The following is a 115343-nucleotide window of genomic DNA, read 5'->3' on the forward strand; positions in this document are numbered from 1 at the left end:
TGTAATACATTTTGATTCATAAATACGATGTGTAATGATATCGGCAGAAGGAATTTTGATTTTAAGCACATCCTTACTTAGGCTAAATGCCGCATATTTACCATTAAAATGTACATCATCGCCATAATATGCAAAATAGCGAGATAAAGTATCTAAGTCAGTTGGTTTTTCAAATGGAAGTTCTATACGCATAGCGGGCATTTGTAATCCCATCATCGTATAAATATCTTGAATAAATTTATAAGTTCCTGAAACTTCACATTGTGCCCGTAACTGTCCAACTTGGGTTTTCAAATCAACAGGCAAATAATTTAAAATAGTGCGTTCCTCAGTCTCGTAGAGGCCTAAAGCACCAAACAAATGAGTAAGCCTTTGATATTGGATTCCTTTGTTTAATGCAGTTTGAACATCACTACTCGTTACAAGCAACATAAGTAATGGTCCGTAACCAGCTAAAGCATAATGCTGTCCAATAAATAGACCCTTTTCAGGCTCAACATTTTCACTAATAATTTGTTGAATATCCCATTCTAGGCGATCATGAATTGTGGAACTCGGATCTAAAGCATCAACCTTAATTCCTATACCAGCCAAACGTGAGTCGACATCAATGCCTGCATTGCGCATTCCTTGAATTAAATACATTAAACCAAGTATCGACCGTTTCATTCTTCTATCAATTTCCCTAGACTCAAATGTTTTACTATAAAGAAGAAAGAAAATTAATTGCCGAATCTATCAATTTTCACGTCGATCCAATCATGTTTAAACTGATCAAAAAACGTTAGTCTTGCATGCAATCCTCTTTTCAGCTTATGCAGGGTTTCCAATGCTAAACGCAAAGCAAGATGCTATTCAAAAAACTAAAATCGCTATTATTGGTGCTGGATTTGGTGGCCTAGCAATGGCTATCCGTTTACTGCAAAATCAACAGCAAGACTTTGTTATTTTAGAAAAATCAAATGATGTTGGTGGAACTTGGCGAGAAAATCGCTATCCAGGCGCAGCATGTGATGTTCAATCTCATATGTACTCCCTCTCTTTTGCTCCCAAAACTGACTGGTCAAAACGTTATGCTGAAGCACCAGAAATTTTCCAATATATTCAAGATATTACAGAAAAATATAAGATTAAAAATTACTGTAAGTTCAATCACGATGTAACTCATGTCCAATATGATGAAATGCGTCACGTGTGGACTCTTGATTTTAAAAACCAGCCTTCGATTGAAGCTCAATTTGTAGTTTTTGCATCAGGCCCCCTACACATCCCACAAATTCCCCATATTCAGGGTATCGAAAAATTCAAAGGAAAAGTTTTTCACTCTTCACAGTGGGAGCATGACTATAACCTAAACGGTAAATCAGTCGCTTCTATTGGTACAGGTGGTAGTGCAATTCAATATATTCCAGAAATAGCTGGAGATGTTAAGCAACTCTATGTATTTCAAAGAACAGCAGCATGGGTAATACCTCGAGATGAACGCAAATACTCAGGTTTAAGTAAAGCATTATTCAAATCTTCTAATCTTTATCGCCAAATTCATCGTAGTCGTCTTTACTGGAGTAATGAGTCGCGCGTTGTACCCATTGTTCAACCCCAAATTATGAAATATGGTCAAAAATTGGCAGAAGCTTTCATTCGCTTCCAAGTGAAAGATAAAGAAGTAGCAAAAAAACTCACACCAGACTTTGTGATGGGATGTAAACGTATTCTTATTTCAAATAAATACTTCCCTACATTTAACCGTAAAAATGTTGAGCTCGTGACGAATGGTATTCAAGAAATTAAAGAAAATAGTATTGTTACGAAAGATGGCAAAGAACGACCTATTGATTGTTTAATTTACGGTACAGGTTTTATTACTGACCCACGTATTTACTTGAAACACTTCACTTGTATTGGACGTAATCAAGTCGAGTTAAAACAGGCGTGGAAAGATGGTGCAGAAAGTTATTATGGCATTATGACTAAAAACTTTCCCAATCTCTTCCAATTAGTCGGCCCTAATACAGTATTAGGTCATAATTCGGTTATTTTTATGATTGAATCTCAAGTAAATTACATTTTACAACTCATTCAACTCGTAGAAAAGTCTGGGCAAAAAGCAATTGAGATCAAACCAGAAGTTCAAGATGCTTTTAACGAGCGGGTTCAAACTCAACTTCAAGGGACTGTGTGGCAAGCTGGAGGCTGTAGTAGCTGGTATCAATCTGCTGATGGAAAAAACTTTTCACTATGGCCAACATATACATGGAAGTACTGGTTAGAAACGCGAAAAGTTAATCCTAAAGATTACATACTATTAAATAAAAGCGCACAGAGCTATGCAGCTTAAAATGTTCAAGACATAATAGGTGGGTTAAAAACAATCCACCTATTATTATATGCAATCTTTTTATCTCATCATTCAAATTTTTTTAGCACTTGCTTCCGGCTATTTTCTAGCACCCAAACTATCTTTAAATATCCAAAAGTTTATTTTTAAAATACTGCCCTATTTTTCTTATATTCTCTTAGCAAGTGTGGCTTTAGAGTTAACACTGGCACTTGATCAAATAGAGAATCCTTCTGCCATCCTTCCACCGGCTATAATCATTGCGCTAACCACATCTTTTGGTTCTTTTTTTATATGTTTATTGGCTTATACAATTTTTGATAAACAAAGTGTGAAAGGAAAAATCTCACTTCAACTCTTTGTAAATGCTCTAAAGAATATTGCAAAAGCTTTTCTTGCCTTAGGCATCGGTGTTCTATTAGGAGCTATCGCCACTCAATTCAATTCACATATGGCATTTAATAGTTGGTATTTATTATTACTATTTATTTTCTTAATTGGTATTGAGCTTGCGTTCACCCACTTCAACCGTACGTGGTTAAGCTGGAAAATTTTAATTGTACCTTTAGCCGCTTTTATAGGGTCATGTATCGCAGGCTTCTTTAACTACTTTTTGCTTAGCAAGCATTTTGCACTGAATGAGACGTTAGCATTAGCACAAGGTTATGGCTGGTACTCAATGTCAGGTATCTTATTTACGCAATTGCGCTCGGCAGAACTAGGTGGTATCGCTTTATTAACTGACTTATTTAGAGAAATTATTGCTATATTTTTAATGTATACAATGGGATGGCGCTTTCCACGTCCTGCTATCTCAAGCGCTGGCGCAACATCAATGGATGTTACATTAGCTATGGTAAAACAGTCATGTGGTACACATTATGTACCACATGCCATGATGAGCGGCTTATTATTAAGCCTACTCGCCCCGCTATTAATTAGCTTATTTCTAAATTTTTAAGCAATTGAAGCAAGAATAGACTTCAACATTTCTGTTGGATTTTCAGCTTTAGTAATCGGACGGCCAATAACCAAATGTGTAGAACCATCAAGCATAGCTTGCTTCGGAGTCACAATACGTTTTTGGTCGTCCGCATTTGACCCTTCTGGGCGAATACCAGGTGTTACTAAAGAGAAGTCTTGTCCAATCAATTCACGAAGAATTTTAGCTTCTTGTGCAGAACAAACCACACCATCCAAGCCACTTTCTTTAGTGAGTTTAGCTAAGCGCTTTACATGCTCCACTGGTTCAACATCTAGACCAATATCTTTTAAATCTTCACGTCCCATTGACGTCAATACAGTGACCGCAATCAACTGAGTTTGATAGTTGCCTGCTTTTAAACGCTCTACACAAGTTTCCATCATTTTACGGCCACCTGAAGCATGGACGTTGACCATCCACACTCCTAAATCAGCTGCTGCACAAACAGCCTGAGCGGTAGTATTTGGAATATCATGAAATTTAAGATCAAGAAAAACTTCAAAGTTTTGTTCTTGAAGTTTTTTTACAACAGATGGGCCTTCATGAGTAAAAAGCTCTTTACCCACTTTTACACGACATAAAGTAGGATCAAGTTGTTCAACAATTTTTAAAGCGTCATATTGGCTTTTTGCATCTAACGCAACAATGATACTCAAGAGACTTTCTTCCATCACATAAAATCAGCATCATTATAATAGACAAGTCATCAAGTAATAAAGGAATGTATAAGGAAGGCTTTTAAATTTAGAGACAATAATGCCATGGGGACTGATTTTTAGAAAAATAAAAGAAGAAAATGCAAATAAATTAAGAAATATACTACTCTTTACTCGTGAATAAAGAGTAGTGTTCGAATTATAACGGAGTAGAATTTTTATCTTGGGGATAAGCATCTAAAACGGTTTTTTCATGTCTTACATTTGCAGCGGCTTCTGCTGCTGCCAATTGAGCAGTTTGAATCTGTTCTTTTCTCAAATAGTCGATATCTTTACGAAGACGTTTAATTTCCCAGCTTTTTTGAAACACTCTGAAAACTTGCACACCTAATAAAAGACCAACTACCGTTCCAAGTACTAATGTGAGTAGCAATAATAAGCCTAATCGCATAGCTGGAACTTGGGTAAATAGCAAATCAACAGAAAGCTCTGTTGGATTTTGCAATACTAGTGCTAAAGAATAACCAAATACAACAATGAGCAATGCAATTAAAATATAACGCATAGGCACCCCGCTTATAAATTTTTATTTATTTCCCGGATTCGTTGACTGCGTCACGCAGTGCTTTACCGGGTTTGAAATGTGGAACAGCTTTAGCTGCCACTTCTACTGATCTTCCTGTTTTAGGATTGCGACCAACTCTTGGATCACGGTGGTGTAAAGCAAAGCTACCAAAACCACGGATTTCAATTCGATTATCAGTTGATAGTGCTTCTATCATTTGATCAATCATAATTTTAACCGCTTCTTCCACCAAAGGTTCAGCTAAGTGTGGATTTTTTAGCGCAATGCGTTCAATTAAATCAGACTTATTAAGAGCTTCAGTAGTCATCTACGACCTCGTTATTTATTGCTACTCTATGTCGTCTGATAATAACCTGTTTAAATACAAAACGGTAGCGCAGTATGTTGAATACTAGGCTACCGTTTACAGTAATTTGTATAAAAAGTACAATTCCGTTACATGAAACTGTACTTTGTTAACCTATTACTTCATTTGTGCTTTGATCAAGTCACCAATAGTCTTAGGACCATTTTCTTGACTTGTTGTTGTTGTTGTACGTAAAGTAGCAACTGCTTCTTTCTCTTCAGCTTCGTCTTTCGCTTTAACAGACAAGTTGATAGAGCGAGATTTACGATCAACGTTGATGATTTTCGCTTCAACTTCTTGACCAACTTCTAAGAATTTAGTTGCATCTTCAACGCGGTCACGGTTGATTTCAGAAGCTTTAAGAGTAGCTTCTACTTCGTCAGCTAACTTAACAGTTGCGCCACGAGCATCAACTGCAGTTACAGTACCTTTAACTAAAGTACCACGTTCGTTAGCAGCTAAGAAATCATTGAACGGATCGCTGTTCAATTGCTTGATACCAAGGCTGATACGGTTACCTTCAGCGTCTACAGACAAGATAACAGCTTCAACAGTGTCACCTTTCTTGTAACGACGAATAGCTTCTTCGCCTTGCTCGTTCCAAGAAATATCAGACAAGTGTACTAAACCGTCGATACCGCCATTCAAGCCAATGAAGATACCAAAGTCAGTGATAGACTTGATAGTACCAGATACTTTTTCGCCTTTCTCATGAGCTTTAGCAAACTCTTCCCATGGGTTAGCACGAGTTTGTTTAATACCAAGGCTGATACGACGACGTTCTTCGTCAACTTCAAGAACCATAACATCAACTTCATCACCAATCTGAACAACTTTAGATGGGTGGATGTTTTTGTTAGTGTGGTCCATTTCAGAAACGTGAACTAAACCTTCAACGCCTTCAGCGATTTCAGCGAAACAACCGTAGTCAGTTAAGTTAGTTACACGAGCTTTAACGATAGAACCTTTAGGGTAACGGTTCATGATCGCTAACCATGGATCTTCGCCTAATTGCTTAAGGCCTAAAGATACGCGGTTACGCTCACGGTCAAATTTAAGTACTTTAACAGTAACTTCTTGACCAACTTCAACAACTTCTGAAGGGTGCTTGATACGTTTCCAAGCCATATCTGTGATATGGAGAAGACCATCAATACCGCCAAGATCAACGAATGCGCCGTAATCAGTAAGGTTTTTGATTGTACCTGTAACTGTTTGACCTTCTTCAAGTTGAGCAAGTAATGCTTCACGGTCAGCAGAAGATTCTGCTTCCATAACAGCACGACGAGATACAACAACGTTATTACGTTTAGCATCAAGTTTGATTACTTTAAACTCTAACTCTTTACCTTCAAGGTGAGTAGTGTCACGGATAGGACGAGTGTCAACTAATGAACCTGGTAAGAATGCACGAACAGGACCGATGTCAACAGTGAAACCGCCTTTAACTTTACCAGAGATAACACCAGTAACGATTTCGCCATCTTCAAAGATTTTTTCAAGTTTAGTCCAAGTTTCAGCACGCTTAGCTTTTTCACGTGATAAAACTGTTTGACCCATACCGTTGTCAAGAGCTTCAACAACTACGTCAACAGTATCACCAACCTGAACTTCAAGTTCACGTTGTTCATTTAAAAATTCAGCACGGTCAACAATGCCTTCAGACTTTAGGCCAGTGTCAACAGTTACCCAGTCGCTATCGATGTTTACAACAACACCTTGGATGACTGCACCCTTTTCAACGTTGAGGTTTAATTCACTTTCTTCAAAGAGGGCTGCAAAAGATTCGGTCATGATATACCTGATAAATTCCGCGGTCTTGGATCAGACAAGGCCGGTTTAGTTAAGTATCAACATAGTCTTTATAGACTGATCAAGCTATGCGTCAACTGATAATTCTATTTGCTAAATGGTACGGCTATTGACATACTCAACCATTAACTTAAATACCTGATCGATCGTTAATTCCGAACTATCAATGATATAAGCGTCTCTGGCTGGCTTGAGTGGGGCAACTTCTCGCTCCATATCTCTTTTGTCGCGCGCCTGTATATTAGCTAAAATGTCGTTTATTTTAGCATCTAGGCCCATGCCCTGCAACTGTTTTACTCTTCGCTCGGCACGCGACTCAGCTGAAGCCGTTAGATAAATTTTTGCATTTGCTTCTGGGAAAATAGCTGTTGCCATATCACGCCCATCTGCAACTAAGCCAGGATTTTGTGCAAAAGCTCTTTGTCGCTCAAATAATGCCTGTCTAAGCTCTGGAATTGCTGCAACTTTCGATGCATATTCACCAACGCGTTCTGTACGAATTGTTTGAGATACATCTTCACCATCTAGAAAAACTAGAATGCCTGCTGCGGAAGTTTCAAATTTAATATCTAGTTGACGTGCATATTGAATGCATTCATCGAGCTGACTGTCTAATTTCTCTAATAAATCGTGTTTATGTAATGACAACCCTAATAAACGATATAAGGCACCAGAATCGAGTAAATGATATTGATAATGTGCTGCAAGTTTTGCGGCCAATGTTCCTTTACCCGAACCACTCGGACCATCAATAGTAATAATTTGAACTGTCATTGAACTCTCACTAAGAAGCAATTGCTTTAGCTAATCTCGAAAAGCCTAGTGTAATGGCTAGTTTTAGCTGTGCAAGGATTAATTTACTTACCACAGGAGCTTTTGCAGTTAGCTCGATGCGGTATGTAACTAAAGTTATATATGGGGTAATTTCAGAAAACTCGATTCGACCTAAATGATGTTTAATCAAAGGATTGTCTATTAATTTATATTCAATACTTTTATTTTCTTCAAGCAATGTAATTTCTTCTTTAAGGGGCTTGATTGGGCCAAATCCCATACGACGAACTGAGCCCAAACCATCAGGTCTTTTAGAATCTGACGAATCTTTCACACGTACAACTTGTAAAGGTGCAAAAGCAGTATTGTAAGTTGCATGTTTAGATAGCAAGTTAAATACATCACTAAGAGGAGCATTAAATTCTTTTTTTACGGTAATTACATTACGCATTGAATATTCCTTATTAAAAAAATCATGGCAGTCAAATCGCGTTAGTTTGCCATAAGCTCGTGTTACTTTTTAATCATTTAAGGACGTTTTCTGTTGTTTTTCTTGTTTCTTTTGCTCGCGTCTTTGTTTAAAAAAAAGACTGAGTTGTTGGGCACATTTTTCTTGTAAACAACCTTGTTCAAAAGTAAATCTGTGATTGTAATAACCATGTTGCAGTAACTGACGAGCACTTACCAACGAACCTGCTTTAGGTTCTGTTGTGCCAAAAACCACATGTTTGATTCTTGCATGTACTAATGCGCCTACACACATTGTGCATGGCTCAAGAGTGACATATAAAGTTGCATCTTCAGGTAAACGATAATTATCTAATGATAAGCATGCTGCACGAATAGCTTGAATTTCTGCATGTGCAGTGGGATCTAGCAAACTAATGGGAGCATTATAGCCCGATCCAATCATTCGATTTTGACTAACTACAACCGCCCCAACTGGGATCTCACCCTGTTGAGCGGCTAATTCAGCTTGCTCGTAAGCAAGCTGCATCCAATACTCATCACTATATTCAGTCATGTATTTTAGGTGATCACACCATGTTGTCTAAGCAAAGCATTCCAGCTATCTATTGAAGTCACTGGCGGACAATCAGCTAATATGCCTCTTAAGCTTAGGTCTTCACATGGTTTCCATTCTGGTGATAAATCTTTATCAACCAAGCGTGCACGGACACCTTCTACAAAGTCAGGATGACGAATTTTCCACTCAGAAATCTGAGCTTCAAGATCAAAGACTTCGTCCCAAGAATGTATTTGTTTACCCCATTGCCATAACAACCAAGTAATAGCAGCAGTACTAGGAGATCCTTTTTGTAAGTTCTCACTCGCTTGACGCAACCAATCACTGCTCGCATCACGCAAACTCACAATAGCTTGATAATCTTGCTCAAAATTAAAGCCGCGGCAAACACTATGAATCACGTCTAGCGAGTTTTGTAATGGACCTGCCGCAACCGGACGATGTAAACTATTTAAAGTATCATCAATTGCGCGGAAATCCCCAGCAGGATAATGAGCCCAATTAATATTTAAAACTTTCTGCAAAACATTATCACGTTGTGCTTCACAAATATGTGTTGCCCAGCCGATGCTATATGCTCCAGCAGCCGTCATGATTGAACCAGTTAAACCAGTAAACAAACCTACTGGACCACGATCTGCTAGAAAACGGCTCGCTCCGACATCTGGATATAAACCAATATTAATCTCAGGCATTGCTAAACGAGAATATGGGGTGACTAGACGGAATGGTGCTGCCATAAACAGACCCAAACCACCGCCCATAACGTAGCCTTCGCCCCAAACAACCACAGGTTTAGCATAATTATGTAAGAGTAAGTCTAAAGCATATTCTTGCTGGAAAAACTTATTCGCAGTATCTACTTCTTGATTGATAACAAGTTGACGTAATTTTCTAACGTCACCACCCGCACAAAAAGCTTTCGGCGTAGTTGAATCTAACCAAATTGCTTTAACGCTCTCATCATCACGAAAATCTTCAAATACACGTAATAATGCCGTTACGATTGACTCATCTAAAGCATGCAATGATTTAGGACGATTCAAACGTACTATACGCCAGCCGTTTTTTGCTTCTTCGACCACCAAGTCCGGGTGATAGTTATTTAGATTGGGAGAGTTCATCATGCGTCCAATTGCCAGTCTATGGGCTCAATGCCATGTTGTTTCAAATATTGATTTGTTTTTGAGAACACTTTGCATCCAAAAAAACCTCCTCTGTTTGCAGCAAGGGGCGATGGATGTGCAGCGGTTAAAACCAAGTGTTTATCTCTATTTATACGTTGTCCTTTGCGCTGTGCATAAGCACCCCACAAAATAAATACTACATGTTCTCTTTGCTCATTCAGGACATCAATGACTTCATCAGTAAATGCTTCCCAACCTTGCTTTTGATGTGAAGTTGGCTGTCCAGCCTCAACGGTAAGCACGCTGTTCAGTAAAAGCACCCCTTGATTAGCCCATTTCGTTAAGTCACCATGGCGAGGGGCTGGAATACCCAAATCTGTATGCAATTCATGAAAAATATTACGTAAAGATGGTGGTAATGCAATACCTTTTTGAACAGAGAAACTTAATCCATTTGCTTGATTTGGTCCATGATATGGATCTTGTCCCAAAATAACGACTTTCACCTCAGCCAAGGGTGTCGTATTTAGAGCACTAAAGATTTGTTTACTCGGCGGATATATTATTTTTTGTGCTTGTTTCTCTTGAAATAAGAAATCGCGCAAATTATCCATTTGAGGGCTTAACAAAAAAGGCGCTAAAGATATTTTCCAGCTTTCTTCTAATTGAACTTTACTGAGTTTATCTTGCTGTTGCTCAGTTAATTGCATTAATGTCATCCTAGATCAATTTTCAATTCTACAAATACAGTAATTCGATTTACACTTCGACTTGCAAATCAACTTGAGGATTATTAAATTTCATCCCTTTTTTCAAGTCTTCATACATTTGCGGATTTGCCCACTCTATCTGAATTTGTTCTGAAAAAACAATTCCATCAAGACTTAAAATCCCCATTTGTTCGTTTTGAATATCTTCAATAAAGCTTTGAGCATATCCAGTATCAGTCTCATGAACAATAACTGAATAAACCTCAACATCACCTTCCCCATTTTGAGTGATTGTTGATTGCAAAACTTGCTGAGCTAGATAAAAGAAAATACGAGAGAACTGTTCAGCCGATGGCGAAACAGGTAAAGAAATCCAGCGAGCACTAAAAGTCTGACAAGCATCAATATATTGAGAATCATCTTTTTCCCAAAAACAGATTGCATGATCAAAGCTGTCAATAAGGTCTTTTATTACCCCTTTTAAAAGCCCAAAATCATAAACCATTTGTCCATGATCTAATTTCGAAGCTTTAAGCAATAATTCGACTTTATAGCTATGTCCATGAATTGATCGCTTACAACGATCCGATGTACAGTTACGTACAACATGTGCATTTTCAAACTTAAATAACTTACGAATTAACATGTGCCAAATCGATCATTCCTTCTAGGAACATTATTATAAAGCAAAAGACGAAAACTTCGCACCACTTTTCAATTAGAAACAATTAGCGAAAAGTATGATAAGACTTGTGAAGAAATATTGAAGATAAATATATAGAACATTTATCTTTATTCTATATAGCCATGAGAGAAGTTTCTAACCATGACTTTTTTAACAATATGATCTAAACAAATAAATCAAAACTTTTCAATTAGTTAAATGATGCCATATTTCTAGAATAAACATAAACCTGCTTATCATTACGCATTAGTGCACTTGTAAATTGTCTTTTCCGATTATTTAGCACAACCTCAATTTGTGCTTGAAAAAAACTCGACTTTACATCTAACAGGCTATTCAGCTCAGTTCTATTTTGAGTATCAACTGTTGAAAAAGCATTCAGTTGCCATAATTCATCAATATTTTGAAAGAATTTTAAATTTTGTTGGCGCATCTGAAGTTCTTTTTCTATCGCCCCTAAATCTAATTTTTGATCCATACTCGCTAAGACTAATGCTGGGGCCGTATTAATATTCACTTTTGTATTTTCGGGCAAGGCAGAAATATAGGGAGCAATTAAGTCATATTTCTTACCATCAAAACCTCTTACTAACTTTAACTCTTCAATACGATGAAATTTAGCATTTGAAGCTAAATAACTAGGATCAAGGCCTTCATAATAACTGCTTTCCGCCCCCATAGGCCCAGATGGTTCGTCATCTGGATCTTGCCAATCAATAACTGCTTGACTTAACTCTGCTGACAAGCCTACACGTACAAGTAACCGCTCAAACCAATTTTTAGCAGCTTTGTTTACATTACCTTCATTCGTCGTCAAATTGTTTAGGTTAAATTTGCCTGACTCATCTAGTAAACGTCCTGATACTAATCCATCTTCTATCGGAAAAGGTGGCATCGGCTGTGCCCACGTTTCTTTTAAATGATCAACGCTACCAGCATTGTTTGCATCTTGAATTAATAATTCAGAAAAAAAGGCCTCTGCACTTTTTGCATAGAGTAATGACTGATTTTGACGCATTAAATAGCCAGTATTTTCCATCGTATTGGTTTGATGCTTTGCAATAGAGGCAGCTAAAATTGTAGCCAATGCAACCATAATTAGAATGGTGAGCAAAGCAACACCTTGCTGATTTTTTTTATAGAATAACATTATTGCGCTCCTTGCTTGGAGAGCGATAAATCACCTTGATTTAAGCTATAAATCCACTCATAACTTACACCGGCAACTGTGAGTTGTATTTTTATTCCTTTCGGCAGCTTTCTAAATTCTTCAGGTTTTGTGGGATCAATATTAATTTCTGGCCACTTTGTCACTTCTTGTGGCGTGAGCACCATAATTTGAAATTGTTCGACTTGGCTCAACAGCGTACTTGATAATGGTTGCTCTCTATTTGAAGTATTTAAATTGCTATATTTAAGACGATAAAGCTTTTTTTGATCAGGATCATATTTATATTCAATACGCTCAAAAGGTGATAAACCTTGTTTTAATGGATCAGTAACACCAGCCTTACTAAAATGGAGAACTTGGTTATCAAGCTCTAATGCTGGATGAAGCTGTCCCCCTTGATTTGCCGATAAAGGTATAATTTGCAGTGTATCTCGCAAAACTTGTTGATACGCATCTTGTAATTCAAATAACTGCACTTCATGTTGAGCATTACGGTCACGAACTTTTAATAAATAATCAAAAATCTTCCAACCCAACAAAGATAGAACAGCAAAAATTGCAATTGCGACTAAAAGCTCAACTAAAGTAAATCCTGAGGCGCGAGTTAATCGAGCACTGCTCGATCGTGCCGTAAGACGGGAAGCTGGGATTCTCGAGCAAAGATATTTATTTTTTATCATTATTTTACTTTCATTGGATAATTAAAAAATACCAAATGGGTAATACCATTTTGAACTTTCCCTTTATCAGAATCATATAAGCTAATTTGCAAATCTACTTTCTGAACATTCGGGCTGACTGTAGACTCAGCAGATTTATCAATCTGCCAAGTTTCACCTTGAGAAGTAACCTGTTTACTTTGAGTTCCTTGCAACCATTCTTGATTTATCTCCATTAAGGCAACTTCATTCATTGCCACAAACTGAGCTTTTGTTCTAAGAATTGCATTTGAGGTAGATTGGGTATATTGCATGGCCACTTTAGTTAAGGCGACGGCAGCTACCGCAAAAATTGCTAAAGCTACCATTACTTCTAATAGAGTAAAGCCTTTAGATTTCATTTATTTTACCCAAATGATCAATTTGTATTTCTGAACCAATTGGTTTTTGTTCAAAGTAAAACTGTATTTTAACTGTTTTAGCTTCACCATTTCCAAACCAGATTAATTGGGGAGCCTGTCCACCAACTAAATCTGTATTCGTAGCTTTTGAATAGGTTTGACCATCTAGAGGTTGTACTGTAAACGATACATGTTTAGGCAATTGGCGCGTAGTAAATTCTGGATATTTTTGCCAACGGTTTTTTAAATCTTGGACCTGTAATTTACTCTGATCGTGGTATTCATAGAGTTCATAGGAAAATGGAGAAACGTCTGTTTCACTTAAGGTAGATAAAGCTAAAACACGAGATTGATCAAGTGACTCTTTACCAATTTTATGTGCATCAAGCAAAAATAACTCTCTTGCTTGCATCGCTTTCTTTTGGTCAACCCCACCTATATTAAGTACAACAAGAGAGGTCATAATCGTCATAATAACAATCACCACCATCACTTCAATGAGGGTAAAACCTTTTTGTGATTTAGGCGGTGATTGAGATTTCATATCGACCTATTAAGCATATTGTTCAACACTTTGTTTAGGTAAGGCCAATGCCTGATCAATATAAGCCACTCTTAAAGTGTCCCTTGAACCTAAATAGCGTTGATAAAAACTTGAGTTGAGAATAGCTGCTGCACCATGAGTTAACGACCAAATAGATGCCAGATAATCTCGAGTTGTCATATTGCTTTGAATTGATTCTAAATAGTGATCTGTCATTCGAATGATAATTCGTAATCGCTGTTTACGCACTTGATAAAGCTCATTAAAAAGGTGGTGTACTCCTTGAGCTGTAATCGAAAGTTTTTCCTCAATTTGATGAAATAAAACTGTCCGTTCAGGATGATGTAAATGATGCAGCATAAAAAAGGCCAAATGTTCTGGAAAGGCCTTTTCAGTATCTTGAACCATTTCGAGTAACATACGTTCATTACGGATAATCAATAGCATGTACAACTCATCTTTACTTTGAAAGTGTTTGTACAAAGTTCCTTTTGCTAAATCAAGCTCAGCAGCCAAGACATCAAGTGTCATTCCAGCTTCGCCATTTTCTAGCAATAATTGCTCCGCAACCTGAAATATTAATACTTCTCTTGCTCGGAACTGAGCCTGACGATCCATCTTCACGCAATTACTCTCTTATATAGTTTCTATAACTTAAATCGCTTTTAGCAAGTTCTCAAAATTTTGTGAGGTGATCATTGCAATTTCCTCAACCGATTTATCATATACATCGCTGAGCGCTTTGGCTACATAAGGCACATATTTTGGCTCATTTGTTTTACCGCGATATGGCACAGGTGCTAAATAAGGACTATCTGTTTCAATTAAAAGTCGATCTAGTGGAACTTGTTTAGCTACATCACGCAAGTCTTGTGCATTTTTAAATGACACAATACCTGAAAAAGAAATGTAATAACCACAATCCAACACAGCCTTAGCAGTTTCCCAATCTTCGGTAAAACAATGCAAAATTCCATGCGTGGAGTTTTCAGCACGAATAATATCTACCGTATCATGCTTTGCTGAACGCGTATGGACGACGACTGGTTTTTTTACAATTTTCGAAGCTTGGATATGTCTGGCAAAACATGCCTTTTGCTCTTCAATAAAATCTGCACTGTGATAATAATCCAATCCAGTTTCACCCAGAGCCCATACTTTTTCTGATCGAGCTAACTCGATCAAATGTTCGGTCGTTGCACGTGCCATCGTATCGACATCTTCACAAGGATGTACCCCTACCGTATATCCAACATCTTCATGCCTCTTTGCAATTTCTGCTAATGCAATGTGGTCATCAAGATCAACGGATATTGCCATAAATTTAGACACGCCTTCTGCTCGCGCTGCAGCGAGCGCAAGGTCTAGATCACCGTTGTAGGGCGTTAAATCTAACATCGTTAAATGGCAATGCGTATCAACAAACACTTTTTTATCCTATTTGACTACATGGTATAACTTGGACGATCTAGAGACATACTACCAGCCAAAACTCTTTCTGCCTCAGCTTTATAGTAAATTCCCTTATCTCCACTTAATTGAATAGCAAAACCTTGAGGTTTAAATCCACTCTGCTTGTGCGATATCCAAATCACCTTACCCGTAAGAGGAATTTTTTGAGACTGCTCAGGCAAAGTAGCTAAAATGAAAATTTCTTGTCCCATTTTTACTTTTTGTTTTGATGGTACAAATAGGCCTCCACCTTGCACATATCCCATATAGCTTGCTTGTAAAGTAGCTCTATCAGGAATATTTACCTGAATAATCCCCCCCATTTGCGGCTGCATAATCTTCCCCTTAAATATTCATTAACGTTATAAACAATTGATCTATAATAAGTTGACTTTGTACATTTTGCTCAACCAGCTTTTTTGCTTGTTGTAGTTCACTATAAATATTGAATAAGCTTTCTAAATCGTAATATGGACTTAATTGATCAAAATCTAAATCTGTATTTTTCTGCGGTTGATTTAGCTTGACACAAATTAAATCTCCCAACAAGTACTCAAAAAGTACGATAAAATCACTAAAACTTAATTCTTTTTGCCATTTTCCTGAGAAAAATAAAGGCATATTTTTTTGAGCTACAATTTTTAGCCAATCATTTAAGAAAGTCTGTCGTTTAGCAAACCAATCACTTTTTGCAATTTCTATTGCTTGTAAAGGCATATCATTAGATAGGCCAAGTAATAAATCAGGTTGTACTTCTGCAATTTCAGATAAATGCTCATTCAAATATGAAGTAGCCTGCTCATATGAAATGCGATCTAAAGCAAAATGCTGCAATCGGCTACGAATAGTGGCTGGTAATTTAAGGTAGTGATCAGCCAATAAAATTAAAACAACACGCTCACCGGGCTCTTCTAAGGTTTTTAATAATGCATTTGAGGATGCCAAGTTAAGAGCTTCCGCAGGCTCAATAAGAATAACTCGCCAGCCCTCTCCAGTTTGCTGCACGAAAGGCAGTAAATCTCGAATCTTTTCGATTTTTATTTTTGCATTTTGCTTTTTATTTTCTTCATCTGTTGTGATATGAACATAATTTGGATGAGTGTCTGATTTTAACCATTGACAACTACTACACTCACCACAAGCACCATGAGGTTGCTTATTGAGACAAAGCACCCACGCCAAAAAATGCTTAGCAAAAGCATGCTTCCCACAGCCTTGCTTGCCATAGAATAATAGGCCATGCCCAATATTGGGAAACCTTGTTGTTAAGGTATCCCAAGTTGTTTTTTGCCAAGGATAAACCTTTGAAGTTACATTCGGATTCATTAAAAATTAACGCTTATTCAAAAGATTCGACAGGCATATTATTTAAGCGATCAAGATCAGCTTGAGTGTCCACACCAGGTGGTAAATTTGCTTGAGCAACAGCAATAGCAATACGATGTCCATTTTCTAAAACACGTAATTGTTCAAGACTTTCTAATTTTTCAAGCTTACCCATATCCCAGGTCACATATTCTTGCAATAAGCTCACTCGATACGCATATAAACCCAAATGACGAAATGCTTGTGTATGTAAAGTCGGTTCATCATGCTTAGCCCCATCTCGATCATAAGGAATAGTTGCTCGGCTAAAATATAAAGCTTCATTTTGTTTAGACATGACTACTTTTACAATACTATCGCGCTGAAACTCGTCTAAGGTATGAATAGGCTCGCATAACGTCGACATTGAACAATTTGGTTTATCAACCAAAAGTTTTGCAACTTGTTTAACAAGTTGGGCTGGTAATAAAGGTTCATCTCCCTGAACATTTACAATAATGTCATCAGCATCCCAACCTTTAAGACGAGCAACTTCGCTTAATCGGTCTGTTCCTGATGGGTGATCAGGACTTGTGAGAACAACATCTACACCATCTGCACGGCAAATCTCAGCAATACGTTCATCATCTGTTGCCACACATAGATCATCAAAGCCTTCGACTTTTTTGGCTTGATCGACTACACGTAAAATCATAGGACGGTCATGAATAAGCAACAATGGTTTACCTGGCAAACGCGAACTTGAGAAGCGTGCTGGAATGACGATGTGTTTCATTTGTTCTTCCTAAGATAATTGGATATCAAGTTGCTGCAGTTGCTGCTTTAAAACCTGATAACACTCTACAGACAGGATAGCTTTAACAGGAACAACCCAAATAGGCTGTTTAAATTCCGGATTTTTTTCAAGCAATGGTAATAATTTAACTGCATCTTTTTCAGTTGTAATAAGTGGCAGTTCATCATTAAAAATTAAATCATTGATTGAGTAATCATGATGGTCACGAAACGCATGTTCTTGAAATTGTTTCAGGCCTAGAGCTTTAAGTGTTTGATAAAAACGTTGTGGAAAGCCAATACCCACTACAGCATGATAATTACCTTGAGGATTAAAACTGTGTTCGACCCTTGGCGAAGGATTGAGTAAATATGGCTGTCCAGTCTCAAGATGCATATTTAATTCTGTAGTTGGTTTATACGCATGTTCAATTACTATTCCAGTTTCTAAACGCTCAACTGGCTCTCTCAAATATCCTTCAGGTAATAGTTTTTGATTTCCTAAGCCACGATTTTGGTCGAGTACAATCCACTCGATTTGTCGTCCTAATGCCCAATGCTGTAAGCCATCATCACTAATAATTAAATCTAGTTGTGTTGATGCTAGTAAAAGTTCTATTGCAGCCTGCCTATTAGGACCCACTGCCATTGGTACACTTGTCGATTGAACAATTAATGCAGGCTCATCTCCAACCCGAGTTGCTTGAGCACCCGAAGTAACCAACATTGGAAAAGGACCTGTACCACCATACCCACGGCTAATTACACCAACTTTGACATTGTGTTGTTGTAAATAATTCACCAGCTGTATTAATAATGGAGTTTTTCCACTTCCACCCACGGTAATATTTCCAATTACCATAACAGGTACAGGAGCTTTATAGACTTTTTTTAAACCCACAGTATAAAAATTACGATTTAATAGAAACCCAGCACGATACAAACAAGATAATGGACGTAAAGCAATCAACCAACTCGATTGCTTATTCCATGCATTCTGGATCAGCTGGGCCAATGACATGCTTAGTTATCCTCAAAATTACGCTGATGTAATTGATAATAAGCACCATGTTTTTCAAGAAGCTCTTTATGAGTACCTTGCTCAACAATTTTCCCTTGATCCATCACTACAATACAATCAGCATTTTCAATTGTTGATAAACGGTGTGCGATAACGATCGTTGTACGGTCTTGCATCGCTTCATCAAATGCTTGCTGAATAAAATGTTCAGATTCATTATCGAGAGCACTTGTTGCTTCATCTAAAATTAGAATTGGAGCATTCTTTAAAATTGCTCGAGCAATTGCAATTCGCTGACGCTGACCACCTGATAGGTTTAGACCTTGCGCACCCAAAACAGTGTCATAACCGTTTGGTAAATTCATAATGAAATCATGTGCATATGCTGCTTTTGCCGCTGCATAGATTTTTTCATCTGATGCACCTTCCAACTGACCATATGCGATGTTTTCACGAATAGTGCGGTTAAACAATATAACTTGTTGATTTACCATTGCAATTTGCGTGCGCAGACTAGAAAGCTCAATATCATTAATTGGCAAATCATCTAAATAAATTTGTCCACTTGATACTTCTTGAAAACGTACCAACATATTAACTAATGAACTTTTACCCGCCCCTGAACGACCAACCAATGCCACAGTTTGACCTGGACGAATATCCAAAGAAAAATCTTTAATAGCTGATATGCCATCAGCATAATTTAATGTCACATGATCAAAACGGATTGCGCCATTTAATTTAGGCTTCAATTGGCCATTGTTTTGCTCTTCAGGTAAATCTAGTAATTCAAAAACAGAATGAGCTGCTGCTAAACCACGTTGTAACTTTTCATTGACATCAGTCAAGCTTTTAACTGGTTTTGCTAACAGACCAGCTGCTGTAAGGTAGGCTACAAATTCACCAGCACTTGTAGTGCCTAAAATCTGAGGTCGTAAAGCTAACCATACGATAAGAGCCATAGCACAAGCCATTACCACCTGAACAACCGGACTATTCAGGTTTTGTACAATCACCATTTTTAAACCACGTTTTAAGTTCTCTTCCGATGACTTATAGAAACGTTTTTGTTCAGATTCCTCACCGGCAAAAGTCTTTACTACGGCATTACCATTAATACTTTCTTGGACAACATGGTTCACATCGCCCATCGTATCTTGAACTTGTAACGAAAGCTTTCGCATACGTTTCGAAGCTTTACGTACCAATACACCAATCACTGGTAAAAACACAAAAACGCATAAGGTAAGACGCCAATTGGTATAGAACAGATAGCCTAATAGTCCAAGAGTAATCATCCCATCCCTAACAATGGTTCTTAATGATTCCGAAGATGCAGCTGTTAGCTGTTCAACGTTATACATAATTTTGGCAGTAATATGACCAGATGAATTATCTAAGTAATATTGTGCTGGGAGCTTTAAAAGTTTCGCATAAACTTCCTGACGAATACTAAAAACTAAACTACGTGAAATCACCGCAGTATAGTAGCCGCCCATAAATAGACCTAAGCCACGGAAGAATACTAATAAAATAATTAATAACGGGAACCAATCCAAATCAGCTCTGCTGCTGTTTTGGATTGCATCAATAATAAATTTAATCAATTTAGCAACGGAAACTTCTGTTGCTGAGTTAATACCGAACCCGATAAGTACTAATAAGGCCGCGCCCCAATAAGGTTTTAAATAGGCTATGAGACGCTTATAAACCTTAAAATCTTGATTCACTCAGAAAAACCTCTAGAAGGAACTTTGGTACTAATATTGATGTTAACAAAACCGAGCTGTCCTGCTACATCCATAACACGAATGACATCCTGATGAGATGCTTTGGCATCCGCAGCAATGATGAACATAAAATCACGGTGCTCTTGAGCAACTTGCTTAATTGCAGTACTCAGATCAGCAACCTCTTTAGATGAAAGTGCTTGACCATTCACAGCATAATGACCAGCAGAGTCTACCACGACTTCAATTTTATGATCGTACTGTTTTGGTGGAACACCTTGTGCATCTGGTAATGTTAAATTGATGCGACTTGGCTGATTAAAAGTGGTAGACAGTAATAAAAAAACCATAATGAACAACAAACAATCAATCATAGGCGTTAAATTGATATGAATATCTTCAACTTGAGAACGTTTAAACTTCATTTGGCGTCCATCTCTTAACCAACACGGCGGTGTTCAGCTACAGAAGAAGAACGCTTATAGAACAATGAAGCATGAAACAAGGTCGATTGCTGTTCTAATTCAGCAATATAATCTTGCACCACTCTTTGAAAGTAGCGATAAGCAATTAGAGCAGGAATTGCAATTAACATTCCCACAGCTGTGGTAATTAATGCTTTAGAGATACCAGGGATCATTAAACTTGGACTACCAGCTGATCCAAAATCAATCACAAGAAATGATTCAATAATTCCAACCACAGTACCAAGTAACCCGAGTAACGGCGCTACAGCACTTAAAGTGCCCAAAAAATTAATATTTTTTTCCAAATAAGAAATTTCTTGAGAAGCTGCCACTTCCATTTGCGCACGAGCAAATTGCTCACCATGCTCGCGATGCTCAAAACCTGCTTTTAAAATATGTCCCAATGCACTACTTTGCACTTCTACATTTTGTTCTAAACTTTCCACGATATCTTCAGCTTTTAAAGAGCCCTTACCGCTTAATGCTTCGGGTAGAACTTGTGAACGTCTTAACCGAACAAAACGTTCAATACTGATCGCAACAGTTAAAATCGAGCATAGAATTAAAGGCAGCATCAACCAGCCACCCGCTCTCACAAGTTCCCACATATTTTCTTCCCCAAGAATATAAAATTAGAAATACATGACCCAACTGCAAATTATTCTGGCAAACAAATATTTAAAATGCCATCTAACTCATCCAAGGTATGATAATGAATAACAAGCTTACCCTTACCTTTTTGGTTATGATCAATTTTTACATTTGCGCCAAAACGCTCTGATAATTTTTGTGTCAATTGCTCAATATCTGGCGCTACAGGTGCTTTTTCCTTTTCCTGTTTAGGCTCACTTCTATCACGCACCAATTGCTCTGTTTGACGAACGGACAATCCTTTCTCAATTACAATTTTAGCAACTTCTAATTGATCTTTACCTTTCAAAGTCAAAATTGCTCGAGCATGCCCCATATCAAGCTGGCCTTGCTGCATGAAATCTTTAATGTCATCAGCTAAACTCAATAACCGTAATAGATTACTGACAGTAGTACGTGCTTTACCAACCGTGTCGGCAATTTCCTGATGACTTAGACCAAATTCATCATGAAAGCGCTGTAAAGCTATTGCTTGATCAATCGGATTTAAATCTTGACGCTGAATGTTTTCAATTAATGCTAATGCAATTGCAACCTGATCATTTAAATCACGAACAATTGCTGGAATTTCAGTTAAACCCGCAATTTGTGCTGCACGCCAACGACGTTCACCCGCAATGATTTCAAATGGATGAGCTTCATCATCAACTGGACGGATGACAATAGGCTGCATCACCCCATGTTTTTCAATAGAAGATGCCAGCTCTTGTAAATCATGCTCATGAATAAAACGGCGTGGTTGATATTCACCACGTTTCAGCAAATTCACATCAACTTGCTTTAACTGTCCGTGGTCTAACGCCTGTGCTTCCAGTTGTAATTTTTCTTTTTGAATTGAACCAAGTAATGCATCTAAACCACGTCCTTTAGCCAATCCGCGTTTTTTGATGCTCATACTTTACTTCCTTTCTTCACTTTACTTCTCTTTAACATCTCAGCTGCAAGATTTAAGTATGCAACTGCACCTTTAGAACTTTTTTCGAAATAGATAACAGGTAAACCATGTGCTGGCGCTTCTGCTAAGCGAACATTACGTGGAACAACAGTCTCATAAAGCTTTTTGCCGAAATACTGCTCTAATTCTGCAGAAACATCACGTGTTAAAGCATTTCGTGCATCGTACATCGTACGTATTACACCAATAATTTCTAAATCAGGATTGAGTGCCTTTTGAATACGATCAATGGTCTGAGTTAAATCAGCTAAACCCTCTAGCGCATAATATTCGCATTGCATTGGAATAATTACACTATCTACAGCTGCCAAAGCATTAACAGTAATCAAGCTCAAGCTTGGAGCACAATCCACAATGATATAGTCAAATGAGTTTCTGATTTCATTCAAAGCATTCTTTAGAATGAATTCACGACCTTCCTGCTCTGCAATAGCAAGCTCTACACCTGAAAGTTCACGATTAGAACCTAGAACTTTATATCCAACTTCTGCTTTTTGAATGGCTGTTTCAATTGGAACTTCGCCAAGAAGAACATCTGTAATTGAATACAAAAGATCGTTCTTTTGAATACCAGACCCCATCGTAGCATTACCTTGTGAGTCCATATCTACAAGTAATACACGTTTTTTTAATACAGCTAGAGACGCTGCAAGATTTACTGCAGTCGTTGTTTTACCAACACCACCCTTTTGGTTTGCAATCGCAATAATTTGAGCCATGGTAACCTTAATACTTTTTATTTAGATACGTTGAAGTAAAAGTAAATGACGTTGTTCATCAAGTCTTGGTACGCGCAGTTCAATCACTTTACATGAAAAGTCCTGCTTGAGCTGCTCAATTTCGTCAACTGGTACTACACCTTTCATCGCTGCGATTATACTGCTCTGATGAAGGTATGGCTGAGCCGCATCCACAAAGTCCGTTAAAGAAGCAAAAGCTCGACTTGTTATGACGTCAAACTGGCCAAGCTCATCAATTGTATCTTGATTCTCAACACGTGTTTGTACTGCCACAACGTTACTCAATTTAAGATCAGCAATAAATTGCTTCAAAAAACGAATTTTTTTACCATTAGAATCTAAAAGAACACATTGGCGTTGTGGCTGACAAAGAGCAACAATCATGCCAGGCATACCACCACCTGTACCCACATCAAGCAGTCTACCTTCAGGTAAGTCATTTAAAATACTTAGACTATCCAACAAATGCTTCACTAACATTTCTTTCGGATCACGAATTGCTGTCAGATTATATGCTTTATTCCAAAGTACCAAAGCATCTTGATACTTTAACAATAATGCCAAAGCTTCATCGCTAAGCGATAAACCTAATTTTTGACTACCCTGTTGTAACTCTTGAAAAAACGGATGCATAAACAGATAACATCTAAGTAAAATTTAAAACAAAGTATACCCATTTATGCATCGTGGAACACTAGTTAACGATTAGGGATTACACACTTAATCGTAGAAGCCTTCACGAATTTGCAAATCTAGCTCCATTAAACGCTCAGGCGTTCCCACATCTACCCATGCACCTTTAAGCTTTTCACCAGATATTTTTTGATTGTGCATTGCTTGTTTCAACAGTGGAGCTAAAGGACGTTTACCAGCTTCCAATCCATCAAAAAGCTTAGGATGGATAACAGACACACCACTAAAAGTGAGGTTCTCACCCATCACATCTTGATCGAATGTAAAAACACTTCCATCCAATAATGTAAAGTCACCTTCAGGGTGCTGTTTAGGATTATCAACCAACACAAGATGTGCTAAATCATCATTTAGCTGAATATGGCGTAGACCTTCAAAATCCATTGTCGTCCACACATCCCCATTCACTAGAATAAATGGATCTGTTCCAAGTAGTGGCAAAGCGTTAATAATTCCACCAGCTGTTTCCAGCCCTTCATCCTCTCGTGTCCAGCGGATATCCACACCAAATTGAGAACCATCGCCTAAGCTGCTGATGAGTTTATCGGCCAACCATGCAGAATTGATGACGATTTCAGTCACACCAATTTTTTTAAGTTTTTCAATATGCCACACAATAAGCGGCTTACCGCCTACCTCAAGCAGAGGCTTTGGTGTATATAGCGTGAGTGGACGCATCCGATTACCCAAGCCTGCGGCAAGAATCATTGCCTTCATTATGCTACTACCTCGTAGTTACCATATTTCGCGATGAACTTAGGCATAACTATGTCATTTATGAATAACATAAATTCATCAAGTTCAGCATAACCACGACTTTCTTCGAGCAAATACCACATGACACGTGGTAAATCTTTTAAATAACCTGATTTACCATCACGCTCAAATAGACGCACAAAAATGCCCAGAATTTTAATATGGCGTTGAATAGCCATTAAATCTGCATCACGCTTGAACTGTTCAAAACTACGGTTTTGTTTGGCAGACTCAGGCAATAAGTCATAAAAGACTCTAAACCATTGGTAAACATGCTCTGCATTCCATTGAACATAAGCATCGCGAGTAATCGAAATTAGGTCATAAGTATCTGCACCAATGACAGCATCCTGAAAATCAATTACCCCTAACTCTTGTTCATTTTCAATCTTCATCAGATTACGACTGTGAAAATCACGATGTACAATCACTTGCGGCTGAGCCAGTGCAGTTTTTGCTAACAAATCGAAAGCATCATCAATCACCTGTTGCTGCTTCGCATCCGGAATAATCTGCAAAGATGGCAGCATCCAGTCAGTCAACAGCTTCATTTCAGCTAACAATTTTTCATAGGAATATGCAGGAAACTGCTCCTGACCATTCACAGACTGCAAATGAATCAGCTGTTTAAAGCTTTGCTCATAATATTTATCGACTGTTTCATCATTTAATAATGTCGACAACAGTACATCACCAAAGTCTTCCAATAACAGAAAACCTTGAGCTAAATCTTTCGCGACGATCTGCGGTACGCGTACGCCATGGCCTGCAAAAAATTCGTCAATGGTCACAAACGGAACACAGTCTTCTTTTTCTGGAGGGGCATCCATGAGCATATACGTTTTATTTTGTAACTGGATACGCGCATAACGGCGGAAGCTTGCATCACCTGCTAAAAAAGCGATCTTAAATTGATCACTTTCAAGAACAGATGTAAGCCATGTATATATCAATTGTTCACGTTGTGTATTCATTTGCAATAAAATCTAAAACAAGCTGAGATTTTTGAAGGGTTAAGTGTAGCCACTTATAAACTTTTTCTCTATCATGCGACAATAATTAATTGTGAATTAGCATACTTGGTTAATGAGACAATGAAGCATCAGTTTAAATTTAATCCTTTAGCGACAGCTATTTTTACGCTCTTATGTGGCTCCATACAATCAAGTTATGCTGAGTCAGCTGATGTTGTCTCCAATATAGACAATAATCAACTTAAAGCGAGCATCAAAGAAGCCTACCCGGGTCAAGAGTTCTTTCAACAGTATTATGTTGATAAATCTGCACCTGAGGCACAGCTTCGTGACAATAAATATTTAAGCTCGGCATTTTGCCAGGGTACATGGGTTACACCGATTAACCCACAGACCAAAGCCTTAGATGCCGATAAGACGACTTCTGTCGTTACGGCTAATTATGGACATTATAATCCTGCCGGTGATTCTGTTTTAGAAGGTGACGTCGTTATTGATCAGGAAGGACGCACAGTTCGCGCTGACAAGGTTACGATTGATAAGACCCAAACCTTTGCACATGCACAAGGCCGAGTACAACTCGCTCAAGGTGGGTTACTTTCACAGAGTGACGAAATTAATTACAACCTAAAAAACCAGACTGGTAATTTAGAAAATAGTTTTTATATTTCAGAACAACAACATGCACATGGTCATGCAGGAAAAATCGAAAGAACATCGCCAAATGTGATGGTTCTTAACGATGCCACCTATACGACTTGCCCACCGGGTCAAAAACCAGGTTGGAAAATTCAGGCAAATAAAATTGAGTTAAATCAGGAAACTGGACGTGGTACAACCCACGGAACAAAACTATATGTTAAAGATGTTCCAGTTCTAGCAATTCCTTACTTTAACTTCCCGATTGATGATCGCCGAACTACAGGTATTCTCAATCCACAGTTTGGTTTCTCAAATGATGGTGGTGTTGAGCTTTCTGTTCCAGTTTATTTAAACCTCGCACCTAACTATGACCTGACACTTACTCCGCGTTATTTAGCAGACCGTGGTGCCATGTTAAAAGGTGACTTTCGATATTTAACCGATGGATTTGGTGCTGGTGAAATGTGGGGTGGCATGCTGCCATCTGACAAAGAATATGATGATAAAGATCGTAAAGATTTCCATTTTTTACATAACTGGGATATCAACGATCAATGGTCGACTAATCTAGAGTACAACTATGCTTCAGATAAAGACTATTTCTCAGATTTAGATAGTAGCCCTAACTCTAAAACAGACTTAAACTTACGTAGAGCATGGGAACTAAACTACCAACACGGTATTCCGGGTTTAAAAGCTCAGCTTAAAGTCGAAGATTTCCAGACACTTGATCCTGACATTGCCGATGTTGATAAGCCTTATGCACGTTTGCCACAATTCTTATTGAATTATGTGACGGGTAATCCATTAGGCTTACAATACGAATTCAATAACGATACTGCATACTTCAAGAAATCAATTACTGATGATTCTGCTCAGGAAAGTAGTGGTACACGTATCTACAACCAGTTTGCAACGCGCTACAACTACCGCACACCAGCAGCATTTGTAATTCCTGAGGTTTCCGTACGTTCTATTCAAACATTCTATGACAAGGACAGTATCGCATCTCAAAATCTTGATGGTGGTTCTGAAAATAAATCAGTCGTTGTACCTCAATTTACATTAGACACTGGACTGAATTTTGAACGTGAAGGCAAGTATTTACAAACGCTTACCCCTCGCGCATTTTATGCCTATGCCCCATACAAAGACCAAAGCAGCTATCCAAACTTTGACTCAACTTCAGCATCAGTAAGCTACGATCAATTATTTAACCCTTACCGTTTCTATGGACATGACCGTCTTGAAGACAACAACTTTCTATCACTTGGCGTAAGTTATAGTCTTTTTGACACAGTAGGCTTAGAGCGTTTACGTGCAAGTGTTGGTCAAAGTTATTATTTTGAAGATCGCCGTGTGACATTAAGGCAACAAGACGAGATTGATACCGAACGCAATACGGGTCCAGTTGTAAGTTTAACAAGTCAATTAAACCAAAACTTCACAATCGCAGCCAATTCAGCATGGATGTCTAATGGTGATAACGCTCAGCGTGATTTCCAAGTTTATTATACTGGAGATAAAGGAAATCTTTATAACTTAGGCTATTTCTATCGTAAAGATATTGCAGGTCGCCAAGATACTTACGATCAGGTTGTTGCATCGTTTATACAACCAGTTAAAGACAATTGGCGTATTATGGGCCACGTACAATATGACATGGACAATGATGTTGCCCGAGAGATCTTGTTAGGGGTTAACTATGAGTCATGTTGCTGGGGCATTTCTGTCTATGGTCGCTCATACTATAACGATCTAGATGATCCAAAATCTCCAGATGTTAGTGAAAAACGTGCCATTATGGCCGAAATTACACTAAAAGGTTTAGGTGGTTTAAACAATAAACTCGCGTCTTTACTTGAAAATCGCGTTTTAGGTTTTAACAAAATTAATCAATCTTGGACACAACGTTAATGAAGACAAAGCATCTTAAACAGTTTTTTAAAGCAACTACCCTTGCTGCCCTAATCTCTTCATCAATGCATAGTTTTGCCCAACCCGCTGATGAAGTTGTGGCAATTGTGGACAATAGCGTAATTTTAAAAAGCGATCTTCAACAAGGGATGGCTGAAGCCGCTCACGAACTACAAGCACAAAAAAAAGAGGTTCCACCTCAGCAATATTTACAATTTCAGGTGTTAGATCAGTTAATCTTACGTCAGGCACAACTTGAACAAGTTAAAAAATATGGCATTAAACCTGATGAAAAAAGCTTAAATGAAGCTGTATTAAAAGTAGCAAGTCAATCTGGAACTAAAAGTTTAGAAGCTTTCCAGCAAAAGTTAGATGCTATGGCACCAGGAACTTATGAAAGTTTACGTGGTCGAATCGCCGAGGATTTAGCGATTAGTCGTTTACGCCAACAACAAGTTATGTCTCGTATTAAAATTAGTGATCAAGATGTAGAAAACTTCTTAAAATCACCTCAGGGACAAGCTGCACTAGGAAACCAAGCACATGTAATTCATATGCGTATTACTGGTGACAACCCGCAGGAAGTTCAATCTGTAGCTCAAGAAGTACGTTCGAAGCTTGCGCAAAGTAATGATATTAACGCATTGAAAAAACTTTCAACTGCAAATGCAAAAGTTGATGGTGCTGATATGGGATTCCGCCCACTTTCAGACATTCCTGCTGAACTGGCAGCACGTATTACCCCATTGCAAGAAGGTCAAACAACCGACTTAATTTCAGTACGTGATGGTGTACATGTTTTAAAGCTTATTGAACGTAAACAAAATGAACAAAAAGCATTAGTACCTCAATATCAAACTCGCCACATTCTCATTCAACCATCTGAAGTGGTTAGCCTTGAGAATGCCAAGCAAATTATTGATAACATCTATAAACGCTTAAAAGCTGGTGATGATTTTGCAACTCTTGCAGCTACCTATTCAAATGATACGGGCTCAGCACGTGATGGTGGCAGCTTAGGTTGGGTAACGCCGGGCATGATGGTGCCTGAATTTGACAAAAAAATGCAGGAAATTCCTGTAGGTGAAATCAGCGAACCATTCCAAACTCAATTTGGCTGGCACATTTTACAAGTAACTGAAAAACGTGAAAAAGATATGACTCATGAATATCAAGAGCGTATGGCACGTCAAATTTTAGGTGAACGTCAATTTAATACTGAAATCGACAGCTGGCTACGTGAAGTACGTGCAAATGCCTATGTAGAAATTAAAGATCCAAGTCTAGACAAAAAGAACTTACAAAAGTAAGTCTTTTTCTCTTCATCAAAACCTGTGTTCATCACAGGTTTTTTTATGAATAAAATTTATATAATAAAAAACCGGCTATATAAAATAACCGGTTTTTTTAAATTAAACCCTAACGGGAATTATTTATAACGATCAACCATTTTCTCTAAAGAAATTGGACGGATCTTGTCAGCATTTCCAGCTGTACCAAATGCTTCATAACGATCAACACAAATTTGCTTCATTGTATCAACGGTTTTAGCAAAGTATTTGCGTGGATCAAACTCAGATGGATTCTCAGCCAAAAACTGACGAATCGCACCAGTTGAAGCTAAACGTAAGTCAGTATCAATGTTGATTTTACGTACACCATGTTTGATTGCTTCTACAAGCTGCTCAACAGGTACACCATAAGTTTCGCCGATATTACCGCCGAACTCATTGATTACCTTTAACCATTCTTGCGGAACAGAACTCGAACCATGCATTACAAGGTGAGTATTTGGTAATGCCGCATGAATTTCTTTAATGCGGTCAATTGCCAAGATATCGCCTGTAGGTGGACGCGTAAATTTATACGCACCGTGTGAAGTACCAACTGCAATTGCTAGTGCATCAACATTTGTATCAGCAACGAACTGAGTCGCTTCTTCAACAGAAGTTAAAAGTTGTGAGTGGTCAAGCACACCTTCTGCACCCACACCATCTTCTTCACCAGCCATACCAGTTTCAAGGCTACCTAAACAGCCAATCTCACCTTCGACAGAAACACCACATGCATGTGCTAAAGCAACAACATTACGAGTTACATCAACATTGTATTCGTAAGATGTAGGCGTTTTACCATCTACACCCAATGAACCGTCCATCATCACTGAGCTAAAGCCAAGCTGAATTGAACGCTGACAGATATCAGGGCTTGTACCATGATCTTGGTGCATTACCACTGGAATATGTGGCCATTCTTCAATTGCAGCCAAAATAAGATGGCGTAAGAATGGAGCGCCTGCATATTTGCGAGCTCCAGCTGATGCTTGAACAATTACAGGTGAATTGGTTGCATCCGCGGCAAGCATGATTGCGCGCATTTGTTCTAAGTTATTTACGTTAAATGCTGGTACGCCGTAGTTATGTTCAGCAGCGTGATCCAAGAGCTGGCGCATTGAAATGAGTGCCATAATATCCTCCCAGGTAGTGCGGGTTATTCTACCCTTTCATTTATTTCAATTCAGCAACAAATCACAGTATTTCAAAAAAAATCCCCGCATATGCAGGGATTTTTTAACAAAAAACAACAAATTAATGTGTTTCTGAAGCAGCAGCCTCACTTGGTGCACTACCTTCAACCACATCGGTATTCTTTTCATCTAAAACTGGCTTATCAATCGCATCAATTGCTGCTTGTTGCTCAGGTGTTACTTTTTCAGAAACAGCCGTAGAAGCTGCTGATTCTTGCCCAGCCTGAGATGCTTCATCTTTCTTAGCACAAGCAGTCAACATCATCGGTACAATTAACAGAGCAGCAAATGTAAGCTTTAAATTCATCACTATTGTCCACAGTTGGTGATTTAATGCTCGCTATTTTATTGCAGATATATGACAGTTTAATGACCTATCCATGAAAAAGGGACTGGTTACCCAATCCCTTCTTATTTTTAGATAACAGTGTTAAGCACGCTCAAGTAAAGCAGCGACTGCTGGCAAAGTCTTTCCTTCAACAAACTCAAGGAATGCACCGCCACCTGTAGAAATATAACCAATTTGGTCAGCAACGTTATATTTATCAATCGCAGCTAAAGTATCTCCGCCACCAGCAATCGAGAAACCAGCAGATTGAGCAACAGCAAGAGAAAGTGCTTTAGTACCCTCACCAAACTGATCAACTTCAAATACGCCTACAGGACCATTCCAAAGAATCGTTTTTGATGTAGTTAAAATATTTGAAAATGCTTTAGCTGTTTCTGGACCAACATCTAAAATCATGTCGTTTGATGTTACATCTTCTACTTTCTTCACAACTGCTTGCGCTGCTGCCAAAGAACCCAAGAAATCTTCAAAATTAATTTGCGAAGCATCGGCAACCACCACATCTGTAGGAAGTGGAACACTTACTTTCGCAGCAATTTGTTTTGCAGTTTCAACCAAGTCAGCTTCATATAATGATTTACCAACATTAAACCCAGCAGCAGCCAAGAATGTATTTGCAATACCACCACCAACGATAAGTTGATCACAAATACTAGAAAGTGAGTTTAGAACATCAAGTTTAGTTGAAACTTTAGAACCTGCAACAATTGCAACCATTGGTTTTTCAGGAGTTTGCATTGCACGGCCTAGTGCATCTAACTCAGCTGCCAATAAAGGACCTGCTGCAGCTACAGGAGCAAAACGAGCTACACCTTCAGTAGATGCTTCTGCACGGTGAGCAGTACCAAAAGCATCCATTACAAATACATCGCATAATGCAGCATATTTTTGTGCAAGCTCTGGATTATTTTTCTTTTCGCCATGGTTAAAGCGTACATTCTCAAGCAATACAACTTGACCAGCTTCAACTTCTACGCCACCAAGGTAATCTGTTAACAATTTAACGTCTTGACCCAATACTTCTGTTAAATAAGCAGCGACTGGTGCAAGTGATTGTTCCGGCTTTGGTTCACCTTCAACAGGACGACCTAGATGTGAAAATACCATCACTGCTGCGCCTTTTTCTAAAGCTGCTTTGATAGTCGGTAACGCTGCACGTAAGCGAGCATCGCTAGTAATCACACCATTTTTGACAGGAACGTTTAAATCTTCACGAATAAGGACGCGTTTACCTGTTAAGTTAAGGTCAGTCATACGCTGAAAATTCATGTAAAGCTCTCTTTATGATTTTAAAAACGCGCCAATTTTAAATGATTACATCAAAAAAGGTTAGTTTTTTTGCATAAAAGCTGTAGAAAGCCTGAGTTTTGATTATGATAGAGATAGTCATTTGATATTTCATCCATTATGTCTATTCATCCAGATCCACAAATCAATCGTTTAAATGTTTTAGGGGAACCTTTAGCAAGTTGTTGTTTCGACCCTATTACTGGCTATTTTAGAAATGGTTTCTGCCACACAGCAGTAACAGACCTTGGTCAGCATACCGTATGTGCGCAAATGACCTCTGATTTCTTAAATTTTTCACAAAAAATAGGTAATGATCTTATTACCCCGTTACCGGAAGTAGATTTCCCCGGCCTAAAGCCCGGTGATTTCTGGTGTATCTGCGTAACTCGTTGGGTAGAAGCTTATCAAGCGGGTCAAGCCCCTCCCATCAAAATACATGCATGTCACCAAGCTGTATTAAGCTATGTGCCTTTAGATGTTTTAATGGAATTTGCAGTATAATGGTACAGCCACAAATTATTTTGGCATCAAGCAGTCAAACGCGTAAAGCCTTAATGGATCGCTTAGGCATTAACTATATCTGTGTGAGTCCAGATATTGATGAGAGCCCTCGCAATGAAACCCATGCAGATGAACTTGCGCAAAGATTAGCTTTCACCAAAGCTCAAGTAATTGCTGCACAAAACCCACATGCAATTATTATTGGTTCCGATCAAGTCGCATGGCGAGAGCACGCCCCTAATGACTTTATTGGTAAACCAATGACCATTGAAAATGCTAAAGTTCAATTAGCAGAAAACTCAGGTCGAACTGTCTTTTTTAGTACTGCACTCAGTGTGCAATGGCTTGAGAGAAATTTTGAGCTAACACTTGTTGAACATTACCAAGTTAAATTCCGAACCCTAACTCAAGCTGAAATTGAACGATATATTGCATTAGATCAACCACTCCATTGTGCTGGTAGCTTTAAGTGTGAAAGTTTAGGAATTAGTTTGTTCGAAAAAATGACAGGCCAAGATCAAACGACTCTTATGGGTTTACCAATGATTCAGCTTTGCCATATTTTAAGGCAGCTTCGTCTCCAGATTCCTTAATTTTAGATATTTTTATAAATAGGTTATTTCCATGACAGAACCCTTAACAGTTTTAGGTGGTATTACTGCCGAACAATTTTTAGCAGAATATTGGCAGAAAAAACCTTTACTGGTACGTAACGGGTTGCCAGAAATTGTCGGTCTTTTAGAACCCCAAGATGTGCAAGAACTTGCTTTAGAGGAACATGCAAGTGCTCGACTCATTCGCCAAAAAGATAAAAATCCAAATGAATGGCATGTTAAGTCTTCACCTTTAACTAAAGGTGACTTTCAAAAGTTGCCAAAACTATGGACGCTTTTAGTACAAGCTGTAGACCACTACTCTTTTGATCTTTCTGAGCTTTGGAAAAAATTTCCATTTATTCCTCAATGGCGCCGCGATGACATTATGGTCTCTTACGCTCCTAAAGGTGGTTCAGTAGGAAAACATTTTGATTTTTATGATGTATTTCTAGTTCAGGGTCACGGACACCGTCGCTGGCAGTTAGGACAAATGTGCGATGCAAATACGGCATTTGTAGCAAATCAACCATTAAAACTTCTGCCAGAAATAGATGTGCAATTTGATGAAGTTTTAGCACCTGGTGATTTACTATATGTTCCACCCGGAATGGCACATTATGGCGTTGCCGAAGACGATTGCCTCACGTTCTCATTTGGCTTTCGCATGCCAAACGTTGCAGGAATGATGGAGCGTATTAGTGATCAATTTTCAGCTAATACTTTATTGCAAAACCCTGTTTTAGACATCGCGCGTAAACAAATGAGCCAAATTGGTGAAATTAACGCAACCGAACTAGGTCACCTAAAAGACTTAGTATTGGCTCAATTACAAGATTCAGCAGCACTTGATGCCGCTATCATGTCTTATATGAGTGAACCCAAATATCCGGATAATATTCCAGAAGCTGATGAAATCGAAGCTGATGACTTGAAAGAAATCTTACAAGAAGGATATGAAGTTCTTTTAGAGCCAGCCTCTCGACTACTTTATACAGAGCAAAACGCAACCCTAAACTTTTGGGGAAATGGTGAAGCCCTATTTATAGCTGAGTCTTTCGGACAAAAACTAAAAGCGATTGCCAATGGAGCGAGCCTGCCATTCGATAGCCAATTTAATGATGATGAAATACTAGAGAACGTTGCTCACTTATTAAATGAATCTATTCTTATGCTTTTGCCTCCTGCTGAGTAAATGCCTTAATAAAAGTAGATTTTTTCATGAAAGTGGAAAAATCTACTTTTAAAATTAACAACCGAACTCAAAAGATATACGACTAATATTCATTAAATTTATCTAAAAATCTTTAAATAACACGTATCTAAGGTTATTAAGCTGAAGAAATTTTGAAATGAGAATTAAAAATAAAAAGACTAATTATTAAAAATAATGAGATACCTCTTACTTACTTTTTCCTTAAAATTTAAACGATAGCGTTTAAAAAAATAATATCTTTTTTCTATCAATAACAAACAATACCTTGTAAAATTAAAGATCCAGATTCTCATTAATACAGATCACAGTTCAAGCGAATAGCAATTCATTTGTGAGAGGCTAAAAAATATGTCGAAAAAAGATGACATTATTAACACCGCATTAAGACTTTTTAACTCGTATAGCTATAATTCTATAGGGGTAGATCGCATCATTAATGAATCTGGCGTTGCAAAAATGACTTTTTATAAGCATTTCCCATCGAAAGAAAAGTTAATTGAAGAATGCCTACTTCTACGGAATACGCTTTTACAAAACTCTCTTACTGCTGCCTTATCAGAACATGATGAGTTAGACCCTCTTGCGAGAATTAAAGCAGTATTTTTATGGTATTCCAACTGGTTTAATAGTGAAGATTTTAATGGCTGTATGTTTCAAAAAGCTTTAGAAGAGGTGTTGAAACAATATCCATCAACACATCAACCTGCCACTTTGTATAAAGCTTGGTTGACTCAACTGATGCAAAATCTTCTTAACCAATATGATGTAAAAGAACCAGTTCCTTTATCTTTATTACTCGTTAATATATTGGAAGGTATGACCATACAAGCTCAGGTCGAACATGGTTCAATAAAAATTTATGATTATTGGAATCGAGTTGAAAAGTTAATCGACTTTGAAAGAGCTGCTTAAAAATAAAGCGCGACATTCTTCTTCTTATATTAATATTCTTCTTCTCTATCACGCTGCGTCTGAAAGTCATTTTGGTTCAAAATTAGATGTTTTTTTCGACCCTACCGAACCAAAATATACAGACCTGTCTGTACAAAACAGATTATATATTTAAAAAATAAAAACTCAATCATTTTTTATGTTTCATTTAAAGATAAATTAGATTTAACTATTTATCGGAGTGAAATAGGACATATTTCACATTAACTTCAATTCACTTATACTTAACAATTAAACTTATAACACAATGCAACACTTCAAACACAAAAGAAATACAAACAACTGTTTTTAATTAAAAATACTACTTATTTATCAGTTCCCCTTATATTGCTTTTCAACAAAAACAATTGGATTGATTAGTTTTGCTACATTCATTTCCGCAAGATCAATCTATACTATGCCCGCTATATTGATATAGGTATAAAGTATGAAAGATGGACTCCAAATTGAAGAAATGAAAAATGCGGCTGATTCAGTCGTCGGAATTCTCAAATCTTTGGCGAATACAGATCGTTTATTAATTTTATGTCACTTAGCTTATGAAGAGCTAAATGTCTCACAAATTGAAGAGAAGACCCAAATTACACAGCCCACTCTTTCACAACAGCTTATGATGTTACGTAAAAGTGATGTTGTATCAACTCGTCGTGACGGTAAGCAAATTTTTTACTCTATTAAGGATGACAATATGCATTCAATTTTAAATACGCTTCACCAACTGTACTGTGAAAGTAAATAATATCTTTAAATTATAATTTTATAATAATATTAGTAATTTCCTGAAATATGCGATTTTTCAGCTTGAAAGCTTAGAGTTTAGTCCAAGCACAAAGTTTTGAAAATTCGCGTAGTTTTTCCAAAGTCTCATTTACCCCGTTTATCATTCCATTAATTCATTTCTCTGTAATTTGATAGTTATTTGATATAACTCTTTTTCTGACGAACAATTAACAAGCAACACCACAAGTAAAAAAGGTAAAACTCAAATAATAAATCAATTTAAAACAAAAACTTAATATTACCAATCATTATAAAAAAATCTAGTTGGTATAAAAAAGCTTAAGATTCACTTAACTTAAGTATAAAATACTCCGCTTGTTCAACCTTTAGCCACGAATAGGTTAATAAGGCCTTTATATGCTTGCATTCTTTTCTCGATTAAGCTTAGTCACTAAGATTATTATCGCCATTATTTTAGGTATTGGTGTTGCATTACTATTTCCAAACGTTACGCCTTATTTAAGTTTATTTGGTGAGCTTTTCATTAAAGCTTTAAAATCGGTTGCCCCTATTTTAGTTTTTGTATTGGTACTTTCTTCTATCGCCAACTTTCAAGTAGGTCATAGCGCAAATTTACGTCCAATCATAATTTTATACGTAATCGGTATGTTGCTTGCTGCTTTCACAGCTGTGATTGTTAGTCTTTCTTTTCCTAGTACATTGTTCCTTAACACTGTTTCGCACAATGATTTGCAAGCACCAGGAAGTTTAGCGGATATTTTAAAAAATCTGCTTTTAAGCTTTATTGCCAACCCTGTTCAAGCAATTAGTGAAGCAAACTTTATCGGTATTTTAGCTTGGGCAATTGGCTTAGGTTTAGCTATGCGCCATAGCTCTGACACCACAAAAGAAGTAATGCAAGATGTTGCGCATGCTGTCAGCGCTATTATTCATAAAGTAATTGCTTTTGCACCTGTCGGTATTTTCGGTTTGGTTGCAGTAACTTTTGCTGATGCTGGCCTCGCAACCCTTGAAAGTTATGCACAATTATTAATAGTACTGTTAGGTACGATGTTCTTTGTTGCTTTAGTTATTAATCCAATTCTAGTTGCACTTACTATACGTGGGAATCCATATCCTCTCGTGTTTAAATGTCTTAAAGAAAGTGGGATTACGGCTTTCTTCACACGAAGTTCAGCAGCCAACATTCCAGTTAACCTAGATTTGGCAGAACGCTTAGGTGTTAATCCATCTACAGCAAGTGTGTCTATCCCATTAGGTGCGACAATCAATATGGCTGGTGCAGCAGTAACAATTACTGTGCTCACATTAGCAACTGTACATACGCTTGGAATTCATGTTGATTTTGCAACAATGCTTATTTTATCAGTTGTTGCTACAGTTTCAGCATGTGGTGCTTCTGGTGTAGCTGGGGGTTCTTTACTTTTGATTCCAGTAGCATGTAGTTTATTTGGTATTTCAACTGAAATTGCTATGCAAGTGGTAGCTATTGGTATGATCATTAGTGTATTGCAAGACTCTACAGAAACAGCGCTTAACTCTTCTACGGATGTTTTATTTACCGCAGCTGTAGATATTCGTTCTAAACAAGCTTCTTAAAAAAATGCCATTTCAACGTCTACCAAACTGGTTCCAACTCGGAGCCTTTTTACTGGCATTCAATGCCGGAATGATTAATGTATTAGGGTTAATTACTCTTTTACATCAATCTATTTCACATATGACTGGCAACGTTAGTATGCTAGCTATGAGTTTGGTAGAGTGGCAACCAGAACATATCATTTTCTTGCTTCTGGTGATTATTTGTTATGTTTGCGGTTCATTTTATAGTGGTTTTATTTTAGGTAGCAGCCACTTCCGATTAGGTCGTCGCTATGGCCTACCCTTAAGTCTTGTTGCCTTATTCATTTTTCTTTGCTGGCTATTACTTCCTTATTTTCCACGCTATGGATTATTATGGGCTTGTACAGCGATGGGCCTACAAAATGCAATGGTGAGCCATTATAAAGGCACCATTATTCGAACTACCCATCTATCTGGTGTTTTAACAGATATTGGTTTAGCCCTTGGATATAAAGCCAGAGGCTTACCAGTAGAAAACCGACGTATTGTTTTACACTTACTTATTTTTACGGGTTTTCTGCTTGGGGGAATTCTCGCCGCGTTGGTACATCCGTATTTAAAGTTACAAGCATTTTTATTGCCAGCAACTTTAAGCTTAGTCTTAAGTATTTCTTACTGGGTAGTTTACTTCTACAGCCCTTCAACTTCACATAAGGATTAAGTCATGGTTAAAAATGCCTTACAAGCACAGCTACTAAAAGCTGGGTTAGTGGATAATAAAAAAGCAAAAAAACTAACAAAACAAGCTCACCACGAACAACGTATCGGGCAAAGCGATGAGCCTGAAATTAAAGCGAATATTGAAAAAGCTCAACAAGAAAAGTTAGCTAAAGATCAGGCTTTAAACTTAGAAAAACAGCAACAACTTGAGGAGAAAGCCCTCAAAGCATCTATCATTCAAATGATTAAACATCATAAAATTTCAAATACTGATGGTGATAGTGTTTATCAATTTATTGATGAGGGTAAGATCAAGAAGGTATATATTTCTCAGCAAATATATAATGCACTTGTTTCAGGCAGTTTACTCATTGCTAAAGATCAAAATCAATATGCATACTTACCTAAACCATTAGCTGAAAAAATTGATCAAAAAATGAAAGGTTTTATTCTATTGAACAATGCTGAGTCCAATGAACAGACCACAAATGAAGAAGATCCTTATGCAGCGTATGTTATTCCTGATGATTTAATGTGGTAATACATACAAGGGCCTTTATGATGTAAATCTAAAGGCCTTTTTCGAATTGCTTTAAAAGTATTAATTTAACAAATGTTCAAAATACTCAGAAAAAATACTTAAAGAATAAATTCCTTCACCACTTTATCTATTAATCCCGATATAATAAATCATAATTTTTTAAGTCCTCGCGACATTCTTGAAGATTTCTTCAGGTATCCAAATTTTACGTCATGTACTAATGAATGACGTACAACGTAATCAGTTCATGTGTATTTACACATACTCAAAAGATCGAAAACCTAAGTGATATTGATCTAACTGACTTTTTTGTAAATTTAATTGCAAAGACTCAATTAAGTGGCTTTTGTCTTAAAGGTAGTAATTCATGCTGAAGTGGTTTGAAAAACTTGTAGATCCCTACCCAACAAAAGGTTTGGATGAACCTTTACCAACTCGTTTTTTTCCATTTGTTTGGCAAGCGACGGAAGGCTTACGCCCTTACTTATTCTTACTTATTCTTTTTACAGCAGGTGCTGCGAGCTTTGAAGCCTTACTTTTTTCAAAGATTGGACAACTCGTAGATTGGTTAAGTAAAAGTCATCCTGAAAGTTTTTTCAGCCAACATGCAACTGATCTACTGCTTTTAATTGGTGTTTTATTTGCTAATATCTTTTTCGTAAATATTCAATCTATTGTTAAACACCAGATTTTATATAGTACTTTTCCCATGCGTTTGCGCTGGCGTTTTCATAATCTTTTATTGAAACAAAGCTTAGATTTTTTCCATAACGACTTTGCTGGAAGACTTTCTGCAAAAGTGATGCAAACGGCCCTAGCAATCCGTGAATTCTGGATTATTTTGGGCGACATGTTGGCTTATGTCGCTATTTACTTTATTACCGTTAGTATTGTTCTTGGGGCTATTTCACCCATTTTATTAATACCACTTTTAGTTTGGTTAACTTTATTTCTATTAAGTGCATGGTTCTTTATTCCCCGTTTAAGTAAAGTTTCGCAGCAGCAAGCCGATGCTAGATCAGTTATGACTGGCCGTATTACCGATGCTTATACCAATATTCAAACTGTTAAGTTGTTTGCTCATGCGGGACGTGAGAGCCAATATGCAAAAGCATCAATGAAAGAGTTTATGACAACAGTCTATGCTCAGATGCGTTTAGGCACTCTTTTTGAAATAAGTATCAACATGCTATCAGCCGTTTTATTTATTGGCGTTATTGGTACTTCAGTTTGGCTATGGACTCAAGGTCTAGCAGCATTAGGTGTAATTGCAGCAACTACTGCCATGATTTTAAAGCTTAATAGTATGGCTGAATTTATGATGTGGCACATGTCCGCGTTATTTGAAAATGTTGGAACCATTCAAGATGGTATGCAAACATTAGGTAAAAAAATCAATATTCAAGACAAACCAGAGGCAAAAACACTTAAAGTTCCCCAAGGCGAGATTGTATTTAAAGATGTAAGCTTTGCTTATAACAATAAAAATGTGATTGATCACTTCAACTTACATATTAAAGCAGGGGAAAAGATCGGTATTGTTGGGCGCTCTGGGGCAGGTAAATCAACGCTTATTCAACTGCTTTTACATTTTTATCATCTTAAAGACGGTGCAATTTTAATTGATGGGCAAAATATTGAAGATGTGACTCAAGATAGTCTAAGAGCAAATATTGCCTTAGTGACACAAGATACGTCTTTATTACATCGTTCAGTTGCCGAAAATATTAAATATGGCCGTCCAGATGCATCTGATGCCGACATGGAAAATGCTGTAAATAAAGCAAAAGCTGCCGAATTTATACCTCAATTGGTTGATTTAAAAGGTCGTAATGGATATCACGCTCAAGTAGGTGAACGTGGTGTAAAACTGTCTGGCGGTCAAAGACAACGTATTGCTATCGCACGCGTATTTTTAAAAGATGCTCCTATTCTCATTTTAGATGAAGCGACTAGTGCATTAGATTCAGAAGTTGAAGCAGCGATCCAATCCAGTTTAAATGACCTTATGGTTGATAAAACGGTTATTGCAATTGCACACCGATTATCTACTATTGCACAAATGGACCGTTTAATTGTTCTTGATGAAGGTCGAATTGCTGAGCAAGGAACACATGAAGAGCTAATTGCTCAAAATGGAATATATGCACAACTATGGAAACGTCAAACAGGCGGCTTCTTGTTTGAACAAAAAGTTTTACAGGGTCAAGATTAATGCTTTATTTAGAAGATTTGAAAATTGGTGATCGTTTCATTAGCCGTGAATATGAAATCACCTTAGATGAAATCAAAAAATTTGCAAACTCCTATGACCCTCAAACATTTCACACAGATGAAGAGCAAGCTAAGCATGATCCTATTTTTCAGGGGATTGCTGCCAGCGGTTGGCATACTTCTGCCATCACGATGCGTTTATGGACAGAGTGCATGCCGATCCATGGGGGTTTAATCGGTTCAGAATCTAGTCTACGTTGGCCACGCCCTACTCGACCTGGTGACAGAATTCATGTTGAAGCTGAAATTTCAGCTATCACACCATCCAAAACAAAATTAGATCGTGGTATTGTTAGTTACGTTACGCAGGCCTTAAATCAACACGGGGATGTTTTACTTATTTCAACAACAAAAATTGTTGTCTTTAAAAAAAATGTTTAAAAATGGTTGATATGATTGTCTAACAGTTTTTATAAACTCAGATTATATTTCATGACAAGATGTGTAAGAAATGCATGTGAAAAATTGATGAGAGCAATGGAACGCATATGAAAATTACCTCAGCTCGTCAAGATCAGGGTATTCCGGGTGTCTATGGCTTATTGCTATTAGATGTTGTTTCGCGTTGGGGATACAACGATGAAACATTATTTGCTCCATTTCATCTTACCAGTGAGCAACTGGCTGACCCTGACTATCGTATTTCTACACCAGTAGCAAATGAACTGGTTAAACACGCGCTTAATTTAACCGGTGAAACTACGTTGGGTTACCATTTGGGTACTCAAATGCGTATTTCAATTCATGGCTTCATTGGCTATGCAATTATGACAGCCAAAGATATTACTGAAGCAATTGCTCTTGCAGCTCGCTTTATTCAGCTACGTTTGCCCTTTTTACAATTATATTTCTCTACTTTCGGACCCAAGGCGACCTTACAATTACAGTGTGATATTGAACTAGAGCCTTTACGCACAGAAATCGTTTTAGGTTTAACGATCGGTATCATGAGCATGGCGAAAGCGATGACTGGTATTGAAGATTTAGCTGGTGATGTAGATTTAGATTTCCCAGAACCGGAAGGTTTTGACAAATACAAAAATAAGCTAAGCAGCACAATTCGCTTTAACCAACCACATTTAATTTCAAGTTTTGATAAAAAGTATTTAGGGCTTAAATTAATTAATTCAGATCCAATCGCCAGTCAAGTTGCCATTAATCAATGTGAATCTGAACTTTCTGCTTTGGGTGAGCGCCGTCGTTTAGCAATGCGAGTTCGTGATATTTTAAGTAATTCTGAACAACATTACTTAAGCATAGAAAATGTAGCAGAATATCTACACATGTCAGATCGGACACTCAAGCGTCAATTAGCTGCAGAAGGAACTTCCTTTTCGACTTTGGTTGATGAAGTGCGTTATCGACATGCAACATCTCTACTTTCCCGTACAGATTATAGTCTTGAACAAATTGCAGATGAACTTGGTTATTCGGACGTTGCAAATTTTAGCCGAGCTTTTAAACGCTGGAGCGGCCGTAGCCCAAGCAACTGGCGTAAAGACCCATACTTATAATGTTTAAAACTATTGGACACAAGCTTAAGGAGTTACTATGAATCATCCTTCGGAACTGAAGTATGCACGTACACATGAGTGGGTAAAAATTGAAGGTGATCTTGTTATTACAGGGATTACTGACCATGCACAAGATGAACTTGGCGATTTGGTGTACGTCGAAACTCCGGAAGTTGGAAGCCAAGTTACTGCTGGCGAACAAGCTGGTGTGGTTGAATCAGTGAAAACTGCTTCAGACATTCATGCTCCTGTTTCAGGTACTGTAGTTGAAGTAAATACGGACCTTGAAGACGATCCTGATTTTGTAAATGACGATCCATATGGTAAAGGCTGGATTTATAAAATCAAACCAGACAATATTGCCGATGTTGAAAAACTTTTATCAAATTCAGAATATGAAGCTGGCTTATAAAAGATAGCGACAGCTTTCCATATTTAATAAAAACCAGTTTAGATTTAGACTGGTTTTTTTCTTTGTATTGGTAGTTAATTTAAAGTCAGTTCTCTGATTCGGTGACCTTGATGATAAACCTTGTTGTATTCTCTGGCGCAGGAATGAGTGCCGAAAGTGGAATTAGCACTTTTCGTGATAGTAATGGTCTATGGGAAAATTACGATATCCAACAAGTTGCCACACCTGAAGCATGGCAAAAGAGCCCTGCTTTAGTTCAACGCTTTTACAATAAACGACGTAAAAACATTTTAGAAGCCAAACCAAACGAAGCTCATCAATATATTGCTAAGTTACAAGATTATTTTGATGTACACGTTATTACTCAAAATATTGATGATTTGCATGAACGTGCGGGAAATTCCAACGTTTTACATTTGCATGGCAACATTCGGTTAGCAAAAAGTTCTGGTCCAAATGCACAATTTACAACTCGGTTTTATGACATTAACGGTTGGAAATTAGACTTAGAAAATGACCTTTGCCCAGATGGCTACCCCCTTCGCCCACATGTAGTTTGGTTTGGCGAAGCTGTACCTGCTTATGAAGAAGCAATTAGATTAGTGCAAAGTGCAGATGTTTTTATAGTAATTGGGTCCACATTAAGCGTATATCCAGTTGCAGGTTTAGTACACGAAATTTCAGATCAATGTAAGGCTTATTATATAGATCCGAAAGCAGACTATGGACGTGTTCCCCAACAATACGAATTATTAAAGATGTCAGCGACTCAAGGAATGCATCAACTTTTTGAGAATTTAATCCATTAATAGCTATTTTTAAGGACCAAATAAATTTAATTTGAATGAAAATTCTTATTTTTTGGACAAATTTTTCTAACATTGTTCTAATTTTGTGCAATAAGATTTTGTCCTCATCCCTTTTTATAACTAAATACAGAGTTATTTTTTTGAAAAACTGATTATTCTCAAGATAATTTAAAAAAATAAAATATTAAAAAATTATAAGTTAATGATTAATATTATAATTTTTCACTTAAAAAATCTAATTATTTCAAGTTACACAAAGATACAAAAGTACAATATAAAAATAACAGAGAGAAAAAAATCTTTTGTGGTTGAATCTCAACCTCTTGAAAGCCGTACAAGAAAACAGCGACCTGGATTAGGTTACAATCACGGATTATGGATATAAGGACACACATCCATCATGAGTTATTTTGATCCCACCCTCATCATGTTTATGGTGTACATCTTAGCAATGGTACTTATTGGCTTGTTTGCCTACCGTGCTACAAGCGACTTCTCAGATTATATTCTTGGTGGTCGTAGTTTAGGCAGTTTCGTTACTGCGTTATCCGCAGGCGCATCAGACATGAGTGGCTGGCTACTCATGGGCTTACCAGGAGCAATTTATCTTTCTGGTCTATCTGAAGCGTGGATTGCAATTGGTCTTATTATCGGTGCTTGGCTTAACTGGCTACTGGTTGCTGGTCGATTACGCGTTCATACTGAAATCCAAAATAATGCATTAACTTTGCCAGATTATTTTACAAGCCGTTTTGATGACCAGAAAAAAGTACTTCGTATTTTCTCTGCTGTTATCATCTTGGTTTTCTTCGCTATTTACTGTGCTTCAGGCATGGTAGCGGGCGCCCGTTTATTTGAAAATTTATTCGGCATGTCTTACAACACAGCTATTTGGCTCAGTGCTATTGCAACCATCAGTTATGTTTGTATCGGTGGATTCTTAGCAATTAGCTGGACTGATACATTCCAAGCTGGATTGATGATTTTTGCCCTGATTTTGACACCAATCGTGACTTACCTTGCGATCGGGGACACAACTCATTTTGTTACCCTCATTGAAACTGCACGCCCGCATGCATTTAATCTCATCTCAGATTTTGGTGTGGTAGCCGTTTTATCTTCCATGGCATGGGGACTTGGTTACTTTGGTCAACCGCACATCCTTGTACGATTCATGGCAGCCGATTCAGTAAAATCTATTCCTGCTGCTCGTCGTATTGGTATGACTTGGATGATTTTATGCTTGATGGGTGCTGTAGGTGCTGGTTTCTTCGGTATTGCTTATTTTGAGCTACATCCTGAATTAGCAGCTGTTGTAAGCAAAAACCCTGAAACGGTATTTATGGAATTGACTAAAATTTTATTCAATCCATGGATTGTGGGCATCATTTTGGCGGCAATTTTAGCTGCTGTGATGAGCACGTTAAGCTGTCAACTTTTAGTATGTTCAAGTGCTTTAACTGAGGATTTATACAAAGGTTTCTTTCGTAAAAATGCATCTCAAAAAGAACTTGTATGGGTTGGCCGTGTAATGGTTCTTGTCATTGCTGTTCTTGCCATTGTGCTTGCAGGGAACCCTGATAGTAAGGTTCTTGGTCTTGTTGCTTATGCTTGGGCTGGCTTCGGTGCAGCGTTTGGTCCGCTTATCATCTTGTCATTGTTCTGGAAACGTATGAATTTACAAGGTGCTTTAGCAGGTATGATCGTTGGTGCAGTTGTGGTTATTGGCTGGAAAAATCTTTTCGCAGGCACAGGTGTTTACGAAATCATTCCAGGCTTTATCCTTGCATTTATCAGCATCATTGTAGTGAGTCTCTTAACTAAAGCGCCAAATACGACAGTAACTGGACGCTTTGAACAAGCTGATAAACTCTACAAAGAAAGCGTATAAATCATTGAAATAAATAAAGGGGCTTCGGCCCCTTTTATTTATTTTTGGTTTTGATTTTAATTTTTGAAGTATCTTTCACTACTTGCATCACTGGGTAACTTCGAGTTTCTTTTACCCCAGGCAACTGCCACAACACCTGCCCCGCAATTCGTCTAAATTCTTCCATACTGCCACTTCGTAATTTAATTAAAAAGTCGAAACCTCCACTTACCATGTGGCATTCCACAATCTCTGGATAGTGCACTACAGCATCAATAAACTCATCTAAAACATTAGGTGTCGTTTTATCCAATAACACCTCAACAAACACCAGAAAATTGGCGTTTAAATTAACAGGGTTTAGCTTAGCCTCGTATCCCAAGATAAATTCATCTTTTGTCAGCTTTTGAACTCGAGCCATCACAGCAGTGGGAGATAAATTCACAAGTTCGGCCAATTTACTGTTAGAAATACGCCCATCTGTTTGAAGAATATCTAAAATTTTTAAATCAGTGCGATCAAGGCTTAATAATGGGCCATTCATCTGAATTTTCCTCTAAAAAATGGGACAAATATAGTGAGTTATTCGGTGTTTCTTCTGTAATGATAAATTATCTAAACCTCTCTACTCAAGAACTTTGTACGAGAGTCGGTTGTCGGAAACAGATATGAATACAATGGATACTTTTCATCAAATGGATAAATCTCACCAAGGCTATATCACCGAATTCAACGATAAAAGTGAGTTTGAACAACGCATTAACACAGCTTGGCGACGTGCAGAGCCAGAAGTTGTAGAAGAGCTATTACAAGCTGCCGCGGTATCTGATGATTTAGATCATAAAATTTATGACCTTGCTTTTAATCTTGCCCATAATTTACGTGAACGTAAAACTTCTTCGGGTAAAGCAGGTATTGTTCAAGGGTTATTACAAGAATTCTCTCTTTCTTCACAAGAAGGTGTGGCGCTCATGTGTCTTGCTGAAGCTTTGCTTCGTATTCCTGACACAGCAACACGTGACTTGTTAATTCGAGATAAAATCAATCAAGGCAACTGGAAAGAACACGTTGGCCAAAGCACATTAATGTTTGTAAATGCTGCTGCATGGGGCCTCATGTTAACTGGTAAGCTGATGGAAACACCAAAGCAAACCAGCCTTTCAAGCGTACTTACTGGTTTGTTGGCACGTAGTGGCCGTGGCATTATTCGTAAAGCAGTTGATGTTGCAATGCGCATGATGGGCGAACAGTTTGTGACTGGTGAAACCATTGAAGAAGCTGTTGACCACGCAAAAGCGCTGGAAGACAAAGGTTTCCGCTATTCTTACGACATGCTAGGTGAAGCAGCCTTAACTGAGCATGATGCTGAACGTTACTTTAACGATTATAACCAAGCCATTCATGCAATTGGCAAAGCGTCTAACGGTAAAGGTGTTTATGATGGCCCGGGTATTTCAATCAAGCTTTCTGCTTTACACCCTCGCTATCAACGTGCGCAAATTGAACGTGTTCATCAAGAACTTTACGGCAAAGTATTTGAACTCGCTCGTTTAGCTAAACACTACAACATTGGTTTAAATATCGATGCTGAAGAGTCAGAGCGTTTAGAAATTTCCCTTGAGTTACTTGAGCGTCTTTGCTTCGAACCAGAACTTGCGGATTGGAAAGGTATTGGCTTCGTTATTCAGGCGTACCAAAAACGCTGTTTCTTCGTGGTTGATTATATTATTGATCTTGCGAAACGTAGTCAGAAACGCCTCATGATCCGCCTTGTGAAAGGTGCGTATTGGGATAGCGAAATTAAGAAAGCTCAAATCGAAGGTATGGACGACTACCCTGTCTTTACCCGTAAAGTACATACAGATTTATCTTATATCGCTTGTGCTAAAAAATTACTTGCTGCGCCAGAGTTTATCTATCCGCAATTTGCAACTCATAATGCTCAAACATTGGCAACGATCTATCATTTAGCTGATCCAAGCAAATATTATGCTGGTCAATATGAGTTCCAATGTTTACACGGTATGGGTGAACCACTTTATGAACAAGTTGTTGGTCCGCGTGAGCAAAATAAATTAGGTGTGCCATGCCGTATTTATGCTCCCGTTGGTAACCATGAAACTTTGTTGGCTTATTTGGTTCGTCGTTTACTTGAAAATGGCGCGAATACTTCATTCGTTAACCGTATTGCCGACAAAACACTTAAAGTTGAAGATCTCATTCAGTCTCCAATTTACGATATTCGCAAAGCAGCTAAACTCGAAGGCTTGGTTGGTTTAAAACACCCATCAATTCCGTTACCTTTAGACATGTATGGATCACTCCGTAAAAACTCTAAAGGATATGATTTAGCAAACGATGCTCCACTTGAAGCTCTAGATAATACAGCTCAACAACTACGTAATCGTATTTGGCAAAGCCATCCATTATTGGCAAATAACGATTCGTTAGAGCAAGGCCATTCCATTGCAATTACAAACCCAGCACAAAATGATGAAATTGTTGGGCATGTACAAGAAGCTGATCTTAAGCATGTAGAAATTGCGCTTAATGCAGCTGAGCAAGCTCAATCTGAATGGTCAAATACGCCTAAAGATCAGCGCGCTCAATACTTAAAACGTGCAGCAGACCTCATGGAAGGCCGTATGCAAGAACTTATGGTTCTTCTAAGCCGTGAAAGTGGTAAGACTTATGCAAATGCGATTGCAGAAGTTCGCGAAGCTGTAGATTTCTTACGTTACTATGCGACTCAAGTTGAGAATCTTCCTGCAAATACAACAATTCAGCCTTTAGGTACTGTACTTTGTATTAGCCCATGGAACTTCCCTCTTGCCATTTTCTCAGGTCAAATTGCAGCAGCACTAGGCAGCGGTAACTGTGTTATTGCTAAACCTGCTGAACAAACACCTTTAATTGCAGCTCAGGCAGTTCAGATTTTATGGGAAGCCGGTATTCCACATGGTGCTGTACAGCTACTTCCTGGCCGCGGTGAAACAGTTGGTGCTCAGCTTAGCCAAGATAATCGTATCGATGGCATAATGTTTACTGGCTCGACTGAAGTTGCGAAAATTTTACAGAAAACCGTTGCAAAACGTTTATCTGAAAATGGTCAATCTATTCCCCTCATTGCAGAGACTGGCGGTCAAAACGCAATGATTGTGGATTCATCAGCATTAACTGAACAAGTTGTACTTGATGTTGTAAGTTCTGCTTTTGATAGCGCGGGTCAACGCTGCTCTGCTTTACGTATTTTGTGTGTGCAAGAAGACAGTGCTGCAAGCGTTATTAAAATGCTTAAAGGTGCAATGCAACAGTTGATCGTAGGTAACCCTTCGATTTTGAAAACTGACATTGGTCCTGTGATTGATGACGAAGCGAAACAGACGATTGACCAGCACATCCAGAAAATGAAGTCTAAAGGCTACCCTATACATCAGTTGATGTTCGGCGCAACAAGCCAAAATGAATTAGATAAAGGAACTTTTGTTGTACCAACAGCAATTGAGTTACCTAATCTTGATGATTTGCAACGTGAAGTCTTTGGTCCAGTTTTACACATCATTACCTATAAATACGGCGAGCTTGAACAACTCATCTCACGTATTAATGCCAAAGGTTATGGTTTAACGATGGGGCTTCATACGCGTATTGATGAAACCATCCAAACAGTTATTCAACATGCTGAAGTTGGCAACCTCTATATCAACCGTAATATTGTCGGTGCTGTAGTTGGTGTACAACCATTCGGTGGTGAAGGTCTATCTGGTACAGGTCCAAAAGCTGGTGGTCCACTATATATGTACCGCTTAATGCAACATTGTTCAAATAAAGTATTAGCAACACCATTTGCCATGAAGACTGAACAAACTGCTTTTGAAGGCTTTAACCGTGAGGTTTATCAGAGCTTACAAAGTTGGGCGAAACAGCATTTACCACAAGCAAATCGAGATATTGAACCATTTGGTGTCGATAAGTTTTATGAGTTACAAGGTCCTACTGGGGAAAGTAACCAATATATTATTTTGCCGCGTCATAGAGTTCTTTCTATTGCAGATACAGAACAAAATCAATTACATCAATTGCTCGCAATTTTTGCAGTGGGTAGCCAAGCAGCAGTAATGCCAAATAGTCCATTATTGGCAAAATATAAACAAACCTTGCCAAAAGATGTGCTTGCTGCAATTACTACAGTCAAAAATATCAGTTCTGATGATTTTGATGCAGTTTTACATCATGGTAACCGCGAAGAAATCTTCTCATTACAGCAAGAAGTTGCGACGCGTTCTGGCGCAATTGTTGGTATTACACATGTTGAGCCAAATGAGACTATTCCGCTTGAGCGTTTAGTGATTGAACGTGCGATTAGTGTGAATACAGCTGCAGCTGGTGGTAACGCAAGCTTAATGACAATGGCTGATTAACCCATCATTTTTCTAAAAAGCCCAAATCTCAGTATTTGGGCTTTTTTATTTAATAAAGTAATCTATTCTTAAATATATAAATTTTATCAAATCGAGATTCTAATAATGGTCTTTTTAGAACCAGAACAATATCAACAAAAATGTGCTCAGCTTTATAATTTGTATCAAAAAGATATTTCCACACTTCTACCATTTGCCCAAATTGAGCACATTGGTTCATCTGCAATACCGAATGCGATTTCAAAAGGTGATCTAGATATTTACGTCGAAGTTAAACCTGATCAATTTGAATTCGCAATAACGCAGTTAAAAACACTTAATTTTGTAGAAAAGCAAAATACCCTAAGAACGCATGAGCTTTGTATGCTCGAATCACTTAACAATGATGATGTGGCATTTCAAATTGTAGTAACGGACTCAGTATTCACATTTTTCTTAACATTTAAAAATCAACTTATAGGCTCTCCCGCCTTGGTCCACGAATATAACCAATTAAAATTAGAGTGTAGCCATTTAGACCATGACCAATATAGAACAATAAAAGCAGATTTTATTAATCGCGTTTTGAAACATCCTTAATTTTAACGTTAGTCTTGCTTATTAATATCTAGCTAAAATTGGCTCCTGTAACCCCGTTTTTTTTGATACCATTCACTATTTGATTCTGTCTAAATTTTCTTTGTCTATGACCTCTTCTTATCAACAACAACTTCAAACTAAAATTGACCGCATTACTGCCCAATTTTCTGAATTTACTCCACCTACACTAGAAGTGTTTGAGTCACCTGAACAACACTTCCGTATGCGTGCTGAGTTTCGTATCTGGCATACAGAAAATGACATGTTCTATGCCATGTTTGAACGTAATGATGATGACAAGCAGAAAACAGTTGTACGCATTGATGAGTTTCCCATTGCAGACCAAAGCATTAATGATTTAATGCCAAAACTTTTGGAAGAACTTAAAGCGGAACCCAAGCTTTCTAGCCGTATATTTGAAGCTGATTTTCTTGCAACACTTAGCGGAGAAATGTTAGTCACATTAATCTATCACCGCAAACTAGACGAAGAATGGGAACAAGCTGCTAAAGCGCTTGCTGAGAAGTTAGACATTAAAATTATGGGCCGCAGTCGTGGCCAGAAAATTATTATTGGTGATGACTTTGTCGTAGAAGAATTTGAACTTTTAAACCGTTCATTTAAATACAAACAAATCGAAAGTAGCTTTACTCAACCAAATGCACAAGTTTGCAAAAAAATGCTGCAATGGGCATGTGATGCCGCGGAAGGATCGAAAAAGCATTTATTAGAACTCTACTGTGGTAACGGTAACTTTACTCTTCCACTTTCTTTAAAGTTCGAACGAGTGCTCGCTACTGAACTTGCAAAATCTTCGGTTTATGCAGCTCAATGGAACATCGAACAAAACCAGATTGATAATATTCAAGTAGCCCGTCTTTCAGCTGAAGAATTTACTCAAGCTTATCAAGGTGAGCGTGAATTCCGACGCTTACAAGAAGCGAATATTGACATTCAGAGTTATGATTTTGATACCGTATTTGTCGATCCTCCGCGTGCAGGGATTGATGATGAAACTTTAAAATTATTACAGGATTTTGAGCGTATTATTTATATTTCATGCAACCCAGATACATTGTATGAGAACTTAAAAATATTAGGTTTAACTCACCGTATTACGAAGTTTGCATTGTTTGATCAGTTCCCATATACCCATCATGTTGAGTCAGGTGTATTGCTTGAGAAGATTTAAACAAAATCTTTCATTGTAACGATTTAAGTAAGGAGGTTTTATACCTCCTTATTTTTTAACACTTTATTAGATAAGTATTTAAATTTTCAAAAAATATCAAGTCATCTATCCGTCATAATTTCGTTTAACTCGAGTATTCCTATCGAAAATTCTTGAGTTCAATTGGTGGATTTATCACTTATAGAGGCTTGTATTTTATTTTAAATTGGCTATATTTCGAGCTATGTTAAGTTGTATATGAAGGCTCTATGAGTTTTTGGCAAAAGCTGTTCTTGGCAGATCAACAGCATAACGAGCATAAAAACCAAACTGCTTGTGTTGAAAATGACTGCTCATGTAAAACAAATGAACAACTTCTAAGTGCGCTTGCGCTAGCAACAGATGAAGATGTCATTAAGGGAATTAAAAAAGTTCTTATTTCCCGTGGTTATAGCCGAAAAGAGTTAAATGAACTCACTCAAAAACCATCTATTCACTAATAAAAAAAGCCAGTCTTGTACTGGCTTTTTTATATTTCACTTTAATCGACAACCTGTCTGGTCGACCAAACCAACAATTGGGCCCATTTCAAATAGTTGATCATTACGCTTTGTCTTTTGAACATATAAACTAGAAATAGAACCATCAAGATATAAAGCCTGCTCCACCTTAAGATTTCTTTGAAAGAACTGAGCAAACTTGTAGAAACTCACGGTATTCGTCGATATTACAAAGTAGAGTTTATTATTTCGAATCACGACTCCATTACGAATTTTATTTGATTGAGAATCTGGTAAAAAAAGGGAATTTATCTTTCTATCAATCACTAACATGGGACCAGACTGTGTCGCATAATCAACGTAGAAATCGCGTTTACTATATTGCTGCGTTGTTAAAATAAAAGCCTGTTTTTTATTCCAAGCTAACACTCCATTAGGCTGTAAAAAGAAATTCCCCAATCCTTTATTTTCATTTAATGGCTGAACCACCTTAGCTTGTTCAATATAGAGTCCTACTGGAGAAAATCCGGGATGGAACATTCCTGCATTCATTGCGAAGGAAAGTCGCTCACATTGTTTTAAATTTTTCTGAATATTATTAAAGCTTTTGTAATACTGTTGATTATTGGAATTCTTAAGGAACAAACGCAACTGTTTTAAATCGCTAATTGCAACCACATCATATTGGTCACCTTCTGCTGTTTTAACTTGCTGGTATTCGATAGCATAGACAGACTGAATCAAAAGCCCATATACAGTTAAACACCTCATCTACCATTTCATTTAATACCACCAGCCATGACATTTTTTCTTCATATTAAACCTTTAAATTATATACAATAAATGCAAATAGATTGAGTATGCACCGAACTCATTCATTCGACGTAATCAATACACTCCACATTGCTGATATTGGTTATAATCGTTAGCAGCTTTTCAATAAAAGCCATTTACACTTTATTGGATCAGCGTAAGCATGCAACAACCGAATAAGCGCTACCCTCTAGGGGCTCATCTCATCGTAAAGCATCTCGGCTATAGCCATCATGGTATATATGCTGGGAGAGGTAGAGTTATCCATTATTCAGGCTTAGCGCATTTCATCAAGAAACGCCCGATTGAAATCACTTCAATAGATGCTTTCTCGCATGGCAAAAAAATTCACGTTCGCTCTTATGACACGCCACGCTATAAAGGAAAAGCTATCGTACGCCGGATGCGTTCACGTATGCATGAAAACCACTACCATCTGATTATTAATAACTGTGAACATTTATGTAGCTGGGCAATCACCGGAGTCGAAAGTAGCACCCAAGTTGAACGTATGATGCATCGATTAACGACCATTGGATATGTAAGCTCAATCATGAGCTATATGAATGGTATGATGCTCACTGTTGCAACAACATGTTTTGCTCTCGTTCTTTATATTAAAAAGAAATTACGTGATCAGGCAAAAATGAAGGTCCCTACTTATCAATTCCTTAGAGAAAAATCTGAAAAAAGGAATATTGATCCTTCAGTCCCTTTAGTATTTATAGATCCAGATAAAAAAGAACCCATTTAATAAAAAAGCCCTCAAAAATGAGAGCTTTTTAGAAAACTTAAAACTTATTTTTTATCAACTTTTGCTTCAGTTGTAATATTTACAGTGATTTTATCACCCACATTCGGCACATAGTTTCCTAGACCAAAGTCAGAGCGCTTGAATGAAGTTGTAGCATTGAAACCAATCGCTGGAACTTTTGCCATTGGGTGTTCGCCTTGCTTGTTTAAAACAGCGTCAAGTACTACAGGCTTAGTTACACCTTTAACAGTCAAATCACCCGTAATTTTAAAGTGCTTTTTGTCTTTGGTTTCAACTTTAGTACTTTTAAAAGTAATGTTTGGATATTTAGCTGCATTAAACCAAGCTTCTTCTTGGAACTCTTTATCCAAAGCAGGAACGTTTGTATTTACACTGCTTAAAGGGATAGTTACATTTACAGATGAGTTTGCTGGTTTAGCATTATCAACTTTAATTACACCTTGGATATCCGAGAAGTTAGCGCTTGGCGTAGAGAAACCAAAGTGATTCCACGAGAAAACAGTAGCTGTATGTGTAGGATCAATTTTGTAGTCCACCGGCGCAGCTAAAGTAACTGAACTAGCCAATGCTACTGCCAAACCGAAGCTTAATGTTTTAAGATGCATTTTTCGTATCCTTTATTGATATAGTCGTTAGTGTATACATCAAGTAATTTAATTCACTATTCTTTATAAAACGATATGTTTCATCCATGCAACAATAAAAGCGTTACAGTTATTATTTAAAAACAATATTATAAAGTACAGGTACTTTTGTACCGTGTTTAGATTCTCAAATTAATTGGTTTTTACTTCGACTTTATTGATCAATAACAAGGTAAAACATGGCTAATACTGCTCAAGCACAAAGTACTTCTACTCCATATCGAGTAACTCTGACCGATCCTTCAGGTCACCAATGGTTTGCCGATGAACCTACAGACAAAGGTGGTCTAGATACTGCTCCAAACCCAGTTCAAATCTTACTGTCTGCTTTAGGCGCTTGTACCACCATTACACTAGAAATGTATGCGAATCTTAAGGGTATTAAGCTTGATCATGTTCAAGTTGATTTAGCATTAAACCCAAATGGTGAACCAGAGAAAGGTCAAAATAATATTGAACGCAAAATCACCCTCAAAGGTGAATTCACTGAAGACCAACACAAACGCTTATTAAAAGTTGCCGAGAACTGCCCTATTCATAAATTACTGACTTCTCAAATCAATATTCAAACCGAACTTAGTATTTAAGCTTTCAAATATAAAAAAGCGCTCCATGAGGAGCGCTTTTTACACTACTTTAATATTTAAGCAGTTAATTCTTTTACCGCTGCAACAACAGCTTCAGTTGTAATACCAAAGAATTGGAACAAGTCTTTTGCTGGTGCAGACTCACCATAAGTTGTCATACCAATTACTTTGCCATCAAGACCAACAAACTTCCACCAGTAGTCAACATGAGCTGCTTCAACTGCAACACGTGCACGGATATGAGCTGGTAATACAGCTTCACGATATGCAGCGTCTTGTTTCATAAACTCTTCTGCACATGGCATAGAAACTACACGCACGCCGTCAAGTTGAGCATAAGCTTCCATTGCTAAAGAAATTTCAGAACCAGTTGCAATAATGATTGCTTTCAATTCGCCTTTTTCTTGAGCAAGAACGTAACCACCTTTTGCAACATTTTGAATTTGTTCTTCAGAACGTGTTTGGAATGGTAAGTTTTGACGAGAGAAAATAAGTGCTGTAGGGCCATCTTTACGCTCTAAAGCAGATTTCCACGCAGTAGCAGTTTCAACAGTATCAGCAGGACGCCATGTATTTAGGTTCGGTGTACCACGCAAAGAAGCAATTTGTTCGATTGGTTGGTGAGTTGGACCATCTTCACCTAAACCAATTGAATCATGTGTATAAACATGAATTACACGTTGTTTCATCAATGCAGACATACGTACTGCATTACGCGCATATTCCATAAACATTAAGAATGTTGCAACGTAAGGAACAAAACCGCCATGTAATGCAACGCCATTCGCAATTGCAGTCATACCGAACTCACGTACGCCATAGTATACGTAGTTACCAGCTGGGTTTTCTTGAATGCCTTGGCAACCTTTCCAAAGCGTTAAGTTAGAACCCGCTAAGTCAGCAGAACCACCTAGCAATTCAGGCAATAAAGGACCAAATGCTTGTAATGTGTTTTGGCTTGCTTTACGTGTTGCAATTGTCTCGCCTTTCGCATTTGTTTCACGAATGAATGCATCTGCTTGCGCTGCAAATTCTGCTGGTAAGTCACCGCTAATACGACGAAGTAACTCAGCTGCTTCAGTTGGATATTTTGCTTGATACTGTGTAAATACCGCATCCCAAGCTGCTTCAGATTCAGTACCTTTTGCTTTCGCGTCCCATGCAGCATATACATCAGCAGGAATAACGAATGCTTCTTCTTTCCAGCCTAATGCTTCGCGAGTTAAAGTAATCTCATCTTTACCTAATGGCGCACCATGACAGTCTTCTTTACCTTGTTTATTTGGTGAACCTAAACCAATAATAGTTTTACACATAATAATGGTTGGTTTTTGAGTTTCAGCTTTTGCTTCGATTGTTGCTTGACGAATCGCATCAGCATCATGACCATCTACACGAAGAACTTGCCAACCATAGGCTTTAAAACGCTCTTCCGTATCATCGCTGAACCAGCCTTCTACTTCACCATCAATTGAAATGCCATTATCATCATAATAAGCAATCAATTTACCAAGTTGTAAAGTACCTGCTAAAGAACATACTTCGTGAGAAATACCTTCCATTAAACAGCCATCACCTAAGAAACAGTAAGTGAAATGGTCTACAACGTTTAAATCATCTTTATTGAACTGGGCAGCTAAAGTCTTTTCTGCCAATGCAAAACCAACAGCATTAGCAATACCTTGACCTAAAGGACCAGTCGTTGTTTCGATACCTGGTGCATAACCATATTCAGGGTGACCAGGAGTTTTTGAATGTAATTGACGGAACTGTTTTAAATCTTCAATTGAAAGATCATAACCTGTTAAATGAAGCAAAGCGTATTGCAACATTGAGCCATGGCCGTTTGATAAAACGAAACGGTCGCGGTTTGCCCATTGTGGATTAGTTGGGTTGTGATTTAAAAACTCGCGCCAGACGACGTCAGCAATATCTGCCATCCCCATTGGAGCACCAGGATGCCCTGAGTTTGCCTGTTGCACAGCATCCATTGCCAATACACGAATTGCATTTGCAATACGACGTTCGTTTAAAGGGGTCGCCATAAGATCAGAATCCAATTTTAATAGATTGATGAAAAGAAGAAGATGAATAACAATTCAATGCCGCTATATTGTCTTAAAAAAAAGGCTGAGGGTAAACCCCAACATAGTATATTTCTTTATTTTTAACCGTTTCTTGGTTACACAAAAAACATTTGCACCTTTAAGTTATACAAAACAGTGCTCATTTCTTAAATACTACTCCAATATGCGAGCAGGCAGTTCTATTAGACTTTGATATATAGATAAAATATTTTGAAATCTCTATTTAGATCGATCATGTTTCTTTTCTTTAAAATCCGACTTGTAAGGCATCATCTTTTTGTTAAGTCATATGTCTAAAAAACGCACTAATAACAAATTATTAAAATACCAATACTTTAAATAAACATTCTTTATATCAATTTTACTAATACACTTATCAATTAAAACACAGTATAAATGAAACAAATTCATGCTTTTTGGTCAGTATGAACTGGTCCTCAAGCTCAAGTCGATGTAACATATTATGTCTTTTGAAATAACCAAGATAGGACTTTCATGCGCGAGTACGCTGTTTTTACCTCGGAATCTGTAAGCGAAGGTCATCCCGATAAAATGGCCGACCAAATTAGCGACGCTATTTTGGATGCAATCTTAAAAGAAGACCCATACGCACGTGTTGCATGTGAAACACTGGTAAAAACAGGCGCTGTTGTACTTGCTGGTGAAGTAACAACGACTGCTAATATTGATGTTGAAGCTGTTGTTCGTAATACCGTTAACGGTATTGGATATCATCACTCTGATCTTGGCTTTGATGGATCAACATGTGCTGTAATCAATATGATTGGTAAACAATCACCTGAGATTGCACAAGGTGTAGACCGTCAAAAACCTGAAGATCAAGGTGCCGGTGACCAAGGTTTGATGTTCGGTTACGCAAGCCGTGAAACAGATGTGTTAATGCCTGCTCCGATTTCTTATGCTCACCGTTTAATGGAACGTCAGGCTGAACTTCGTCGCTCAGGCGCACTTCCATGGTTACGCCCAGATGCAAAAAGCCAAGTTACTTTTGCATATGAAAATGGCAAGCCTGTACGTTTAGATGCAGTCGTTTTGTCTACTCAACATGATCCTGAAATTACTCAAAGCCAGCTTAAAGAAGCGATCATTGAAGAGATTATCAAGCCGATCATTCCTGCTGAAATGTTCCATGCTGCGACTAAGTTCCATATTAACCCAACTGGCATGTTCGTTATTGGCGGACCTGTGGGTGACTGTGGTTTAACAGGTCGTAAAATTATTGTTGATACATACGGTGGTATGGCTCGTCACGGCGGTGGTGCTTTCTCTGGTAAAGATCCATCTAAAGTTGACCGTTCTGCTGCATATGCTGGTCGTTATGTTGCAAAGAATATTGTAGCTGCTGGCCTTGCTGACAAATGTGAAATTCAGGTGAGTTACGCAATTGGTGTAGCAGAACCTACTTCAATTTCAATTAATACATTTGGTACAGCAAAAGTTTCTGATGAGTTGATTATTCAACTTGTACGTGATCATTTCGACTTAAGACCGTTTGGTATTACTCGTATGCTGGATCTTATTCAGCCAATGTATAAACAAACTGCGGCTTATGGCCACTTTGGTCGCGAAGGATCAGACACAGCATTTACATGGGAAAAAACTGATAAAGTTGAAGCTCTTAAAGATGCTGCTGGCCTTTAATATAAAGTCATAAAAAAGCCCGCCAATGAGCGGGCTTTTTTATAATTCAAATTTCATAATATGTAGGGTTTACTCTTCTAGCAACCATCCTTGATGCCATATCATTTGTAGCTCTGAACAAAATTTATTGCCTTGTCGTTTTATCATCCTGATTTAGCACATCAAGTAATGTTGACTGCATTGGTGTATCTTGATGGTTCTGGACATAAATATGGACAACTTTAAATACGACGACAACCGCTAGACAAGCCATCACACAAAACATCCACAAACCATATGGGCTTCGAATATGTTGCGAGCCACAATATGGACATGATTTATCAGTTGATGCCACAACTTTGTCGCAACACGCACAATGGTATTGATATAGCATAGGTAACCCTCCTTCCCTCATTTCAACCGTTGTTTTTTTAATAGGTTTGCTGCATTTTTAATTTATACATCCTTTATATTTATCCTATGTGAAATGAAAAGATAATTCAATCTGAATGAACAATTGAGTCAATTAAAAAATATTATTAAAATACAAAAAGATAAGTTAAATATTATTTTTTTGGCACTATTTTTCTTATTTTGATATTTTGCCAAATTTGCTAAAATAAGCGAATAATCTCACATTTTAGGCAATTGCATGTCTCATACACAGCTCATTAATAAGGGTGGCTTTCGCGAAAGAGCAAACCGAAGTCGAGGTTATCAACAATCTGAAAACAAGCAAACCGCTCTACCTTCAAATAAATATCAACCGCAGTCGAAACCACAAGAAGAAATTCAATTAGAAATAGACGATAGTGATTCATCTACTTCGGTTTCTCAGAATAAATAATAATTTTAAAATAAAAAAAAGCTTAAACCTTATGGGTTTAAGCTTTTTCATAACACACTTATTAATCTTTATTTTTATGCTCTATTTTTTTGTGGTCTGGAGTAACATCTCTCGCTTCACCATCAATAATGTTTGAATCATGGTATTGGCCTTGGCTACCGCCCTGCTGATTCTGCATATCTTGTATTTGACGCATTAAATCAGCAAATGGATTTTGTCCCGAAGCATTGCCGCCCATACCACCCATCATTTTATTCATCATAGCTTGTTGGCGTTTAGCAAGAGTTCTCATCGCTATATTACGAAATGCAGTTTGAACACCAGGGATCAAAATTAAAACCGCCAAAACATCAGATACGAGGCCTGGCAACATTAATAAGAAACCTGCAAAAGCATAAGCAAGTTTTTTAGTTACTGTTGGGTCACTACCTAGCTGGCCTGTCATCTGCATTTGCTGTAATTGAGGCATGATACCAGCAGTACTTCTGCGAATAAGCCCAAAACCAATAAAGAAAGCAATAATGAACCAAAAGAACACATACCATCCACTGATGAACTGTGCTACGCCAATCCATACGGCAATTTCAACAATCGCGCCCAGAACCACAATAAGAAGTAAATTCATTTAAAACTTTATCTATCTCAAAAAGAAAATTCATTGCAGTTTTATTTGACCTAACCCTATCTAAGTTTCCAATAAGGATTAAGCATTCCTCTTAACTCTGATTGTTCTGTCTAATTCTAAAAAATTAACAAAAGCTATTACATCGATAAGAGTCTGCAATACTGGTGTACATTTGATTTTAACTCGATAAAAACAAACATGCTTTCTTATTAATGAGTGCTGTATCAACTTTATCAAGTGCCACTTCAATCAGATTTTAAATTTTTTACTCTATTGGAGCGAAAATCTCTTCAAAAAGAACGTATTTAGTCAAATAAAGTCTTATTTACTTAGTAAAGCTCAGACTGTTCCTTTATTTCCGCTTTACCTTTAGAGAACTTTAGAAGTCATACTGACATAGAGACCTTCCTAAATAGCTTACATTTTATCTATCTAAAAACAGTTTTATTCAAGTTAAATTAATTAATATTACTTCAAATTAAACTTAGTCAAAATTATGTATAAAAAAGTCCTTATCGTGGCAACAACTACTCTATTTTTATCTGCCTGCTCTTCTAAGACGGTAAAACAACATCAAATACACTCTATTTCTGCCAATCAAAATTCAGAAGAAATTAAATCACTGTTTGATCAGGCGCAGACTACGGGGGTTTTGGTGATTAAGCGTGGGCAAACAGAAGAAATTTATGGTAATGATTTGAAAAGATCATCAACCGAATATGTTCCCGCCTCTACCTTTAAAATATTGAATGCTTTAATTGGACTTGAACATCATAAGGTAACAACAACTGAAGTGTTTAAATGGGATGGGCAAAAGCGTTTATTTCCTGATTGGGAAAAGGACATGACACTGGGCGATGCCATGCAAGCTTCTGCTATTCCAGTTTATCAAAAATTAGCCCGAAGAATTGGCCTGGATCTTATGTCTAAAGAGGTGAAACGAGTTGGTTTCGGTAATGCGGACATTGGTTCACGAGTAGATAATTTTTGGCTTGTTGGTCCACTCAAAATTACACCTCTGCAAGAAGCCGAATTTGCTTATGAATTAGCTCATAAAACTCTTCCATTTAGCAAAAATGTACAAGAACAAGTTCAGTCACTGGTGTTCATAGAAGAAAAAAATGGACGTAAAATTTACGCAAAAAGTGGTTGGGCATTGGATATTGATCCACAAGTTGGTTGGTTAACAGGCTGGGTCGTTCAACCACAAGGAGAAATTGTGGCATTCTCACTTAATTTAGAAATGAAAAAAGGAACTCCTAGCATTATTCGTAAAGAAATTACTTATAAAGGATTAGAACAACTGGGTATCTTATAAGTTAAACTCTATAGCCCAGTTTATATCTCACATTATAAACTGGGCTATTTTTTTTTAAACTTGAAATTTGAGCTTTATGATTTACCCATCAACTGGCTGATGTGGTGTATTTAAATTTAACTGATAAAAAGCAGCATCTAGCCATTGTCCAAACTTAAATCCGACTTGCTTAAAAGTACCTGCATGGATAAAGCCCATTTTTTCATGTAAACCGATGCTTGCCTGATTGGTCGCATCAATACAACCAATCAATACATGTAGCTCAGCTTCTTGAGCACGTTTAATCAACTCTTGCATTAAAATTTTACTTAGTCCGCTACCACGATGAGCGTGATGAATATAAATACTATGTTCAACAGTATATTTATAGGCAGGAAAAGCCCTAAAAGTTCCCCAGCTCGCAAAACCCAATAACTTGTCTGTTTCATCAACAATCCCAATCACGGGAAAACCATTTTCTCTTTTAACTGAGAACCAGTTTTTCATCGACTCTTGGGAACGCGGCAAATAGTCATATAGAGCAGTAGAGTTAATGATTGCCTCATTCAGAATCTCTAATATAGCCCCTGAATGTTCTGCTTCATTACAATCAATTAAACGAAAATTAGAATTGAGGGAATAGGTCATAAAGATTCCTTAACAGCAGAGACGAGTTGACTAGAGACGACTAAAATGTAGCGAGCGACTTGAGATAAATTATTGCTGTATATAACGGGCTGGTTGAGTTGCATTGCCAAGCAATCCCCTTTACTTAAAGCATAAGAAGATTCACCTAATTGAATATCAATTTTCCCTTCAACTACCCAGAGTTGCTGTTGTACTACCTTTGAGGTTTCACTAATTTCATAAGTAATTCGTGAGTGAGGGGGAAATTCAATTTCAACAATTTGAAATGGAGTTTTCCAATTTGGAGGTGAAATTTGACGGCGAATATAGCCAGTTTCTGGGTCTTTCCATTCTGATTGTTGACTACGGCGAACAATAGGCTGAGGTGAGTGATCACTTTGTTGGTTAGCAAAGAGTTGAGTTAAAGGCACCCCTAAACCGTTTGCTAGCTTTTCAAGAACAACCGCTGTTGGACTCGCCTCACCTCTTTCAATTAAAGAAATTGCAGAGCGGCTTACTTGACATCGTGTAGCAAGAACATCAAGGGTGTATCCACGAGCTAAACGCAATTCACGTACTTGTTGTGCGATGCGAATATTAATATCTTCCATACACCCACAAACTTCCATTCCAAAATTATAGATAAATATTCCACTAAACTAGAATATTGTCAATTATTAAAGAATTTCATTGTTTGGAAAATTTTGAAACCTTTTCTTCTTAGTCACCCAAATAGAATCTATTTAAAAAACGAAAAATAACCACTCATAGGTGACTTACTTAAATAACTCATGCAGATCGTATTTTGGTATGTAACAATACCTTTAAATTATTTATGTAAGCCTTCGCATGTCTTTGATTATTGGGATTGATCCTGGTTCACGCTTAACAGGTTATGGAATCATTGAAAAAGATGGTAGCAAACTACGTTTTATCGATGCAGGTACTATCCGAACAGAAACTAAGGAAATGCCCGAACGCTTAAAACGTATTTTTGCTGGTATTGAACGTATTGTTAAATTTCATGGTCCAACTGAAGCTGCCGTCGAGCAAGTCTTTATGGCTCAGAACCCTGATTCGGCTCTAAAACTTGGTCAAGCACGTGGTGCTGCAATAGCAGCTTTGGTCAATTTAGATTTACAAGTTGCAGAATATACTGCCCGTCAAATTAAACAGTCCGTAGTTGGTTATGGCGCTGCGGATAAAGAACAAGTACAAATGATGGTCATGCGATTACTTAATCTAACCGTTAAACCTCAATCCGATGCAGCCGATGCACTAGCAGCAGCAATTTGCCATGCTCATGCATCTGGAAGTATGAGCAAACTTTCTGTCCTTAATGCCTTGGGTGGCATGGCGCGTGGACGAAGCCGCTCTAGCAGTCGTAGACGTTAAACTTATTGATTTACAACCTGAGTAATTGCTTCATTCATTTGATAAGCCTGTAAACCTCGCATACCTTGTTTTGCAAGTTGATCTCCTGCCTGAGCATGAAGAGTAACAATCTCATGTAATGCAATACCTTTGTGGAACTGGGCTTTTAAGCTTGCAATCATTCCAGCCAGTACATCTCCCATTCCACCAGTTCCCATACCAGCATTACCTTCGGTACAAATATACAAGTCATCCTCTAAAATTAAGCTACCCGCGCCCTTAAGCACCCACTGACCTGCATATTTATGTTGCAAGGCATAAATTGCAGCAATTCGGTCATTTTCAATTTGCGCTGTAGAACAACCAAGTAAGGTAGCAGCCTCTCCTGGATGAGGCGTTAAATAAAAATGCGCACCCAATTTTTGAGGCTGTTTAGCTAGAAACCATAAAGCATCTGCATCTAAAACAGTTTCTAGGTGTGTACTCTGATTTAACAAATTAAACCATTGTTGATAAATTTGCTTTGCCCAATCATCACGTCCTAACCCCATTCCAAAACATACTGCATCGACCTGAGACAAAATCTCTTTAATATCCTTTTCATCGAACCCATTAATATCACGAAGCATAATATTAGGAGCTCGCGACAAAATAGCCTGATGATGCTTTTGATGACAAACCACTGTGACTTTACCTGCACCTGCATGAAAAGCAGCTTCGGCAGCCATAATCACAGCACCGCCCATCTGTTCATGACCACCAACCACTAAAACATGCCCATAGCTCCCTTTATGACCAAATGCCATACGTTTAGGAAGTCTAATATTTGTAGGTGCCAAATAAGCTAATGGTTTCAGTTCTTGGTCGATAGGAATTAAATCAATTAAATGGAGCTCGCCTGTATATTCTTTACCTTGACCTGTAAATAATCCGGCTTTAAGTCCTAAAACAGTAAATGTATGATCAGCTCGTATTGCACAAGGTAAAGTACAGCCTGTATTTGCATGTAAACCACTCGGTATATCAATCGAAATTTTTAAACCAGTTTGTTCATTAAATTGTTGAATAGCCTGTTGCCAATTAGTATTTAATTCGCGATTTAAGCCTATGCCAAATAGAGCATCAATATGACAATCAAATGTTTTTTTAATATCAAAATTTGAATGAATTTGAACTTTCTTTTCTATAGCAAATTGCGCAGCACAATGTAAATCATTTGACTCACCCAATTGAGCCGCAAATATTTCAACGTGAAATCCAGCTTGTTTTAGATAACTTGCTATAAAGTAGCCATCACCTGCGTTATTGCCTTGCCCACACCAAACAGCAATCTTATTAATAGTACGATCTTTAAAAAGCTTGATGAACTGCTGAGCGATTGACCAAGCTGCTTGTTGCATTAAACCTAATGAAGAGTTTTGTGCAGCAAACCAACGTTGCTCCCATGCTCGAATATCATCGCTATGGTAAACTACCACCTGCATATTATTATCCTCTTGCATTTTGGTTTATGACATCTTCCGATACATCACGCATTGCAGTGCAACAACTTGATCCACATGAATTAAAAGCATGGATCAAAGCTCAAGCATTAGACCTAGGTTTTGCTGATTGTGTCATTGCAAAACCAGATGCTCAAGAGCAAATGCCACGTTTTTTGGAATATCTTGAACGTGGTTATCATGCAGACATGACCTATTTAGAAGAAAATCTAGAAAAACGAGCCGACCCTACATTATTAGTTCTCGGCACAAAAAGTATTATTTGTGTCCGTATGAACTATCTTGTCGAATCTCCAAAACCTCGATATGTACCTTTCGAACCAAACTCTGCGATTATTGCTCGTTATGCACGTGGCCGTGATTACCATAAAGTCATGCGTGGCAGATTGAAAACTTTAGCAACACGAATTCGTGAAAAAGTCGGCGATTTTGAATCTCGTCCTTTTGCCGATTCGGCGCCTATTTTTGAAAAATCGTTGGCTGAAAGTGCAGGCATGGGTTGGACAGGTAAACATACTTTGCTTATTCACAAAAAATCAGGTTCTTTTTTTGTATTAGGCGAGCTCTTTACATCACTCGATTTACCTTTCGATAAACCTGCAACAGCACATTGTGGTTCTTGTAGCGCTTGTATTGATATTTGCCCGACACAAGCGATTGTCGAACCTTATATGCTAGATGCAAGGCGGTGCATTGCTTATTTAACTATCGAATACAAAGGAATTATTGCTGAAGAATTACGTGCAGGTATTGGTAACCGAATTTTTGGTTGTGATGACTGCCAATTAATTTGCCCATGGAACAGTTTTGCCAAAACTGCGTCCATTAGTGATTTCAACCCTAGAAATGGATTAGACAATATTAGTCTACTGGATATCTGGCAGTGGGATGAAGCCACTTTTTTAGCCAATACAGAAGGTAGTCCTATCCGCCGGACAGGTTATCAATCATTTAAACGTAATATTGCCATCGGATTAGGTAATGCGCCCTATTCAGCGAAAATTGTAGATCAGCTACACAAAGGCAAAGTTTTGCATGATGATATTGTGAATGTGCATATTGATTGGGCAATTGAACAACAACTCAACCAACTTCAGCTATCAAATTAAAAAAATGATGTTTTTTGCCCTATAGCTTTAATACGAATTCTGTATGATTATGTGTAGTGAATTAATGCCATCATCATGGATATGACAATGACTCTACGTAATGATTGGAATCGTGAAGAAATCCAAGCTTTATATGAACAACCCTTCTTGGATTTAGTTTTCAAGGCTCAGCAAGTACATCGCGAGCACTTCACTGCCAATGCGATTCAGGTCAGCACCCTTTTATCGATTAAAACGGGTAAATGCCCTGAAGATTGCAAGTACTGCTCACAATCTGCACATTACGAATCAAAATTAGAAGCAGAAAAACGTATTGCTGTAGAAAAAGTGATTAGCGAAGCAAAAGCTGCAAAAGATTCAGGTTCTTCACGTTTTTGTATGGGCGCAGCTTGGCGTAACCCACATGAACGCGATATGCCTTATGTTTTAGAAATGGTACGTGAAGTAAAAGCTTTAGGTATGGAAACATGCATGACTTTAGGCATGCTTAACCAATCTCAAGCAGAGCGCCTACAAGTTGCTGGTTTAGATTATTATAACCACAACCTAGATACATCTCGTGAGTACTACTCTCACATTATTAGCACACGTACTTTTGATGATCGTTTAAATACTCTAGATTATGTTCGCCAAGCTGGCATGAAAGTTTGTAGTGGCGGTATTGTAGGTCTAGGCGAAAGCCGTGATGACCGTGTTGGTTTATTACATGAATTAGCGACCCTACCAATTCATCCTGAATCTGTACCAATTAACATGCTTGTTCCAATTGAAGGAACACCTTTAGCAGATGTTGAAAAGCTTGATGTAATTGAGTGGATCCGCACTATTGCGGTTGCACGTATTATTATGCCGCATAGCTATATTCGTTTATCTGCTGGTCGTGAGTCATTAAGTGATTCAGATCAAGCATTAGCATTTATGGCAGGTGCAAACTCATTATTCTCTGGTGATAAGTTACTTACTACACCAAATGCAGGTGAAGGTAAAGACCAAGCTTTGTTTAATAAACTAGGCTTAACTGCAGAAAAACCAAAACCAACAGTTGCTGACTTATCAGTAAATGCCATGAGCGCATAACTTAAGACAGTAAAATAAAAAAGCCCTGATTGTTCAGGGCTTTTTATTTAAACAGAAGTAACTAAAAGTCCATAAGTGGCATTAAGAAATGTCCCTACTCGAATAATGTCTTTTCCCGCTGCATGCGTTACAGACAACTCTTGGCTCACTACATCAAAATTAAAAGAATCAAAAATATCTTGATGATGCAAAAGCCAAGTCACGGTATCTGCTAAATTATCATCTGCAATATAAGTTAAGGCCTTAAAGTCTTTACTCATAAATCACTCTTAAAAATAAATTTTATGAATTTTATATGAGTTAACTCTACCTTAAAAGCAAATCTAAGCTGCTTTAGGGTTCACTAACGAACCACCAGACAATAAGCTTGTCAAAGCTTGGGGTGAAAACTCCAATGAGAGCACATGATTCTTGAGATTAACTGAGTGCTTACTAATCAATGGAAGCAACCCTTCTTCTGTTTCAAAGACGTATTCATCTGCAATATTTAAGATACCCTCAAGATTAGTTGTACTTGAGGCAAGATCATGACTAAAGATGTCATAAATCGTTTGTAAGTTAAACGTTGTCTGCTGCTCCGTTGGGTGCTTAATAAGATAATCCTTTAAAAACAGAACGAGTTTATGAGCAAAGAAAAAGTAATTAGGTTTATAGCTATACTTGATACTATTCATGGAACGGAACTCCAGATTATCTTTTATTGAATTACAACTAAAACAGTAGGAATTGAATCTTAAAAAATTCTTAAAAAATAAACATATTCACAAGATAAAATTAAAAATATTTTTATTGTTTAAAAACAAATAGTTATACAAATAAAACAAACTTGTTTCATCAAAAACATATTAAAGCTAGATTAATTTAATAAAATACAAATACTTAAATATTACAAGTTTTTTAATTTTATTTTAAAAATAAATCATTCAGTATTTTACCAACTGATAAAAATTATAATTCAAAAATATTTATTTATAAAAAAGCCGATCAAAATATATATAAATATAATGTTTTTCTTGTTTTTTGGTTGAAAAGTGATATATTTCCTTCGCCTTACTTAAGCAGAATAAACTTGCTTAAAAGTAATGGATTTTATTTTAAAAAGCTATTCTGGGGATTTTATGAAAAAGTTTATTTTTATAGCGGCAGTTTCTCTCTTAAATATAACAAATGCACAAGCTGCAGATGGCACAATTACTATTAATGGTCTTGTTACGGATAATACTTGTACTATTGATACTGGAGATAAAAATCTAACAATTAATTTACCTACAGTTTCATCTCAAACTTTAAAAAATGCAGGTGATGTCGCTGGTCGCACACCATTTCAAATTAATTTAACGAACTGTTCTTCTGCTGGTAAAGTAGCCACTTATTTTGAACCGGGCGCTACCGTTGACTTTAATACAGGTCGTTTATTAAACCAAGCAACTTCAGGTGCGGCAACAAACGTGAATATCCAGTTGCTAGGTAGTAATAACGCTGTAATCCCTGTCCTCGCTACAAGCACAAATGGAACTCAGACCAACTCACAATGGGTGAATGTTTCAGCAGGTGGTGATGCTGACCTTAACTATTATGCTGAGTATTATGCTACAGGTGCTTCTACTGCTGGTACGGTAACGTCTCAAGTAAAATACACCATTATTTATCAATAAAATTAAAATTGAAGCTTCTATTTAAAGATAGAAGCTATCTCCTATCTATTATTCATTATTGAGAATATGACTCATGCTTTTTCGTGGTCGTAAGTTTTTTTGGGGATTAGTTTGCCTACAGGTAGCACTGACTACCACAGGTCATACTGAAATTATTTTACATGGAACTCGTGTCATTTATCCTTCAAATGCACGTGAAATCACATTACAACTGAGTAATAACGGTACAGCTCCGTCTCTTGTTCAGGCTTGGATTGATGATGGAAATGCAAAGTTAACTCCAGATGAAGCAAATGTCCCTTTTATTATTACCCCCCCGATTTCACGAGTAGAAGCAACTAAAGGCCAAACTTTAAGAATTACAGCTCTACCTAATTCTTCTCAATTAAATCAGCAACAAGAATCCATTTTTTGGCTTAATGTTTTAGATATACCTCCGAAACCCGAAGGTAAAACTCAACAAGACCAAACTACCCCAATTTCTAATAATTTTTTACAGCTCGCTGTTCGTTCGCGAATTAAATTTTTTTACCGCCCTATAAATCTAAAAGAAAATATTGAACAACTAAATGAGAAAGTTCAATGGAAAATAAATGATCAATATCTAGTAGTGAAGAACCCAACACCATTTTTCCTCACTCTTACCTCCATTTTCCAAGGAAGTGGAAGTCATAAAACAGACTTATTACAACAAGGTTTAATGGTTGCCCCTTTTTCCGAAGATAAAATAAAACTAAAAAATAAAAATCTAGCAGATATGAGTTTTGTATATATCAATGATTATGGTGGAAGAGTTGAGCACCCAATAAAGTTTTAACCTTACTGTATTAATGAAAAAAACCTAAATACCTATCATGAATAGGCTCTAAAACTATGTCTAAATGGTTTATACCTTATATATGTTTAAAAAGCCCTTTTACTTGTTATGTGGCCTCAACTATTGCGTTATTTATGCCTTTGGCTGCATATGCTGAAAATAATGTGGATGTTTCAGGTTTCTCAAGAGCAGAGTTTGATAGCAATTTTTTAGTCGGTAATGCGCAAAAAATTGATATTGGTCGTTTCAAATATGGAAACCCTATCTTAGCTGGGGAATATAGCTTAGATGTCTATATAAATGGTCAATGGCTGGGTAAACGGCGCATGCACTTTAATGCCAGCTCTCCTAACGTAAATGCTGAAACCTGTTTTACAGAAGCCATGTTACTAGAATATGGCGTAAAAGCTGATGTGCTTAGCCAACATTCTCATACATCCTCTCTTTCTTGTGATGCACTAGGTCATTGGATAGATAATGCTTTTTATTTATTTGATAGCTCTCGTTTACGAATTGATATTTCTATCCCCCAAATCACATTAGAAAAAAATGCACAGGGCTATATCGATCCGCATCTTTGGGATCGAGGTATTAATGCAGCTTTTTTGACATATAACACGACTGCTTATCGGATAGTTAACGAACAACATGAAAGTACATATGCTTTTATGGGGACTAATCTTGGAGCAAATTTAGCAAGTTGGCAATTTCGCCATAATGGACAATGGAAATGGCAAAGCCAATCCGACTCACAACCTAATAATTCTTCTTATACATCAACAAATACATATATACAAAAAGCATTTCCAAAAATTAATGGTGTTGTGACTTTAGGCGATTATTTTACTAATAGTGATTTTATCGATGCTTTACCGTATCGCGGCGTAAATATTTCAAGTGATGACCGAATGCTTCCAAACAGTATGCTCGGTTATGCTCCCAGAGTGAGAGGTTATGCAAAAACCAATGCGAAAGTCGAGGTTAGACAACAAGGCAACTTAATTTATCAGACAACAGTACCACCCGGAAACTTTGAAATTAATGATCTTTACCCAACAGGATTTGGAGGTGAGCTACAAGTTTCAGTAATTGAATCTAATGGCATAATCCAGAAATTCGCTATTCCCTATGCTTCTGTCGTCGAAATGCTACGTCCGCAAATGAGTCGATACTCTTTCACTTTAGGGCAGTTTCGAGATTCAAACCTTGGCCTAAATCCGTGGCTGATACAAGGTAAATATCAACGGGGAATTAATAATTACCTCACCACTTACAGTGCAGTTCAAGCAACGCAACAATATCTCTCCTTATTACTAGGCACGGCTTTTTCAACACCTATTGGAGCGATTTCTTTTGATGCGACTCAGTCAAAAGCTGAGTTTGATCATCAACCTAAAATGACTGGGCAAAGTTATCGTTTAAGCTACAGTAAGTTATTTTCTCCAACAAATACTAATTTAACATTAGCTACTTATCGCTATTCAACTGAAAACTACCTGAAATTGCACGATGCAATTTTAATTCAAGATTTACAACAACAAAATATTGACAGCTTCTCTGTAGGCAAACAAAAAAGTGAATTCCAGATTACTTTAAATCAAGTGCTTCCAAAACAATGGGGAAATTTTTACTTAGTCGGTTCATGGATAAATTATTGGAATCAACCCACGGCCAATAAACAGTTCCAATTAGGTTATAGCAATCAATTTAAAGATTTAACTTATAGTTTATCTGCAATGAGCAGCGAGATTGAAGAAGACGGTGCTCACACAGGACAAGATACACAGTACCTTGCTTCTTTATCTTTTCCACTAGATTTTAAGAAAACTTCTCTGACTTTTAATAGTGTTATTGGTGATGACAGTCAGATTTTAAGCTTTAGTGGCTTTACAGGGAATCGCTTAAACTACGGCGCATCAATTTCTAATCAGGAGCATGATCAAACCAACCTAAATATTAATGGTACCTATAAAACAAACTATACAACACTTGGTGCTTCATTCAGTCACGCAGATTCATACCAACAAGAAATGCTTAGCTTCAGTGGCAATGTTGTTGCACATTCTAAAGGAATTTTGTTTGGGCCAGATCAAGGTCAAACCATGGTGTTGGTCTATGCGCCGGATGCTACTGGAGCACAAGTCGGTAATACACCTGGGCTAAGTATTAACAAAAACGGATATGCCGTTATTCCGTATGTTACACCTTACCGTATGAATGACATTAGTCTTGACCCACAAGGCATGTCTACCCAAGTTGAACTTGCCGAAAGTAGTTTACGGATTGCCCCCTACGCAGGCTCGATTACTAAAGTTCAATTCTCAACAAAAAAAGGTTATGCACTTTTTATTAGTACAACAACATTAGATGGTTCACATCTACCTTTTGCCGCACAGGTATATAACCAGAATAACGAAGTAATAGGCATTGTCGCACAAGGCAGTCGCATTTATTTACGAACACCCCTAACCCATGACCGTTTATATGTGAAATGGGGAAATACGAGTACTGAAAAATGCGAGATTGAATACGATATAGCGGATCAAATAAAACATAACAACCAACCAATTATTATGACAAAGGCAGTCTGTAAATGAATAATATTTTAAAAAAAATTGGATTTTTAGTAATGAGTCTATTTGCTTATAGCCATACAAATGCAAATTGTAATTTAAGTAAAGGATTTACTACCGTCGATATTCCGATGACGATAGGTAAAATCGTAGTAAAACCAAATGATCCAATAGGAACGATCTTACAAAAGAATACTTTTACAATCTCTCCTAATAATTCGACTGCAACTTGTAATCGTGCGAGTGATCAAATTATTGCAGCTCTCCCCTTAAATTATCCAATTAGCCCAATAGGCAATAATGTTTATGCGACTAATATTCCAGGAATTGGTATTCGTCTTTATCGCGAAGCTGCCGATGCTTCAGATTTTTCCGGATATTATCCTTATAGACGTACATTAACACCCAATCAAACATATACACTTTCCCCTGGGTATTTTGTTATGGAGGTTATTAAAACAGCCATGACAACTGGTTCTGGAGCACTAGTCGCAGGCCGTTACAGTACCTATTACGTATCAGGACAACAGAACCGCCCATTTTTAACCACTACTGTATTAAGTAATGCCCCTATTCTTATTGCTTCTTCATCTTGTGAAATTCAAAATGGTGTAGATTCACCAGTTCAACTTCCAACTGTGATGAAATCAGGCTTTAGAGCGATTGGGTCAACCCAAGGGGAACAGAATTTTAATCTATCGATCTTATGTAATGGCGGCGAAAATAACTCTGGTATCGCTACGAGCAATACGATCAGCTTAAGTTTTGATTATAATTCTGACACCTCAAATAATCAGGTGATTAACAACAGTGCTGCGAATTCAATAAAAGCTAACGGTGTGGGTGTTGAACTGTTATGGAATATGAATGGAGCAAATAAACCGATTCAAAAAGCAAGCAAACTCAATATAGGTATGGTGAGTTCCAACCAAACTGTTGAATATGATGTTCCTTTAACTGCTCGTTATTATCAGACTGCCACCAATGTGACCGCAGGTGAGGTTAAAGCCACAGCGACGGTGACCATTCAATATGATTAACGACCCTCTATAAAACTACTAAAAAAAGTTTCATGCTACAAAGAGAACTCAAAACTCATTTTTCACAAACTTTGTAGTTCTATTAAAAAATCACATAAAAAAATGCTCATAAGCAAAAATAGCAAATGAGCATTAGTGATAACCACTTAACCTGAAATACAAATTGTGGGAAATAGATCACAATTTGCATGACTATAATTTCAAAAAATAGCTTAAAGATCAAGTCTTTTTTTTAACAAAGATTCTAATAGATAACATAACATGTTGTTTTAAATAAATTAAAAAAATAAATTTAATTCATGAGTCCTATTTTATAGTGTTTCTAAAGAATTATCATTCTATTAATTAATAAAAACTTAATTTTAAGAAAAGTTAAAAGATATTATTCAAATCAACAAAAATAAAATTTACTGTATTTTCAAATTGTTAGATAAAAATCATAAAAATTTAAATTTTACTTAATTACATAATTTATAATAAAAAAAACATAAATAAATTTAGAAATCCCCTTCAATTACCAATAATATCTTTAGACTTTTTATCAGAACGTAACATGCTCATTTTTTGGAAAATATTATGTATCGTATTATTAAGTCTAGGTGCTACAAGTATAGGTTTTGCGATTAGTAAGATTGATCTTTTTCTTTTTTTTATAGGTTTGCTTTTATTGACCTCATTTATCTTAGCTTTAAAGCAAGCACGTGAAGATGCAGGCTTCTTTCCTGATAATTAAATATGAACAAGAGAAGAATTTAAGTTAGCAATTCGACTATCCAATGTTTAGAGGCCCCCCTCTAGTCTATAGATTATCTAGCACGTATTTCTATTTCTTAAGATTTATATTTTGAAAGGCTCGAAGCAACTCACAAGAAAATCCATTACTACTCTTATTGCTGGACTATGCCGTAAATCTTCATGTGTGACTAACCAGATTTCAGCACTCATCGGATGATCATCTTGTAATCTGACCAAATTACTAAGAACACCTAAAAAATCAGGTAAGACCGCTAACCCAGCTTCCCCACATGCAGCTCTCCATTGCAACTCAGGATTATTGGTAATCATTACAGGTTCTTTATGTCCTAATCTTTCTTTTAACTTCTGTTGTTTCTGACCATGTACCCCACCTACCTCTACGCTAATCCACTCATAACTTTCGGGATCAGTTAACGCTAAATAATTTGGAGCAGCATATATTCCAAAAGGAATTTCACCAACTTTACGAGCAACTAAATTTTCATCCGTAGGACGGCCAAATCTTACTGCAATATCAGCCTCACTATGCTGTAAAGAAACATAATGAACATCACCAAGTACACGCAATTTTAATTGAGGGTAATGACGATAAAATTTCCCCAGATGAGGCATGATGAGATGTGCCGCAGTTAAAGGAGGCATACTAATAGAAACACTTCCCATCACTTCTTGCTGACCGGCTTGAGTTAAACGTTCAATAGAAAAAGTTTCTTCCATCATACGACCAACCACCTGCGCAAGACGTTCACCATCAGGAGTTAGAATGTAGGTCCGTGGTCTACGATCAACTAATTTAAGTTTTAAGTTTTGTTCTAGTTGAGCAATTCTTCTGGATACGGTTGCATGATCTACACCCAATTTTCGGGCAGCCGCTGACAGTGACTTTTCTTCGGTAAAAACTGAAAAGTAATGTAAATTTTCCCAATCGATCATTGTGCAAATTTTCACATTAGACGTGTATTAATATGGAATTGTACACCTTTATATAATTGCCCAGAATAAAACCTTTCTTAATGGGAGCCTGTCCATGAACAGAACGGTGGCTTATGCCTATGCTGGTGTTGTATTAACGATGTTTTTTTGGGGATCAGCATTTAATGCAATGTCTTATATTATTCAGCATATGCCTCCACTATCTGCCGCATCTGAACGGTTTTCAATTGCAAGCCTGGGCTTACTCTTGATCTTTTCAATAACAGGCAAATTAAGATGGACAGCTTTAAGTCAAAATTTAGTTATCTACCTTGTTATTGGGGTAGTTGGCATTGCAGGATTCAACATCGGTTGTTTTTATGGCTTACAGACTACATCTGCCGTGAACGGTGCTTTAATTATGGCAACTACACCGTTGATGACTTTATTAATGACAATCATGCTAGACGGTGAAAAACTTACTCCTAGTAAATTTTTAGGCGTTTTATTCGGCTTAAGTGGTGTGTTACTTGTGATTAGTCAGGGGCATATAACAACGTTGCTTCATCTAAAAATAGATATTGGAGATTTATTTATATTATTAGGAGCTTTTGGATTTTGCTTAGCTAATGTTCTATCTCGCCGTTATGTAAAAAATGCAACACCATTAGAAACAACCACTTTTTCTATGATGTTCGGTGCAATAACACTTAGTGTATTAAGTATGATATTTGAAGATCCTCTTACAGCCATCACTTCTGCCCCTGTAAATGCACATTTGGCCATGGGATATGTCGTTATTTGCTCAACAATGATTGCTTATTTATTCTGGTTCAATGGCATACAAAAGCTAGGAGCTGGCCGTGCTTCCGTCTTTTTTAACTTTGTACCAGTGTTCAGTATGCTGATCGCCCTAGTTACTGGGCAATCTCTTAATGTGTGGCAATTGCTAGGAACAGCTTTAGTCATGCTGGGTGTAATGAGTAGCGGAGGTTTTTTAAAAATTAAAGCTACTCCGCTTATAGGCAAACATTGTACAAAATAGGAAATATGCTGCTACATTAAAAAACTTATATTTATCATGTAGCAGCACCTTCCAACACAAAATAGACAAATTATTTATTTAATAAACTCTTTAATTTTATAACTTTTATTTTTTAAATATCTTTTTACATTTTTTATTATCTATCACAAAAGTTCATCTTAATTATTCCGTTGTAACAAATAACGTATGTTTCTTTAAAAATTAATAAAAGATTGCGATATATAGTTTTTAAACAACCAATGGAGATATTAAAAATGAAGCTGGATTTCACAACCATTGAAAAGCAAGCTCAATTGCTACAAGAAGAGCAAGAAAAAATAGAGCAACAAGATCATGAGTTTCAAGTAGCTTTAGATAAACACAGAGAATCTTTAAAGAATTTATTTAAAGATCTTTTCTCTGGCCATGATATTAAAACGGAAAATGGAGGTCATTTTTGTGTGAATTTTGGAAATTTCAAAATTTCCTTATTGATTGAAACTGCTAAATTTGAGAATGGTGTTCCTGTAAAATTAAATTCGGTAAATCCTGTTATTATTAAATTAAAAAAAGACAAACCAGTTGCAAAAGCACAATTTACCGACGCAACTCAATATTTAGATAATTATTCAGAAACTCCAAACTATCAGTATTATTATAAACAAGAAGATAAAACTCAACTTGTGCAATTCTCTGAACTTCCAACTTTTTTTCAAGCGATCTTAGACACTAATGTATAAAGTTTGGCCCTCAATAGAGGGCTTTTTTATATATTATTTTTTCATCATTTAAGCCTATTAAAAACAAACCCAGACTAATTTTTCTTAATATTTATTAAACACTTAAACTACTTTTAAGTTCTAATCCATCAAAAAATATTTGATTATTTTTTAAATAACTTGTATATACATGTTTATATTTGTTTGTACAAATATTGACTTAATAAAAATAGAGTGGACTCTTAAAGGACAAGGAGAGTGTAATGGACTCATCGGCTGAGAAACCAAATAGTAGTTTTATTGAAAACCGAAGCATTGATTTTATTCCAGAAAATGAAAGACATGGCGGAGTGTTTGCTCAATTCACCCTCTGGTTTGGTGCTAATTTACAAATTACGGCCATTGTGACGGGTGCGCTAGCAGTTGTACTAGGTGGTGATGTTTTTTGGTCGATTATTGGTTTATTTGTGGGGCAATGTTTTGGTGCTGCTGTCATGGCTCTACATGCTGCTCAAGGTCCAAAACTAGGCCTGCCCCAAATGATTTCAAGTCGTGTTCAGTTTGGAGTATATGGTGCGTGTATTCCAATCATACTCGTCTGCCTCATGTATCTTGGGTTTACCGCAACTGGTGAGGTGCTCGCGGGTAAAGCAATTGCACATCTCGCACATGTCAGCAATACAACTGGCATCTTAATTTACGCATGTTTAATTATTATATTCGCAACCATTGGATATCGTTTAATTCATTTGGTAGGCAAAGTAGCCAGTATTATTGGTTTGATTGCTTTTGTGATTATTCTAACTCAAATCTTAGCGCTTTCTGATTTCTCCGAACTCTTAGCAGTACGTCATTTCAATTGGTCTTCATTTTTGTTAGCAGTTTCACTTTCTGCTTCTTGGCAAATCTCTTTTGGACCTTATGTTGCAGACTACTCCCGCTATCTTCCAACTAAAACCTCTTCATCTCGTGTTTTTTGGGCAGTTGGCTTAGGCTCTTTATTGGGCTCACAAATTTCTATGACCCTAGGCGTTTTGATCGCTCAGGTTGCAAACGGCAATTTTGTTGGAAATGAAGTTCAATATGTTGTTGGCATGAACCCTATTGCCCTAGTCGTAACCTTTTTATATTTTAGTATTGCTTTTGGCAAAGTTACTCTGACGACCCTAAATGCTTATGGTAGTTTTATGTGCGTTGCTACGATTTGGAATAGTTTTAAATCGACAAATCAAATTTCAAAAATAACAAGATTACTCATTGTCCTTGCTATGGTTGTGATTTCTACTTTCATTGCAATTATAGGCGAGCACACATTCTTAAGTGCTTTTAAAGCATTTATTCTGTTTTTACTTACCTTCTTTATTCCATGGAGTGCCATCAATCTAGTTGATTACTACTTTATATCTAAAGAAGAATGTGATGTTGATGCGCTCTATGATCCAAATGGCAAGTATGGCCGCTGGAATCGTATTGGTATTACCTGCTACTTTCTAGGTATTTTGATTCAACTGCCATTTATTGATAGTAAATTCTATACAGGACAAATTGCTGCGATGTTAGGAGGAGTCGATTTATCATGGCTGGTAGGACTGATCTCTACCGCAGTGATTTATTATATTTTCGCCAAAAAAGCTCAACTCAAGTTTTCAAAACAGTTAGTCATTGATCAAGTCAAATAATGGAACTGGATAAGCTATCAAAGTCACATACCTTGATAGCCTATTGATCTGATTTGGCGACTATTCTTGTAATGCCTTAGTCTGTGCCGAAATAGGCAGTCCAAATAACTTATCAAAGCTCCAATTAAATATAAAAGTATAAATAGGAATAATGATAATAAAGGCCACATCTAACCAAAAAGCAGCAATTAGAGAAATATCCATCCACCATGCAATAAGAGGAATTAAAAATAGGACTAAAGTAAGCTGAAAACCAATTGCATGTCCCACTCTACGCTTAACTGTACGAACATTACTGCTTTGTCTAGCTTCCCATTCCTCATATAAAATATTGTAGATAAAATTCCAAGTTACAGCGATGGTCGTAATCATGATAGACAGTGGCCCCGTATGTTCAATACTATCACCTGCCAAAATCGCTAACCCTACTGATGAAATGATCATTCCAATGACTTCATAAAAAGAAACATAGACAATTCGACGCTTTACACCTTGCATAATCAACAAACTCTGCTTAATTCTTTATATTTTAATTTCAGTCAAAATCATATATAAAGTTAATAGCTTTCAGTTCTACTGATATCAAAATGAATTTTAATAGCGAAAATATTGAACTTTTTATTACCGTACTAGATACAGGATCTTTCTCTGCGGCCGCTCGTAAACTAAATCGAGTCCCCTCAGCAGTGAGTATGGCTATTGCTAATCTAGAAGTAGAATTGGGTTACACCTTATTTGAGCGTACTCCTCGAAAGGTCATTCCAACCGCTACAGCATTAGCTTTGGAACCTCAAGCGCGAATTATTTCTGAACAACTTAGGCTATTTAGTACTCATGCTCATGAACTTTCTTTAGGGCTTGAAACTAAATTACGTATTGGTGTGGTCTCAGATGTAAATACCAAATTATTATTCTATTCAATAAAAAAGTTAGCTGATAAATTCCCATTATTAAATATAGAGGTTATTACCGCACCTCAAGATGACATCGTTAATTTACTTTATAGGGAAGAAATTAGTCTTTGCTTAGCAGGTTCAGACCTCAATATAAAAATGCGTGAAAATTTGCAATTAGTAATGACTGAAACAGTCGTTGCTACTATCTCGTCTAGTCATACTCTTCTACAAGAAAAAACAAAGCGGTTTTCTATTGAAGAGTTAATCAATATTAGACAAATTGTAGTAGCGAGTAGTGATCATGAAATGACAGATTCGCGTTCAATTATTGGTGCAATGTACTGGAAAACGAATAGTCTACAAACCGCAATTAATATGGTTGAAGCAGGACTAGGTTGGGGGAATTTCCCTCTATCATTAGTACAAGAAAAAATCGATCAAGGTCAGTTAGTTCTTTTAGATTTTAAAAATACCAAAAATCATTTACCACTATCCATTTACTTAATTTGGCTTCAAGATCGCCCCTTATCTAAAGCCGCTCGAGAACTCATTCAAATTATTCAAGAAAATTTATAATTTCTTATACTGTAGCTCTGTACATACATGATCTTTCTATAGTTTTACTTCTGATTATATATACTTACTTTTAAAATTCAGATTATTGCTCTTTCCTATTTCCCCATATTACAAAAAGCAAGAAGCCTACTTTAAAAGCAGGCTTCTTACTGTATTTCAGGACTAAGCAATAGTTTTTTATTTTGGGAAAATACATTTGTACTTTATTAAAACCTAGCATTTTAGTCAAGAATAAAATCAATGAAATACAATCAATTGTACCCAGTGTGAAAGTAGTCACACTTTAAGTTTTATATAGAAAACACATTAGAAAAAGAAAGAAATTTCAATTAAAAAAACTTCCAACTTCCCCACTAGAAAGTGCTAATTTTTTAATAAATTGAGATAAAGCTTTTAATGTTAAGATGTCTCTAACTTCATTTATTAAAAATCATATTTACCCTTAAAGCTTTACCTATCACATATTAGATTTATTTTTTTAAAGACTTTAGTCTCGTAACATTTTCTGAGTAATTTACAATCATCTACCCTGCCTACAAACGTAAAAATTTGTATCTCCTAAAATAAAACTAATTTTATAAGTATGATCCTTTATTCTTATTTTTTAATATTAATTAGACTCTCTAATTCATATCACTTAAAAATACTTACCTTTACTAGATTTATTACAGTTTCAATGAAATTTCAGAGAATAACTCAGATTAGTGTGATATAAAATTGACTATGATACAACTCATCGACTCTATAAATATAATTTTTTTTGAAGCAATATTTTTTTAAACATTCAATGAAGACCAAATATTTCTTGAATTCATTTTATTTATAATACTTTCATTGTTTTATTAAAATAGTGTTTAATAAAAAATTGATAAATTGTGCATAAAACACACATATATAAATTATGCTTGTACTCTATTAGTTTGAGTGACCTTATCTAGTTTATATTTTTAGTAGTATTCAATCACCCTACAACTTGGTTGAATTTTAAACAATACCTATTTTAAATAGAATTAATGATTTGAACAGGATAGGCAATTAAATCTCACTCACTATAAACTTCTGGCTGGAATAAGTTCTAATTGATCGATAAATAACTAAGTCCACTTTACTCATGAAGTACTCATACGCTAGAATCACTCTCGCTCGTAATATTTAACCAAAATAACACAATCTTTTTTGGGTCCACTATGTGCCTACTTTAGAAAATGACTTGTGTTTAATTTAAAAATTGATTAGTATTGCACGCACTGAAAAGCCTTGAGATTAAAAGCTTTTCTGACTTATAGGGCCTATAGCTCAGTTGGTTAGAGCAGCGGACTCATAATCCGTTGGTCCCGTGTTCAAGTCACGGTGGGCCCACCAAATAAAAAAACCACTTAGGTGTATTAATCCTAAGTGGTTTTTTTAATGCCTGCTCTCATGTAAGCAATATGTAAGCATCTTATCGATTTCTTAATTTTATTTGAAAAGTGTAGTTTTTAGCCAAAAATTAGCTAACTTATCTCACTCCTATTTATCTACATCTCATAGACAACAAAACCTCAAAGATTTTAAACTTTGTTAATCATTCTAAATTCGTAAAATAGAATTAATAGCAATAATAATAATAAAGGTAAAAATATGTGCGCAAACTATGAACCAATATCAAAAGACCGTGTACACCTTTTAGATCTATTCGAACCTACATTCGACTATAAAGCCGATGTTTATCCGGGTTACGACTGCCCTCTTATTTTCTCCAGAGATGGCCACATTGAATGGCGCCAAGTTAAGTTTGGCATGATTCCACCTTGGAACCATGATCTTAAGTTTTCTAAGTATACATATAACGCTAGAACTGAGACGGTAGATAAAAAGCCGAGCTTCCGACATGCGTGGGCTAAAAGCCAGTTTGCATTAATACCTGTCAAAAAAATCTATGAACCAAAGTACGTAAACGGTAAAGCACAACGTTGGGGAATTTATCGTGAAGATGGTTTACCTTTTACAGTGGCGGCAATTTATGATTCAACGGTGATTGATGGTAAACAAATTAGATCTATGTCGATGCTCACAATTAATGCTGATGGCCACCCTTTCATGAGCCAGTTTCATAAACCTGAAGATGAAAAGAGGTCGATTATCGTCATTCCCGAAGAGTATCGAGAGGATTGGTTGAACTGTAAAAAAGAAGATGCTGATCAATTTTTCTTTGAAATGCCGATCGGTGAATTTACTGCTAATTTTTTCCTAAAAATAGTAAAAAATTGAAAAATTAATAGAAATAGTAGAAATAATAACAACTGCTCAAGGCAGTTATTATTTCTACTATTTCTATTGTTATTTAATCATTATCAAATATTTGCTGAATTACTATTGAAATCGTTGCAAATACGGCTGTGATTGCAAGCTTACCGTACCATAAACCAAACCACAATTTCTGTATACCTAGCCTAAAGTTATTTTCTCGTAAACCCGCCCAATCCAACAAATCATAACTTTCTGTTTTTAATGAATAAAATTCTAATAATGGATAAAAGCAGAAACTAAGTAATATACCAAAAATCAAATAGAACCAGTGCTTAGAATAGCCAGTATCCATATAGATTCTATATATAAAATAAGCACTTGAAGACCATACTATTAATAAAAATAAAGTATAAATTGCAGTTTTTAAATCAAAACCAAACTTTATGCTAAAATATAATAAAATTGCAAAAGAAATAGATATTAACAAAGCTACTATCTTCATTTTAAAAAGCTCCTATGGCTCGTAGTTAAATAATTGACCCTATATAATCAAAAAATTAAAAATTATTAAATAGAACAAACAATATTCTAAGTAACAAAATATTTCAAAAAAATGATTACATTTTTAAAATTCAACCAAATTATTTTAAGGCGAGACTAATCAGTCTAGACTTAAAATAAGAAAAAATAAAAACCAATAGATTAATGATTTATTCTAAAAATAAAATTATTATTTTAGAATCTATTTATTTTTATTAAATAAAATATTTTTCCCTACAAAACCAGCACGTTAATTTAAATTAATCATTATAAATCAATCATTTGGAATTTAAATATTCAATTTCACCATATCAATATTTTAAGCATAATATTTTAAACTACACCCCCTTAAAACCATCAAAAAGATTAACTCTTAAAACCAACAAAATCTTTAATTCTTAAAAATATAATCATTAATATTATTAAATTAAAATATAACATATACCACAATTAAAACTTTATAAAATACTATTTTAAAAGCATGTTTTGAGTTTTAAATAGATAATTAACTCATTCCGAGTGTTCATTTTCCGATCAATGGTGTGATCAGCAACAAGGATGTTGAACGAAATCTATAAAGAAGGAATTAAATATAAAAAGTGCGGTGTTGTGCTGACAGGTCTTGAGCCAAAATCTGGCCATACATATGACCTCTTAACTGACTTTGCACATATACAGAAAAAAGAGTGCTTAATGCAGGCTATGGACGGTATCCATAGCAAGTTTGGAAAGAAGAAATTAGGAGTCGGACCGTGTTTTGTTCCTGGTCGGAATTGGTCTATGTCTCGGGATAAATTAAGTAAAAACCCTTTTAGGTGGGATCAGCCAACAATAGTTAAGTAATATATGAATAAAATAAGGATAAATTTTATAAGTCTTGAAAAAAATTAATTTTTAATACTTCTTCTGAAATATTTTACACAAATTACAACTTCTGGTTAAGAAGGCAGAATATATCCAATATTTTTAATAGTGTAGAATCTTTTTTATTTAACTTATGATAAGTTAATTTGAATTGAGAGCATCACAAAAATCTAAGGTAAGAAGATGCCTCATTTACAAGAAATATTTTTCCAATTGAAAATATACAGCGCAATTTACCAAACCAATAGCACTAAATTAGATTTAAAGTTTCACTTACTAATTAGGAATAAAACTTATGAATAAAATTGAAATAATTGAGTCTATTTTATTAGATCTAAAAGAAAATCGACAAATTGTAAATGCTATCTTGAGTTTTGAAAAAGAATATAACCATGGGATGATGAACGATCTACCTTATGAGGCTAGAAACAATTTTTATGAATTTTTTAGTGATTTTAAGTACAACAAGAAATATATAAAAAATGATGATTTAGAAAATATTCATTATCTAATCAATAATTTATCAAATCATCTTGATGAATATTTATCAAATAATTCAGGTAAAACTCGAACTGCTCTTTTAACAATTATAAATAGCATGAGAACACTACCAAATATTAAAACATTTGATTTTTTACCTGTAGAGAGCTTCTCACAAAAGAGCAAAAGTAAGAATTCTCAATATATTGATCGCGGTATCCTTTTATACCCTGGTAACGTGCAAGCAACCCAAAATGGTTTTACTCTGACTGAAGGAATGTCACAAGAAGATATGTTTTATTATGCGTTGTATTGGGACAAAATAGTTGTATCTAGCAGCGTAGTCAATATCGATCTCCCTTGTGATTTAGAATTTATGCGTCAAGGTGTATTAGAAAAACTATATTCTTTACAGTATCCAAAGAACTCACCTTACAAGTCTGGTGGTAATATACAAAATTTTGCAAGTCATGAACTTTGGGTTTTTGGTGATGTTGCCTCAGAAAAATTAAGAGCAGAAGGTGAAGATTGGACTATATGCCATGCAAATGGAGAGCCACAATATATGCCTGAGCATAAGAAAGATGCAAACATGACAAGGCTGCGTTTGTCTAAGTGCTTGCCCTATCCTATCGTCAATGATGAAAATAGTGTAGAAAAATTATTAAATTTTAAACTCAAAAGATCTGCAGAATTAGCAGCCTTACATGAGTCTATTGATAACTTAATAGTCAAATTACCTAAAAATACGCTTCATGCTTTAAAAGAAAGTGAAATTAAACGTTTTAACAATGCTGTAGAAGAGTTAGATAAAACCTTATTGGAGCGATTCGCATTCACAGACAAAAGAAGTGTAGAATTTAATCTTAATTTTGATCCAATTAATATAATAGAGAGAGTTGGGGCAATTGGTACTGCTATTCTAGCGGATAATGGATTGAATACAGGCTTTCCTTACCTTACTACTGCAACTTTTTTAACTTCTTTAATATCTATACAGAAGGTTTTTGGTGTTACTTTTAATCAATATGCTAAAGATGATATTAAACTTGAATATATATCAAAAGCAAAGTCTGCGAATATAATTCCATAACTCTTCACTATGGTAGTTTTGGAAATACCATGAAATAAAAGGTGAAGAGAAAAGGAGAATAATATATAAAATTTGAATTATTTTTTTCATCTTAAATTACCTAATAAATTTCATAAAATGCTTTAACACTAAACTCAACATTCACGTTTTTTTGATCATATGAACTGTGCATTCTGATAATAGAATGCACAATAAAACTCGAACCCTCATTACGAAACCCGATTAGATATCCAGCCAAAGAAAAATTGCTCTTGGCTTGGATTACGCTCACAAATTTCGATGTAGCGCTGCCCTTGCATGATATTAAGTACTCGCACTAATACCTTCTCGCCTTCTTTCCCTCTTTTGACCAGATAAGTTTTAAATGCATTTAATGTAGCTGGCCCATAAATTCCATCTACAGTTAGATCTGGCCAACCTGCTTTACCTTGGTTGTTTAGCAAGTTCAAAGCTCGTTGTAAAAGAGGTTTTGCAAAGCCGGTGCCACAATTTACTCCTGTGTCTAATAACTCCTCAGCTACTGCAGAAGAAACGGCGTTCACCTGGTCAAAACGCGGCGAGATCCAGTATTGTTTCCGATAAATAGACTTGGCGATATCAAGTGGTAAATCCTTCATGTTTCCTTTGAATCCGTTTGCTCGAACAACAGCTTCGGTAATACCGTATTTTGTTGCACCACCACGGTCCGCGGGGTTATTTACATAACCACCTTCACGCTTAATGAGTTCTTCAAGATATTGTTCGATGTTCATTTCGTTTTTCCTCAGATAATAAAAAACCGCCTTTCGGCGGCATTAACTGTTTTCGATATCTTTTCTGGCTTTCTTTACTTCTTTAATTACTTCGACAATCGTCTTACCTTCCTGTTTATCAATAAAGTTAAAGATCCACCGGACTAAAGCCCATCCGGGAATTCCGCAAATAAAGAAAAACCCGCCAAGAGCGATCATTCCCCAAATATCAGTAATCCACTCATGAAGCCCCCACTTCACAATAATGAATGATCCGCCCGCCAGACTTGACACAACTGTACAAATCAGCCCCACGGCCCATTCTTGTGGTGAGCGTGGCATACGTGTCATCAAAACAACTGCTGCAACTAAAGCGACTGCTAAAGTCACCATAATTGCCGCACCATAAAATTTTAAAAGTGCTGTTAAACCGCTTGTTGAAACTGGTTCCATTAATAATCTCTCCAGAGTTTAGATAATAAAAAAGCCCTAGCTTTTAGGCTTAGGGCTTAAGTGGTTTAATTAAAATTTATTGTGAAGTACCTATTTCGAAAGCTTCATCTTCAGTATCAGCAAAGCCTATGATTTCGCGCTCATATTCAGGTTCTTGTAACCCTTCCCAACGAAGTAAACTTTTTGTTTCGTCGTAAAGATAATTTTCATCACCGACAAGCAAACCATCTAAACTTTTATAAACTACGAAGGGTTTGCCTGTCGGTTCACCTTCTTTAAGCTTCCCTATAAAAATCGGATGACCTGTTGTTTTATAAGATACATAATACATTTCATTAACCCTCAATATAAAAACTTGCCTTTGGCAGTGATGTCAAAGTTAATACCCGCATTTTCAACTGAAATATTTGAAAAACTGTATATTTTGGCAGATGAAGTGCCAGCACTTGTGGCTTTGATTTGCACACTAACATTATCGAAAATCATTGGGCTTAATCGTGGCTGAGCAACAAATGGCTTTGGATAAGTCCATTGAATATCAGCAGTTTTAAACCCACCAGTTGCCGTAGTAGTAACAGGCAGGGTGGCTGTTACACGGATTGTGCACTCCATTGTGCCATCAGAATTTCGTATCCATGATCCATTCGATTCGGTAGTGCCGCTAGACGGAAATACTTGTTTAGCTACACCAGCTAACCCTGCATCTCCAGCAATTAAAATAATAGAATCAGGAACGGCAAATTTAGGCCTTGTAATCTGTATAAATGAAGGTTTGACTGCGGAAGCACCAGCAGAATAATTTAAAAGACGATCAAAAATTGGTGCACTCCCAACAAGTTCGAATCCGTCTAAAATAACATTACTACTTACAGGCAAATTAAATGCAGCCAATATTCCCACCATATTTGGATTTCCTTCAAACTTAATGTCTTGAAGAACTAATGTTGTTGGTTCTGATGCCTTTTGAATTGTAGAAGATGCAAGCCATCCTAAAATATACGAAGCCCCTCCACTTGTTACCACTTCATTGTTAATACTTTCTACGCGTCCACCAATTAGCTGTGACAATCCGATTGGAACTCGAATATCACCCGGGTGAACGTGAATCTTATTATTAATAGCTTTAGGGTTACGTCCTGATAAACTTATACGGCCTTTAATATAATTGTCTCGATAATGACAATCTATTGTGTTGCCATGCATATCAGCCGCATGTAGCAATGACGTAGGAGAGTTTTCAATAGTCATTTTCTCACAGTGAATACGACGATTTGGAGCAGCCATATCCGTGTCATCTCCACCGATTGCACACCCATGTCTTGCACCAAATACATAATCTGCTTCAACAAGAATATCTTGACTATTACCTATGATGATTCCGTAATCAGTTCCACTACCAGACAGATTAACCTTGATATGCCTTCCGCCAGCAATATAGGAACTATAGGAACGATCGAGATTAAATGAGTTCTGTGCACCAGATGATGTGGAGGGGTTTTCTGAGTTAAAGTCAAAATAACTATATGCTGATAGTGAAATCTTTATGGCACTTAATCCACTGCTTTTAAATTTGACACCTCGAATATCAAGTATGATCGGATTAACTTTCCAGACCTTATCTTGGATACCAGCTGGGTAACTGGTTTCTAACATGGATTCTAAAGTAATAACGTTTCCTGAAGATGCCTCTACTGTCTTATATTCACCGTCGTAATAGTAAGATTCATGAGATGATAACGAAGAAACTCGACTATTATGAATAGCAATCAAGTCACCTTTATTCAAAACTGCATTTTGATTTAATGTAATTGTCTTGCTATTCCTTGATGCAGAAAAAGATATATAGCCCAACTGCTCCTTAGTGCCTGAAAATGTTATGTAATTATTTTCACTAATAAACTTGCAGTTGCCACTAATAACAAGCTTCTGATTGGGTGCATTTACTAGAATATTGCTGTTATATAGATACTCCGAATAGGAAGGATCATTAAATGTAGCTTTATTTGCTACCATGAAGATAAAACAGTTACGGATAGCCTGTGCATCATCAGTAACACCATCACCTTTAGCCCCAAACATTTTTGGATTTACATAATTGATGATTGTCAGGTTTAAATTATTCTGAGAATCATTAAACTGCTTTTGGGTACTACCTGCGTAAGCTACTAAATCAGCTGTCCAACCATTCGAACCCGCTCCAGCAGCTGCGGCAGCTTCAATAGCCTCATCAAAAGCTGAAGTACGATCTAATATCTTTTGCTCAAGCAGGTTAATGGTTTCTAATGCTTCTTGGATCGTAATTTCACCATCTTCAGCTACTTTATTTAACTGAGTAAGAATCTCATCTAACGTAGTACCATCTACCTTTCCATCAAGTAAAGGAAGTATTTTTCTTAGAATCGCTAAGATATCCGATGCATTATTAATATTCGCTAATACCGCATTCCAGTTTGTTGCCATAACAAAATCTCCACGCAACAAAAAACCGCCGGAAGGCGGTTTGAAAAATTAAATGAATCAGATTAGTAATAAACAACTACTGTGCAAATTTTTGGTGTATACGCTCCTTGAGTGTTATCACCACCAAAGGCTCCCATCAATCTGAATTTTGTTTTTGTACGTGCAAAGTCCTCACGTTCTTGAAGGCTAACAGCAGCCGTATCATTACTTGTACCCATACACACAATCCCATAATCAGTGTCTGGAGCAGCAGCCGATAATGTAAACTCAATTTGACCACCTCCACTATTTGATACAGAAGCAAATCCACGACTTTTGACTAAATCAAACGTTGAACCAGTTAAGCGAATTACCGCTATGGCTTTTTCACCTAAGGTTCCACCGTCTACCGTATCAATCGTAATGTTCTGAGATCCGTCAAACGTACCACTACCCTTTACTACACCAGTAAAGTTAATAGTCCGGCTCGTTTTTAACTTGTCTGCAGAACTGGCATTACCTGTAGTGTTTTGATCACCGGCTTTATTTACCCCGGGTAAATCAATATCAGCTGTACCATCGAAAGAAATGCCGCCAATTTTTCTTGCTGTGGCTAACTTTGTAGCTGAAGCTGAGATAGCGTCTTTATCTAGTTTTTCATCAATGATTTCATTTACCTTCTTGGTAATTGAATTTAGCAACCAGTTAAACCACTGTCGTGCCGGTTGGGTTAATGATGGAAACCCTTTGTCAAGTTCCAACCCTTCCTTGTGACTATTGTGCTCATCTGCAAGCTCTGCAAACTCTGTTAATTTTTCAATACTCATCTTCGCCCTCGAAAATCAGCCTTACACCAGAAGGTACAGGGAACATTAATTTAACTAACTCTCGCTCGTAAACCTCATAACTTTCTAAAAATGTGAACGTTATCGTCATATTTAAGTTGTCTATAAACTTGAATTGTTTGTCGATTACGAGAGAAATAATTTCTTTTGCTGACTGCTCGGAACAATCACTTTTATTAAGCAAAATTTTGGCTTTAATTACTTTTTTGAAAAGCTGCGGAGACATCTTCAATGCGGTATATCCACTCATACCCGATTCACGCCAATAGCCTGATTTAATATTCGGATACTCAGTATCACGCCAAGTTAGAGAACCGGGTTGACCTTGAAATCCAAAATAAGGAACTGGCACCGCATTAGGTATAGAGTTAGGTGCCCCTACCCAATCAGCGATAATCTGCAATTGGTCACCGGTAGCCGTATCAAGATCAAATTTATCGTTAAGGCTATTTAGAAACTCAAGGCAATCAATTAAAGGATTAATTAATACATCTACTGTCTTTCTAAACTTTGGCTTATCTCGATGCTGGCTAGTTAGGAGGGCAATATATTTACTTGCGTCCACCTAGAACCCTCCTGAGGTATTAATCTCGATATTGTCTGAGTCACAATAAGCGACTTCATTAAATGCAAGACTGTAATTACCTTCAATAACAACGCCGTCCGATAGGATTTGAATAGAATCAATTTGATAGGTCTCAGAGTCTAAGTTCCCAAATAAGCCAGCAGGAATATAAAGCTTGTTGAGCATGATCCGATCACCAATATCAAGCTGGTTCACGTAATCTGCTAGGTTTTGCTTGATATTGTCTTCAATTTCTTTTGTGTATTCCGATGAACCTACGACATTCAGTTTAAAACCGATATTTCGGATATTTGGCCGATAAATTGAGACTGTTACCTCATCACCAAACACATTAGTGATGGCTACATTTACATTGCCAAACCATCCGCACCCTAAGCTCTTCTTAACCCGCATAAGATCAGCTATTTCGTTTGCATCACCACCAGAAACAACAACACATAAACTATTAGGCGGCATGCCTAAATCATTGACTCTGTCGCTATCGTTTTCATAAGTTTTACAACGTGAAACACCGGCTAAACTAAAAAGCCCACCCTTGATGCTATCTGTCTTTGACTGAGATGGAATTGCAACCGAAAGTGCCTGACGTTGTCGCAACTTTGCATCAACTTCAACCGACATACCTAGAGATGAGGTTGCAGGGTTATTTACTCCCCTCCAACCTCGCGTAGGTTTACCAATGGTTGTGATGGTATTGCTCAGCGCTAATATTGAGCCTGGCTTTTTCGCCTTAGCAGTAATAACAACTATTCCAGACGCTGGGATAATTACCAGATCAGGGAACATCCATTGATTGCCATTCCGATCAAGTGCATACCCTTTTTTTATCTCAGTTCCAGGGGTGCCTGTGATTTCTAGATCTACTGTTGAAAATGTAGGTAGCTGACGTGAAATACCATTGATGGCCACATTCCTTGATAACGCATCTCCTGTTGCTGTTTTTGGTGAAAAAGTAGAGTAAAGCTTAATAAAAGCACTATTTACATCAGCTATAGCACGCGAAAAAACACCAATCATTTGACCGTCTTGGCTATCGTTTTCTAAATACGCATCTTCACCGTAAATACCCTTGTACTCAGTTTTAAGATAGTCATCGACCTCGTAATATGTAGGTGCGCTGACACCAGCATCAGTAATAACTGGCGCTACAGTTGTTAAAGTCATGTTGTTAAGTCCCCGTTAAGAGATACTTCGCCGAATATGGTATTCACTGTCATTGAGACAGTTAAACGGCGTGTTTCTGGATCTAGTGCGCTTTGAAAATCTACAATGCTTTTTACGCCTGGTGTCTCAAGTACACGCTGATGTAGTGTGAGCTCATAAAGATTTTTAGATTGTTTGCCGACAATGGATTGATTCCATCCGGTACCATCCGATGTATCTGCAAACCACTCGCCAAGCCAAAGTTTTAAGCGCGTAAAAATTGCTTGCGTCACTGTCTCTGGAGAATTAATAAGAAAATCATTCTTGCCAGATCCGAAGACATAGTCGCCATCACTTGAAAGTTTTCTATAGCGCATAAAAAAAGACGCTTTCGCGCCCCTCATATTGATTTCTATTGTTGTGGTGGCCCCGATGTATCAGGACCAGATTTAACACCTGTAGTAATGTGCTTAATTAAGCTCACAGTCTTCGCAATAACATCTTCAAGTGACTCAATCAGACCTGTTACTTTCAGTGTTTTTTTAATTTCTACATCACAATCGAAAACCGCTTTCTTTCCAAAAAAGTTAATAATTCCAACTGGTGTAATTTGGATCTTAGTCGCATTGTCATCGGATCTAATTTCCAGATTTTCTGCAGAAATATTTTTAATCTTTTTGGCTTGTGATTGAGGTTTAAAGTAAGCAAAGCCATCGGATAAATCATGGTGTCGAGTATCAAAAGGATTTTGAACCCCTCCTGATTGCCACCAGAGGTCGATATTGCGCGAAGAGAAGCTAACTATACATTCATCACCAACATTGATTGGATGAGTGATAGTGAAGCCACCAGCGCAGGGAAACATCACAGGCACATCTTGCAGTATCGGAATTTCAATCATCTTGATACTACCTTCAGGAGTTCGCACCGGCACACGGATTGATGGCTTTACTTCTACCGTCACAGCATCCGGATCATAACTAACCACTTCACAGGGTAAATTAGTCCAAATCCCTAAAACCTCCTCACTAACCACATCTTTAATAATTTCTAGCAGATCCGGTGAACGCTCATTATTTGATAATGCCATTAGGTACCCTCCTGCTCTGGAGTCCAGATATCATCTACCGCATTTATGGTAATTCCGCTTTTCGGTACCACGGCACCAAGAGCAGTACAAACCAAGTTTGTGTACCACTCATCCCCACGTGTATCACCGCTATGTTCTAATGCTTGGATAATAAAAATACCTTGGGCATTGGTCGCAAGCTTTGGAGTCTTTTGCGGCTGATCTACTTGTTGACCACCATATGAAATATCAAAATTCTCAGACTGCAGATTAGTAAGATCTATTTGTATACGGTCCTTACGCTTTAACTTTGGATTAAGTAAACACTTAACTACTAAGCCTTCGCTTGTAAGCTGAGGCATCCCCACCATCCCCGTACTAGCAGTTAAAACAAACATTGGCTGAAGCGTCCACTTATCTAGTTCAGTAGAACTTAAAACGCCATCTGAATAGTCATAAGTGACGTTATTCTCTTTGCCAATCTTTTCGATATACCCATGTAAACTTCCGAAAAGAACACGGCCACGCGGATACTTTTGATCGCTCAATGCTGCTATTTCACCAACATCAATACCGTATTTTTTGACTTCCTCTTCAATCAGTTCACTTAATCCCTGAATTGATGTCCCAGCGGGTACAGATTGTTTAATTACGGCGCTTTTTACCTGATCTCCCGATATAGCCAAAACACAAAGATATGTATCTACCGGACTGCTGCGGCCACGTCTGAACTGAAAAACACTACCTTTAAAAATAACCTCAGGCTCATCCTTATCATAACTACACGCTAGAATGATCTGAGTGTCTTTTTTTGAGTCATCAACTCCAGCCAAAAGGTTCATAGTTTGATGAGATAGATTATAAATATAGATCTCTGCCGCCTTAGGCTGCTCAGTAGTCCCCTGACTTACAACGAATGTAATTTTAAATTCTGAGATATCCAAAGCATCAGGGGCATTTTTATCTACTTGTATGGTTAGCCTAAAGTTACGCATCCACTGCATTGTCATGAGTCACTCCAAAACAATTTTATCATCGTACCTAAATCGGTGAATTGCTGGATTTCATCTTCATTGGTATTAAGCACATACAATGAACCACTAATAATATGCTGGTGTTGAATAAGCAAATTATCCCCCATCAACAAAGGTAAACCAGCAATTAAAGGGTTTTCAGCATTATCAAAAATATCCAAGAACCAGCTTTCTACCCGGTAGATGAGTTGCAATTTATATTGTGTTCCACCTAACCGAATACTAAATTTTTGATTGCCATTATTTAGTGGTATTTCGTAAAACATAGTTATTCACCGAATAGAGCCGATTTAACCATTCCGGCAATTTGGCTGGCCGCAGATTCATTAATAGGTTTTGCTTGAACGGTACCGCCGTTATTGACTGCGGCCGTTGCTTCAGGGCTAGCTTGATTTTCAATAGCGACCAATGCTGTTTCTGTACTGACGATAAGAACTTTTTTAAACGTAATATCGATCATCAAAACATTTTCAGTCTGTCGATCGGTAGTACATCCAAGCGACTTAATAAGCATGTTTGTATATAAGCGCTTTCCGGTTGAGATAATGAGTGGAACGCTTCGATCTTTTAACTGAAGTAGTGTTTGATAAACAATGCTTAAGCTAGTATTCCCCCCAAGAATCGTATTACCCAAGAATCCATTTAAGGTTCCCGCACTTTCGGACCAACCCACTTTCATTGTTAGTTCTGGTGGTTCGCTGAATGCATGATCTGAAATCGGTGCACCCACTTCCGTAGGGTGTTCGGTAATGTTGTGTTCATCCTTATGCTTTTCTTCGATCGTAACATCTGCAAAAAGCCCCATGATTGTTCGTCCACGCCCAGACAATAATAGTGAACCTAAGATCTCCGAATTAGTTACTGCCGTGGCAGATCCTAGGGCACCATTGACTAATGTTCCTATTGCCATAATTTCACCTATAAAAAAACCTCGCTAAATGCGAGGTTTAAAATTTAGAAAACTCATGCTTCATATTCTTTCAAAGTCATTGTATTTAATAGTTGTAAAATACCTTCATCGATTAATTCTCTTCGAGTATTTCTGGAAACCTTACCTCCGAAGGTATTTCCATCTTTCATAATTTGGATATGACTATGGGCAATATCATACTCAATATCATCTGGACAATAAATTACATCAAAACAATAATCATCGGAACTCTGTATTGCTCTAATATCTATTACAGCAAGACTCACAAATCCTAAATATTTCTCCTTAGAATCTGGCTGTCTCTCTAACCTTTTTGATAAGAGACTTAAGCCTCTATCATGAACTTCTTGATCATTTTTACAATGTTTCTGCCAATAAACAGACAATGCGTTACCATTTTTCTCTGTAAAATTAGATGAAATAAGTTGATTTGTAAAAGGGTGCATAAATGTGCATCTATTTACAAACTGCTCATTATCAATAACAGTATCTTCAAATTTTTGATCAGCAAGAATCGTTTCAACTTTTTGATCATCAATTATTTCATTTTGTTCAAATTCGCTTGAAGCAGTAATTGATCTATTTAATGTTTCTTCAGGTGATAATGACATTCTATCTTTCTTAACTTCAATATTATGATTAAAACTTATTCAGCTCTTTTAAAATTACAGCAGGAATAGTCCCTTTTTTAAAATAGATGCCATCTAAACGAGTTTTTTTCTTTTCAGAATCTATATATAGAAAATGCATTAATCCACCATCCTCTATAGATAAATATCCAGTTTGATCTTTATGGGTAAATTTAAAATAAATTTCTCCATCATAATCCAGCCCCATTTCACCCTTACCATTAAAGTTAGGAAATTTATCCAATAGCCATTCAACCACTGCGATTGAAAACTTTGTTGGCTTAATAAGATTTTCATCTAAAGGATAATTCTTAAGAAAATCAAAATTCAATCTTAATTTTTGATTTGCTGTTAATTCTTCGGCAGAGACATAGTGAGTAAAAGAAGTATTCGATTTAACACTATCACTAGAATCTAAAAAAATTTCAGTAAAAAAATCAGCTATATTTCTTGAATCCTTCAAAGATTTTCCAATAGTAGAGATTTTTTTAACAAATTTTTTAGACTGATCACGAGTTTTTTGGACAAGATCATCTGTAACAGAATCAATAGCTCTCAACAAACCATTCTCTTGCCATGCTGATACTTGATAACTTTCAAAACCATACATTTTTATAATTCCTATTATTTATTAACTGAATTGCATAAAGATTTAAATAATCTTTCTAAATCCTTAGTTTCCAAATCAACACGAACCATTGGTTCAACACCTAAATTAAAATTTCTATTATTTTTTAATGCTGTCTTATTAAATGGAGATATATGATAAAAATCAATACATGCCTCGCTACTATCAGAAGATACAAACAATACATTAGAAACTAATTTAACATACTGATCTGGTTCTCTTTCGAAACGAGGTGGATCTAAAGGTTTAAGATCTTGATCAGCCATTATTTTGTCAGTTTCATTTAATTCATTCACAAAATCCCTAACTGCTTCATTTTTAATTTTTATTTGAAGACAAGTTCTAGCATCTTGAGAAGTAAATCGTTTTTCACAAAAGAAAATTTTTATAAAATTTGCATCTGATTCAAAAAAGCAATAATCAGATACATATCTACGAGCTGGAACAGGTAGATCATCAACAGATAGGTGAAATTTGAATTGATTTTGATCTTGTGTCGGAGTTGCAACCGCTTCAACCTGATAACCATCGATTCTATTGTTAGACTTAAGAGGTGAAATTGGTTTCATAGCGGATTTATTAGCAGACAAAAGATATCTCCATCAAAAAAATTACAAACAATTATTATACGTAATAACCAATGTCAAACATGGCATAAGTCAATTTATTATAACAGTAATTATCCTTTTGTATCACCTTTTTCGCTAAGATAGAAATTTTAAAAGCACGAAAAAGATCATTTTTTTGAAATGATGTTATTGATTTGATTTTAGATATATTCAAAATATAATACTTTTTAAAGCCATTCCTCTAAATTCGAAATGAAGAAAATAGTACTAATTATTGTAATTTCCCTAAGTTCCTCCACATTCGCTGGTAGCTTACATAGTGACTTACAAATGCTTGATAAAGAAATTAAAAGTCTTAAAAGTGAATTGAATTCAATATATAAAAAAGCTTATACCCAAACCGAGGCAAAGCAAGAATTGGATTCATCTCAAAAAGCATGGTTGAAATATAAAGAATTACAATGTGGCGATTTCGTTGTAGCAGACACCCAAGGAAGCCCAGCAACGGTCAGCTATGATTTAACTTGCCAGTCGATCTTATATAAACAACGCATTGCATTCCTTAAAGAAATGTTTAGACAATAAGAAATACTCTCCTCAATCAATTTATTAAACTTGGATTTGATCAATGAAAAAATTTCTATCAATACTTTTTGCTTCAACAATTAGCATGGGTGCACTTGCTAATTGTGAAATCTATTTCAACGATCCTGTTGATGTCGCAAAATGTTATGAAGATGAATCATATGCAAAAGTAACTACAAATTTAAAAAAATTATCTGAGCAATCTAAAGAGCAAATTAGTTATAACCCTAATGTTCTAAAAGATCTTACTAACTCTCAAAAAGATTGGTTAACTTACCGAAATAGTTACTGTACTACATACAGCAACTATCATGGTGAGAAGAACAATCATTCTAATTGTATTGTCAAATTGAATAATGAGCGCGCTAAACAATTAAAAGCCGACATTGATGCAAACTAACCTACGAATGCACCTTTTGCACTTCTTGCCATAAACACTAAAGAATATTCTTGTTGGCGTTTTATGGCATTAGCAGAATCCATAGGACTAGAAGCACCATTAACTGTAACATCAGTTTGAAAGGATTGATGAATAACGACATTACTTGCACTCAAAGAGTTTGAATTATTCACTTGAGATTTATGAGGGTTGCCATTTGGTGGCCCATAAGTACCAAACGAAGCATCAACATTTAAAGCGGTCGAATTATCATTTATTGGACTTTCGACTAACTTATTCGCTGCCTTGTAATGCTTCTTGAATATCCCAGCTTGCCTCAAGACAAACTGCTGTGGAGTTTCATTTTCTTTCATCCCATTTTGACGCATTGCCAAAAGTCCTTTTTTTGATGCTCCCTTACCAGACAAAGCTCTGGCAAATGTTTCAGCACCGATATTGTGGGCGAGATATAAATTTTCTCCTGTAACTGCCAATCCGTACTTTTTTAATATCTTGGCATTCTGCTTCGCGAGTAAACCTGTAGCTAATGTATTGATGCGCTTGTCATAACGAGGGTCATCTTTGGTACGGAATCGATCACCAATTTGTGTCATGCCAATTTCTTTACCAGCATCAGTTTTAGCTAAACCATCCCATGTGGATTGAATAAATTGCCCAGTACCAATTGCTCCAGTAGGTGACATTTTCCCGGTCCAACCAGCCTCCATTTTTACGAAACCGCGCAACACATCTTCAGGTATTCCATATTTCTTGGAAGCTTCTTTAATATATCCATCAATTTTGCTTCCAAAACTGAATGCATATTTTGAATTACCTGGATTTACAACCCTTTTCACCGCCTCAACTGTAGCTTTAGCGACTCCTGTAGCTGCTGCCACGCCTTTCTCAACTACGCTCTTAACATATTGTGTAGCAGTTGCGACCTTTTCTTGCGTAGGTGTAACCTTTTCTGGCTCGGGAGGGTTTACATATTCTTCTACAGCTTTCTTTGTTTTATCTACACTCTCTTTAACATCTGTTGCTACATCTTTTAATGCCCCAGCAGGATCATTAATAATTTTCTGAACAAACTCAATAGTCTTATTTTTGACCCTATTGAGAATATCTAGAAAATCTTTAATTTTATTAATTATAGTATCAATACCATCAGTCCACTTAGACCAGTCAAATAGTGACTTGCCACCGTCTTTCCATGTTTTGTAATCATCATAGAGCAAGGCCAGTGCCGCACCTAATGCTAGGATGATACCAATCGGCGAAGCCAGGAATGCGAGACGGAATAACTTCAGCAATCCAATAAAGGTTTTTAATGCCGGTATAAACTTGAGTAGTAAGCCTAACGACTTGGCCATAGCACTAAACATTAAAGCCAGCATTGCAAAGCGTAGGCCAATGGCCAAACCTTCTTTGATATGTGGGTTTAACTGTGAAAATGCATGAATACCAGCCTGAATTAACTGATTAAGCAAACGCAAGATTGGAATAAGAGCTTTACCGGCTTGCATAACGAAGACTTGAAAACCTGTTTTCGTCATCATTGTTAGGTCGCGGTACTCAGTCATGAACTCATTACCTGACTTAGCCAAGTCATCATTCATACCGAGTTCTTTCTGGATCTTCTGGTATTTCTCCATGTTCGAGATGAATTTACCATCTCGCATGGCCAACATTGTTTTTTGATCGATACCCAAAGAGTTAGCATAAGCATTCGCTTGATAAGCTGGCATCTTAGCTAATACGCCGCTTAGATCCTTCATGACCTCAATGCGGTCACGCATCTGGCCATTAGCATCGCGAGTGCTTACGCCAAGGCTTTTGATCTGACCTTCATAGCCTGGAGAGTTCCGGATCTTTTCGGCCAAAGACTCTAAAGATCCTACTGCGCCCTCAGCACTACCGCCAAGCTGTGTAATGGCGTTCCCATAAGCATTAATGTTTGTGACACTGGCACCAATACGCTGAGACGAAAAATAAAGCTTATCTAGCTCGCTGGCCGTTTGACGCACTGCAACGACGGCTCCAGTAGCCAAAGCCATCAAAGCACCATTTAATGCCTTAGCTTTCCATTCAATGCCATCCATGGCACTTTTCATACTAGCTAGACCTGAATTATCTGTATCAAATCCAAGTGAAACCAAAAAGTCTCGAATAACACCATTTTTAGCCATGGGACCACCATTATTTATTTTTTCTTTCGCGCTCCTGGTTAAGCAGATATTCGTTATCTGCTACGACATCGAGCGCATCATTCATGAGAGCTATATCAGCAAGATCTAGCTTCCCATTAATTAAAGATTCGTATTTGCACATGCCTTTAATGACTGGCCGCATGAGCCAATCAGACTCATCCGGCAAGCTTTGAAACGTTATTGAGGTTGCTTCTGCATGCTCGATGCCTGAGTAAGCAACCCTAGAATAAAATTTCCGAGATTGAGCCTAATCGTTGCAATGACTAAAGGTAATAGCTCAGTCATATCAAGGTTATCGAACATGATTGTGTTGTTACGGCACACTACAGCACCGCCACGCTTTACAACGCCTAAACATTTATAAATTATGAAGTTGACATCTTCTTCAGGCATAGAGGCAAACACTTCCATTAATGGAGAGAAGGCATCCGCAAGAGGTGTAAGATCTTCGAGATCAGGAATGACTTCAGGTTCCTTAGTATCCTCATCATTCCCAACAGATTCCGATGCAATTTCGGCCTTTTCTTCATTTGCTTCGATGGATGCAATTACTTTAGATAAATCACCTTTAGCAACCTCAGCAATAATTGGCATTAGCTTAGGTACAATTGGTGCAATTTTTCGGGATACGTGAAACTGATCGACCGCATTTAAGCGGCCGATTGTGTATTCAATTCCATTAATTTCCATCACTTAAAACCTTATTGATATGTGCCTAACTTCATATCGACTTTGATTGAGTCGAATACCCACTCCAGCATGCTGCCATCTTTAGCATTGGCTAAATCGGGAACCTTTTTAAATGCGCATTTGGTGGCTGTAGCATTATCACCTGCAGTGGAATTATTCATCGTGATAGTGTTTTTCCCCCATTTACGCGTATCTGCTTTTTGCAAGTTATAGAGGTTCATTAACTTAGCATTCGTTGGAGATGTCTTTAAAAGTCGAACAGTGACTTGGCCAGAATTGTCAGCATGCAATGAATGCATTCCTTCACCGTCTGCACCTATGGTCATGGTGTTTTTATCGCCAGCCATACCAAAGGTAATACCTTCTTCAGCTACCCCAGCCCCATAACCTACATCGATAACCGCATCGTCACTCGTTAAAGTGCAATGGACATCCATAAAAGAATATGTACTCACGTATTACTCCTTAACGATTTACAGCTACAAGAACATCAGCAAAGTGTGTTGCACCTGCTAATTTGCTTGCGATTTGGAAAACTGGCGCTTTTCGTCCTTCACGCTCAGATTGAGGTTGATCATCAAGGCTATTTGCAAAAACATAGAATGCTTTGCTCAGGTAATCACCCGTTGATAGAACACCAAAGCTATCACCATTCCATTGACCAGGACCAAGCAAGCCATTGGTAACACCTTGCTGACATGCTCGCTCCAGTACTGCACATTGACGATTAACACCGGCACCTGTTTGCGGGATCTTAGTTGTATTGGTGTAGTAGAGATTAAATAAAGCTGTCTCTAAATGGTTTTGGTACCAATCCAGACCATGGATCTCATCAATGAATGAGCCATCTGTCATGACACCTTCTTGAAAAATGGCCGTGTCATTGTTATATCCAGCGAATACATTGCAATTTTTAGCAGCTAATGCTTTAGCTTCATCAGTATCGAGATCTTCGGCAGCAATACCCGGAAGCTGTTTAAACTTCAAAGTAATCGTTGTATTGGTACCCAAGAAATTCACTGTGAAGGCGCGACCAAATACAGACACTGCTGCATAAGGGTTATCACTTGAAAAGACTGTGAACGTACGTCGATATTTCTTAGCTTTTAGCTTGTATGGAATATCGGTAGTGCTCGTTGCGCTTAAACAATTTTCATCTTGCGATGTATAACCGAATAAGCGTGAAGGATCAGCCGCTTCAATCAATGCTGCAACGTCTAAAACTTCTTGTTCTGTTAAGTTTACAGTAATAGCTAGACCGTACCACTTAAGCGATTTAAGGCATGTTTGAACGACTTGCTGAATTGTTTTTCAGCATCTGCACCGTCTTTATGCCAGTAGCCGATATACAACGTACGTGGCTTAGGTGATTGACTGAAATAAACTAATGCAGCTTTATACTCTGGATCATCTACGCCGTAATTCTCACCAACTTCGGAAATGCTTGAATATGGGCGCATGCGCTCAATAACATCAATAACACCGCTGGTTGTTCCGAGAATTAAAAGAGAACCAAATGAGCGCGGTCCCGCCGCCAATGCAGCAAGACTAATGCTGACATTTACGACATTAGAAACGGGCAATGTCATGTATTACTCCTGGTAAATTTTATAGTTCCAGCATCTACAAAAGACTTAACAGCAAAAGTGCGTAATGTTTTCCGCTTAAAGACAGCGGTCAAGTCATATCGATGTACATACTGATTATTGAGAAAGTCAGGCGCGGTGATAATTTCACCCGCTTTGATAAATTTGATTTTTTGCACTTTGAGCTGCGCAATGTTTTGCGGAATGCCTAGACCATCCTTTAGAACGTTTGCAATTGATTGGCCATGGTCGCCATAGAACGATAAAAATAGCGTCAATTCTTCATGTCGAATTGAATCCATTGTTTCGTCTTTTTGGTCGAAGTATGGCCCATCATCAGGAATTATTGACTTTACGGCGAAGGCGCACCAATCCTCACCAACGGCGGGAAATGGTAGAGGTTCAGTCTGAAAACGTGGCCGAACCATATCACCGGGTAATGATGTAATCCCAATAATGAAATTTTGAAAAATGTCATCAAGTTCTTGGTCATAAGCAGATCCGCCACTAGGGGTGATAAATCCCCCTGTAGCAGAGTCACCCATGATTTACCCCAGTGGTTTAAGTTCGCAAATAGCTTTTATAAAACCTTGACCATAATGCAAATTATCTAGAACTTGAGAAACAATATAGGTTTGACCCTTCCAGATAATCTCATCAGCTTTGGTTTTTGCATCACCTGAAGTCAAGGCAAACTGTGTGTGAATATTGATTGCACCTTTGATCAAGGTACCATCAGCACGGCGATCCATCTTGAGGCCGCTATTTGTAGTAACGACACCAGAAAAAGGAGTGGTTGTAGTCGTTCCTTGTGCCCGTCCATTATTTCCAACAATGACCGAAGTGCGATTACAAATAATGCCCAACTCCATAAAGTCTGGATCTAGTAAAACGTCTGAAACATCAAGATTAGCCACGTTTCACCTCCTTATCCTTTTTCATAATGATGTAAGTAACAGACTTTCTAAGCTCTCCAGTATCAATCAATGGCCGAACTAGACCAGCTTCGGCAGGTCCCGATTCAAGCTGTTTAAGATACTGCTTTGCACCTTTGCGGCCTCGCCGTGCTCGAGCACGAATTGTGGCCAAGGATAAAGGTACAAATTCACCATTTACGAAATAGGCTCGAACTGAATTCATAGCAATCATCCCAGCGGACTCAAGCAATTTCATCATTATTTGACTATTGCCGTCTAAAGCAGCATCAGCCGCTTTAACTAGCTTATCGCTCACCTCATCCTGAACTTGCTCAACACCTGGCACAAGGGTTGCTCGCGCGGGCATGTTCATAGCTGGTGAGCCGTTCTCATGGAGATAGCCGAGCTGTGCATTGGTTAGACCATCAGTATCGGTACGAGCTTCACCATGAGGAATTCCAACCAATACATCCATTTGAGAAAGGTCAGCGAAAGCTTGAAAGATATCAGCTAGACCCTTACCACTTGATTTGACACCGCTGCTCATAGTTGAATGCCTCCAGCGCCAGCCATTAGCAAGAACTGATAAAACTGAACTCCCCATGTGGTCTGGTTCCAGTGGCCAGCATCAGCGATTAGTACGCCTGAAACATCCATTGATTTAGCAACGCCGTCAACTGACTTAGATGTTTCATTCCCCACTATCTTTCCAGCATCACCACCAATGCTTGCAGCACCCATCGCACGCTTATAAAGCGTGAGATAGTGAGCAATAAAAAGCGTTAAACCGTAGTCTAGCGTATCCCCCCAACGTTCCTCACGAAGTAACTTTTTCCCAAGGTTTAAGTAGAAATTAAATTGAAATGATGGATATTGCGTTGTATCAGCAAAAGCCTGCATTTCTTCACGAAAAGAGGATTCACTGATCATTGGTTAGGTTTCCTTTGGCGGTTCTTTTGCTTTAGCTGGTTCTTTTGCCTTTACTTCAGCAGCTTGCGTCTGAAGGGCTTTATCTAACTGGATTTTCAAGTTGGCGATTTCGGTATCACGCTCTTTAATAGTCCCTTCAAGTTGTCCGATTTTCTTTGCGGCTTCATCGGACTGCGTTTGAAGAATGCTTAATTCTTCATTTGCTATTTCTAGTTGCTTTTGCAGCTCACTTGTCTGGATATCATTATTAGAAATCTCTTGGCAGTGAGCCTTAACAAACCAGTTTTTGGCGACCTCTTCATCTACGTGTTGCAAACCCACGGGTAATTTCAAAGACTTTGGTTGCCCGTGTTCATCGACACCAAGATTTACAGTTAGCGGACGAGAAAGAAGAATTTGTACTTTTTTGCTCATGTCTTAATTCCTCTTATAGACCGTCGGCATAAAACGCTGTTTCTGGATACACCCATTCGACTGCACCTAGGCGGCCGTAATATGTAGTTAATTGGCGTAAATCACGGTATTCAACTGGCGTACGTTGAAGAGGAACCATTGGGAAGCGAACACGGTTTTCATTTTGCGTGTAACACATCATCCGGTCAGTACCAGCAGTACCTCGACCAGTACACCATTTAGAAGGTTGAATATCTAAAAGCTTACCGTTTTTGGCGTTGGAAATACAATTGACCTTGATATATTCAAGAATAGAGATATTCCCTGCATCAGATACTTTGCGAGTCACGATTGAATAAACTGTTCTGGCGGCAACAAAAGCTTAGATGGGCAAACTGCGAACGCTGAAGCCATCCATGCGTTATATAAGATCATGTTTACATCAGCTAAGATTTCATCAGCTGTTGCAAGTTTCCAGCTCTTATTAACGTTAGTTGCTCCAACTTTGTCAGAGTTCAAGAGACCTTGAACCCCAATTACATCATCACCGATATAGACTTGCTCATCGGTATCCATATTGTGTTTAAGAATCAAACCACTGTGTTTTAAAGCATCAACTGGACGACCAACTTGGCGAGCAGATTCTAACTCTGGAATGGTCCAGCCAATCTGGTTAGCCCATAGAGTTAAAGGCTGTGCTGTTTTGCCAATATCTAGCGCGATACCTTGGATTGCATCTGCATTTTTACCTACCCAAGATTTACCTTGTGGAGAAGCTCCCCCAGCAGCAGCAAATGTGGCGTTTGAGAAACTCGAAATTTCATCGGCAATTGAAACATCTGAACGAAGATCGATATCACGTGACCAAGTTACATCAGCTAATGGCTCATGCATTGTTTGGTCTAAACGCTCTAATTCACCGACTAAGAAGACACCCGTACTATCTACGGTCTGCGAGTCAAAAGTCATCATATGGTCACGTGTGCGAGCCCGTACAGGCGTTGCTGTCCCCATTGCTACAGCTTGTGCAATAGTACTTGCTACTAATAGCTTGCTCATATTGTCTTTTCTCCAAACACAAAAAAACCACCTAATCGGTGGCTGTGCTATTCAATAATTTTTTAAATGTTAAAAGAGATTTCTACATTGCCTTGTGCATCAGCATCATGCATAAAAAATGCATTTGGTAAGATAATGCTGTTTGCTCCATCTGCTGCTGCTTCAATACCACCAACTGGCTTAGCTGCCGTACCAGCAGCAATACGTACATAAACCGTTCCTGCTTTCTTAGCCGTTCCCGCATTACATTTCACGGTCATATAGCCACGGCGTAAAACGTCTTGAACGCCGTTTGGTTGAGGCGTTGCTTTACCAAGTTCGTTTTGAGATGTTTGTGTTGGATATGCACGAACAAGTAAGCCATAAACGCTTGCTGCTGTATCTGCTCCCGCTAAAAGTACAAATTTACCTGTAGTAGCATCAATTTTCCCAAATAAACCAAATGTTGTGAATTGAGCCCCTACTGGATGGGATTCAATTGTGGATTGGCTTTTACGAGAGACATCACCGGGAATGCCACTCGGCATACGATATAAAAATGCATTAGACATAATTCTTATCCTTGTTTGTTCCAGAAATCACGGTTTCGTTGGTTAATTTCAGCAGGCGTTGGAGCAGCACGGCCAAAATCACGTGTAGAAATACCAGAACGCACACCTTTGGTATTGTTCTGCTGTTTGATGAGTTCAGATGCCCCAACAAATGCAGCATCAATTGTGTGCGTTGGCAATTTATCAAAGTCAGGATTTGGACCAACGAAAGGCGCAATAGCCTTTTGACCGTCTTGGGTTGAATATGCTGCTTTAAGTACTGAGCGTTTAGTATTTAAAACAGCTTTTCCATTGTTAGCACTATCGAAGGTAGGCATGCGATAACCCGGAGAAAGAATTTCTGCACGAGAAATAACTTCTCTTAATGAGTCACCCGTATATGTTTGAACACCAGAATTAGAAAGTTTTTCAGCCCCTTCAGGATCAGTTAAATCACCGTCATCCTTTGTCTTATTTTCCGGATCGTCGTCATCATCTTCGGTTTTCTTTTCAGGATTATCAGAATCTTTGGTCTTTTTCTTTTCCAAAGCAGTCATGCGTTTATCCATAGTCTTCATGAATTTACGCATTTCAGCCTGAAAAGCTGAGTCACCAGTTTTCACTTTTTCTTCTGGTTCATCGTCATCTTCTGTTTTGTCATCATCATCCGAATCAACAGTTTTGTCTGCTTCTTCGAGAGCTTGGTCAACAGTACGTTTTACTCCAAGCAAATTTTGATACCAAGGTTCTTTCTTTTGTGTCTTTTTAGCAGACATAAAACTATCTCCTATTGAGCAGCGGGAACCGCAACGCCCTTTTTCAACCAATGCAATATGGTTTACCCGAATATTGCTCTGTAACCCTTTGCCTTTGCTGGTTTCTGTATAATCAGCATCGTAGCCTAGAGAAATTTCTACTTTCCCATCCAAAACTTTTTGGATAGTTTCTTTATCTGTGACCAATATGTCGGCCATAAGATAATCAGAATCGGCACCCTCACCACGGCGAACATCTTTAACAAAACCTTTAGATAATTCTTTCCAGTTATCTGGTGTTACCCAATCACTTGGATGATCATCTGTAACAGGTTTACCTTCTGCACTAGCAATGGTAATTGGATGGAATAAAACATCCTCACCGCGATATATGATGATCAAGCCAGTATTGTCAGCAGTGACGGGAACTTCACCGTCCGCATACATCAATGTGCCAATGCGAGCAATCGGCACATCGCGACAAAGTAAATAACCCTCTGGAGTTATTTCACGTGTACGACCCAATTGACCTGTTGTATATATCTCGGACCGATCAACCGTTTTTTGGTCTTTAGTCTTTTTGCTTTTAAACATGATTCACCTTTTTTCAGGCATTAAAAAACCACCCGAAGGTGGTTGTGTTTATTTCATATAAATACATTACTGATCAGCAATTTCAGAAATCGCAGCACAATAACTTTTGTTTTTTAATTTTCCGTCTTTAGCTTCTTGGAACATGGTTTCAGTTGATGTTACGAATTTTACTACTCCATCACCAACTACTGTTGTGGTCGTTACTGATGCAGCAACCAATCCTACACAGACTCCAGCTTTAGTCCAGAGCACCAAATTATTCATAAGGTCCTTACGAACTAATTCTCTTAAATGCTTATCCTTATTTAAAGCCGCTTTAATTGCTGCTCCAGGCTTTTCTAAACTACCTCTTTCTTCAAGAGTAGCTAAAATATCATCCCAATTTTCGATGAAATATTCAGTTGCTGAAGGTCCTAGTCTATTTAAATCAATAATAAGATCTGTATCTCTTTTAGCATCCTCATACATAACAATATAAGGTCCACGTATTTTGAAATTTCCATATACCCTTTTAACTATACTTTTATTTTCATGTTTTCCTTTAAATAATCTTGTTAACTCTATCGTCGCCTCATCAAAATTATATAAATCCATTAAATATTCACAGTTATTTTCTTTAGAAGATAATTTTTTCTTTTGAACCAACCAGTATGTAACAAACTCATCTTCTTTATTAATAGATGGTGATAATAGAACTAATCTTTCACAAATTTTAATCGATTTTTTATTTGTGTACCATTTACCTGTTAATAGAATAGCTGCCGCAGGAAAATACTTAATATCATCCAAAGAGTGCACATAATCTCTTGTAAGTAATTTCCCTTTATAGGTTTCATTTGGTAGCGCTTGAGCTTCACTACTCGGACTTTCTTTTAAAACTTCAGTTCTAACAACTGTATTTTCACCAGCTTTTGAAATCTGATTAGAATATTCTGTTGGACTACTTGGCAACGGAGGAGGCGCTGCTTCTTTATGACTGCATGATCTTAAAATCCATAAAAACACCAATCCTATAATTACAAACCATATTACAAATTTTATTTTTAATTTGCTCATGATATTTCCCCACAGTTTTTATTCTTTTAATACACTCCTTTAAAATAAGATCGTCAAATTAAATCCGATTAGCATTAAGACTTTTTTCTTATGATTTAGAATAACTTAAATATTAAATTGCATTGTTAATTTAAACCACCTGATGGAAATTGAGCTTTTATAATTATTTCAGTGAAACTTGCCTAAATTCTGCCAATTTATTTAAAAGATTGTCTCTTTCATTGGCACTTTCAGTGTAATAATTTTTAATGACAATATTGAGTTCTTCAAGGTTCTGGCATTTCCGGACCTTTTTAATCCAATCATTAGTAATTTTCTTAAATCCAAGAATGTCGAATCTCAAGGATGGAGAATAATGAATACCATACCTTTCCAACGTAAATAAGCAAAAGCCATATTTGTCTTCGAACTCGACCTGTTTATCTTGAATTCTTACCAGAATATCTTTGTAGTTATCCATTTCATCATCAGTCAAATCTCTTATAAATTCTATTTGCTTCATTTCGATCATTTGCTTCATAACATTACCTTGATAATGATATAGAGCTATAATATTGATTTCATTTTCAATCAATTTTTCACGATGCAAAGCATAAGTTTGCTGAACCTTCCATGTTTTCCACATTCTCCATGCAAAAAAAAGTGCGATAACAGTAGCAATTGAAGAAATTATTGAAAAAAAACCAGCAATAAAATTTAAAGTTTCCATGGATAAGATCAAGTATTACTCTTTTTATATACTGTTGCTAATGTAACCTAATATTAGAAAGTTTTTAAACTTAAAAATCATCTGGAATTACTGGCTCTGGATAACAACGGCAGTTTGGTAAGCATCCAGCATGGCCTTTTAAATTGTCCAAAGTTGATGGCTTATCCCAATAGACAAACTTTCCATTCATCTCTTTGTGGCTTGGTCTAACATCGCCGTCTTCACTAGTTCGCCAGGTATAACCCTCTGAACCTAAATTCTCGGCTCTTGCTTGAGTGAATACGCATGATGCTCGGCTTACCTCAGTACGTGCAATGGTGTTTGCTCTGGATCTAGTTACACGGCCGGTAGCCATAATTAATCCAGCAATCTCACTAGATCTACCCCCTTCTATCAAGGACCTAGTAGAAAGGTCATGGATTCGCTGAGCAGCATCTAAGGGCAATGACTTAATAAGCCTTACCTGATCATTTAAGAGTTCTTGGTAAACACCACCTACATCAGTTTTTCTGATCTGATCACGTACGCCACGTGAAAGGTCATTCGCATAGATGAGCCAAGTTTTCTCATCCCTTAATGCAACGTCTGTAATGATTCGACCAGCTGCATTCTGTGCCCAATGGTGGAGAGTATTGGCATACTCATTTAAAGAGGCCGCCATTAAAGGATATGTGCGAGGATCATTTACATCAAAGCCCTTAACGATAGTATCGACATAGCCAGCAATCTTTCTAAGCTGCTGGCTGTACCGTATCTCGGTCTTTCTCGCTAGGTTCGGTGTTATCCGATTTATTTGTTTCTGCATCATCTACACCTTCACCCGGTGGTGGTGGATCCTCACCATCGGCTTCTTTGATTTCCTCATCAGTGATGTGAGAGAAAACACCCGTAACTTCACTTGATTGGCGCAATTCTTTTAACGCCGTTGAGCGTTTAATGAGTCCACCCTCTTCAGCGGAAATCACTGCTTCTGTTACACCTTTAGCAACATTTGCCTTCTTCTCATCATCCAATTGCCATAAAGAAGCGAATTTAAAACTAAATGAATTAGGTAAAGGCTTACAAAGTACCGACATATGCAGCACAGCGTAAAGGATCTGCAAAGGTGTCCGTAATCGGCCTTCTTGTTGCTGGTTGATATTGTCGTAATAGTTGGCTAAATCAGACTCACCTGTTGCATTTAAACCCGCTGGTGACTGACCAAATAAACGTACAAGCGGAATGCCAGTTGCACCCGAAATCTGTTGCCCAAATTGCAGCAAAATGTTATCTAAACCAGAAAAGTTGTACTGATGTGCTTCATAGGTATCATCAGCATCCATTAGCGTTAAGCCTTCATTAGACTGCCACTGTCGGATCATATTGACCTGCTTAACGAGAGCTTCATAAAGTTGACCACCAGCGGCGATAAGACTACGTAATCCTTTAACTTTATAAGTCCGTAGATGAGCTTTATAGACCAACTGGCCAGCACCTAAAGTAGCACTATCAAAAATCGTTAGCCGATCCTCCAATCGCTCAACAACTGATTGCCCCCAAAGGTTTTCAGTAATTGATTGGTTGTATGGTAGCTCAACGCCATCCATACGGATGACGCGCGAATAGTGGACTTTTTGATTACACAAGCCAACTGAATCAGTAATCACATCGTAATAGCGTGGAGTGCCATAATCAGGCCCTAACTCTGTGACCAAATCTTGTAATGTTGGCTGAACCATCCATCGATCAAGAACCAATAAACCCTTAAACTGATCTTTGCCAATAGTGTTGAGATTTAAAGGCGTTGATACGTTTTGACCATCGATCATCATGACAGCAATGGCACCACCATATAGACGTGACCACTTAATTGTTTTATTAAGTCGCCCCCATACTTGTAAGCGATCCATCTCCTGATCTATCTTTTCCGATTCTTTTGGATCTGACAGGCCATTCAATTTGACGCCTTTACGTGTCATATCATCAGCAACAACATCAACGACTTGGCCAACAACCCAAGATGAACGATACATCGCTTCAAGCTTTAATCGGTCACGACTTAAAAAATTAAAGCCATAAACAGACTGATCATGCTGGTTTCCAGTACCCAACCCAACGCGAGCGGCAAAGTTCTGGAATGAATCTTTTGTAAATTTAATAAGGCCCATAACTTTCTCTTTTAAAGCTTGCCCCAAACGTTGAGCTCAGCAATTTGCGGGTTAAAACAAATCATGACGCTATCCGCCCGGTTAGGTGAGGCAGTACCATCAGGCTGTTTATTAACTAGGATTTTTCCAACGCCATTTTTTGTATAGGTTGGTTGTGATAGCTCAGTAGTGAGCAATGCCAATTCCTTAGCATCGATATCTTCAGTTGATAGTGAAATGATCATGTCTGGATCATAATCACGCCCTTCGAGTGCTCTAAAAGTTTCCTGAAAGCGTAAACGTAATGACCACCAAGACTGTGCTTTAAGATTTGCAAAAAAGTCTTTGTTTAAACGCTTCTCGACCATTTCACCGTCTGGATCGTGAACTGAACCAGATCCGCGGAATGACTCGACATTAACCTCAGACAAACCTGACTCACGGCGTCTCTCATTAATTACGCGAGCATCACCACGGCACCCAGCACCAAGACCATCGGCATCGTAGAACAAGGTGCCTATGTTTTCCTCTATGCAAATATCCATAACTTTTTGAGTGGTTCCAAAAATGTCATCACCTTTACCAGACCATGTGGCCAAGTAATTCATGACAACGCCGTGACGACCAGTAAATGAGTTTTTATCCTTACCTTCATCGGCTACGTCTAGGCCGCCAATACGATCACCTGTTGGCTCAATTTGAAGTATCTTGTGTGCATCAAGCGAAGCCTGAACCCAAGCTGAAGGAATTAAGACACCCTCAACTGAAGCTGCATAGTTAATATCAACTTCTTGGGCAAGGACGACATCGTCAAGTGTGGCCAACTGCTTTTCATACCACGGGTAAATAACTTTGCTGTTGTATGTAACAGTCCAGTTCTTATCCGGATTAGCTCGCCAAGGCATAGTAAAAACAGAATAGCGGCCACTAAAACGATCTTGGTGAAATCTGTCACCGATACCGTTAGGCGTGGATCCTTTGATATGCACATTGGTGTTTTGGGAAATAGCAGCATCAACAGCTTCTTGACGTTCAACGAATGCCCACTCATCAAGAAAGTACATAGTAGTACGACCACCACGGCCGATGTTGTCACCCGCTTCACCTGTGATAGTTGCGCCGTTATCTGGGTTAATGATTCGCATGTAGTTATCATGCACTTTCTCGACAAAGCCCTTAGGCTTCATCCAGTCAGGCATTTTGCTGAACATATCGCGAAATTTATGGAGTAGTGTTTTAGGGTCGCCTTTCTTATCGACTAACTCCTCTTTACGACTGCCAACACCACCTGCAAAGCCTTCAACGAATAACCAACGATGCAGATAAAAGCCAAGCACAACGTAGCTCATCCCTTCATCACGTGACTTCTCAATTAATCCGTGTGTCTGAGTGTTTTCACGCTCAAGCAACCAATTTACAAGCTCAACCTGCTTAGGACGCAAAACAAAAGGAGTATTTGCAGGCAATCCAAATGACATACCACGCGGATCGTATGTCCAGATCCAATGATTGAACCAATGAATAGGATCCTTCCTGCACTTTTCTAATTCAGCTTCTTTGCTCTTTTCGTTCTGCTCAATTACAGCTTTGTAGTAATAGCGCCGTGTCATCTCAGCGATAACATCAGGCAAGCGTACGTTAATAGTCCACTCTTTAATTAAAGGGGCTATTTCATCTAGTGCGTATGTCATAGCTTTCCATTAATTGCTAATCGGGATAACTCTTGCGGTGTGAGTTTTTCTAGCTCTTCAGGTGTATATGCTGGTTGAGGTGGCTTTTCTGTATTTTCCGTTTTAACTGGTCCACCACCAGCCCCTGTTATTTCCTTACGATTGGTATATAGACCGCCGACTTCTTTTGCTGCCTGCTCCATTAAGCTAGGCACTAATACGGGGTTATCTTTGAATTGTTCATGATCGATGAATCGTTGTAGACGCTTGAGGCGGTAGGCAATATTAGCGATTGGGATAGCGCTAAGGTTGTCATTCATTTCCTTGCGGACTTTGTAGAATTCAGTTTTAAATTCTTCGCTTAAGTCCTGCCCAGTTTTCTTTGTTGGGTCGTATGCTTCACATTGCTGTTTGGTTACGCTGATACCAAATTCTTCTTGGACACCCTTCGCTGTTTCAGAGGGTGTCTCATAAGTAGCAAGTGATCGTACTATATAGAGTTTTACCCGTTTATTAAGCCTTGCCATTTATCTCTATCCGTCCAAGTACGTCCAAGTAGAGTGGCAAAAAAATTTAAACCACCTTTAAGTAACAAGTGCCGCATGTGTAATGGACATCTGCACGTGACAGCTCTGGTCTTGTATTTGCTGCCTCAACCATTCTTTTGACATCTTCACTTGCTCCATATCGACGTACAACGCCTGTAAACTCTTCAACATCATGTCCTTGAATTGCTAACTTAGGCATGCCCGTTTCTCTGTTAAATGAAGGTGTTCCCCACTGATCTTTCTTATGTGCAATGTGGTAAAGCTCATGTTCAACCAAAGCGCAAAAATTCACATCACTAGCTATACGTGAATATGAGGCATCAAAAGTAATTAAGTATTCAGGTATATAATTGAACCATTGGATGTATTGCTCTTCTTGTCGTTCTTTCTTCCAGCCACCAGCATTGATCATTATTTTTTCAGTAGTGCCAATAACCTGACGACCTTGTTTTTTAAAACCAGATCTAGCCCACATCACAGCAATATCGGGATATCGAAAGGACCGTAGGTACATATGATCAGGATTAAATAATTTTGATTTTGGATCTAGAAATACCTTGCCTATCCATTCCCACATTTCTGGTGCTGGTGTAAAGTTTGGACTACCCATTTCAAAAAGCCATTCGGGAGGCATTGGACGAATTGGTACATGAAAGTCGATTTCATTTTTCATAAATTTCACCCATTAAAAAACCCTCCGAAGAGGGCTTTATCATTCTGCCGCTGATGTAATCTTTTCTATGAATGCTTTCAATTCATCTATTGATTGAAATTTAAACTCTCTGCTTTCCCCGTTGTCAAAGTGAACAAATACTTTGTTTGATGCTTCAGAGATTGCCAATATGGAAGTAACTTTTTTAGCATTAAAGTAAAAATTATTGTGTTTAATAAACATTATTATTCCTTTTTTAGGATTAAAAAAAACAATATATCTTAGTTATTTAACTTTACCAACATATAATCAATAATATAAAAAATAATCTTAAGTAGCTAAATTCATCTCATTTTACTTCCTAAAAACACAGTTAAAATATTTATTAAATTTTCTCAACGCTATATTTTGATCTAAATAATCACACACAAAGTACTCCCGAATGTAATACTTCTTGTTAAAAATAATAGTTGCCTTTGTTTTTCGATATTGTATTTCAATTAGTTCTGTTGATTTCTTTGGACTTACCATTTTTTCCCAATTTTTTAAAATATCTAGAACAGCAAAATCAAGAGCATTAAAAGAATCACCAGAAACTTGGACTAATTCACCATCATTTGGTCCACCCACAACTTCTGTAAAAATACGCATATTTCCCACAACTCTTAAAAAGATTTAATTATAAGTAATTTAAGATAATTTAATATCTTTTTGAAAATAAAAAGCCCCGCCAATAATCGATATTTAGCGAGGCTCTTTTGCGCCGTAATACGTCCGGCAAATTAAAAACAACATTCAAAAAACCCACCAGTTGGCGGGTTGACTACTTCAAAAAATTTAATCAAGCAAGATATTTGTATTTTTCAGCTAAATGCTTGCCGGCAATTTCGGTTGTTTCCATATATGATAATTCTGCACAAAGCCAAAATCTATATGTATTTTCTCCAACAATATAACTCTGGCGGTTGTATGTAGACTGCTTGCTAGAATCTATTTCGCTGGCTTCAAAATATGTACCTTCTCGGTTATTTACAACTTCACCGTCTAAATCACCACCAACATATATTCATTTTATTAACCAGAATTTATTCAAACTGGACTATAGCACAAAAGAAAACCTCCCAATGGAGGCTTTTAGATTACTTTCTCAAACCAATCTCTAATTCTTCAAGAGCTTGATTAGTTATGTTCATCTTCGGTTTCCGAGAAGTTATTTCCAAAAATTCAGGTGAAAAATCTTTAACAACCTTTTCCCCTTGTTCAGTCATACCTTCACATGTCGCCCATTGCTTAGAAACTTTAATAATCTTAAAGTTAAATTGATAATTAGCATGCTTAACCACATCACCTGCACTTAACACTGACATATCTAAACCTCATCAACAATCAAAAAATGAAGTTTGATAATGCGGCCTGTAGGTTGGAAAAGCAATATTAAAAATTAATATAAGTTATTGTATTCTCAATAGTTAATTATATTTAATCTTCCGACACTTTCTGCATTCATTCTAATCATAAGTACAAAATTTATATTCCCCCAAAAAAAAAGCCCCACCAATAATCAATATTTAGCAAGAA

126 protein-coding genes, 1 tRNA gene and 3 pseudogenes (1 of these 130 running past the window's edge) are annotated in these 115343 nt (G+C 37.3%); 45 read left to right on the forward strand and 85 right to left on the reverse strand.

Annotated features, from left to right (window positions below; all coding sequences use genetic code 11):
• Positions 1–669, reverse strand: the 5' portion of a protein-coding gene (locus tag F935_RS07105; RefSeq protein ID WP_035366120.1) for an AraC family transcriptional regulator. The gene continues 354 nt to the left of window position 1, outside the view; 669 of the gene's 1023 nt are visible here — the first part of the coding sequence; it begins with the start codon at positions 667–669; its stop codon lies beyond the left edge, outside the window.
• Positions 670–790: 121 nt separating this feature from the next.
• Between F935_RS07105 and F935_RS07110 the strand changes: the two genes are divergently transcribed.
• The gene (locus F935_RS07110) at positions 791–2338 is read left to right on the forward strand and encodes a flavin-containing monooxygenase (protein WP_080645554.1); all 1548 of its coding nucleotides are present in this window, start codon (positions 791–793) and stop codon (positions 2336–2338) included.
• A 49-nt stretch (positions 2339–2387) separates the two neighbouring features.
• Entirely contained in the window at positions 2388–3299 is a 912-nt protein-coding gene (locus F935_RS07115; protein WP_016138292.1) for a LysO family transporter, read from the forward strand.
• Here F935_RS07115 and pyrF read toward each other — a convergent pair.
• From pyrF to F935_RS07255, 28 genes are all read right to left on the reverse strand, one after another.
• A complete protein-coding gene (pyrF, locus tag F935_RS07120) occupies positions 3296–3994 on the reverse strand; it encodes an orotidine-5'-phosphate decarboxylase (protein WP_016138293.1) in 699 nt (232 codons plus the stop codon). The two genes, F935_RS07115 and pyrF, sit on opposite strands and share 4 nt — an antisense overlap.
• A gap of 184 nt (positions 3995–4178) precedes the next feature.
• Complete coding sequence (locus F935_RS07125) at positions 4179–4544, reverse strand: lipopolysaccharide assembly protein LapA domain-containing protein (protein ID WP_016138294.1); 366 nt, start codon at positions 4542–4544, stop codon at positions 4179–4181.
• A gap of 25 nt (positions 4545–4569) precedes the next feature.
• The gene (locus tag F935_RS07130) at positions 4570–4872 is read right to left on the reverse strand and encodes an integration host factor subunit beta (protein ID WP_003651488.1); all 303 of its coding nucleotides are present in this window, start codon (positions 4870–4872) and stop codon (positions 4570–4572) included.
• A 156-nt stretch (positions 4873–5028) separates the two neighbouring features.
• On the reverse strand, positions 5029–6705 hold the full coding sequence (gene rpsA, locus F935_RS07135; RefSeq protein WP_016138295.1) for a 30S ribosomal protein S1: 1677 nt from the start codon (positions 6703–6705) through the stop codon (positions 5029–5031).
• 111 nt (positions 6706–6816) lie between these two features.
• Positions 6817–7497: a (d)CMP kinase gene (gene cmk / locus F935_RS07140; protein WP_016138296.1), complete on the reverse strand. Its 681-nt coding sequence runs from the start codon at positions 7495–7497 to the stop codon at positions 6817–6819.
• Positions 7498–7507: 10 nt separating this feature from the next.
• Complete coding sequence (locus F935_RS07145) at positions 7508–7948, reverse strand: SRPBCC family protein (protein WP_016138297.1); 441 nt, start codon at positions 7946–7948, stop codon at positions 7508–7510.
• Between the two features lie 69 nt (positions 7949–8017).
• On the reverse strand, positions 8018–8521 hold the full coding sequence (gene tadA / locus F935_RS07150; RefSeq protein ID WP_035366124.1) for a tRNA adenosine(34) deaminase TadA: 504 nt from the start codon (positions 8519–8521) through the stop codon (positions 8018–8020).
• Between the two features lie 5 nt (positions 8522–8526).
• Positions 8527–9651, reverse strand: a complete 1125-nt coding sequence (locus F935_RS07155) for an enoyl-CoA hydratase/isomerase family protein (RefSeq protein WP_080645555.1) — start codon at positions 9649–9651, stop codon at positions 8527–8529.
• Entirely contained in the window at positions 9648–10361 is a 714-nt protein-coding gene (ung, locus tag F935_RS07160) for a uracil-DNA glycosylase (RefSeq protein ID WP_016138300.1), read from the reverse strand. Before ung ends, F935_RS07155 begins: the two co-directional genes overlap by 4 nt.
• A gap of 49 nt (positions 10362–10410) precedes the next feature.
• Positions 10411–11007 carry a 6-pyruvoyl trahydropterin synthase family protein gene (locus F935_RS07165; protein WP_003651480.1) on the reverse strand — a complete coding sequence of 199 codons (597 nt, stop codon included), beginning with the start codon at positions 11005–11007 and terminating at the stop codon, positions 10411–10413.
• A 229-nt stretch (positions 11008–11236) separates the two neighbouring features.
• Complete coding sequence (gene gspK / locus F935_RS07170; RefSeq protein WP_016138301.1) at positions 11237–12196, reverse strand: type II secretion system minor pseudopilin GspK; 960 nt, start codon at positions 12194–12196, stop codon at positions 11237–11239.
• On the reverse strand, positions 12196–12897 hold the full coding sequence (gene gspJ, locus F935_RS07175; protein WP_016138302.1) for a type II secretion system minor pseudopilin GspJ: 702 nt from the start codon (positions 12895–12897) through the stop codon (positions 12196–12198). Before gspJ ends, gspK begins: the two co-directional genes overlap by 1 nt.
• Positions 12897–13277 carry a type II secretion system minor pseudopilin GspI gene (gene gspI, locus F935_RS07180; RefSeq protein WP_016138303.1) on the reverse strand — a complete coding sequence of 127 codons (381 nt, stop codon included), beginning with the start codon at positions 13275–13277 and terminating at the stop codon, positions 12897–12899. Before gspI ends, gspJ begins: the two co-directional genes overlap by 1 nt.
• Positions 13267–13821: a type II secretion system protein gene (locus F935_RS07185; RefSeq protein ID WP_016138304.1), complete on the reverse strand. Its 555-nt coding sequence runs from the start codon at positions 13819–13821 to the stop codon at positions 13267–13269. Before F935_RS07185 ends, gspI begins: the two co-directional genes overlap by 11 nt.
• A 9-nt stretch (positions 13822–13830) precedes the next feature.
• Entirely contained in the window at positions 13831–14439 is a 609-nt protein-coding gene (locus F935_RS07190) for a TetR/AcrR family transcriptional regulator (RefSeq protein WP_016138305.1), read from the reverse strand.
• Positions 14440–14475: 36 nt separating this feature from the next.
• Positions 14476–15249, reverse strand: a complete 774-nt coding sequence (locus tag F935_RS07195) for a TatD family hydrolase (RefSeq protein WP_016138306.1) — start codon at positions 15247–15249, stop codon at positions 14476–14478.
• A 17-nt stretch (positions 15250–15266) separates the two neighbouring features.
• Positions 15267–15608 (reverse strand): PilZ domain-containing protein, encoded by a 342-nt coding sequence (locus F935_RS07200; protein WP_003651467.1) that lies wholly within the window; start codon positions 15606–15608, stop codon positions 15267–15269.
• Positions 15609–15618: 10 nt separating this feature from the next.
• Positions 15619–16599: a DNA polymerase III, delta' subunit gene (locus tag F935_RS07205; protein ID WP_016138307.1), complete on the reverse strand. Its 981-nt coding sequence runs from the start codon at positions 16597–16599 to the stop codon at positions 15619–15621.
• A 13-nt stretch (positions 16600–16612) separates the two neighbouring features.
• Positions 16613–17374 carry a 3-deoxy-manno-octulosonate cytidylyltransferase gene (kdsB, locus tag F935_RS07210; protein ID WP_016138308.1) on the reverse strand — a complete coding sequence of 254 codons (762 nt, stop codon included), beginning with the start codon at positions 17372–17374 and terminating at the stop codon, positions 16613–16615.
• A 9-nt stretch (positions 17375–17383) separates the two neighbouring features.
• On the reverse strand, positions 17384–18394 hold the full coding sequence (gene lpxK / locus F935_RS07215) for a tetraacyldisaccharide 4'-kinase (protein WP_016138309.1): 1011 nt from the start codon (positions 18392–18394) through the stop codon (positions 17384–17386).
• A gap of 2 nt (positions 18395–18396) precedes the next feature.
• A complete protein-coding gene (gene msbA, locus F935_RS07220; RefSeq protein WP_016138310.1) occupies positions 18397–20124 on the reverse strand; it encodes a lipid A export permease/ATP-binding protein MsbA in 1728 nt (575 codons plus the stop codon).
• Positions 20121–20549, reverse strand: coding sequence for an ExbD/TolR family protein (locus F935_RS07225; RefSeq protein ID WP_016138311.1), 429 nt, complete (start codon positions 20547–20549; stop codon positions 20121–20123). Before F935_RS07225 ends, msbA begins: the two co-directional genes overlap by 4 nt.
• Positions 20550–20563: 14 nt before the next feature.
• Positions 20564–21199: a MotA/TolQ/ExbB proton channel family protein gene (locus F935_RS07230; protein ID WP_016138312.1), complete on the reverse strand. Its 636-nt coding sequence runs from the start codon at positions 21197–21199 to the stop codon at positions 20564–20566.
• Between the two features lie 50 nt (positions 21200–21249).
• Entirely contained in the window at positions 21250–22137 is an 888-nt protein-coding gene (locus F935_RS07235; protein ID WP_016138313.1) for a ParB/RepB/Spo0J family partition protein, read from the reverse strand.
• Complete coding sequence (locus F935_RS07240; RefSeq protein ID WP_016138314.1) at positions 22134–22916, reverse strand: ParA family protein; 783 nt, start codon at positions 22914–22916, stop codon at positions 22134–22136. Before F935_RS07240 ends, F935_RS07235 begins: the two co-directional genes overlap by 4 nt.
• Before the next feature lie 21 nt (positions 22917–22937).
• Positions 22938–23570 carry a 16S rRNA (guanine(527)-N(7))-methyltransferase RsmG gene (rsmG, locus tag F935_RS07245; protein ID WP_016138315.1) on the reverse strand — a complete coding sequence of 211 codons (633 nt, stop codon included), beginning with the start codon at positions 23568–23570 and terminating at the stop codon, positions 22938–22940.
• 87 nt (positions 23571–23657) lie between these two features.
• The gene (gene murU, locus F935_RS07250; RefSeq protein WP_016138316.1) at positions 23658–24347 is read right to left on the reverse strand and encodes an N-acetylmuramate alpha-1-phosphate uridylyltransferase MurU; all 690 of its coding nucleotides are present in this window, start codon (positions 24345–24347) and stop codon (positions 23658–23660) included.
• On the reverse strand, positions 24347–25360 hold the full coding sequence (locus tag F935_RS07255; RefSeq protein ID WP_016138317.1) for an aminoglycoside phosphotransferase family protein: 1014 nt from the start codon (positions 25358–25360) through the stop codon (positions 24347–24349). The genes murU and F935_RS07255 overlap by 1 nt, the downstream gene beginning before the upstream one ends.
• Before the next feature lie 120 nt (positions 25361–25480).
• Here F935_RS07255 and F935_RS07260 point away from each other — a divergent pair, with 120 nt between their 5' ends.
• Both F935_RS07260 and F935_RS07265 read left to right on the forward strand, forming a co-directional pair.
• The gene (locus F935_RS07260) at positions 25481–27919 is read left to right on the forward strand and encodes an LPS-assembly protein LptD (protein WP_016138318.1); all 2439 of its coding nucleotides are present in this window, start codon (positions 25481–25483) and stop codon (positions 27917–27919) included.
• Positions 27919–29229, forward strand: a complete 1311-nt coding sequence (locus F935_RS07265; protein WP_016138319.1) for a peptidylprolyl isomerase — start codon at positions 27919–27921, stop codon at positions 29227–29229. The genes F935_RS07260 and F935_RS07265 overlap by 1 nt, the downstream gene beginning before the upstream one ends.
• A gap of 119 nt (positions 29230–29348) precedes the next feature.
• Here the strand turns inward: F935_RS07265 and fba are convergent, their stop codons facing one another.
• From fba to F935_RS07280, 3 genes are all read right to left on the reverse strand, one after another.
• Positions 29349–30386: a class II fructose-bisphosphate aldolase gene (gene fba / locus F935_RS07270; RefSeq protein ID WP_016138320.1), complete on the reverse strand. Its 1038-nt coding sequence runs from the start codon at positions 30384–30386 to the stop codon at positions 29349–29351.
• Positions 30387–30507: 121 nt separating this feature from the next.
• The gene (locus tag F935_RS07275; protein ID WP_005041128.1) at positions 30508–30753 is read right to left on the reverse strand and encodes a hypothetical protein; all 246 of its coding nucleotides are present in this window, start codon (positions 30751–30753) and stop codon (positions 30508–30510) included.
• Between the two features lie 123 nt (positions 30754–30876).
• Positions 30877–32064, reverse strand: coding sequence for a phosphoglycerate kinase (locus F935_RS07280; protein ID WP_016138321.1), 1188 nt, complete (start codon positions 32062–32064; stop codon positions 30877–30879).
• A gap of 138 nt (positions 32065–32202) precedes the next feature.
• On the opposite strand from F935_RS07280, the gene F935_RS07285 reads away from it, so the two are divergent.
• From F935_RS07285 to putP, 14 genes are all read left to right on the forward strand, one after another.
• Positions 32203–32586 (forward strand): DUF2237 family protein, encoded by a 384-nt coding sequence (locus tag F935_RS07285; protein WP_003651438.1) that lies wholly within the window; start codon positions 32203–32205, stop codon positions 32584–32586.
• Positions 32586–33179 carry a Maf family protein gene (locus F935_RS07290; RefSeq protein ID WP_016138322.1) on the forward strand — a complete coding sequence of 198 codons (594 nt, stop codon included), beginning with the start codon at positions 32586–32588 and terminating at the stop codon, positions 33177–33179. Before F935_RS07285 ends, F935_RS07290 begins: the two co-directional genes overlap by 1 nt.
• 31 nt (positions 33180–33210) lie before the next feature.
• Entirely contained in the window at positions 33211–34374 is a 1164-nt protein-coding gene (locus F935_RS07295; protein WP_016138323.1) for a ribosomal protein uL16 3-hydroxylase, read from the forward strand.
• 369 nt (positions 34375–34743) lie between these two features.
• A complete protein-coding gene (locus F935_RS07300) occupies positions 34744–35307 on the forward strand; it encodes a TetR/AcrR family transcriptional regulator (protein ID WP_016138324.1) in 564 nt (187 codons plus the stop codon).
• A gap of 466 nt (positions 35308–35773) precedes the next feature.
• Positions 35774–36085, forward strand: coding sequence for an ArsR/SmtB family transcription factor (locus F935_RS07305; RefSeq protein WP_016138325.1), 312 nt, complete (start codon positions 35774–35776; stop codon positions 36083–36085).
• Positions 36086–36483: 398 nt separating this feature from the next.
• Entirely contained in the window at positions 36484–37686 is a 1203-nt protein-coding gene (gene sstT, locus F935_RS07310; protein ID WP_016138326.1) for a serine/threonine transporter SstT, read from the forward strand.
• Positions 37687–37690: 4 nt separating this feature from the next.
• On the forward strand, positions 37691–38371 hold the full coding sequence (locus F935_RS07315) for a YoaK family protein (RefSeq protein WP_016138327.1): 681 nt from the start codon (positions 37691–37693) through the stop codon (positions 38369–38371).
• Between the two features lie 3 nt (positions 38372–38374).
• On the forward strand, positions 38375–38911 hold the full coding sequence (locus F935_RS07320) for a DUF2058 domain-containing protein (protein WP_016138328.1): 537 nt from the start codon (positions 38375–38377) through the stop codon (positions 38909–38911).
• A gap of 367 nt (positions 38912–39278) precedes the next feature.
• Positions 39279–41126 carry an ABC transporter ATP-binding protein gene (locus F935_RS07325; protein WP_016138329.1) on the forward strand — a complete coding sequence of 616 codons (1848 nt, stop codon included), beginning with the start codon at positions 39279–39281 and terminating at the stop codon, positions 41124–41126.
• Positions 41126–41566 carry a MaoC family dehydratase gene (locus F935_RS07330; protein ID WP_004792778.1) on the forward strand — a complete coding sequence of 147 codons (441 nt, stop codon included), beginning with the start codon at positions 41126–41128 and terminating at the stop codon, positions 41564–41566. Before F935_RS07325 ends, F935_RS07330 begins: the two co-directional genes overlap by 1 nt.
• 107 nt (positions 41567–41673) lie before the next feature.
• Positions 41674–42699: an AraC family transcriptional regulator gene (locus tag F935_RS07335; RefSeq protein WP_016138330.1), complete on the forward strand. Its 1026-nt coding sequence runs from the start codon at positions 41674–41676 to the stop codon at positions 42697–42699.
• A 37-nt stretch (positions 42700–42736) separates the two neighbouring features.
• Positions 42737–43111: a glycine cleavage system protein GcvH gene (gene gcvH / locus F935_RS07340; protein WP_016138331.1), complete on the forward strand. Its 375-nt coding sequence runs from the start codon at positions 42737–42739 to the stop codon at positions 43109–43111.
• A 101-nt stretch (positions 43112–43212) separates the two neighbouring features.
• Positions 43213–43920, forward strand: a complete 708-nt coding sequence (locus tag F935_RS07345) for an SIR2 family NAD-dependent protein deacylase (RefSeq protein WP_080645556.1) — start codon at positions 43213–43215, stop codon at positions 43918–43920.
• Positions 43921–44320: 400 nt separating this feature from the next.
• Positions 44321–45811, forward strand: coding sequence for a sodium/proline symporter PutP (gene putP, locus F935_RS07350; RefSeq protein ID WP_016138333.1), 1491 nt, complete (start codon positions 44321–44323; stop codon positions 45809–45811).
• A 34-nt stretch (positions 45812–45845) separates the two neighbouring features.
• Here putP and F935_RS07355 read toward each other — a convergent pair whose 3' ends face one another.
• The gene (locus F935_RS07355) at positions 45846–46334 is read right to left on the reverse strand and encodes an Lrp/AsnC ligand binding domain-containing protein (RefSeq protein ID WP_016138334.1); all 489 of its coding nucleotides are present in this window, start codon (positions 46332–46334) and stop codon (positions 45846–45848) included.
• Positions 46335–46458: 124 nt separating this feature from the next.
• On the opposite strand from F935_RS07355, the gene putA reads away from it, so the two are divergent.
• The 4 genes from putA to F935_RS07375 all read left to right on the forward strand — a co-directional run bounded on the left by putA (position 46459) and on the right by F935_RS07375 (position 52461).
• A complete protein-coding gene (putA, locus tag F935_RS07360; protein WP_016138335.1) occupies positions 46459–50211 on the forward strand; it encodes a trifunctional transcriptional regulator/proline dehydrogenase/L-glutamate gamma-semialdehyde dehydrogenase in 3753 nt (1250 codons plus the stop codon).
• Between the two features lie 105 nt (positions 50212–50316).
• On the forward strand, positions 50317–50790 hold the full coding sequence (locus tag F935_RS07365) for a GrpB family protein (protein ID WP_016138336.1): 474 nt from the start codon (positions 50317–50319) through the stop codon (positions 50788–50790).
• Positions 50791–50896: 106 nt separating this feature from the next.
• Complete coding sequence (gene trmA / locus F935_RS07370; RefSeq protein ID WP_016138337.1) at positions 50897–51982, forward strand: tRNA (uridine(54)-C5)-methyltransferase TrmA; 1086 nt, start codon at positions 50897–50899, stop codon at positions 51980–51982.
• Positions 51983–52230: 248 nt separating this feature from the next.
• Positions 52231–52461: a hypothetical protein gene (locus F935_RS07375; protein ID WP_003651412.1), complete on the forward strand. Its 231-nt coding sequence runs from the start codon at positions 52231–52233 to the stop codon at positions 52459–52461.
• 36 nt (positions 52462–52497) lie between these two features.
• On the opposite strand, the gene F935_RS07380 is transcribed toward F935_RS07375, so the two are convergent.
• Entirely contained in the window at positions 52498–53232 is a 735-nt protein-coding gene (locus F935_RS07380) for a phosphodiester glycosidase family protein (RefSeq protein WP_016138338.1), read from the reverse strand.
• Positions 53233–53437: 205 nt separating this feature from the next.
• Here F935_RS07380 and F935_RS07385 point away from each other — a divergent pair, with 205 nt between their 5' ends.
• Positions 53438–54028, forward strand: a complete 591-nt coding sequence (locus F935_RS07385) for a lecithin retinol acyltransferase family protein (protein ID WP_016138339.1) — start codon at positions 53438–53440, stop codon at positions 54026–54028.
• 44 nt (positions 54029–54072) lie between these two features.
• Here the strand turns inward: F935_RS07385 and F935_RS07390 are convergent, their stop codons facing one another.
• On the reverse strand, positions 54073–54654 hold the full coding sequence (locus F935_RS07390; RefSeq protein ID WP_005041161.1) for a YceI family protein: 582 nt from the start codon (positions 54652–54654) through the stop codon (positions 54073–54075).
• A gap of 218 nt (positions 54655–54872) precedes the next feature.
• Here F935_RS07390 and F935_RS07395 point away from each other — a divergent pair, with 218 nt between their 5' ends.
• Entirely contained in the window at positions 54873–55280 is a 408-nt protein-coding gene (locus tag F935_RS07395; protein WP_016138340.1) for an OsmC family protein, read from the forward strand.
• A gap of 56 nt (positions 55281–55336) precedes the next feature.
• Here the strand turns inward: F935_RS07395 and tkt are convergent, their stop codons facing one another.
• Positions 55337–57325 (reverse strand): transketolase, encoded by a 1989-nt coding sequence (tkt, locus tag F935_RS07400; protein ID WP_016138341.1) that lies wholly within the window; start codon positions 57323–57325, stop codon positions 55337–55339.
• A gap of 537 nt (positions 57326–57862) precedes the next feature.
• Here tkt and metK point away from each other — a divergent pair.
• Positions 57863–59029, forward strand: coding sequence for a methionine adenosyltransferase (gene metK / locus F935_RS07405; RefSeq protein WP_016138342.1), 1167 nt, complete (start codon positions 57863–57865; stop codon positions 59027–59029).
• A 124-nt stretch (positions 59030–59153) separates the two neighbouring features.
• On the opposite strand, the gene F935_RS18880 is transcribed toward metK, so the two are convergent.
• A complete protein-coding gene (locus F935_RS18880; protein WP_016138343.1) occupies positions 59154–59402 on the reverse strand; it encodes a hypothetical protein in 249 nt (82 codons plus the stop codon).
• 258 nt (positions 59403–59660) lie between these two features.
• On the opposite strand from F935_RS18880, the gene F935_RS07415 reads away from it, so the two are divergent.
• On the forward strand, positions 59661–59855 hold the full coding sequence (locus F935_RS07415) for a hypothetical protein (RefSeq protein WP_016138344.1): 195 nt from the start codon (positions 59661–59663) through the stop codon (positions 59853–59855).
• 61 nt (positions 59856–59916) lie between these two features.
• Here F935_RS07415 and F935_RS07420 read toward each other — a convergent pair whose 3' ends face one another.
• On the reverse strand, positions 59917–60480 hold the full coding sequence (locus F935_RS07420) for an FxsA family protein (RefSeq protein WP_016138345.1): 564 nt from the start codon (positions 60478–60480) through the stop codon (positions 59917–59919).
• 496 nt (positions 60481–60976) lie between these two features.
• Between F935_RS07420 and F935_RS07425 the strand changes: the two genes are divergently transcribed.
• Positions 60977–61798 carry an OXA-213 family carbapenem-hydrolyzing class D beta-lactamase OXA-269 gene (locus F935_RS07425; RefSeq protein WP_016138346.1) on the forward strand — a complete coding sequence of 274 codons (822 nt, stop codon included), beginning with the start codon at positions 60977–60979 and terminating at the stop codon, positions 61796–61798.
• A gap of 81 nt (positions 61799–61879) precedes the next feature.
• Here F935_RS07425 and F935_RS07430 read toward each other — a convergent pair whose 3' ends face one another.
• A complete protein-coding gene (locus F935_RS07430) occupies positions 61880–62425 on the reverse strand; it encodes a GNAT family N-acetyltransferase (protein WP_016138347.1) in 546 nt (181 codons plus the stop codon).
• Positions 62422–63015 (reverse strand): helix-turn-helix domain-containing protein, encoded by a 594-nt coding sequence (locus F935_RS07435; RefSeq protein ID WP_016138348.1) that lies wholly within the window; start codon positions 63013–63015, stop codon positions 62422–62424. The genes F935_RS07430 and F935_RS07435 overlap by 4 nt, the downstream gene beginning before the upstream one ends.
• Positions 63016–63253: 238 nt before the next feature.
• On the opposite strand from F935_RS07435, the gene ruvC reads away from it, so the two are divergent.
• A complete protein-coding gene (gene ruvC, locus F935_RS07440) occupies positions 63254–63799 on the forward strand; it encodes a crossover junction endodeoxyribonuclease RuvC (RefSeq protein WP_016138349.1) in 546 nt (181 codons plus the stop codon).
• Positions 63800–63801: 2 nt separating this feature from the next.
• On the opposite strand, the gene F935_RS07445 is transcribed toward ruvC, so the two are convergent.
• Positions 63802–65262, reverse strand: a complete 1461-nt coding sequence (locus F935_RS07445; protein ID WP_016138350.1) for a bifunctional ADP-dependent NAD(P)H-hydrate dehydratase/NAD(P)H-hydrate epimerase — start codon at positions 65260–65262, stop codon at positions 63802–63804.
• A 26-nt stretch (positions 65263–65288) separates the two neighbouring features.
• Between F935_RS07445 and queG the strand changes: the two genes are divergently transcribed.
• Positions 65289–66389, forward strand: coding sequence for a tRNA epoxyqueuosine(34) reductase QueG (gene queG, locus F935_RS07450; protein ID WP_016138351.1), 1101 nt, complete (start codon positions 65289–65291; stop codon positions 66387–66389).
• An 87-nt stretch (positions 66390–66476) separates the two neighbouring features.
• Complete coding sequence (gene bioB / locus F935_RS07455) at positions 66477–67466, forward strand: biotin synthase BioB (protein ID WP_016138352.1); 990 nt, start codon at positions 66477–66479, stop codon at positions 67464–67466.
• A 47-nt stretch (positions 67467–67513) separates the two neighbouring features.
• Here the strand turns inward: bioB and F935_RS07460 are convergent, their stop codons facing one another.
• Both F935_RS07460 and F935_RS07465 read right to left on the reverse strand, forming a co-directional pair.
• A complete protein-coding gene (locus tag F935_RS07460; RefSeq protein ID WP_016138353.1) occupies positions 67514–67726 on the reverse strand; it encodes a hypothetical protein in 213 nt (70 codons plus the stop codon).
• A 63-nt stretch (positions 67727–67789) separates the two neighbouring features.
• Positions 67790–68140 carry a hypothetical protein gene (locus F935_RS07465; RefSeq protein ID WP_016138354.1) on the reverse strand — a complete coding sequence of 117 codons (351 nt, stop codon included), beginning with the start codon at positions 68138–68140 and terminating at the stop codon, positions 67790–67792.
• A 408-nt stretch (positions 68141–68548) separates the two neighbouring features.
• On the opposite strand from F935_RS07465, the gene F935_RS07470 reads away from it, so the two are divergent.
• The 5 genes from F935_RS07470 (at position 68549) to F935_RS07490 (ending at position 74284) form a co-directional block, all read left to right on the forward strand.
• The gene (locus tag F935_RS07470; RefSeq protein WP_016138355.1) at positions 68549–69121 is read left to right on the forward strand and encodes a fimbrial protein; all 573 of its coding nucleotides are present in this window, start codon (positions 68549–68551) and stop codon (positions 69119–69121) included.
• A 73-nt stretch (positions 69122–69194) separates the two neighbouring features.
• Positions 69195–69938, forward strand: a complete 744-nt coding sequence (locus tag F935_RS07475) for a fimbrial biogenesis chaperone (RefSeq protein ID WP_016138356.1) — start codon at positions 69195–69197, stop codon at positions 69936–69938.
• A gap of 140 nt (positions 69939–70078) precedes the next feature.
• Entirely contained in the window at positions 70079–72535 is a 2457-nt protein-coding gene (locus tag F935_RS07480) for a fimbria/pilus outer membrane usher protein (protein ID WP_080645718.1), read from the forward strand.
• Entirely contained in the window at positions 72532–73551 is a 1020-nt protein-coding gene (locus F935_RS07485) for a fimbrial protein (protein WP_016138358.1), read from the forward strand. Before F935_RS07480 ends, F935_RS07485 begins: the two co-directional genes overlap by 4 nt.
• A gap of 553 nt (positions 73552–74104) precedes the next feature.
• Entirely contained in the window at positions 74105–74284 is a 180-nt protein-coding gene (locus F935_RS07490) for a hypothetical protein (protein WP_016138359.1), read from the forward strand.
• Positions 74285–74388: 104 nt separating this feature from the next.
• Here the strand turns inward: F935_RS07490 and F935_RS07495 are convergent, their stop codons facing one another.
• Positions 74389–75240 carry a LysR family transcriptional regulator gene (locus F935_RS07495; RefSeq protein ID WP_016138360.1) on the reverse strand — a complete coding sequence of 284 codons (852 nt, stop codon included), beginning with the start codon at positions 75238–75240 and terminating at the stop codon, positions 74389–74391.
• Between the two features lie 94 nt (positions 75241–75334).
• On the opposite strand from F935_RS07495, the gene F935_RS07500 reads away from it, so the two are divergent.
• The 3 genes from F935_RS07500 (at position 75335) to F935_RS07510 (ending at position 78641) form a co-directional block, all read left to right on the forward strand.
• The gene (locus F935_RS07500) at positions 75335–76264 is read left to right on the forward strand and encodes a DMT family transporter (RefSeq protein ID WP_016138361.1); all 930 of its coding nucleotides are present in this window, start codon (positions 75335–75337) and stop codon (positions 76262–76264) included.
• 254 nt (positions 76265–76518) lie between these two features.
• On the forward strand, positions 76519–76983 hold the full coding sequence (locus tag F935_RS07505; protein ID WP_016138362.1) for a hypothetical protein: 465 nt from the start codon (positions 76519–76521) through the stop codon (positions 76981–76983).
• Positions 76984–77225: 242 nt separating this feature from the next.
• Positions 77226–78641 (forward strand): purine-cytosine permease family protein, encoded by a 1416-nt coding sequence (locus F935_RS07510; RefSeq protein WP_016138363.1) that lies wholly within the window; start codon positions 77226–77228, stop codon positions 78639–78641.
• Positions 78642–78701: 60 nt separating this feature from the next.
• Here F935_RS07510 and F935_RS07515 read toward each other — a convergent pair whose 3' ends face one another.
• On the reverse strand, positions 78702–79139 hold the full coding sequence (locus F935_RS07515) for a PACE efflux transporter (protein ID WP_016138364.1): 438 nt from the start codon (positions 79137–79139) through the stop codon (positions 78702–78704).
• A gap of 89 nt (positions 79140–79228) precedes the next feature.
• Between F935_RS07515 and F935_RS07520 the strand changes: the two genes are divergently transcribed.
• The 3 genes from F935_RS07520 to F935_RS07530 all read left to right on the forward strand — a co-directional run bounded on the left by F935_RS07520 (position 79229) and on the right by F935_RS07530 (position 82363).
• Complete coding sequence (locus F935_RS07520) at positions 79229–80113, forward strand: LysR family transcriptional regulator (protein WP_016138365.1); 885 nt, start codon at positions 79229–79231, stop codon at positions 80111–80113.
• 1285 nt (positions 80114–81398) lie between these two features.
• Positions 81399–81475 (forward strand) — tRNA-Ile (locus F935_RS07525).
• Positions 81476–81733: 258 nt separating this feature from the next.
• Entirely contained in the window at positions 81734–82363 is a 630-nt protein-coding gene (locus F935_RS07530; RefSeq protein ID WP_016138366.1) for an SOS response-associated peptidase, read from the forward strand.
• Positions 82364–82436: 73 nt separating this feature from the next.
• Here F935_RS07530 and F935_RS07535 read toward each other — a convergent pair whose 3' ends face one another.
• The gene (locus F935_RS07535) at positions 82437–82844 is read right to left on the reverse strand and encodes a hypothetical protein (protein ID WP_016138367.1); all 408 of its coding nucleotides are present in this window, start codon (positions 82842–82844) and stop codon (positions 82437–82439) included.
• Positions 82845–83428: 584 nt separating this feature from the next.
• Between F935_RS07535 and F935_RS07540 the strand changes: the two are divergent.
• A pseudogene (locus F935_RS07540) lies at positions 83429–83725 on the forward strand (DUF4113 domain-containing protein); the annotation flags it as partial.
• A 316-nt stretch (positions 83726–84041) separates the two neighbouring features.
• Positions 84042–85319, forward strand: coding sequence for a DUF6236 family protein (locus tag F935_RS07545; RefSeq protein ID WP_016138368.1), 1278 nt, complete (start codon positions 84042–84044; stop codon positions 85317–85319).
• A gap of 209 nt (positions 85320–85528) precedes the next feature.
• Here the strand turns inward: F935_RS07545 and F935_RS07550 are convergent, their stop codons facing one another.
• The 15 genes from F935_RS07550 to F935_RS07620 all read right to left on the reverse strand — a co-directional run bounded on the left by F935_RS07550 (position 85529) and on the right by F935_RS07620 (position 96397).
• Positions 85529–86071 carry a glycoside hydrolase family 108 protein gene (locus F935_RS07550; RefSeq protein WP_016138369.1) on the reverse strand — a complete coding sequence of 181 codons (543 nt, stop codon included), beginning with the start codon at positions 86069–86071 and terminating at the stop codon, positions 85529–85531.
• A gap of 42 nt (positions 86072–86113) precedes the next feature.
• Entirely contained in the window at positions 86114–86503 is a 390-nt protein-coding gene (locus F935_RS07555) for a hypothetical protein (protein WP_016138370.1), read from the reverse strand.
• Between the two features lie 76 nt (positions 86504–86579).
• On the reverse strand, positions 86580–86834 hold the full coding sequence (locus F935_RS07560) for a hypothetical protein (protein WP_016138371.1): 255 nt from the start codon (positions 86832–86834) through the stop codon (positions 86580–86582).
• Between the two features lie 11 nt (positions 86835–86845).
• The gene (locus F935_RS07565) at positions 86846–88963 is read right to left on the reverse strand and encodes a phage tailspike polysaccharide lyase family protein (RefSeq protein WP_016138372.1); all 2118 of its coding nucleotides are present in this window, start codon (positions 88961–88963) and stop codon (positions 86846–86848) included.
• Between the two features lie 62 nt (positions 88964–89025).
• Positions 89026–89769 carry a hypothetical protein gene (locus tag F935_RS19020; RefSeq protein WP_016138373.1) on the reverse strand — a complete coding sequence of 248 codons (744 nt, stop codon included), beginning with the start codon at positions 89767–89769 and terminating at the stop codon, positions 89026–89028.
• Positions 89759–90352, reverse strand: a complete 594-nt coding sequence (locus F935_RS07575) for a baseplate wedge 1 family protein (RefSeq protein WP_016138374.1) — start codon at positions 90350–90352, stop codon at positions 89759–89761. Before F935_RS07575 ends, F935_RS19020 begins: the two co-directional genes overlap by 11 nt.
• A complete protein-coding gene (locus F935_RS07580) occupies positions 90353–91537 on the reverse strand; it encodes a baseplate J/gp47 family protein (protein ID WP_016138375.1) in 1185 nt (394 codons plus the stop codon).
• Positions 91534–91893 carry a contractile injection system sheath initiator gene (locus F935_RS07585; protein ID WP_035366134.1) on the reverse strand — a complete coding sequence of 120 codons (360 nt, stop codon included), beginning with the start codon at positions 91891–91893 and terminating at the stop codon, positions 91534–91536. The genes F935_RS07580 and F935_RS07585 overlap by 4 nt, the downstream gene beginning before the upstream one ends.
• 35 nt (positions 91894–91928) lie before the next feature.
• On the reverse strand, positions 91929–92606 hold the full coding sequence (locus tag F935_RS07590; protein WP_016138377.1) for a Gp138 family membrane-puncturing spike protein: 678 nt from the start codon (positions 92604–92606) through the stop codon (positions 91929–91931).
• A complete protein-coding gene (locus tag F935_RS07595) occupies positions 92606–93595 on the reverse strand; it encodes a baseplate hub protein (protein ID WP_016138378.1) in 990 nt (329 codons plus the stop codon). Before F935_RS07595 ends, F935_RS07590 begins: the two co-directional genes overlap by 1 nt.
• Entirely contained in the window at positions 93592–93885 is a 294-nt protein-coding gene (locus F935_RS07600) for a phage baseplate plug family protein (protein ID WP_016138379.1), read from the reverse strand. The genes F935_RS07595 and F935_RS07600 overlap by 4 nt, the downstream gene beginning before the upstream one ends.
• Positions 93886–93887: 2 nt before the next feature.
• Positions 93888–94529, reverse strand: coding sequence for a phage baseplate protein (locus tag F935_RS07605; RefSeq protein WP_016138380.1), 642 nt, complete (start codon positions 94527–94529; stop codon positions 93888–93890).
• Positions 94530–94582: 53 nt separating this feature from the next.
• Entirely contained in the window at positions 94583–95161 is a 579-nt protein-coding gene (locus F935_RS07610; RefSeq protein WP_016138381.1) for a hypothetical protein, read from the reverse strand.
• A gap of 28 nt (positions 95162–95189) precedes the next feature.
• Entirely contained in the window at positions 95190–95789 is a 600-nt protein-coding gene (locus F935_RS07615) for a hypothetical protein (protein WP_016138382.1), read from the reverse strand.
• Between the two features lie 14 nt (positions 95790–95803).
• The gene (locus F935_RS07620; RefSeq protein WP_016138383.1) at positions 95804–96397 is read right to left on the reverse strand and encodes a hypothetical protein; all 594 of its coding nucleotides are present in this window, start codon (positions 96395–96397) and stop codon (positions 95804–95806) included.
• A 309-nt stretch (positions 96398–96706) separates the two neighbouring features.
• Here F935_RS07620 and F935_RS07625 point away from each other — a divergent pair, with 309 nt between their 5' ends.
• Both F935_RS07625 and F935_RS07630 read left to right on the forward strand, forming a co-directional pair.
• On the forward strand, positions 96707–96961 hold the full coding sequence (locus tag F935_RS07625) for a lysozyme inhibitor LprI family protein (RefSeq protein ID WP_228253325.1): 255 nt from the start codon (positions 96707–96709) through the stop codon (positions 96959–96961).
• 43 nt (positions 96962–97004) lie between these two features.
• Positions 97005–97361, forward strand: coding sequence for a lysozyme inhibitor LprI family protein (locus tag F935_RS07630; RefSeq protein WP_016138385.1), 357 nt, complete (start codon positions 97005–97007; stop codon positions 97359–97361).
• On the opposite strand, the gene F935_RS07635 is transcribed toward F935_RS07630, so the two are convergent.
• From F935_RS07635 to F935_RS07740, 24 genes and pseudogenes are all read right to left on the reverse strand, one after another.
• On the reverse strand, positions 97358–99529 hold the full coding sequence (locus F935_RS07635; protein WP_016138386.1) for a phage tail tape measure protein, TP901 family, core region: 2172 nt from the start codon (positions 99527–99529) through the stop codon (positions 97358–97360). The genes F935_RS07630 and F935_RS07635 overlap by 4 nt on opposite strands.
• A 10-nt stretch (positions 99530–99539) precedes the next feature.
• Positions 99540–99692, reverse strand: coding sequence for a DUF6889 family protein (locus F935_RS19220; protein ID WP_373456841.1), 153 nt, complete (start codon positions 99690–99692; stop codon positions 99540–99542).
• Positions 99693–99727: 35 nt separating this feature from the next.
• A complete protein-coding gene (locus tag F935_RS07640) occupies positions 99728–100240 on the reverse strand; it encodes a phage tail assembly chaperone (protein WP_016138387.1) in 513 nt (170 codons plus the stop codon).
• Positions 100241–100251: 11 nt separating this feature from the next.
• Positions 100252–100695 carry a phage structural protein gene (locus F935_RS07645; RefSeq protein WP_016138388.1) on the reverse strand — a complete coding sequence of 148 codons (444 nt, stop codon included), beginning with the start codon at positions 100693–100695 and terminating at the stop codon, positions 100252–100254.
• A 10-nt stretch (positions 100696–100705) separates the two neighbouring features.
• Positions 100706–101829: pseudogene (locus tag F935_RS07650) on the reverse strand (DUF3383 family protein).
• On the reverse strand, positions 101826–102371 hold the full coding sequence (locus tag F935_RS07655) for a phage neck terminator protein (RefSeq protein ID WP_016138391.1): 546 nt from the start codon (positions 102369–102371) through the stop codon (positions 101826–101828). Before F935_RS07655 ends, F935_RS07650 begins: the two are co-directional and overlap by 4 nt.
• A 3-nt stretch (positions 102372–102374) precedes the next feature.
• Positions 102375–102743, reverse strand: coding sequence for a hypothetical protein (locus tag F935_RS07660; RefSeq protein WP_016138392.1), 369 nt, complete (start codon positions 102741–102743; stop codon positions 102375–102377).
• Entirely contained in the window at positions 102736–103290 is a 555-nt protein-coding gene (locus F935_RS07665) for a hypothetical protein (protein WP_016138393.1), read from the reverse strand. The genes F935_RS07660 and F935_RS07665 overlap by 8 nt, the downstream gene beginning before the upstream one ends.
• On the reverse strand, positions 103287–103673 hold the full coding sequence (locus tag F935_RS07670; RefSeq protein WP_016138394.1) for a DUF4054 domain-containing protein: 387 nt from the start codon (positions 103671–103673) through the stop codon (positions 103287–103289). Before F935_RS07670 ends, F935_RS07665 begins: the two co-directional genes overlap by 4 nt.
• 3 nt (positions 103674–103676) lie before the next feature.
• On the reverse strand, positions 103677–104087 hold the full coding sequence (locus F935_RS07675) for an STY1053 family phage-associated protein (protein WP_016138395.1): 411 nt from the start codon (positions 104085–104087) through the stop codon (positions 103677–103679).
• Positions 104088–104100: 13 nt separating this feature from the next.
• Positions 104101–105125 (reverse strand): annotated as a pseudogene (locus F935_RS07680) (DUF2184 domain-containing protein).
• 62 nt (positions 105126–105187) lie between these two features.
• Positions 105188–105676: a structural cement protein Gp24 gene (locus F935_RS07685; protein ID WP_016138398.1), complete on the reverse strand. Its 489-nt coding sequence runs from the start codon at positions 105674–105676 to the stop codon at positions 105188–105190.
• 5 nt (positions 105677–105681) lie between these two features.
• Positions 105682–107004, reverse strand: coding sequence for a DUF2213 domain-containing protein (locus tag F935_RS07690; protein ID WP_016138399.1), 1323 nt, complete (start codon positions 107002–107004; stop codon positions 105682–105684).
• 66 nt (positions 107005–107070) lie between these two features.
• Positions 107071–108060 (reverse strand): hypothetical protein, encoded by a 990-nt coding sequence (locus tag F935_RS07695; protein WP_016138400.1) that lies wholly within the window; start codon positions 108058–108060, stop codon positions 107071–107073.
• A 163-nt stretch (positions 108061–108223) separates the two neighbouring features.
• The gene (locus F935_RS07700) at positions 108224–108769 is read right to left on the reverse strand and encodes a hypothetical protein (protein WP_016138401.1); all 546 of its coding nucleotides are present in this window, start codon (positions 108767–108769) and stop codon (positions 108224–108226) included.
• Positions 108770–108839: 70 nt separating this feature from the next.
• Complete coding sequence (locus tag F935_RS07705; protein ID WP_016138402.1) at positions 108840–109430, reverse strand: phage head morphogenesis protein; 591 nt, start codon at positions 109428–109430, stop codon at positions 108840–108842.
• Between the two features lie 70 nt (positions 109431–109500).
• On the reverse strand, positions 109501–110916 hold the full coding sequence (locus tag F935_RS07710; protein ID WP_016138403.1) for a DUF1073 domain-containing protein: 1416 nt from the start codon (positions 110914–110916) through the stop codon (positions 109501–109503).
• Between the two features lie 11 nt (positions 110917–110927).
• Entirely contained in the window at positions 110928–112586 is a 1659-nt protein-coding gene (locus F935_RS07715; RefSeq protein ID WP_016138404.1) for a terminase large subunit, read from the reverse strand.
• Positions 112583–113092, reverse strand: a complete 510-nt coding sequence (locus tag F935_RS07720; protein WP_016138405.1) for a DUF2280 domain-containing protein — start codon at positions 113090–113092, stop codon at positions 112583–112585. The genes F935_RS07715 and F935_RS07720 overlap by 4 nt, the downstream gene beginning before the upstream one ends.
• A gap of 46 nt (positions 113093–113138) precedes the next feature.
• Positions 113139–113786: a putative metallopeptidase gene (locus F935_RS07725; RefSeq protein WP_035366140.1), complete on the reverse strand. Its 648-nt coding sequence runs from the start codon at positions 113784–113786 to the stop codon at positions 113139–113141.
• A 39-nt stretch (positions 113787–113825) separates the two neighbouring features.
• Entirely contained in the window at positions 113826–114008 is a 183-nt protein-coding gene (locus F935_RS07730; protein WP_016138407.1) for a hypothetical protein, read from the reverse strand.
• 111 nt (positions 114009–114119) lie between these two features.
• On the reverse strand, positions 114120–114416 hold the full coding sequence (locus tag F935_RS07735) for a hypothetical protein (RefSeq protein WP_016138408.1): 297 nt from the start codon (positions 114414–114416) through the stop codon (positions 114120–114122).
• Positions 114417–114606: 190 nt separating this feature from the next.
• Complete coding sequence (locus F935_RS19030) at positions 114607–114831, reverse strand: hypothetical protein (protein ID WP_080645720.1); 225 nt, start codon at positions 114829–114831, stop codon at positions 114607–114609.
• A 73-nt stretch (positions 114832–114904) separates the two neighbouring features.
• Complete coding sequence (locus F935_RS07740; protein ID WP_016138409.1) at positions 114905–115132, reverse strand: hypothetical protein; 228 nt, start codon at positions 115130–115132, stop codon at positions 114905–114907.
• Positions 115133–115343 lie beyond the last annotated feature (211 nt).

Origin of the sequence: Acinetobacter calcoaceticus ANC 3811, assembly GCF_000399665.1 — a bacterium.
In the GTDB taxonomy this organism is placed as follows: Bacteria; Pseudomonadota; Gammaproteobacteria; order Pseudomonadales; family Moraxellaceae; genus Acinetobacter; species Acinetobacter calcoaceticus_B.

Coding starts and splice junctions, on each gene's coding strand:
- F935_RS07260 (WP_016138318.1), top strand. CDS start 25,481: ATGAAGCATCAGTTTAAATTTAATCCTTTAGCGACAGCTATTTTTACG.
- ung (WP_016138300.1), bottom strand. CDS start 10,361: ATGCAATTAACTGAGCAACAGCAAGATAAACTCAGTAAAGTTCAATTA.
- F935_RS07585 (WP_035366134.1), bottom strand. CDS start 91,893: ATGCGCTATAGAAAACTTTCAAGTGATGGCGACTATGTCTTCGGATCT.
- F935_RS07705 (WP_016138402.1), bottom strand. CDS start 109,430: ATGGCGGCCTCTTTAAATGAGTATGCCAATACTCTCCACCATTGGGCA.
- gcvH (WP_016138331.1), top strand. CDS start 42,737: ATGAATCATCCTTCGGAACTGAAGTATGCACGTACACATGAGTGGGTA.
- F935_RS07320 (WP_016138328.1), top strand. CDS start 38,375: ATGGTTAAAAATGCCTTACAAGCACAGCTACTAAAAGCTGGGTTAGTG.
- F935_RS07565 (WP_016138372.1), bottom strand. CDS start 88,963: ATGGCAACAAACTGGAATGCGGTATTAGCGAATATTAATAATGCATCG.
- F935_RS07380 (WP_016138338.1), bottom strand. CDS start 53,232: ATGAGGTGTTTAACTGTATATGGGCTTTTGATTCAGTCTGTCTATGCT.
- fba (WP_016138320.1), bottom strand. CDS start 30,386: ATGGCACTCATTTCAATGCGCCAGCTCTTGGATCACGCTGCTGAACAT.
- F935_RS07590 (WP_016138377.1), bottom strand. CDS start 92,606: ATGGCATTATCAAATAATGAGCGTTCACCGGATCTGCTAGAAATTATT.
- pyrF (WP_016138293.1), bottom strand. CDS start 3,994: ATGGAAGAAAGTCTCTTGAGTATCATTGTTGCGTTAGATGCAAAAAGC.
- F935_RS07420 (WP_016138345.1), bottom strand. CDS start 60,480: ATGAATTTACTTCTTATTGTGGTTCTGGGCGCGATTGTTGAAATTGCC.
- F935_RS07290 (WP_016138322.1), top strand. CDS start 32,586: ATGGTACAGCCACAAATTATTTTGGCATCAAGCAGTCAAACGCGTAAA.
- F935_RS07460 (WP_016138353.1), bottom strand. CDS start 67,726: ATGAGTAAAGACTTTAAGGCCTTAACTTATATTGCAGATGATAATTTA.
- lpxK (WP_016138309.1), bottom strand. CDS start 18,394: ATGTCATTGGCCCAGCTGATCCAGAATGCATGGAATAAGCAATCGAGT.
- queG (WP_016138351.1), top strand. CDS start 65,289: ATGACATCTTCCGATACATCACGCATTGCAGTGCAACAACTTGATCCA.
- F935_RS07205 (WP_016138307.1), bottom strand. CDS start 16,599: ATGAATCCGAATGTAACTTCAAAGGTTTATCCTTGGCAAAAAACAACT.
- F935_RS07545 (WP_016138368.1), top strand. CDS start 84,042: ATGAATAAAATTGAAATAATTGAGTCTATTTTATTAGATCTAAAAGAA.
- trmA (WP_016138337.1), top strand. CDS start 50,897: ATGACCTCTTCTTATCAACAACAACTTCAAACTAAAATTGACCGCATT.
- F935_RS07230 (WP_016138312.1), bottom strand. CDS start 21,199: ATGTGGGAACTTGTGAGAGCGGGTGGCTGGTTGATGCTGCCTTTAATT.
- F935_RS07475 (WP_016138356.1), top strand. CDS start 69,195: ATGCTTTTTCGTGGTCGTAAGTTTTTTTGGGGATTAGTTTGCCTACAG.
- sstT (WP_016138326.1), top strand. CDS start 36,484: ATGCTTGCATTCTTTTCTCGATTAAGCTTAGTCACTAAGATTATTATC.
- F935_RS07685 (WP_016138398.1), bottom strand. CDS start 105,676: ATGTCTAATGCATTTTTATATCGTATGCCGAGTGGCATTCCCGGTGAT.
- F935_RS07520 (WP_016138365.1), top strand. CDS start 79,229: ATGAATTTTAATAGCGAAAATATTGAACTTTTTATTACCGTACTAGAT.
- F935_RS07490 (WP_016138359.1), top strand. CDS start 74,105: ATGCTCATTTTTTGGAAAATATTATGTATCGTATTATTAAGTCTAGGT.
- F935_RS07485 (WP_016138358.1), top strand. CDS start 72,532: ATGAATAATATTTTAAAAAAAATTGGATTTTTAGTAATGAGTCTATTT.
- ruvC (WP_016138349.1), top strand. CDS start 63,254: ATGTCTTTGATTATTGGGATTGATCCTGGTTCACGCTTAACAGGTTAT.
- F935_RS07500 (WP_016138361.1), top strand. CDS start 75,335: ATGAACAGAACGGTGGCTTATGCCTATGCTGGTGTTGTATTAACGATG.
- F935_RS07435 (WP_016138348.1), bottom strand. CDS start 63,015: ATGGAAGATATTAATATTCGCATCGCACAACAAGTACGTGAATTGCGT.
- F935_RS07625 (WP_228253325.1), top strand. CDS start 96,707: ATGCTTGATAAAGAAATTAAAAGTCTTAAAAGTGAATTGAATTCAATA.
- F935_RS07305 (WP_016138325.1), top strand. CDS start 35,774: ATGAAAGATGGACTCCAAATTGAAGAAATGAAAAATGCGGCTGATTCA.
- murU (WP_016138316.1), bottom strand. CDS start 24,347: ATGAAGGCAATGATTCTTGCCGCAGGCTTGGGTAATCGGATGCGTCCA.
- rsmG (WP_016138315.1), bottom strand. CDS start 23,570: ATGCATCCGTTTTTTCAAGAGTTACAACAGGGTAGTCAAAAATTAGGT.
- F935_RS07265 (WP_016138319.1), top strand. CDS start 27,919: ATGAAGACAAAGCATCTTAAACAGTTTTTTAAAGCAACTACCCTTGCT.
- F935_RS07425 (WP_016138346.1), top strand. CDS start 60,977: ATGTATAAAAAAGTCCTTATCGTGGCAACAACTACTCTATTTTTATCT.
- F935_RS07385 (WP_016138339.1), top strand. CDS start 53,438: ATGCAACAACCGAATAAGCGCTACCCTCTAGGGGCTCATCTCATCGTA.
- F935_RS07615 (WP_016138382.1), bottom strand. CDS start 95,789: ATGTATGGTTTTGAAAGTTATCAAGTATCAGCATGGCAAGAGAATGGT.
- F935_RS07355 (WP_016138334.1), bottom strand. CDS start 46,334: ATGAATGGCCCATTATTAAGCCTTGATCGCACTGATTTAAAAATTTTA.
- F935_RS07165 (WP_003651480.1), bottom strand. CDS start 11,007: ATGTTAATTCGTAAGTTATTTAAGTTTGAAAATGCACATGTTGTACGT.
- F935_RS07550 (WP_016138369.1), bottom strand. CDS start 86,071: ATGAACATCGAACAATATCTTGAAGAACTCATTAAGCGTGAAGGTGGT.
- F935_RS07635 (WP_016138386.1), bottom strand. CDS start 99,529: ATGGCTAAAAATGGTGTTATTCGAGACTTTTTGGTTTCACTTGGATTT.
- F935_RS07315 (WP_016138327.1), top strand. CDS start 37,691: ATGCCATTTCAACGTCTACCAAACTGGTTCCAACTCGGAGCCTTTTTA.
- F935_RS07240 (WP_016138314.1), bottom strand. CDS start 22,916: ATGGCTCAAATTATTGCGATTGCAAACCAAAAGGGTGGTGTTGGTAAA.
- F935_RS07155 (WP_080645555.1), bottom strand. CDS start 9,651: ATGATGAACTCTCCCAATCTAAATAACTATCACCCGGACTTGGTGGTC.
- F935_RS07715 (WP_016138404.1), bottom strand. CDS start 112,586: ATGACATACGCACTAGATGAAATAGCCCCTTTAATTAAAGAGTGGACT.
- F935_RS07730 (WP_016138407.1), bottom strand. CDS start 114,008: ATGTTTATTAAACACAATAATTTTTACTTTAATGCTAAAAAAGTTACT.
- F935_RS07530 (WP_016138366.1), top strand. CDS start 81,734: ATGTGCGCAAACTATGAACCAATATCAAAAGACCGTGTACACCTTTTA.
- kdsB (WP_016138308.1), bottom strand. CDS start 17,374: ATGAAACACATCGTCATTCCAGCACGCTTCTCAAGTTCGCGTTTGCCA.
- F935_RS07535 (WP_016138367.1), bottom strand. CDS start 82,844: ATGAAGATAGTAGCTTTGTTAATATCTATTTCTTTTGCAATTTTATTA.
- F935_RS07605 (WP_016138380.1), bottom strand. CDS start 94,529: ATGGCAATAGGAACATTAGTCAATGGTGCCCTAGGATCTGCCACGGCA.
- F935_RS07395 (WP_016138340.1), top strand. CDS start 54,873: ATGGCTAATACTGCTCAAGCACAAAGTACTTCTACTCCATATCGAGTA.
- F935_RS07430 (WP_016138347.1), bottom strand. CDS start 62,425: ATGACCTATTCCCTCAATTCTAATTTTCGTTTAATTGATTGTAATGAA.
- F935_RS07445 (WP_016138350.1), bottom strand. CDS start 65,262: ATGCAGGTGGTAGTTTACCATAGCGATGATATTCGAGCATGGGAGCAA.
- F935_RS07255 (WP_016138317.1), bottom strand. CDS start 25,360: ATGAATACACAACGTGAACAATTGATATATACATGGCTTACATCTGTT.
- F935_RS07670 (WP_016138394.1), bottom strand. CDS start 103,673: ATGATCAGTGAATCCTCTTTTCGTGAAGAAATGCAGGCTTTTGCTGAT.
- F935_RS07580 (WP_016138375.1), bottom strand. CDS start 91,537: ATGACTTTAACAACTGTAGCGCCAGTTATTACTGATGCTGGTGTCAGC.
- F935_RS07555 (WP_016138370.1), bottom strand. CDS start 86,503: ATGGAACCAGTTTCAACAAGCGGTTTAACAGCACTTTTAAAATTTTAT.
- F935_RS07285 (WP_003651438.1), top strand. CDS start 32,203: ATGTCTATTCATCCAGATCCACAAATCAATCGTTTAAATGTTTTAGGG.
- F935_RS07335 (WP_016138330.1), top strand. CDS start 41,674: ATGAAAATTACCTCAGCTCGTCAAGATCAGGGTATTCCGGGTGTCTAT.
- putA (WP_016138335.1), top strand. CDS start 46,459: ATGAATACAATGGATACTTTTCATCAAATGGATAAATCTCACCAAGGC.
- F935_RS07690 (WP_016138399.1), bottom strand. CDS start 107,004: ATGTTTAAAAGCAAAAAGACTAAAGACCAAAAAACGGTTGATCGGTCC.
- F935_RS07725 (WP_035366140.1), bottom strand. CDS start 113,786: ATGAAAAATGAAATCGACTTTCATGTACCAATTCGTCCAATGCCTCCC.
- F935_RS07630 (WP_016138385.1), top strand. CDS start 97,005: ATGAAAAAATTTCTATCAATACTTTTTGCTTCAACAATTAGCATGGGT.
- F935_RS07710 (WP_016138403.1), bottom strand. CDS start 110,916: ATGGGCCTTATTAAATTTACAAAAGATTCATTCCAGAACTTTGCCGCT.
- F935_RS07600 (WP_016138379.1), bottom strand. CDS start 93,885: ATGTTTTACGAAATACCACTAAATAATGGCAATCAAAAATTTAGTATT.
- F935_RS07560 (WP_016138371.1), bottom strand. CDS start 86,834: ATGTATTATGTATCTTATAAAACAACAGGTCATCCGATTTTTATAGGG.
- F935_RS07130 (WP_003651488.1), bottom strand. CDS start 4,872: ATGACTACTGAAGCTCTTAATAAGTCTGATTTAATTGAACGCATTGCG.
- F935_RS07200 (WP_003651467.1), bottom strand. CDS start 15,608: ATGCAGCCGCAAATGGGGGGGATTATTCAGGTAAATATTCCTGATAGA.
- F935_RS07700 (WP_016138401.1), bottom strand. CDS start 108,769: ATGGAAACTTTAAATTTTATTGCTGGTTTTTTTTCAATAATTTCTTCA.
- F935_RS19020 (WP_016138373.1), bottom strand. CDS start 89,769: ATGAGTATTGAAAAATTAACAGAGTTTGCAGAGCTTGCAGATGAGCAC.
- F935_RS07225 (WP_016138311.1), bottom strand. CDS start 20,549: ATGAAGTTTAAACGTTCTCAAGTTGAAGATATTCATATCAATTTAACG.
- tadA (WP_035366124.1), bottom strand. CDS start 8,521: ATGACTGAATATAGTGATGAGTATTGGATGCAGCTTGCTTACGAGCAA.
- F935_RS07610 (WP_016138381.1), bottom strand. CDS start 95,161: ATGTCATTATCACCTGAAGAAACATTAAATAGATCAATTACTGCTTCA.
- F935_RS07655 (WP_016138391.1), bottom strand. CDS start 102,371: ATGGGTGACTCTGCTACAGGGGGATTTATCACCCCTAGTGGCGGATCT.
- F935_RS07375 (WP_003651412.1), top strand. CDS start 52,231: ATGAGTTTTTGGCAAAAGCTGTTCTTGGCAGATCAACAGCATAACGAG.
- putP (WP_016138333.1), top strand. CDS start 44,321: ATGAGTTATTTTGATCCCACCCTCATCATGTTTATGGTGTACATCTTA.
- F935_RS07695 (WP_016138400.1), bottom strand. CDS start 108,060: ATGAGCAAATTAAAAATAAAATTTGTAATATGGTTTGTAATTATAGGA.
- F935_RS07115 (WP_016138292.1), top strand. CDS start 2,388: ATGCAATCTTTTTATCTCATCATTCAAATTTTTTTAGCACTTGCTTCC.
- F935_RS07390 (WP_005041161.1), bottom strand. CDS start 54,654: ATGCATCTTAAAACATTAAGCTTCGGTTTGGCAGTAGCATTGGCTAGT.
- F935_RS07470 (WP_016138355.1), top strand. CDS start 68,549: ATGGATTTTATTTTAAAAAGCTATTCTGGGGATTTTATGAAAAAGTTT.
- gspI (WP_016138303.1), bottom strand. CDS start 13,277: ATGAAATCTAAAGGCTTTACTCTATTAGAAGTAATGGTAGCTTTAGCA.
- gspK (WP_016138301.1), bottom strand. CDS start 12,196: ATGTTATTCTATAAAAAAAATCAGCAAGGTGTTGCTTTGCTCACCATT.
- F935_RS07510 (WP_016138363.1), top strand. CDS start 77,226: ATGGACTCATCGGCTGAGAAACCAAATAGTAGTTTTATTGAAAACCGA.
- cmk (WP_016138296.1), bottom strand. CDS start 7,497: ATGACAGTTCAAATTATTACTATTGATGGTCCGAGTGGTTCGGGTAAA.
- F935_RS07735 (WP_016138408.1), bottom strand. CDS start 114,416: ATGCGTATTTTTACAGAAGTTGTGGGTGGACCAAATGATGGTGAATTA.
- F935_RS07325 (WP_016138329.1), top strand. CDS start 39,279: ATGCTGAAGTGGTTTGAAAAACTTGTAGATCCCTACCCAACAAAAGGT.
- tkt (WP_016138341.1), bottom strand. CDS start 57,325: ATGGCGACCCCTTTAAACGAACGTCGTATTGCAAATGCAATTCGTGTA.
- F935_RS07280 (WP_016138321.1), bottom strand. CDS start 32,064: ATGAATTTTCAGCGTATGACTGACCTTAACTTAACAGGTAAACGCGTC.
- F935_RS07675 (WP_016138395.1), bottom strand. CDS start 104,087: ATGAGCAAAAAAGTACAAATTCTTCTTTCTCGTCCGCTAACTGTAAAT.
- F935_RS07515 (WP_016138364.1), bottom strand. CDS start 79,139: ATGCAAGGTGTAAAGCGTCGAATTGTCTATGTTTCTTTTTATGAAGTC.
- F935_RS07275 (WP_005041128.1), bottom strand. CDS start 30,753: ATGAATTTAAAGCTTACATTTGCTGCTCTGTTAATTGTACCGATGATG.
- F935_RS07665 (WP_016138393.1), bottom strand. CDS start 103,290: ATGAGCAGCGGTGTCAAATCAAGTGGTAAGGGTCTAGCTGATATCTTT.
- F935_RS18880 (WP_016138343.1), bottom strand. CDS start 59,402: ATGCTATATCAATACCATTGTGCGTGTTGCGACAAAGTTGTGGCATCA.
- rpsA (WP_016138295.1), bottom strand. CDS start 6,705: ATGACCGAATCTTTTGCAGCCCTCTTTGAAGAAAGTGAATTAAACCTC.
- F935_RS07145 (WP_016138297.1), bottom strand. CDS start 7,948: ATGCGTAATGTAATTACCGTAAAAAAAGAATTTAATGCTCCTCTTAGT.
- F935_RS07185 (WP_016138304.1), bottom strand. CDS start 13,821: ATGAAATCTCAATCACCGCCTAAATCACAAAAAGGTTTTACCCTCATT.
- F935_RS07235 (WP_016138313.1), bottom strand. CDS start 22,137: ATGAGCATCAAAAAACGCGGATTGGCTAAAGGACGTGGTTTAGATGCA.
- F935_RS07740 (WP_016138409.1), bottom strand. CDS start 115,132: ATGTCAGTGTTAAGTGCAGGTGATGTGGTTAAGCATGCTAATTATCAA.
- F935_RS19220 (WP_373456841.1), bottom strand. CDS start 99,692: ATGCGGCCAGTCATTAAAGGCATGTGCAAATACGAATCTTTAATTAAT.
- F935_RS07720 (WP_016138405.1), bottom strand. CDS start 113,092: ATGGCAAGGCTTAATAAACGGGTAAAACTCTATATAGTACGATCACTT.
- F935_RS07330 (WP_004792778.1), top strand. CDS start 41,126: ATGCTTTATTTAGAAGATTTGAAAATTGGTGATCGTTTCATTAGCCGT.
- F935_RS07295 (WP_016138323.1), top strand. CDS start 33,211: ATGACAGAACCCTTAACAGTTTTAGGTGGTATTACTGCCGAACAATTT.
- gspJ (WP_016138302.1), bottom strand. CDS start 12,897: ATGATAAAAAATAAATATCTTTGCTCGAGAATCCCAGCTTCCCGTCTT.
- F935_RS07415 (WP_016138344.1), top strand. CDS start 59,661: ATGTCTCATACACAGCTCATTAATAAGGGTGGCTTTCGCGAAAGAGCA.
- F935_RS07365 (WP_016138336.1), top strand. CDS start 50,317: ATGGTCTTTTTAGAACCAGAACAATATCAACAAAAATGTGCTCAGCTT.
- F935_RS07595 (WP_016138378.1), bottom strand. CDS start 93,595: ATGACAATGCAGTGGATGCGTAACTTTAGGCTAACCATACAAGTAGAT.
- F935_RS07495 (WP_016138360.1), bottom strand. CDS start 75,240: ATGATCGATTGGGAAAATTTACATTACTTTTCAGTTTTTACCGAAGAA.
- F935_RS07190 (WP_016138305.1), bottom strand. CDS start 14,439: ATGGATCGTCAGGCTCAGTTCCGAGCAAGAGAAGTATTAATATTTCAG.
- F935_RS07300 (WP_016138324.1), top strand. CDS start 34,744: ATGTCGAAAAAAGATGACATTATTAACACCGCATTAAGACTTTTTAAC.
- F935_RS07465 (WP_016138354.1), bottom strand. CDS start 68,140: ATGAATAGTATCAAGTATAGCTATAAACCTAATTACTTTTTCTTTGCT.
- F935_RS07125 (WP_016138294.1), bottom strand. CDS start 4,544: ATGCGTTATATTTTAATTGCATTGCTCATTGTTGTATTTGGTTATTCT.
- bioB (WP_016138352.1), top strand. CDS start 66,477: ATGACTCTACGTAATGATTGGAATCGTGAAGAAATCCAAGCTTTATAT.
- F935_RS07505 (WP_016138362.1), top strand. CDS start 76,519: ATGAAGCTGGATTTCACAACCATTGAAAAGCAAGCTCAATTGCTACAA.
- metK (WP_016138342.1), top strand. CDS start 57,863: ATGCGCGAGTACGCTGTTTTTACCTCGGAATCTGTAAGCGAAGGTCAT.
- F935_RS07640 (WP_016138387.1), bottom strand. CDS start 100,240: ATGGAAATTAATGGAATTGAATACACAATCGGCCGCTTAAATGCGGTC.